At 57.2% G+C, this 103,242-nt stretch carries 99 protein-coding genes, 5 tRNA genes, 1 other RNA gene, 3 pseudogenes and 1 other annotated feature; of the genes and pseudogenes, 53 read left to right on the top strand and 55 right to left on the bottom strand.

All coding sequences use genetic code 11. The features are described from left to right. The 20 genes from ACKLKD_RS12390 to ACKLKD_RS12485 form a co-directional block, all read left to right on the top strand. Positions 1 to 218: hypothetical protein (locus tag ACKLKD_RS12390; RefSeq protein WP_420061975.1), on the top strand; the 218-nt coding region annotated here is incomplete at its 5' end. Between the two features lie 325 nt (positions 219 to 543). Next, entirely contained in the window at positions 544 to 1,254 is a 711-nt protein-coding gene (locus tag ACKLKD_RS12395) for a metal ABC transporter ATP-binding protein (protein WP_165931771.1), read from the top strand. Then, on the top strand, positions 1,251 to 2,114 hold the full coding sequence (locus ACKLKD_RS12400) for a metal ABC transporter permease (RefSeq protein ID WP_025712763.1): 864 nt from the start codon (positions 1,251 to 1,253) through the stop codon (positions 2,112 to 2,114). Before ACKLKD_RS12395 ends, ACKLKD_RS12400 begins: the two co-directional genes overlap by 4 nt. A 7-nt stretch (positions 2,115 to 2,121) precedes the next feature. Then, positions 2,122 to 3,000 carry a metal ABC transporter substrate-binding protein gene (locus tag ACKLKD_RS12405; RefSeq protein WP_087806355.1) on the top strand — a complete coding sequence of 293 codons (879 nt, stop codon included), beginning with the start codon at positions 2,122 to 2,124 and terminating at the stop codon, positions 2,998 to 3,000. Positions 3,001 to 3,139: 139 nt separating this feature from the next. Further along, positions 3,140 to 3,637: a nicotinamide-nucleotide amidase gene (gene pncC, locus ACKLKD_RS12410; protein ID WP_025712761.1), complete on the top strand. Its 498-nt coding sequence runs from the start codon at positions 3,140 to 3,142 to the stop codon at positions 3,635 to 3,637. 90 nt (positions 3,638 to 3,727) lie between these two features. Continuing rightward, on the top strand, positions 3,728 to 4,786 hold the full coding sequence (gene recA / locus ACKLKD_RS12415; protein ID WP_025712760.1) for a recombinase RecA: 1,059 nt from the start codon (positions 3,728 to 3,730) through the stop codon (positions 4,784 to 4,786). 67 nt (positions 4,787 to 4,853) lie between these two features. Beyond that, a complete protein-coding gene (recX, locus tag ACKLKD_RS12420; protein WP_025712759.1) occupies positions 4,854 to 5,354 on the top strand; it encodes a recombination regulator RecX in 501 nt (166 codons plus the stop codon). Positions 5,355 to 5,604: 250 nt separating this feature from the next. Beyond that, positions 5,605 to 8,232, top strand: a complete 2,628-nt coding sequence (gene alaS / locus ACKLKD_RS12425; RefSeq protein ID WP_025712758.1) for an alanine--tRNA ligase — start codon at positions 5,605 to 5,607, stop codon at positions 8,230 to 8,232. A gap of 362 nt (positions 8,233 to 8,594) precedes the next feature. Next, complete coding sequence (csrA, locus tag ACKLKD_RS12430) at positions 8,595 to 8,780, top strand: carbon storage regulator CsrA (protein WP_000906486.1); 186 nt, start codon at positions 8,595 to 8,597, stop codon at positions 8,778 to 8,780. A 326-nt stretch (positions 8,781 to 9,106) separates the two neighbouring features. Next, a tRNA-Ser gene (locus ACKLKD_RS12435) sits at positions 9,107 to 9,199 on the top strand. 4 nt (positions 9,200 to 9,203) lie between these two features. Further along, positions 9,204 to 9,280 (top strand) — tRNA-Arg (locus ACKLKD_RS12440). Between the two features lie 282 nt (positions 9,281 to 9,562). Further along, a tRNA-Arg gene (locus ACKLKD_RS12445) sits at positions 9,563 to 9,639 on the top strand. Positions 9,640 to 9,700: 61 nt separating this feature from the next. After that, positions 9,701 to 9,777, top strand: a tRNA-Arg gene (locus tag ACKLKD_RS12450). 228 nt (positions 9,778 to 10,005) lie between these two features. Next, positions 10,006 to 10,082 (top strand) — tRNA-Arg (locus ACKLKD_RS12455). Between the two features lie 354 nt (positions 10,083 to 10,436). Further along, entirely contained in the window at positions 10,437 to 10,751 is a 315-nt protein-coding gene (locus tag ACKLKD_RS12460; RefSeq protein ID WP_004205689.1) for a BON domain-containing protein, read from the top strand. A 115-nt stretch (positions 10,752 to 10,866) separates the two neighbouring features. Next, positions 10,867 to 11,433: a fructose-1-phosphate/6-phosphogluconate phosphatase gene (gene yqaB, locus ACKLKD_RS12465; RefSeq protein WP_087805271.1), complete on the top strand. Its 567-nt coding sequence runs from the start codon at positions 10,867 to 10,869 to the stop codon at positions 11,431 to 11,433. Next, the gene (locus ACKLKD_RS12470; protein WP_025712756.1) at positions 11,430 to 11,858 is read left to right on the top strand and encodes a YqaA family protein; all 429 of its coding nucleotides are present in this window, start codon (positions 11,430 to 11,432) and stop codon (positions 11,856 to 11,858) included. Before yqaB ends, ACKLKD_RS12470 begins: the two co-directional genes overlap by 4 nt. Positions 11,859 to 11,924: 66 nt before the next feature. Beyond that, entirely contained in the window at positions 11,925 to 13,481 is a 1,557-nt protein-coding gene (gene gshA / locus ACKLKD_RS12475; RefSeq protein ID WP_025712755.1) for a glutamate--cysteine ligase, read from the top strand. 164 nt (positions 13,482 to 13,645) lie between these two features. Continuing rightward, positions 13,646 to 14,161 carry an S-ribosylhomocysteine lyase gene (gene luxS / locus ACKLKD_RS12480; RefSeq protein ID WP_002914351.1) on the top strand — a complete coding sequence of 172 codons (516 nt, stop codon included), beginning with the start codon at positions 13,646 to 13,648 and terminating at the stop codon, positions 14,159 to 14,161. 52 nt (positions 14,162 to 14,213) lie between these two features. Next, positions 14,214 to 14,981 (top strand): AraC family transcriptional regulator, encoded by a 768-nt coding sequence (locus ACKLKD_RS12485; RefSeq protein WP_025712754.1) that lies wholly within the window; start codon positions 14,214 to 14,216, stop codon positions 14,979 to 14,981. On the opposite strand, the gene leuA is transcribed toward ACKLKD_RS12485, so the two are convergent. The 14 genes from leuA to ACKLKD_RS12555 form a co-directional block, all read right to left on the bottom strand. Further along, complete coding sequence (leuA, locus tag ACKLKD_RS12490) at positions 14,960 to 16,636, bottom strand: 2-isopropylmalate synthase (protein WP_025712753.1); 1,677 nt, start codon at positions 16,634 to 16,636, stop codon at positions 14,960 to 14,962. The genes ACKLKD_RS12485 and leuA overlap by 22 nt on opposite strands. Positions 16,637 to 16,772: 136 nt before the next feature. Then, positions 16,773 to 18,311, bottom strand: coding sequence for a multidrug efflux MFS transporter permease subunit EmrB (emrB, locus tag ACKLKD_RS12495; RefSeq protein WP_080897699.1), 1,539 nt, complete (start codon positions 18,309 to 18,311; stop codon positions 16,773 to 16,775). A gap of 15 nt (positions 18,312 to 18,326) precedes the next feature. Beyond that, positions 18,327 to 19,499 (bottom strand): multidrug efflux MFS transporter periplasmic adaptor subunit EmrA, encoded by a 1,173-nt coding sequence (gene emrA / locus ACKLKD_RS12500; RefSeq protein ID WP_025712751.1) that lies wholly within the window; start codon positions 19,497 to 19,499, stop codon positions 18,327 to 18,329. A gap of 125 nt (positions 19,500 to 19,624) precedes the next feature. Beyond that, on the bottom strand, positions 19,625 to 20,155 hold the full coding sequence (gene mprA, locus ACKLKD_RS12505; RefSeq protein ID WP_002914337.1) for a transcriptional repressor MprA: 531 nt from the start codon (positions 20,153 to 20,155) through the stop codon (positions 19,625 to 19,627). Between the two features lie 90 nt (positions 20,156 to 20,245). Continuing rightward, positions 20,246 to 20,581: an L-valine transporter subunit YgaH gene (gene ygaH, locus ACKLKD_RS12510; RefSeq protein ID WP_025712750.1), complete on the bottom strand. Its 336-nt coding sequence runs from the start codon at positions 20,579 to 20,581 to the stop codon at positions 20,246 to 20,248. Beyond that, the gene (locus ACKLKD_RS12515) at positions 20,571 to 21,317 is read right to left on the bottom strand and encodes an AzlC family ABC transporter permease (RefSeq protein WP_087805269.1); all 747 of its coding nucleotides are present in this window, start codon (positions 21,315 to 21,317) and stop codon (positions 20,571 to 20,573) included. The genes ygaH and ACKLKD_RS12515 overlap by 11 nt, the downstream gene beginning before the upstream one ends. 195 nt (positions 21,318 to 21,512) lie before the next feature. Next, positions 21,513 to 22,511 carry a glycine betaine/L-proline ABC transporter substrate-binding protein ProX gene (gene proX, locus ACKLKD_RS12520; protein WP_025712748.1) on the bottom strand — a complete coding sequence of 333 codons (999 nt, stop codon included), beginning with the start codon at positions 22,509 to 22,511 and terminating at the stop codon, positions 21,513 to 21,515. Between the two features lie 77 nt (positions 22,512 to 22,588). Further along, complete coding sequence (gene proW, locus ACKLKD_RS12525) at positions 22,589 to 23,656, bottom strand: glycine betaine/L-proline ABC transporter permease ProW (RefSeq protein WP_087805267.1); 1,068 nt, start codon at positions 23,654 to 23,656, stop codon at positions 22,589 to 22,591. After that, a complete protein-coding gene (gene proV, locus ACKLKD_RS12530) occupies positions 23,649 to 24,851 on the bottom strand; it encodes a glycine betaine/L-proline ABC transporter ATP-binding protein ProV (protein WP_025714840.1) in 1,203 nt (400 codons plus the stop codon). The genes proW and proV overlap by 8 nt, the downstream gene beginning before the upstream one ends. Positions 24,852 to 25,207: 356 nt before the next feature. Next, entirely contained in the window at positions 25,208 to 26,170 is a 963-nt protein-coding gene (gene nrdF / locus ACKLKD_RS12535; RefSeq protein ID WP_087805265.1) for a class 1b ribonucleoside-diphosphate reductase subunit beta, read from the bottom strand. Positions 26,171 to 26,180: 10 nt separating this feature from the next. Beyond that, a complete protein-coding gene (gene nrdE / locus ACKLKD_RS12540) occupies positions 26,181 to 28,322 on the bottom strand; it encodes a class 1b ribonucleoside-diphosphate reductase subunit alpha (RefSeq protein ID WP_025714842.1) in 2,142 nt (713 codons plus the stop codon). Continuing rightward, positions 28,295 to 28,705 (bottom strand): class Ib ribonucleoside-diphosphate reductase assembly flavoprotein NrdI, encoded by a 411-nt coding sequence (gene nrdI / locus ACKLKD_RS12545; RefSeq protein WP_025714843.1) that lies wholly within the window; start codon positions 28,703 to 28,705, stop codon positions 28,295 to 28,297. The genes nrdE and nrdI overlap by 28 nt, the downstream gene beginning before the upstream one ends. Further along, entirely contained in the window at positions 28,702 to 28,947 is a 246-nt protein-coding gene (nrdH, locus tag ACKLKD_RS12550) for a glutaredoxin-like protein NrdH (RefSeq protein WP_025714844.1), read from the bottom strand. The genes nrdI and nrdH overlap by 4 nt, the downstream gene beginning before the upstream one ends. A 183-nt stretch (positions 28,948 to 29,130) precedes the next feature. Continuing rightward, positions 29,131 to 29,562, bottom strand: a complete 432-nt coding sequence (locus tag ACKLKD_RS12555; RefSeq protein ID WP_025714845.1) for a carboxymuconolactone decarboxylase family protein — start codon at positions 29,560 to 29,562, stop codon at positions 29,131 to 29,133. A gap of 88 nt (positions 29,563 to 29,650) precedes the next feature. Here ACKLKD_RS12555 and ACKLKD_RS12560 point away from each other — a divergent pair, with 88 nt between their 5' ends. After that, positions 29,651 to 31,012 carry a PLP-dependent aminotransferase family protein gene (locus ACKLKD_RS12560; protein ID WP_025714847.1) on the top strand — a complete coding sequence of 454 codons (1,362 nt, stop codon included), beginning with the start codon at positions 29,651 to 29,653 and terminating at the stop codon, positions 31,010 to 31,012. Positions 31,013 to 31,131: 119 nt separating this feature from the next. Here the strand turns inward: ACKLKD_RS12560 and ACKLKD_RS12565 are convergent, their stop codons facing one another. Further along, positions 31,132 to 31,479: a DUF883 domain-containing protein gene (locus ACKLKD_RS12565; RefSeq protein WP_002914293.1), complete on the bottom strand. Its 348-nt coding sequence runs from the start codon at positions 31,477 to 31,479 to the stop codon at positions 31,132 to 31,134. Between the two features lie 149 nt (positions 31,480 to 31,628). Here ACKLKD_RS12565 and ACKLKD_RS12570 point away from each other — a divergent pair, with 149 nt between their 5' ends. Continuing rightward, positions 31,629 to 31,991 carry a DUF2002 family protein gene (locus ACKLKD_RS12570; RefSeq protein WP_002914291.1) on the top strand — a complete coding sequence of 121 codons (363 nt, stop codon included), beginning with the start codon at positions 31,629 to 31,631 and terminating at the stop codon, positions 31,989 to 31,991. A 78-nt stretch (positions 31,992 to 32,069) separates the two neighbouring features. Here ACKLKD_RS12570 and alaE read toward each other — a convergent pair whose 3' ends face one another. Beyond that, the gene (gene alaE / locus ACKLKD_RS12575) at positions 32,070 to 32,519 is read right to left on the bottom strand and encodes an L-alanine exporter AlaE (protein WP_025714848.1); all 450 of its coding nucleotides are present in this window, start codon (positions 32,517 to 32,519) and stop codon (positions 32,070 to 32,072) included. A 727-nt stretch (positions 32,520 to 33,246) separates the two neighbouring features. On the opposite strand from alaE, the gene stpA reads away from it, so the two are divergent. Further along, positions 33,247 to 33,648 (top strand): DNA-binding protein StpA, encoded by a 402-nt coding sequence (stpA, locus tag ACKLKD_RS12580; protein WP_042930104.1) that lies wholly within the window; start codon positions 33,247 to 33,249, stop codon positions 33,646 to 33,648. 76 nt (positions 33,649 to 33,724) lie between these two features. On the opposite strand, the gene ACKLKD_RS12585 is transcribed toward stpA, so the two are convergent. Further along, positions 33,725 to 33,904, bottom strand: coding sequence for a hypothetical protein (locus ACKLKD_RS12585; RefSeq protein ID WP_025714850.1), 180 nt, complete (start codon positions 33,902 to 33,904; stop codon positions 33,725 to 33,727). 202 nt (positions 33,905 to 34,106) lie between these two features. Here ACKLKD_RS12585 and lpxO point away from each other — a divergent pair, with 202 nt between their 5' ends. Next, positions 34,107 to 35,009 (top strand): lipid A hydroxylase LpxO, encoded by a 903-nt coding sequence (lpxO, locus tag ACKLKD_RS12590; protein ID WP_025714851.1) that lies wholly within the window; start codon positions 34,107 to 34,109, stop codon positions 35,007 to 35,009. On the opposite strand, the pseudogene ACKLKD_RS12595 reads toward lpxO, so the two are convergent. From ACKLKD_RS12595 to ACKLKD_RS12605, 3 genes and pseudogenes are all read right to left on the bottom strand, one after another. Further along, positions 34,990 to 35,536: pseudogene (locus tag ACKLKD_RS12595) on the bottom strand (rhodanese family protein). The gene lpxO and the pseudogene ACKLKD_RS12595 sit on opposite strands and share 20 nt — an antisense overlap. A gap of 7 nt (positions 35,537 to 35,543) precedes the next feature. Next, on the bottom strand, positions 35,544 to 35,843 hold the full coding sequence (locus tag ACKLKD_RS12600) for an ArsR/SmtB family transcription factor (protein ID WP_002914277.1): 300 nt from the start codon (positions 35,841 to 35,843) through the stop codon (positions 35,544 to 35,546). A gap of 75 nt (positions 35,844 to 35,918) precedes the next feature. Continuing rightward, complete coding sequence (locus ACKLKD_RS12605) at positions 35,919 to 36,524, bottom strand: FMN-dependent NADH-azoreductase (protein WP_025714853.1); 606 nt, start codon at positions 36,522 to 36,524, stop codon at positions 35,919 to 35,921. 103 nt (positions 36,525 to 36,627) lie between these two features. Here ACKLKD_RS12605 and ACKLKD_RS12610 point away from each other — a divergent pair, with 103 nt between their 5' ends. Both ACKLKD_RS12610 and ACKLKD_RS12615 read left to right on the top strand, forming a co-directional pair. Then, a complete protein-coding gene (locus ACKLKD_RS12610) occupies positions 36,628 to 37,545 on the top strand; it encodes a LysR family transcriptional regulator (RefSeq protein WP_025714854.1) in 918 nt (305 codons plus the stop codon). Between the two features lie 59 nt (positions 37,546 to 37,604). Continuing rightward, positions 37,605 to 38,201 carry an undecaprenyl-diphosphatase gene (locus tag ACKLKD_RS12615; RefSeq protein WP_025714855.1) on the top strand — a complete coding sequence of 199 codons (597 nt, stop codon included), beginning with the start codon at positions 37,605 to 37,607 and terminating at the stop codon, positions 38,199 to 38,201. A 2-nt stretch (positions 38,202 to 38,203) separates the two neighbouring features. Here ACKLKD_RS12615 and ACKLKD_RS12620 read toward each other — a convergent pair whose 3' ends face one another. Next, positions 38,204 to 39,991, bottom strand: a complete 1,788-nt coding sequence (locus ACKLKD_RS12620; protein ID WP_087805263.1) for a sigma-54-dependent Fis family transcriptional regulator — start codon at positions 39,989 to 39,991, stop codon at positions 38,204 to 38,206. A gap of 263 nt (positions 39,992 to 40,254) precedes the next feature. On the opposite strand from ACKLKD_RS12620, the gene ACKLKD_RS12625 reads away from it, so the two are divergent. From ACKLKD_RS12625 to ACKLKD_RS12645, 5 genes are all read left to right on the top strand, one after another. Further along, entirely contained in the window at positions 40,255 to 41,775 is a 1,521-nt protein-coding gene (locus ACKLKD_RS12625; RefSeq protein WP_025713530.1) for an aldehyde dehydrogenase family protein, read from the top strand. A 700-nt stretch (positions 41,776 to 42,475) separates the two neighbouring features. Beyond that, positions 42,476 to 43,060, top strand: coding sequence for a fimbrial protein (locus tag ACKLKD_RS12630; RefSeq protein ID WP_025713531.1), 585 nt, complete (start codon positions 42,476 to 42,478; stop codon positions 43,058 to 43,060). A 194-nt stretch (positions 43,061 to 43,254) separates the two neighbouring features. Beyond that, positions 43,255 to 43,917 (top strand): molecular chaperone, encoded by a 663-nt coding sequence (locus tag ACKLKD_RS12635; protein WP_087805261.1) that lies wholly within the window; start codon positions 43,255 to 43,257, stop codon positions 43,915 to 43,917. 78 nt (positions 43,918 to 43,995) lie between these two features. Next, complete coding sequence (locus ACKLKD_RS12640; RefSeq protein WP_087805259.1) at positions 43,996 to 46,509, top strand: fimbria/pilus outer membrane usher protein; 2,514 nt, start codon at positions 43,996 to 43,998, stop codon at positions 46,507 to 46,509. Positions 46,510 to 46,516: 7 nt separating this feature from the next. Then, a complete protein-coding gene (locus ACKLKD_RS12645) occupies positions 46,517 to 47,611 on the top strand; it encodes a fimbrial protein (protein ID WP_025713533.1) in 1,095 nt (364 codons plus the stop codon). A gap of 12 nt (positions 47,612 to 47,623) precedes the next feature. Here the strand turns inward: ACKLKD_RS12645 and ACKLKD_RS12650 are convergent, their stop codons facing one another. The 5 genes from ACKLKD_RS12650 to ACKLKD_RS12670 form a co-directional block, all read right to left on the bottom strand. After that, positions 47,624 to 48,652, bottom strand: coding sequence for a fimbrial protein (locus tag ACKLKD_RS12650; protein ID WP_080897714.1), 1,029 nt, complete (start codon positions 48,650 to 48,652; stop codon positions 47,624 to 47,626). Positions 48,653 to 48,654: 2 nt separating this feature from the next. Then, entirely contained in the window at positions 48,655 to 51,192 is a 2,538-nt protein-coding gene (locus ACKLKD_RS12655) for a fimbria/pilus outer membrane usher protein (RefSeq protein WP_080897715.1), read from the bottom strand. Between the two features lie 29 nt (positions 51,193 to 51,221). Next, the gene (locus tag ACKLKD_RS12660) at positions 51,222 to 51,890 is read right to left on the bottom strand and encodes a molecular chaperone (protein ID WP_009486158.1); all 669 of its coding nucleotides are present in this window, start codon (positions 51,888 to 51,890) and stop codon (positions 51,222 to 51,224) included. A gap of 41 nt (positions 51,891 to 51,931) precedes the next feature. Continuing rightward, positions 51,932 to 52,483, bottom strand: coding sequence for a fimbrial protein (locus ACKLKD_RS12665; RefSeq protein WP_025713536.1), 552 nt, complete (start codon positions 52,481 to 52,483; stop codon positions 51,932 to 51,934). 103 nt (positions 52,484 to 52,586) lie between these two features. Beyond that, a complete protein-coding gene (locus tag ACKLKD_RS12670; RefSeq protein WP_025713537.1) occupies positions 52,587 to 53,204 on the bottom strand; it encodes a LuxR C-terminal-related transcriptional regulator in 618 nt (205 codons plus the stop codon). 353 nt (positions 53,205 to 53,557) lie between these two features. On the opposite strand from ACKLKD_RS12670, the gene ACKLKD_RS12675 reads away from it, so the two are divergent. Further along, on the top strand, positions 53,558 to 54,406 hold the full coding sequence (locus tag ACKLKD_RS12675) for a transporter substrate-binding domain-containing protein (RefSeq protein ID WP_117141131.1): 849 nt from the start codon (positions 53,558 to 53,560) through the stop codon (positions 54,404 to 54,406). 55 nt (positions 54,407 to 54,461) lie between these two features. Here ACKLKD_RS12675 and ACKLKD_RS12680 read toward each other — a convergent pair whose 3' ends face one another. From ACKLKD_RS12680 to speB, 8 genes are all read right to left on the bottom strand, one after another. Then, positions 54,462 to 55,082, bottom strand: coding sequence for a transporter (locus ACKLKD_RS12680; protein ID WP_117141130.1), 621 nt, complete (start codon positions 55,080 to 55,082; stop codon positions 54,462 to 54,464). 199 nt (positions 55,083 to 55,281) lie between these two features. Further along, positions 55,282 to 56,214, bottom strand: a complete 933-nt coding sequence (locus ACKLKD_RS12685) for a 2-hydroxyacid dehydrogenase (protein WP_087805257.1) — start codon at positions 56,212 to 56,214, stop codon at positions 55,282 to 55,284. A gap of 5 nt (positions 56,215 to 56,219) precedes the next feature. Continuing rightward, positions 56,220 to 56,948, bottom strand: coding sequence for a class II aldolase/adducin family protein (locus ACKLKD_RS12690; protein ID WP_087805255.1), 729 nt, complete (start codon positions 56,946 to 56,948; stop codon positions 56,220 to 56,222). Then, positions 56,949 to 58,469, bottom strand: coding sequence for an amino acid ABC transporter permease/ATP-binding protein (locus ACKLKD_RS12695; RefSeq protein WP_080897719.1), 1,521 nt, complete (start codon positions 58,467 to 58,469; stop codon positions 56,949 to 56,951). It abuts the gene before it with no gap. A gap of 30 nt (positions 58,470 to 58,499) precedes the next feature. Then, on the bottom strand, positions 58,500 to 59,303 hold the full coding sequence (locus ACKLKD_RS12700; protein WP_025713543.1) for an ABC transporter substrate-binding protein: 804 nt from the start codon (positions 59,301 to 59,303) through the stop codon (positions 58,500 to 58,502). 9 nt (positions 59,304 to 59,312) lie between these two features. Beyond that, positions 59,313 to 60,389 carry an isopenicillin N synthase family dioxygenase gene (locus tag ACKLKD_RS12705; protein WP_025713544.1) on the bottom strand — a complete coding sequence of 359 codons (1,077 nt, stop codon included), beginning with the start codon at positions 60,387 to 60,389 and terminating at the stop codon, positions 59,313 to 59,315. Beyond that, complete coding sequence (locus ACKLKD_RS12710) at positions 60,386 to 61,249, bottom strand: sugar phosphate isomerase/epimerase family protein (protein WP_087805253.1); 864 nt, start codon at positions 61,247 to 61,249, stop codon at positions 60,386 to 60,388. Before ACKLKD_RS12710 ends, ACKLKD_RS12705 begins: the two co-directional genes overlap by 4 nt. Positions 61,250 to 61,259: 10 nt before the next feature. Beyond that, the gene (speB, locus tag ACKLKD_RS12715; RefSeq protein WP_025713546.1) at positions 61,260 to 62,210 is read right to left on the bottom strand and encodes an agmatinase; all 951 of its coding nucleotides are present in this window, start codon (positions 62,208 to 62,210) and stop codon (positions 61,260 to 61,262) included. Positions 62,211 to 62,325: 115 nt separating this feature from the next. Between speB and ACKLKD_RS12720 the strand changes: the two genes are divergently transcribed. Next, positions 62,326 to 63,237 (top strand): LysR family transcriptional regulator, encoded by a 912-nt coding sequence (locus ACKLKD_RS12720; protein WP_002914199.1) that lies wholly within the window; start codon positions 62,326 to 62,328, stop codon positions 63,235 to 63,237. A gap of 43 nt (positions 63,238 to 63,280) precedes the next feature. On the opposite strand, the gene ACKLKD_RS12725 is transcribed toward ACKLKD_RS12720, so the two are convergent. The 4 genes and pseudogenes from ACKLKD_RS12725 to ACKLKD_RS12740 form a co-directional block, all read right to left on the bottom strand. Then, on the bottom strand, positions 63,281 to 63,493 hold the full coding sequence (locus ACKLKD_RS12725; protein ID WP_077254024.1) for a hypothetical protein: 213 nt from the start codon (positions 63,491 to 63,493) through the stop codon (positions 63,281 to 63,283). A gap of 44 nt (positions 63,494 to 63,537) precedes the next feature. Continuing rightward, positions 63,538 to 63,648, bottom strand: a pseudogene (locus tag ACKLKD_RS12730) (DUF2345 domain-containing protein); the annotation flags it as partial. A 411-nt stretch (positions 63,649 to 64,059) separates the two neighbouring features. Further along, positions 64,060 to 64,644, bottom strand: coding sequence for a hypothetical protein (locus ACKLKD_RS12735; RefSeq protein WP_051459246.1), 585 nt, complete (start codon positions 64,642 to 64,644; stop codon positions 64,060 to 64,062). 222 nt (positions 64,645 to 64,866) lie between these two features. Next, a pseudogene (locus tag ACKLKD_RS12740) lies at positions 64,867 to 67,277 on the bottom strand (type VI secretion system Vgr family protein). Positions 67,278 to 67,643: 366 nt separating this feature from the next. Between ACKLKD_RS12740 and ACKLKD_RS12745 the strand changes: the two are divergent. Next, positions 67,644 to 68,123, top strand: a complete 480-nt coding sequence (locus tag ACKLKD_RS12745; RefSeq protein ID WP_000888203.1) for an RrF2 family transcriptional regulator — start codon at positions 67,644 to 67,646, stop codon at positions 68,121 to 68,123. Positions 68,124 to 68,192: 69 nt separating this feature from the next. Here the strand turns inward: ACKLKD_RS12745 and oqxB are convergent, their stop codons facing one another. Further along, positions 68,193 to 71,345 (bottom strand): multidrug efflux RND transporter permease subunit OqxB, encoded by a 3,153-nt coding sequence (oqxB, locus tag ACKLKD_RS12750; RefSeq protein ID WP_080924746.1) that lies wholly within the window; start codon positions 71,343 to 71,345, stop codon positions 68,193 to 68,195. Between the two features lie 23 nt (positions 71,346 to 71,368). Further along, positions 71,369 to 72,544 (bottom strand): multidrug efflux RND transporter periplasmic adaptor subunit OqxA, encoded by a 1,176-nt coding sequence (gene oqxA / locus ACKLKD_RS12755; protein ID WP_025712647.1) that lies wholly within the window; start codon positions 72,542 to 72,544, stop codon positions 71,369 to 71,371. A gap of 333 nt (positions 72,545 to 72,877) precedes the next feature. Between oqxA and ACKLKD_RS12760 the strand changes: the two genes are divergently transcribed. Further along, positions 72,878 to 73,231: a helix-turn-helix domain-containing protein gene (locus ACKLKD_RS12760; protein WP_087805273.1), complete on the top strand. Its 354-nt coding sequence runs from the start codon at positions 72,878 to 72,880 to the stop codon at positions 73,229 to 73,231. A 19-nt stretch (positions 73,232 to 73,250) separates the two neighbouring features. Here ACKLKD_RS12760 and ACKLKD_RS12765 read toward each other — a convergent pair whose 3' ends face one another. Continuing rightward, entirely contained in the window at positions 73,251 to 73,823 is a 573-nt protein-coding gene (locus ACKLKD_RS12765) for a flavin reductase family protein (protein ID WP_008806104.1), read from the bottom strand. Positions 73,824 to 74,034: 211 nt separating this feature from the next. Between ACKLKD_RS12765 and ACKLKD_RS12770 the strand changes: the two genes are divergently transcribed. Together ACKLKD_RS12770 and ACKLKD_RS12775 are read left to right on the top strand one after the other, a co-directional pair. Then, complete coding sequence (locus ACKLKD_RS12770; protein ID WP_080924745.1) at positions 74,035 to 74,919, top strand: LysR family transcriptional regulator; 885 nt, start codon at positions 74,035 to 74,037, stop codon at positions 74,917 to 74,919. A 134-nt stretch (positions 74,920 to 75,053) separates the two neighbouring features. Then, the gene (locus ACKLKD_RS12775) at positions 75,054 to 75,854 is read left to right on the top strand and encodes a hypothetical protein (protein WP_080924744.1); all 801 of its coding nucleotides are present in this window, start codon (positions 75,054 to 75,056) and stop codon (positions 75,852 to 75,854) included. Positions 75,855 to 76,132: 278 nt separating this feature from the next. Here ACKLKD_RS12775 and ssrA read toward each other — a convergent pair. Both ssrA and smpB read right to left on the bottom strand, forming a co-directional pair. Then, positions 76,133 to 76,495, bottom strand: a transfer-messenger RNA (tmRNA) gene (gene ssrA / locus ACKLKD_RS12780). A 143-nt stretch (positions 76,496 to 76,638) separates the two neighbouring features. Beyond that, on the bottom strand, positions 76,639 to 77,121 hold the full coding sequence (gene smpB / locus ACKLKD_RS12785; RefSeq protein ID WP_002914164.1) for an SsrA-binding protein SmpB: 483 nt from the start codon (positions 77,119 to 77,121) through the stop codon (positions 76,639 to 76,641). 149 nt (positions 77,122 to 77,270) lie between these two features. On the opposite strand from smpB, the gene ACKLKD_RS12790 reads away from it, so the two are divergent. Further along, positions 77,271 to 77,708 carry a type II toxin-antitoxin system RatA family toxin gene (locus ACKLKD_RS12790; protein ID WP_004145683.1) on the top strand — a complete coding sequence of 146 codons (438 nt, stop codon included), beginning with the start codon at positions 77,271 to 77,273 and terminating at the stop codon, positions 77,706 to 77,708. Beyond that, positions 77,698 to 77,988: an RnfH family protein gene (locus ACKLKD_RS12795; RefSeq protein WP_004145682.1), complete on the top strand. Its 291-nt coding sequence runs from the start codon at positions 77,698 to 77,700 to the stop codon at positions 77,986 to 77,988. Before ACKLKD_RS12790 ends, ACKLKD_RS12795 begins: the two co-directional genes overlap by 11 nt. A gap of 69 nt (positions 77,989 to 78,057) precedes the next feature. Here ACKLKD_RS12795 and bamE read toward each other — a convergent pair whose 3' ends face one another. The 3 genes from bamE to nadK form a co-directional block, all read right to left on the bottom strand. Further along, the gene (gene bamE / locus ACKLKD_RS12800; RefSeq protein WP_002914160.1) at positions 78,058 to 78,399 is read right to left on the bottom strand and encodes an outer membrane protein assembly factor BamE; all 342 of its coding nucleotides are present in this window, start codon (positions 78,397 to 78,399) and stop codon (positions 78,058 to 78,060) included. 147 nt (positions 78,400 to 78,546) lie between these two features. Next, positions 78,547 to 80,208 carry a DNA repair protein RecN gene (gene recN / locus ACKLKD_RS12805; protein WP_080924743.1) on the bottom strand — a complete coding sequence of 554 codons (1,662 nt, stop codon included), beginning with the start codon at positions 80,206 to 80,208 and terminating at the stop codon, positions 78,547 to 78,549. Between the two features lie 86 nt (positions 80,209 to 80,294). After that, positions 80,295 to 81,173, bottom strand: coding sequence for an NAD(+) kinase (gene nadK / locus ACKLKD_RS12810; protein ID WP_002914158.1), 879 nt, complete (start codon positions 81,171 to 81,173; stop codon positions 80,295 to 80,297). Between the two features lie 125 nt (positions 81,174 to 81,298). Between nadK and grpE the strand changes: the two genes are divergently transcribed. Then, a complete protein-coding gene (grpE, locus tag ACKLKD_RS12815; RefSeq protein ID WP_008806096.1) occupies positions 81,299 to 81,889 on the top strand; it encodes a nucleotide exchange factor GrpE in 591 nt (196 codons plus the stop codon). Between the two features lie 119 nt (positions 81,890 to 82,008). Here the strand turns inward: grpE and ACKLKD_RS12820 are convergent, their stop codons facing one another. Continuing rightward, positions 82,009 to 83,295 carry an HlyC/CorC family transporter gene (locus tag ACKLKD_RS12820; protein WP_012540838.1) on the bottom strand — a complete coding sequence of 429 codons (1,287 nt, stop codon included), beginning with the start codon at positions 83,293 to 83,295 and terminating at the stop codon, positions 82,009 to 82,011. Positions 83,296 to 83,314: 19 nt separating this feature from the next. Then, complete coding sequence (locus ACKLKD_RS12825; protein WP_002914153.1) at positions 83,315 to 84,106, bottom strand: cytochrome C assembly family protein; 792 nt, start codon at positions 84,104 to 84,106, stop codon at positions 83,315 to 83,317. Positions 84,107 to 84,269: 163 nt separating this feature from the next. On the opposite strand from ACKLKD_RS12825, the gene ffh reads away from it, so the two are divergent. The 7 genes from ffh (at position 84,270) to ACKLKD_RS12860 (ending at position 89,947) form a co-directional block, all read left to right on the top strand. Beyond that, the gene (ffh, locus tag ACKLKD_RS12830) at positions 84,270 to 85,634 is read left to right on the top strand and encodes a signal recognition particle protein (RefSeq protein ID WP_002914152.1); all 1,365 of its coding nucleotides are present in this window, start codon (positions 84,270 to 84,272) and stop codon (positions 85,632 to 85,634) included. Between the two features lie 306 nt (positions 85,635 to 85,940). After that, positions 85,941 to 86,189: a 30S ribosomal protein S16 gene (gene rpsP / locus ACKLKD_RS12835; RefSeq protein ID WP_002914149.1), complete on the top strand. Its 249-nt coding sequence runs from the start codon at positions 85,941 to 85,943 to the stop codon at positions 86,187 to 86,189. An 18-nt stretch (positions 86,190 to 86,207) separates the two neighbouring features. Further along, on the top strand, positions 86,208 to 86,756 hold the full coding sequence (gene rimM / locus ACKLKD_RS12840; RefSeq protein WP_004150977.1) for a ribosome maturation factor RimM: 549 nt from the start codon (positions 86,208 to 86,210) through the stop codon (positions 86,754 to 86,756). A 31-nt stretch (positions 86,757 to 86,787) separates the two neighbouring features. Beyond that, complete coding sequence (gene trmD, locus ACKLKD_RS12845; RefSeq protein ID WP_025712654.1) at positions 86,788 to 87,555, top strand: tRNA (guanosine(37)-N1)-methyltransferase TrmD; 768 nt, start codon at positions 86,788 to 86,790, stop codon at positions 87,553 to 87,555. Between the two features lie 39 nt (positions 87,556 to 87,594). Beyond that, positions 87,595 to 87,942 (top strand): 50S ribosomal protein L19, encoded by a 348-nt coding sequence (rplS, locus tag ACKLKD_RS12850; protein ID WP_002914145.1) that lies wholly within the window; start codon positions 87,595 to 87,597, stop codon positions 87,940 to 87,942. Positions 87,943 to 88,061: 119 nt separating this feature from the next. Further along, a complete protein-coding gene (locus tag ACKLKD_RS12855) occupies positions 88,062 to 88,520 on the top strand; it encodes a DUF2946 domain-containing protein (RefSeq protein ID WP_080897731.1) in 459 nt (152 codons plus the stop codon). Between the two features lie 56 nt (positions 88,521 to 88,576). Then, a complete protein-coding gene (locus ACKLKD_RS12860; protein ID WP_080897732.1) occupies positions 88,577 to 89,947 on the top strand; it encodes a PepSY-associated TM helix domain-containing protein in 1,371 nt (456 codons plus the stop codon). An 8-nt stretch (positions 89,948 to 89,955) separates the two neighbouring features. Here the strand turns inward: ACKLKD_RS12860 and ACKLKD_RS12865 are convergent, their stop codons facing one another. Genes ACKLKD_RS12865 through ACKLKD_RS12875 form a run of 3 tightly spaced genes read right to left on the bottom strand, consistent with a single transcriptional unit; the run spans position 89,956 to position 92,177 of the window. Next, a complete protein-coding gene (locus tag ACKLKD_RS12865; protein WP_025712657.1) occupies positions 89,956 to 90,438 on the bottom strand; it encodes an OmpA family protein in 483 nt (160 codons plus the stop codon). Between the two features lie 13 nt (positions 90,439 to 90,451). Continuing rightward, positions 90,452 to 91,675 carry a diguanylate cyclase DgcN gene (gene dgcN, locus ACKLKD_RS12870; RefSeq protein WP_080897733.1) on the bottom strand — a complete coding sequence of 408 codons (1,224 nt, stop codon included), beginning with the start codon at positions 91,673 to 91,675 and terminating at the stop codon, positions 90,452 to 90,454. Beyond that, a complete protein-coding gene (locus ACKLKD_RS12875; protein WP_042929424.1) occupies positions 91,668 to 92,177 on the bottom strand; it encodes a YfiR family protein in 510 nt (169 codons plus the stop codon). The genes dgcN and ACKLKD_RS12875 overlap by 8 nt, the downstream gene beginning before the upstream one ends. A gap of 341 nt (positions 92,178 to 92,518) precedes the next feature. Between ACKLKD_RS12875 and aroF the strand changes: the two genes are divergently transcribed. From aroF to ACKLKD_RS12890, 3 genes are all read left to right on the top strand, one after another. Further along, entirely contained in the window at positions 92,519 to 93,589 is a 1,071-nt protein-coding gene (gene aroF / locus ACKLKD_RS12880) for a 3-deoxy-7-phosphoheptulonate synthase AroF (protein ID WP_025712659.1), read from the top strand. A 9-nt stretch (positions 93,590 to 93,598) separates the two neighbouring features. Continuing rightward, positions 93,599 to 94,720, top strand: a complete 1,122-nt coding sequence (tyrA, locus tag ACKLKD_RS12885; protein ID WP_025712660.1) for a bifunctional chorismate mutase/prephenate dehydrogenase — start codon at positions 93,599 to 93,601, stop codon at positions 94,718 to 94,720. A 62-nt stretch (positions 94,721 to 94,782) separates the two neighbouring features. After that, a complete protein-coding gene (locus tag ACKLKD_RS12890; RefSeq protein WP_025712661.1) occupies positions 94,783 to 95,655 on the top strand; it encodes an SMP-30/gluconolactonase/LRE family protein in 873 nt (290 codons plus the stop codon). Here ACKLKD_RS12890 and pheA read toward each other — a convergent pair. The 4 genes from pheA to bamD form a co-directional block, all read right to left on the bottom strand. Next, positions 95,652 to 96,812, bottom strand: coding sequence for a bifunctional chorismate mutase/prephenate dehydratase (gene pheA / locus ACKLKD_RS12895; RefSeq protein ID WP_025712662.1), 1,161 nt, complete (start codon positions 96,810 to 96,812; stop codon positions 95,652 to 95,654). The genes ACKLKD_RS12890 and pheA overlap by 4 nt on opposite strands. A gap of 24 nt (positions 96,813 to 96,836) precedes the next feature. Then, positions 96,837 to 96,961, bottom strand: a sequence feature (Phe leader region). After that, positions 96,913 to 96,960, bottom strand: a complete 48-nt coding sequence (gene pheL, locus ACKLKD_RS12900; protein WP_100250063.1) for a pheA operon leader peptide PheL — start codon at positions 96,958 to 96,960, stop codon at positions 96,913 to 96,915. Its footprint overlaps the feature before it by 48 nt. 105 nt (positions 96,962 to 97,066) lie before the next feature. Then, a complete protein-coding gene (raiA, locus tag ACKLKD_RS12905) occupies positions 97,067 to 97,402 on the bottom strand; it encodes a ribosome-associated translation inhibitor RaiA (RefSeq protein ID WP_002914111.1) in 336 nt (111 codons plus the stop codon). Between the two features lie 271 nt (positions 97,403 to 97,673). After that, positions 97,674 to 98,411, bottom strand: a complete 738-nt coding sequence (gene bamD / locus ACKLKD_RS12910) for an outer membrane protein assembly factor BamD (protein WP_025712663.1) — start codon at positions 98,409 to 98,411, stop codon at positions 97,674 to 97,676. 131 nt (positions 98,412 to 98,542) lie between these two features. On the opposite strand from bamD, the gene rluD reads away from it, so the two are divergent. From rluD to clpB, 3 genes are all read left to right on the top strand, one after another. Continuing rightward, positions 98,543 to 99,523 (top strand): 23S rRNA pseudouridine(1911/1915/1917) synthase RluD, encoded by a 981-nt coding sequence (gene rluD, locus ACKLKD_RS12915; protein ID WP_025712664.1) that lies wholly within the window; start codon positions 98,543 to 98,545, stop codon positions 99,521 to 99,523. Beyond that, positions 99,520 to 100,251 (top strand): purine nucleoside phosphorylase YfiH, encoded by a 732-nt coding sequence (gene yfiH, locus ACKLKD_RS12920; RefSeq protein WP_025712665.1) that lies wholly within the window; start codon positions 99,520 to 99,522, stop codon positions 100,249 to 100,251. Before rluD ends, yfiH begins: the two co-directional genes overlap by 4 nt. Before the next feature lie 129 nt (positions 100,252 to 100,380). Next, positions 100,381 to 102,954 carry an ATP-dependent chaperone ClpB gene (clpB, locus tag ACKLKD_RS12925; RefSeq protein ID WP_080897734.1) on the top strand — a complete coding sequence of 858 codons (2,574 nt, stop codon included), beginning with the start codon at positions 100,381 to 100,383 and terminating at the stop codon, positions 102,952 to 102,954. Positions 102,955 to 103,242 lie beyond the last annotated feature (288 nt).

The following is a 103,242-nucleotide window of genomic DNA, read 5'->3' on the forward strand; positions in this document are numbered from 1 at the left end:
GGTTTGTGCGGCCTGCCTTTAATTTATTCACCATGCTGGCTGAAACTGCCGGTATTGGCGATCTCAAAACCCCCGGTGGCGCTGGGCTTACCGGGGCTACAGCGCTGTGCGATTTGGTAGCCCGGACAAGGCGCAGCGCGCCGCCTCCGGGAAAACACCTGCGCCATGAGAGACATAACGCAGAAGAAATATCGGGAGCGCAATCTGCTCTGAAATAATAAAAAACTGTTTTTCCCGGACCAAAACAGTTGCAAATCGATAACAGTATCTACGGTCTGGTATCCGGTTGATAGCCCCGGTAAGCGCAGCGCGACCGGGGTCACCTCCCCGGGAACGCCGCGCTTATCCATCCGTTTTTTTCCCTCTGCATGCCTCTTGTTGACCTTTGTTACATTTCCGCTGACTGACGCTGATTTACATTCTTTTCTCGCTTCTGTATTGTTATGTTATAACATTAAGTTGAGGCGGAAATATGTTCACATCGATTTTTATGGCTTCCGGCGCGGCGCGCGTGGCCACCGCAGGCGTGCTGCTGGTGGCGCTATGGCTGGCGACCTGGTGGGCGGTGACGCTGCCATGATTGAACTGGAGCAACTGGTAACCGGCTATGGCGGAGTCGCAGTCACCCCGCCGCTGAGCGGGATGATTTGCCCCGGCAGCCTGACGGCAATTGTTGGCCTCAATGGCTGCGGAAAATCGACCCTGCTGAAAACCCTTGCCGGGTTTCTGCCGCCGGTCAGTGGCCGCCTGCGCTGGCAAGGGAAACGGCCGGTGATTGGCTGGCTGGCGCAGCGCCATGCCCTCGAGTCGCAGTTTCCTCTCAACGTGCAGGATGTGGTAAGCCAGGGCGCATGGCCCGGCGTGTCGCTGTTGCGCGGTCTGGGGGGCGACACCCGGCGACGCATCGGCGCGGTGCTGGAGCGGGTCGGGCTGGCGGGCCTGGCGAAAACGCCGATCGAAGCGCTCTCCGGCGGCCAGTTTCAGCGCATGCTGTTTGCCCGGGTGATGGTGCAGCAGGCGCCGCTGGTGATGCTCGACGAGCCCTTCACCGGCATCGACGAAGCGACCAGTCGTGAACTGATGGATTTGATCCTCGACATGCACCGGCAGGGACAGACCATCCTGGCGGTGCTGCATGATAACCAGCGGGTAGCCAACTTCTTCCCGGAGACATTGCTGCTGACCCCTCAGCGCGCCTGCTGGGGCATTACCCGGGCGGTACTTCCGGCTTTCAGCCATGCGAGGTCAGCATGATCTGGCACACCTTCTTTCAGCCCTTTATTGAATTTGGTTTTATGCGCCGGGCGCTGGTGGTCTGTCTGGCGCTGTCGCTGAGCACTACCATGCTGGGCGTCTTCCTGCTGCTGCGGCGCATGAGCCTGATGGGGGATGCGCTGTCGCACGCCATTCTCCCCGGTGTGGCGGTGGGCTACCTGCTGAGCGGCATGTCGCTGCTGGCCATGACTCTGGGCGGCTTCGTTGCCGGCATCGTGGTCGCGCTGGTGGCCGGATGGGTCAGCCGGCGGACGCCGTTAAAAGAGGACGCCAGCTTTGCCGGATTCTATCTGGGATCGCTGGCCCTGGGCGTCACCCTGGTGTCGCTGCGCGGCTCCAGCGTCGACCTGCTGCATCTGCTGTTTGGCTCTATTCTGGCGGTGGATCGTGATGCGGCGCTGTTTGTCAGCGGCGTCGCCAGCCTGACGCTACTGTGCATCGCGCTGTGCTACCGCGGTCTGGTTAGCGAGGCGTTCGACAGCGCCTGGCTGCAGGTGAATAACCGGCGGCTGCCCGCGCTGCTGCATGGGCTTTTTCTGGCGCTGCTGGTGCTTAACCTGGTGGCCGGGTTTCAGGTGCTCGGCACGCTGATGGCGGTGGGGGTGATGATGCTCCCGGCGGTCGCCGCGCGCTGCTGGGCGCGCACGCTGCCGGGCATTCTGCTGCTGGCGGCGGGAATGGGCGCACTCTGCGCCTGGCTGGGGTTGAGTCTCTCCTGGGCGGTCAGTCTTCCCGCCGGGCCCGCTATTGTCCTGACCGCCAGCGCGCTGTTTTTTGTTTCGCTGTTTTTTGGCACACGCAGCCGGCTGCTGGTTGGCTGGCGCACATTGATGGGGTAAGGAAATGATGAAACGTAGTGCAATAGTCGTCGCGCTGGCCCTCGGCCTGATGGCGCAGTGGGCCATGGCGAAAACGCTGAATGTGGTCAGCAGCTTTTCGGTGCTGGGCGATATGGTGCAGCAGGTCGGTGGGGAGCATGTCCATGTGGATACCCTGGTCGGCCCGGACGGCGATCCGCATACCTTCGAGCCCTCGCCGAAGGATAGCGCGCTGCTCAGCAAGGCCGACGTGGTGGTAGTCAACGGCCTGGGTCTGGAAGGGTGGCTGGATCGCCTGATTAAGGCCTCCGGTTTTAAGGGTGAGCTGGTGGTGGCGTCGATGGGTGTCAAGACCCATACCCTCGATGAAGACGGCAAAACGGTGACCGATCCCCACGCCTGGAACAGCGCGGCGAACGGCGCGTTGTATGCGCAGAATATCCTCGATGGTCTGGTAAAAGCCGACCCGGAAGATGAAGCGGCGCTGACCAATAGCGGCAAGCGCTATATCGACCAGCTGACGGCCCTCGACGGCTGGGCGAAAGGGCAGTTCAGCGCCATTCCGCAGGCAAAGCGCAAGGTCCTCACCAGCCATGACGCTTTCGGCTATTTTGGCCGCGCTTACAACGTGACATTCCTTGCGCCGCAGGGGCTTTCGTCCGAGAGCGAGGCCAGCGCGGCGCAGGTGGCGGCGCTGATTCAGCAAATCAAAACCGATGGCGTGCATACCTGGTTTATGGAGAACCAGCTGGACCCGCGGCTGGTGAAGCAGATTGCCAGCGCCACCGGCGCGCAGCCCGGCGGCGAACTCTATCCGGAAGCGCTGTCTAAGCCGGGCGGCGTGGCCGATAGCTACGTCAAAATGATGCGTCACAACGTTGAGCTTATCGCTAACAGCATGAAGTAACCGGTTGTCTGGTCGTCCTGGTTATCACAGGACGACCCATTTCTGGATCCCCCCTCGTAAAATCGCCACCTCGTCCCCATATCTCTGCCGAAAGTGCTATCTTTGATGGCCTCTTTATCCGGAGCAAAGCGGGGCGATAATGACCGATTCAGAATTAATGCAGCTAAGCGAGAAAGTTGGCGGGGCGCTGAAGGCGCGCGGCGCGACGGTGACCACCGCGGAGTCCTGTACCGGCGGATGGATAGCGAAAGCCATCACCGATATTGCCGGCAGCTCGGCGTGGTTTGAACGCGGTTTTGTGACTTATAGCAACGAAGCAAAATCGCAAATGATCGGCGTCAGCGAAGCGACGCTGCGCGACAACGGCGCGGTAAGCGAACCGGTGGTGGTGGAGATGGCGATTGGCGCGCTGCGCGCGGCGCGTGCGGATTATGCCATCTCCGTCAGCGGCGTTGCCGGGCCGGACGGCGGCAGCGAAGAAAAGCCGGTTGGGACGGTGTGGTTCGGCGTCGCCAGCGTGAGTGGGCAAGGGGTGACGCGGCGGGAATGCTTTGCCGGAGACCGCGAAGCGGTGCGTCGTCAGGCGACGGCCTATGCGCTCAATCTGCTCTGGCAACAATTTCTACAAAATACTTGATACTGTATGACTATACAGTATAATTGCCTCAACTGAACAAATATTAACGGCAAAGCGAACACGCTTTACCCTGCATGATTAGGAGTAACAATGGCGATCGACGAAAACAAACAGAAAGCGTTGGCGGCTGCACTGGGCCAGATCGAAAAGCAATTCGGTAAAGGCTCCATCATGCGCCTGGGTGAAGACCGCACCATGGATGTGGAAACCATCTCCACCGGTTCGCTTTCTCTGGATATTGCGCTGGGCGCTGGCGGTCTGCCAATGGGCCGTATCGTGGAAATCTACGGTCCGGAATCCTCCGGTAAAACCACCCTGACGCTGCAGGTTATCGCCGCAGCGCAGCGCGAAGGTAAAACCTGTGCGTTCATCGATGCCGAGCACGCGCTGGATCCAGTCTATGCACGCAAACTGGGCGTTGATATCGACAACCTGCTGTGTTCTCAGCCGGACACCGGCGAGCAGGCGCTGGAAATCTGTGACGCGCTGGCGCGCTCTGGCGCGGTTGACGTTATCGTTGTCGACTCCGTCGCGGCGCTGACGCCGAAAGCGGAAATCGAAGGCGAAATCGGTGACTCTCACATGGGCCTCGCGGCGCGTATGATGAGCCAGGCGATGCGTAAGCTGGCGGGTAACCTGAAGCAGTCCAACACGCTGCTGATCTTTATCAACCAGATCCGTATGAAAATCGGTGTGATGTTCGGTAACCCGGAAACCACTACCGGTGGTAACGCCCTGAAGTTCTACGCCTCTGTACGTCTGGACATTCGCCGCATCGGCGCGGTGAAAGAGGGCGACAACGTCGTCGGCAGCGAAACCCGCGTCAAAGTGGTGAAAAACAAGATCGCAGCACCGTTTAAACAGGCCGAATTCCAGATCCTCTACGGTGAAGGCATCAACTTCTACGGCGAGCTGGTTGACCTCGGCGTGAAAGAGAAGCTGATTGAGAAAGCGGGCGCCTGGTATAGCTACAACGGCGACAAAATCGGCCAGGGTAAAGCGAACGCAATCACCTGGCTGAAAGAGAACCCGGCGGCGGCGAAAGAGATTGAGAAGAAAGTGCGCGAGCTGTTGCTCAACAATCAGGATGCGAAGCCAGACTTCGTCGTTGACGACAACAGTGCAGAAGAAACCGAACAGGATTTCTGATATCGTCTGCAAGACTGACAGGGCTGCTTAGGCAGCCCTTTTGCTTTGTGAGATTATCGAGGTGCCTGTGACTGAACCTTCATCACGCCGCTCCGGCTATGCCCGTCTTCTGGACCGTGCTATCCGCATTCTGGCGATGCGCGACCACAGCGAGCAGGAGCTGCGACGCAAGCTGGTGGCCCCGGTGATGAGCAAAAACGGTCCCGAGGCGCTGGACGTCACCCCCGAAGAGCTGGAGCAGGTCGTCGCCTGGTGTATTGAAAACCGCTACCTCGACGATAACCGATTCGTCGGCCAGTTCATCGCCAGCCGGAGCCGCAAAGGCTATGGGCCGGCACGTATTCGCCAGGAGCTCAGCCAGAAAGGCATTGCGCGCCAGGCCATTGAACAGGCGATGCGTGACTGCGATATCGACTGGGTGAGCCTTGCCAGAGCGCAGGCGCAGCGTAAATATGGCGAACCGCTCCCCAGCGCGTTTACCGAAAAAGTCAAAATCCAGCGATTCCTGCTCTACCGCGGCTACCTGATGGAAGATATCCAGGAAATCTGGCGAAATTTTGCAGATTGACCCATCGGGGATTTTACTTCGCCGTAAAGAAAACTTATCTTATTCCCACTTTATTCCGTCGGGCCGCTGGTTGTAACCGTGCAGGCAGCGTCCAGGGCGATTATTCCTTTACACAAAATCATTCAAGCTGCATCAGGGCGGCAAGAGAGTGGATCCTCAGGCGCGGACTTCAGTTCGTGAGCGGGGGAGCAAGCAGAGCCAGGACAGAGGCGGCTTGAAGGATGACGTGTAGCTTGATTTCAGGATAATTATGAGCAAGAGCACCGCTGAGATCCGTCAGGCGTTTCTCGACTTTTTCCATAGCAAGGGACACCAGGTAGTTGCCAGCAGCTCCCTGGTGCCGCACAACGACCCGACCCTGCTGTTTACCAACGCCGGGATGAACCAGTTCAAGGATGTTTTCCTTGGCCTCGATAAGCGTAATTATTCGCGCGCGACTACCGCGCAGCGTTGCGTGCGTGCGGGTGGTAAGCACAACGATCTGGAAAACGTCGGCTATACCGCGCGCCACCACACCTTCTTCGAAATGCTGGGCAACTTTAGCTTTGGCGATTACTTCAAGCAGGATGCCATCAAATACGCATGGGAACTGCTGACTGGCGAAAACTGGTTTGCCCTGCCGAAAGAAAAACTGTGGGTTACCGTTTACGAGTCCGATGACGAAGCCTTCGACATCTGGGCCAATGAAGTGGGCGTCCCGCGTGAGCGCATTATTCGCATCGGTGACAACAAAGGTGCGCCGTTTGCTTCCGATAACTTCTGGCAGATGGGCGACACCGGTCCGTGCGGTCCGTGCACCGAAATCTTCTTCGACCATGGCGACCATATCTGGGGTGGCCCTCCGGGAAGCCCGGAAGAAGACGGCGACCGTTACATCGAGATCTGGAACATCGTCTTCATGCAGTTCAACCGTCAGGCTGACGGTACCATGGAGCCGCTGCCGAAGCCGTCCGTTGATACCGGTATGGGGCTGGAACGTATTGCCGCCGTGCTGCAGCACGTTAACTCCAACTATGAAATCGATCTATTCCGCGATCTGATTGCCAGCGTGGCGAAAGTCACCGGCGCGACCGACCTGAGCAACAAGTCGTTGCGCGTGATTGCCGACCATATTCGCTCCTGTGCGTTCCTGATTGCCGACGGTGTCATCCCGTCCAATGAAAACCGTGGCTACGTGCTGCGCCGTATCATTCGTCGCGCGATCCGTCACGGCAATATGCTGGGCGCGAAGGACACCTTCTTCTGGAAACTGGTTGCCCCGCTGATCGACGTGATGGGCTCCGCCGGTGAAGAACTGAAGCAGCAGCAGGCTCAGGTTGAGCAGGTGCTGAAAACCGAAGAAGAGCAGTTTGCCCGCACGCTGGAGCGTGGTCTGGCGCTGCTGGATGAAGAGCTGGACAAGCTGAAAGGCGACACTCTGGATGGCGAAACCGCTTTCCGTCTGTACGACACCTATGGCTTCCCGGTGGATCTGACCGCGGATGTGTGCCGCGAGCGCAACATCAAGGTTGACGAAGCTGGTTTTGAGGCCGCCATGGAAGAGCAGCGCCGCCGCGCGCGCGAGTCCAGCGGTTTCGGCGCTGACTATAACGCGATGATCCGCGTTGATGGCGCCTCTGAATTTAAAGGCTACGATCATCTGGAGCTGAATGGCAACGTCACGGCGCTGTTTGTCGACGGCAAAGCCGTGGATAGCGTCAGCGCCGGCCAGGAAGCGGTAGTGATCCTCGACCAAACCCCATTCTATGCGGAGTCCGGCGGTCAGGTAGGCGATAAAGGCGAACTGAAAGGCGCCGGCTTCTCCTTCGCGGTCAGCGACACGCAGAAATACGGCCAGGCGATTGGTCATATCGGTAAAGTCGCCAGCGGCACTCTGAAAGTGGGTGACGCGGTGCAGGCCGATGTGGACGAGGCGCGCCGTCAGCGCATTCGTCTGAACCACTCCGCGACGCACCTGATGCACGCGGCGCTGCGCCAGGTGCTCGGCACCCATGTGGCGCAGAAAGGCTCGCTGGTTAATGATAAAGCGCTGCGCTTTGACTTCTCGCATTTCGAAGCGATGAAGCCGGAAGAAATTCGTGCAGTGGAAGATCTGGTCAACGCGCAGATCCGTCGTAACCTGGCTATCGAAACCAATATTATGGATATCGATGCTGCGCGGGCCTCCGGCGCCATGGCGCTGTTCGGTGAGAAATACGACGACCGCGTCCGCGTGCTGCAGATGGGAGACTTCTCCACCGAGCTGTGTGGCGGTACTCACGCGTCGCGTACGGGTGATATCGGCCTGTTCCGCATTACCTCTGAATCCGGTACCGCCGCTGGCGTGCGCCGTATTGAAGCGGTGACCGGGGAAGGGGCCATCGCCAGCCTGCATGCGGAAAGCGATCTGCTGGGCGATATTGCCCAACTACTGAAGGGTGATAGCCACAATCTCGGCGAGAAAGTTCGCGCCGCGCTGGAGCGTACCCGTCAGCTGGAAAAAGAGCTGCAGCAGCTGAAAGAACAGGCTGCGGCGCAGGAGAGTGCAAACCTCTCCAGCAAAGCGGAAGAGATTAACGGCGTTAAGCTGCTGGTCAGCGAGCTGGCTGGCGTTGAGCCGAAGATGCTGCGTACTATGGTCGACGATCTGAAGAACCAGTTGGGTTCGACGATTGTGGTGTTGGCTACGGTCGCAGACGGTAAGGTTTCTCTGATTGCCGGTGTGTCTAAGGATGTGACAGACCGCGTGAAAGCAGGGGAGCTGGTTGGTATGGTCGCTCAGCAGGTGGGCGGTAAAGGGGGCGGTCGTCCGGATATGGCGCAGGCCGGTGGTACCGATGCGTCTGCTCTCCCTGCAGCGTTAGCCAGTGTGAAAGGCTGGGTCAGCGCAAAACTGTAATAACTATAAACGCATATACCCTAAATAATTCGGGTTGCAGGAAGGCGGCGACGCAGCGAAGCCCAGGCGCTTACTCAAGTAAGTGGCTGGGGGGCGCGAGGAAAGCCAACACACATGCAACTTGAAATATGAGGGGTATAGGTGCCTAAGCCTCTGGTTACGGCACCTTGCGCAAGAGACACCGATAACGATAAAGTCGGGTTGAAATTGTGTATATCGGCTAAACTTAGGTTTAACAGAATGTGATGCCATGACTGCCTTATACCGCAAGGTATTTGTCATCGCTTACTTTTTGGCGTTATATGATGGATAATGCCGGGATACGAGAGACCCGACTCTTTTAATCTTTCAAGGAGCAAAGAATGCTGATTCTGACTCGTCGAGTTGGTGAGACCCTCATGATTGGAGATGAGGTCACTGTGACAGTTTTAGGGGTGAAGGGTAACCAGGTTCGTATTGGCGTAAACGCCCCTAAAGAAGTATCGGTTCACCGTGAAGAGATCTACCAGCGTATTCAGGCTGAAAAATCCCAGCAGTCCAGTTACTAAGGTTTCCGCGCCTCGCTGCTCAGTGAGGCGCATCCCTATCTGCCCTTTTTCTCGCTTTTTCTGTTTTTACTCCCTGCACCCTCTCACTTTTCATCATCCACTACTGTGTTGTCCCTCTGGCGTTATGCCAGTGCCAGAGCTTATTTCCTGTTGATAAATTGCCCTTTTTGCCGTTTTTGCATGCGAATTGCGTGCGAAGTGTGCAAACGAAAAAAGGTCTCGAAAAAGTGTTTGACTTATAAGTACCAGAAAGTAATATGTGCGCCATCGCAGCGACGAAGAGCAGAAACAAGTTCTTCGAAGCACTCGAAAGAGGCGTGTTGTGTGGTGAGGTGGCCGAGAGGCTGAAGGCGCTCCCCTGCTAAGGGAGTATGCGGTCAAAAGCTGCATCCGGGGTTCGAATCCCCGCCTCACCGCCATTTTGCATCCGTAGCTCAGCTGGATAGAGTACTCGGCTACGAACCGAGCGGTCGGAGGTTCGAATCCTCCCGGATGCACCATATTCTCCTTAGTAACAGCGATATCGTTGTTGCAGGGGCTGCGAAATTATCGCCAGCACCAGGGAGGATAACGTTGAGTAAACAACGGCCCGTAGGGCGAGGCGCAGCCGAGTAATCCTCCCGGATGCACCATCTTCTTTCTGAATTAAGAGAGAAGAGCGCTGTGAAAGCAGCGGCCCGCAGTGCGAGGCATAATCGAGTTACTCTACCGATTAGGCCATCATACTCAGTGTGGCATGTGTTAGTTGTGACACTGACGCGTAGTAAAGCAAGTTTCCCGATGCATCCGTAGCTCAGCTGGATAGAGTACTCGGCTACGAACCGAGCGGTCGGAGGTTCGAATCCTCCCGGATGCACCATTCTTTGATAAGAATGGCAAATCGCGAAATTTAATATCAGAATTACAGCAGTAATCCCGATGCATCCGTAGCTCAGCTGGATAGAGTACTCGGCTACGAACCGAGCGGTCGGAGGTTCGAATCCTCCCGGATGCACCATATTCTCCTTAGCAACAGCGACAAAGTTGTTTTATGGTCTGCGAAATCATCGCCAGCACCAGGGAGGATAACGTTGCGTAAGCAACGGCCCGTAGGGCGAGGCGCAGCCGAGTAATCCTCCCGGATGCACCATATTCTCCTTAGTAACAGCAACATTGTTGTTATCTGGTTTGCGAAACCATCGCAAGTGCCAGGAGAGTAACCCCGCAGTAAAATAGCTTTCCCGATGCATCCGTAGCTCAGCTGGATAGAGTACTCGGCTACGAACCGAGCGGTCGGAGGTTCGAATCCTCCCGGATGCACCATATTCTCCTTAATAACAGCGATGACGCTGTTTTATGGTCTGCGAAATTATCGCCAGCACCAGGGCGGATAACGTTGCGTAAGCAACGGCCCGGAGGGCGAGGCGCAGCCGAGTCATCCTCCCGGATGCACCATATTCTCCTCAGTAACAGCCACAATGTTGTTGCCTGTCTGCGAAATTATCGCAGCACCCGTTCTGAATGCCCAATCTTCACTCTTCTCTCACCATCCCGATTACCTCGTTTTCCATCACTGGTTTCATCCTGACTTTTTTATTGGCAAGCCGCGCTTTCCACTATAATTTATCCTTGTATATCAGCGTTATCAGGCTGAGAAAAATGCAAGGAGAGAAATCCATGAAATGGTTCAAAGCAATACCTGCTTTTTGCGCGACGCTGCTGGTGGCGACTGCCCTCGCTGGCTGTGCGGGATCGGCGACAAAGGAGAGTACGGGCGGCTATATTGACGATACCGTGGTGACCACCAAGGTGAAAACGGCGCTCTTTAACGATAAAGACATCAAGTCCTCAGAAATTAGCGTCCAGACCTTTAAAGGCCGCGTGCAGCTGAGCGGGTTTGTTTCCTCCGCGGAAAGCGCTAAACGAGCCGTAGAAGTCACCCGCCGGGTGCAGGGCGTGCGAATGGTCGAGAACGATCTGCGTATTAAATAAGGTTGGTTATCCGGCCTTATGCCTGAAGGCGCCTTTGTCGTCTGCGCCGCTGGCCGCGACAACGGCGGGCTTTTGCGTTACAGTAACCATTCCCAAACTGGTTGGTGAGAAGACGATGTACGAAGGTTACGCAGGACTGATCTTTGATATGGATGGCACCATTCTCGATACCGAGCCGACCCATCGGCAGGCATGGAACGAGGTGTTGGGTCGCTACGGTATGCGTTTCGACGAACAGGCGATGGTCGCGCTCAATGGCTCACCAACCTGGCGAATTGCCCAGGCGATTATTGAACTCAATCAGGCCGATCTCGATCCACATCGTCTGGCGCAGGAAAAAACCCAGGCCGTCAAAGCGATGCTGCTGGACAGCGTACGCCCCTTGCCGCTGATTGAGGTAGTTAAGGCCTGGCATGGCCGCCGACCGATGTCGGTGGGTACCGGCAGCGAGAGCGCCGTCGCCGAAGCGCTGCTGGCGCATCTGGGCCTACGTCATTACTTCTCCGCGGTGGTGGCGGCCGATCATGTGGCCAACCATAAACCCGCGCCAGATACCTTCCTGCTGTGCGCCGAGCGCATGGGCGTCGCGCCGGAAAAATGCGTGGTCTTCGAAGATGCCGACTTTGGTCTGCATGCGGCGAAGCGCGCGGGAATGGACGCTGTTGACGTGCGTTTGCTGTGAGCGACGCCCTGTCACTTACCTCTCTGTTTGCCAGTAGCTTTTTAAGTGCCACGCTGCTTCCCGGCAATTCGGAGGTTGTGCTGGTGGCTATGCTACTGACAGGGGTTAGTCATCCGTGGTGGTTAGTATTAATAGCAACAATCGGCAATAGCCTTGGAGGGGTAACTAACGTTATTCTGGGGCGCTTGTTTCCGCTGCGCAAAACCTCGCGCTGGCAGGAGCGGGCGGCCGGCTGGCTTAAGCGCTACGGTGCGGTCACGCTCTTATTGAGCTGGGCGCCGGTTGTCGGCGATTTACTGTGTTTGCTGGCGGGATGGATGCGCATTTCCTGGGGACCGGTACTCTTTTTCTTATGCCTTGGTAAGGCGCTGCGCTATATCGCTATTGCGGCAGTGACGCTTCAGGGCATGACGTGGTGGCACTAATTGGACTGATAGTTCATCCATTACAATTATGCTTATTCAAACGATTTCGACAGGCGGGAGGTCAAATTGATCCCGGACGTATCACAGGCGCTGGCCTGGCTGGAAAAACATCCGCAGGCCCTGCAGGGTATTCAACGTGGTCTGGAGCGGGAGACGCTGCGCGTGAACGCAGACGGCACCCTCGCGACGACCGGTCACCCTCTGGCGTTAGGCTCAGCGCTGACGCATAAATGGATTACCACCGATTTTGCCGAAGCGTTACTCGAGTTCATTACGCCGGTAGATGGCGATATTGATCATATGCTGACCTTTATGCGCGATGTCCATCGCTATACGGCGCGTCAGCTGGGTGACGAGCGGATGTGGCCGCTGAGTATGCCATGCTATATCGCTCCCGGTCAGGATATTGAGCTGGCGCAGTACGGCACCTCCAACGTAGGTCGTCTGAAAACGCTGTATCGTGAGGGGCTGAAGAACCGCTATGGCGCCCTGATGCAGACTATCTCCGGCGTACATTATAACTTCTCGCTGCCGATGGCTTTCTGGCAGGCAAAATGTGGCGTGGAAGATGCCGAGAGCGGTAAAGAGGCTATTTCGGCGGGCTATTTCCGCTCAATTCGTAACTACTATCGCTTTGGCTGGGTGATCCCGTATCTGTTCGGTGCTTCGCCGGCGATTTGCTCTTCGTTCCTGCAAGGCAAACCGACGACGTTACCCTTTGAGGAGACGGGCAACGGCATGTACTACCTGCCGTATGCCACCTCGCTGCGCCTCAGCGACCTCGGTTATACCAATAAATCGCAAAGCAATCTCGGAATTACGTTTAACGATCTGCATGAGTATGTGGCAGGATTGAAGCGGGCGATTAAAACACCGTCGGAAGAGTACGCCAAAATCGGGCTGGAGAAAGACGGGAAATATCTGCAGATCAACAGCAATATCCTGCAGATTGAAAACGAACTCTATGCGCCAATCCGCCCGAAACGCGTGACCCGCCGGGGCGAAACCCCGTCCGATGCGCTGCTGCGCGGCGGTATCGAGTACATTGAAGTGCGTTCGCTGGATATTAATCCGTTCTCGCCGATCGGCGTTGACGCACAGCAGGTGCGTTTCCTCGATCTGTTTATGGTCTGGTGTGCCCTGGCCGATGCGCCGGAGATGAGCAGCGATGAGCTGCTGTGTACGCGCACCAACTGGAATCGGGTGATTCTGGAAGGGCGTAAGCCGGGCTTAACGCTGGGCATCGGTTGCGAAAGCGCGCAGTTCCCGCTGGCTCAGGTGGGGAAAGATCTGTTCCGCGATTTACGCCGCGTGGCGCAGACGCTGGACAGCATTCATGGCGGCGAGGCCTATCAACAGGTCTGCGACGAGCTGCTGGCCTGCTTTGACGATCCGGAATTGACCTTCTCAGCCCGCATTCTGCGTTCTATGATTGAAGAAGGGATTGGTGGCACGGGCCGTGCGTTGGCCGATTGCTATCGGACACAGCTGCGTGAAGAGCCGCTGGAGATCCTGAGCGAAGCCGATTTCATCGCCGAGCGCGATGCGTCGGTGGCGCGGCAGAAGAAAGTGGAAGCCGAAGACAGTGAGCCGTTTGAGGCGCTGCTGGCGCGACACGCGTAGCGTATTGACGATACAAAAGAAAAAGGCCACATCACTGTGGCCAAACTTTCATCTCTGATTCAGGGATGATGATGATAATAAATGCGCGTCTTTCATATACTGAGACTCGCGGTTGAACAAAGAGTTCATTTTATTTTAAAAAAATTCACTCGCGGAGGTGAAGAATGCCGTTGTTAGATAGTTTCACAGTCGACCATACCCGAATGGAAGCCCCGGCGGTGCGTGTCGCGAAGAAAATGAACACGCCGCATGGCGATGAAATCACCGTTTTCGACCTGCGTTTCTGCGTGCCGAACCAGGAAGTGATGCCGGAGCGCGGGATCCACACCCTGGAACACCTGTTTGCCGGCTTTATGCGCGATCACCTGAACGGGAATGGCGTGGAAATTATCGACATTTCGCCGATGGGCTGCCGTACCGGGTTCTACATGAGCCTGATTGGTACGCCGGACGAGCAGCGCGTCGCTGACGCCTGGAAAGCGGCGATGGCCGACGTGCTGAAGGTGAAAGATCAGAACCAGATCCCGGAGCTGAACGTCTACCAGTGCGGCACTTACACCATGCACTCGCTGGAAGAGGCCCAGGATATCGCTCGTCATATCATTGAGCGTGATGTGCGCATCAACAGCAACGACGAACTGGCGTTGCCGAAAGAAAAACTGCAGGAACTGCACATCTAGTGCTTCCGCCATGGCCCGACGCTTGTCGCCGGGCCGCTCTCCTGACGCCGTGATGACGACGACCCTTTCCTTTTCCTTTCAGCACCGCCCGCTGGTGCCCTTTGCTTATGATTACGCGCACGGTGACCGGGAAGACTGGCATCAGCATGACTGCGCCCAGCTGCTGCATATTTTAAGCGGCGTGGTGCGGGTCGCGACACCGGCAGGTTACTGGGTGGTACCACCCGGGCGTGGCGTCTGGCTACCGGCGGGAACGCCGCACGCGCTGCGTATGACCGGCAACGTGGCGGCGCGCACGCTGTTTATCGATCCGCTGGCACGCGCCGATCTTCCGGCGGGCTGCCAGATCGTACAGATCACGCCGCTGCTGCGGGAACTGATCGTCTCATCCCTGGAACTGGCCGAGCGCTATGCCCCCGCCAGCCGCGACGAACGAATTTATGAGCTGATCCTTGATGAGATCCGCGGGATGGCGATCCTGCCGTTTGGCCTGCCGGAGCCGCAAAGCGACACGCTGCGTCGGCTATGTCAGCAGGTGCGCGAGGCGCCGGGCGAGGCCTGGAGCAGCGGCCAGGCGGCAAAGGCGTGCAACATGAGCGAGCGAACCCTGAACCGCCATTTTCAGCAGCAGACCAGCCTGACGTGGAGCGAGTGGGTGCGTCGGGCGAAGCTAATGGAAGCGCTGATTCGCCTGGCGCAGGGCCACTCTGTGCTGCGGGTGGCGCTGGAGCTGGGCTACGGCAGCCACAGTGCCTTCAGCGCCATGTTCCGCCGGGTGATGGGCGTCGCTCCCAGCGACTATTTTCGTCCCCCGGGCTGATCGGCGGCGCTGAGCGCATTGCATAATGCCTGCAGCGAGGCGCGCGCCACGTCATTATCGATACCCACCCCCCAACAGCTTTCACCTTGCGGAAAAACGCAGCGAATATAGGCGACCGATCGACTGTCGCTGCGCGCGCCAAGGGTATGCTCATGATAGTCCTTGATCATAAACGGCTGTCTGAGCAGCGCGCTGAGACCGCTGGCGGCGGCAGAGAGCAGGCCGTTGCCCTGGCCCTGCAGGCGTCGGGTTTCGCCATGGTGTCGCAGCGTTGCCTGCAGCGAAAGCTGGCCATCCGGTTGGCTGGCGCTCTGATAATCGAGCAGCGTCAGCGCAGGCTGCGCCAGCAGGCCGTAGCGCATGCGAAACAGCTGCCACAGCGCATGGTGGGTCATCTCTTTGCCGTCACTATCGGTGGCCTGCTGAACGTGCTGGCTGAAGTCCTGCTGCAGCCCGCGGGGCAGCTTCAGACCATGATTTTGTTCGATAAGCCAGGCGCTGCCGCTTTTCCCCGACTGACTGTTAACGCGGATCACCGCCTCATAGCTACAGCCAATATCCTGTGGGTCAACGGGCAGGTAGGGCATCCGCCATGGATCGCCAGGCTGACGGGCATCAAACCCTTTTTTGATCGCATCCTGATGGGAGCCGGAGAAGGCGGTGTAAGCCAGACTTCCCGCCCACGGATGGCGCGGATGAACCGGGATCTGATTGCAGTTTTCCACCACCTCCACCACCCGGTTCATCTGCTCGAAGCGAAGCTGGGGGTCGACGCCCTGGCTGTAGAGATTCATGGCCAGCGTCACCAGGCAGACGTTGCCGGTGCGTTCGCCATTGCCAAACAGACAGCCTTCCACCCGATCGGCGCCAGCCATGACAGCCAGCTCGGCGCTGGCAACGCCGGTGCCGCGGTCGTTATGTGGGTGCACGCTGATGCAAACCTCGCCACGGCGGGAGAAGTGGCGGCAAAAATACTCGATTTGATCGGCATACACGTTGGGGGTGTTGACTTCCACCGTCGCCGGCAGATTGACGATCATCGGCCGTCCAGCGCAGGGCTGCCAGACGTCCGCCACCGCCTCGCAAATCTCAAGCGCAAACTCGGGTTCGGTAAAGCAGAAGGTCTCTGGTGAATATTCGTATTGCCAGCGGGTCTCCGGCTGCTGTTCACACTGCTGGCGGATAAGCCGGGTGGCGCGGGTCGCGAGGGCGATCACCTCGGCTTTATCCATGCCGAAGACCAGCTCGCGAAACAGCGGCGCGGTGGCATTGTAGAGGTGGACGGTGGCCCGACGGGCACCGCGCAGTGCCTCAAAGGTGCGCAGGATCAGCGGATCCCGCGCCTGGGTCAGCACCTGGATGGTGACATCTTCCGGGATGCGCTGCTCGTCGATCAGCTGGCGGACGAAGTTGAAATCGGTTTGCGAAGCGGAAGGGAAGGCGACCTCAATCTCTTTAAAGCCGCACTCCAGCAGCAGATCCCAGAATTGCAGTTTGCGGGCGCTGTCCATGGGTTCGGCCAATGCCTGATTGCCGTCGCGCAGGTCGGTCGACAGCCAGCGCGGGGCGTGGCTGATTTGCCGATCGGGCCAGCGGCGGTCGGGCAGGGCAATCGGCGGATAGGGGCGGTATTTTTCAGCAGGATGGCTCAGCATAGTGTTCTCCTTATTGGTCAGCCTTTATCCTGCCCGAGCGCAGGGTGACGGGCTTTCGCAAACGAGACAGAAACTAGCGAGAACTGGACAACCTGACGCCGTAAAAAAGGGACCCGCAGGTCCCTTTATGTGAGGCTTAGTGCGCGCCGCCGCCGCCGCCGCCGGCGCTGAACGGTGGTCTGGCGAACCACACCAGTCCCAACAGCAGGATGAAAATGGCCGCAGAAATCCAGAAGATTTCGTTGGCGGAGATAATCAGCCCCTGGTTGGTTATCTGCTGTGCTATCCAGCCGGACGCCTGCTGCTGCGTCATTCCCATGCCCTGCAGCTGATCGTAGAGCTGTTGCGCGTTCGGGTTGTAGGGAGTGACCGATTCGGTAAGCTGCGCATGGTGCAGCGCCTCACGGTTGGTCCACAGGGTGGTGGTGATTGAGGTCCCGATAGAGCCGGCGAGAGTACGGGTGAAGTTCGACAAGCTCGACGCCGCCGCCAGCCGCTCCGGCGGCAGGCCGGAAAGGGTGATAGTGGTCAACGGCATGAAGAAGCAGGCCACCGCGAAGCCCTGGATAAACTGTGGCCACGCCGAGGCGCCAAAGTCCATCCCCGGTTCGAAGGTCCAGGCGCGCCAGTAGAAGCAGACGGCGTACATGATAAAGCTGAAGGTGACCAGCCGCCGCATGTCGAGCTTATGCGCGAAGCGGCCAATAATGGGCGACAGAATGACCGGGATCACCCCCACAGGCGCCGAAGCCAGACCGGCCCAGGTTGCGGTGTAGCCGTATACCTCCTGCAACAGCTGCGGCAGCAGCACGATGGCGCCGAAGTAGAGCATATAGGCCAGACTGATACAGAGGCAGCCGATGGTGAAGTTGCGCGACTTAAATAGCGACAGATCGACAATCGGGTTATCGTCGGTCAGCTCCCAGACGATCAGGAAGCTTATCGCCACCACCGCCACGATGGTCAGAATGATAATCTCATTGGAGGAGAACCAGTCGAGCTCTTTGCCGCGGTCGAGCATCACCTGCAGGCTACCGATACCGATGATCAGCAGCGCCAGACCGACGCCGTCGATCCGCCGCTGTTCGGTTTTAGTTTCCCGGTTGCGCAGGGTTTGCATGGTCATCAGCACCACCGCCACGCCAATGGGCACGTTGATAAAGAAGATCCATCCCCAGTGGTAGTTATCGCTGATATAGCCGCCGAGGATCGGGCCGCAGATGGGGGCGACGATCACCGTCATCGACCACAGCGCCAGGGCGATAGAGCGCTTCGCCGGCGGGTAGTTGCTGAGCAGCAGACTTTGCGACAGCGGGATCAGCGGCCCGGCGACAATCCCCTGAATGACACGGAAGAAAATCAGCATCGACAGGCTGTTGGAGACGCCGCAGGCCCAGGAGGCGATGGCGAAGGCGGTGGTTGACCACAGGAACAGCTTCACCTCGCCCACGCGCTTGGCCAGCCAGCCGGTGATTGGGATGGAAATGGCGTTGGCGACCCCGAACGAGGTGATGACCCAGGTCCCCTGGCTCAACGAGGAGCCAAGGTTACCAGCAATGGTTGGGATCGCCACGTTGGCGATAGTGGAATCCAGCACCTGCATGAACGTCGCGAGCGACAGCGCAATGGTCATAATGACCAGCTGCGCGCCTTCCAGCGGTTTTTGCTGTTGCATTACACTCACCCCGAATTATCCGGCGTTGGCCCGAATGATGTCGTCTATCAGTTTATTAACCGGATCGAGAGCGATTTCACGGGCATTACTCTCGTAAACCGGGGAGCTCCGTACCTGGCTGGCCAGCATTTCACCATCGCGGTTGGTGGTATTGACCTCCACCAGCGTTGAGAGACCGATGCGCAGCGGGTGTTCCGCCAGCTGTTTTTCATCCAGCTCGATACGGACTGGCAGACGCTGTACCACTTTGATCCAGTTGCCGGTGGCGTTCTGCGCCGGCAGCAGGGAGAAGGCGCTGCCGGTGCCCATATCCAGACCAACCACTTTGCCGGTGTATTTCACGTCATCACCATAGATGTCGCTGATCACGGTGGCCGGCTGGCCGATACGCATGTGCGCCAGCTGTGTCTCTTTAAAGTTGGCGTCGATCCACAGGTTGGTTGCCGGGACCACCGCCATCAGCGGCGTGGTGGTGCCGATCTGCGCGCCAGGCTGTACTGAGCGACGGGAAACGTAGCCGCTAATCGGGCTGACGATTTGCGTACGCTGCAGAGCCAGCCAGGCGTTACGCACTTCGGTAGCCGCCTGGAGCACCGCCGGTTGTTGTTCCAGTTTGGTGCCCAGCACGATCGCCTGGTTGGCGTTGTACTGCTGGATTGCCACGTCGAGCTCGGCCTGCGCGCTGGCGACGGTGTCGCGGGCGTGCTGCAGCTCTTCGCGGCCGATGAGGTTCGCGGCACCCAGCGGGATACGGCGATTCAGGTCAGCCTGCGCCTGGGCGAGGGCGGTTTTTTTGACGTCGATATTCGCCTGCAGCTGCTTGCTGTTGATCATCTGCTGGCGGGTCTGGCGGACGCTGGCGGCCAGCTGAGTCTTGGCCTTTTCAAACGCCTGCTGGGCATCGGTCTGATCGAGGGTGACCAGCGGATCGCCTTTCTGCACGTAGTCCGTGTTGTCGGCCCAGACTTTGGTCACGCTGCCCGAGACCTGGGCCATAATTTGTACCTGGTTCCCTGCTACGTAGGCATCATCGGTCTCTTCGTAGTGACGCAGTACCAGAAACCAGTAAATCCCATATGCCACGGCAATAATAATAAAGAGCAATGTCAGCAACAGAAGGGCGCCTTTACGCTTCCCTTTTTTGCTGCCTGGTTGCTGCGGGGTTTGGCTCTCCGCATTTGCGCTCATGTTATTCTCCACCATCTTATTATTTCACATCGGCTGAGCCGACCTGTTTATCAGAAAGGCCAGCAGAGATCTGCTGGCCTGGCTGTTTTCCTTGCAACGTAAAAATGGGCTGAGCGACGCCGCCCTTAGCGTAGAGAGTCCGCCAGCACGCCTTCTTCTTCCATCTGGTCGAGGCGGCTCAGGAGTTTGCGGGTGATATGTTCGAGCTGATCTTTTTCGCTGGTGCTGAGTGAAGACCACAGCTGATGCAGACAGTTATGCTGCGGCGGCAGAACCTCGCGCAGAAACTGATGGCCTTTTTCAGTCAGCTGCAGATGCAGACAGCGACGATCGTTATCGCTCTCGCGGCGCTCAATCCAGCCGCGTTTTTCCAGTTCATCAGCGATACGGGTGGCGTTAGTACGCGACGAGCCCAGCGCGCAGCTCAGCTCGGACGGCTGGATGCTGTGGTTTTCCTGTGACTCCAGCGTAATCAGCGCCATAAATAATGTCTCGTTAATTCCCTGCGCTTTGAGCATTTTATTGCGATTTTCCAGCAGCTTACCTTGCATATGCATGCAAAGACGAGTTAACAGGATCTCCTGGAAAGGGAAATCTTCGTGGCGGCTGGCGCGGAATTTGAGCATTTGCTCAATGGGAGTAAACGAACTATCCATTTGGGTATGACCTCATTAATTACAGCCGATATAATAACTATTGTGACAAATAAATCAAATGAATTATTGACTCAAACTGATACGTAAGGCTTAGAGCCCGCTGGCGATTTTCCAGGCCAGACCATAGGCAAATGCCGATAGCAGGGTCGGGACAATAATGCTGCGGGTTTTCCAGAAGGCGGCCCCCAGCACCAGAAAGCCGATCAGTGTCGGCACCAGGCGATGGGCGTCGGCGAGGATCTCCGGCACGCTGGAGACCACCAGCAGCGCGCAAATCGAGGCGATGCCAATGGTGTCGAGCAACACGCTGACCGGGCCACGGCGGGCAGGACGGGCATGGCCGGCGCGCAGACGCAGGGGAAGATAGCGAAACAGATAGTTGACGCCGCCGACAATCACGCCGAGCAGAAGGACCTCACTGTTCATCAGGCATCCCCTTAAGCATGGCCTGGATCAGCGCCGTCAGACACCCGCAGACAATCCCGGCGAGGATCGCCGCTGGAATAGAAAATAAGAGAATGCCGCCCAGCGCGCCTGCCAGCGCCGCTGTGACGCAGAGAGACTGCTGACGCTGAAAAGAGGCCAGCAGAAAGCTCATAAACAGCGCAGTCAGCATAAAGCCGAGGGCGGCTTCTACTGCCGGATAATCCACCAGCAGGCCGTTGCCGGACCAGGCGCCGGCCAGCGTGCCGCACACCCACGACGCCCACGAGGTAAACGCGAGACCGATCATCCAGTTTTCGCTCCAGCGGCGATTGTCGCGGACCAGCCTGGCGGTGGCGGCGGCGAAAACCTCATCGGTCAGGCCGAAGGCCCAGAGGGCGGTTTTCTTTTTATCGAGCGCGGAAGCTATACGGCTGCGCAGCGAGGGGCCATACAGCACGTGGCGCACGTCCATCGCCATCACCGTCAGGGCCGCGACCCACAGCGAACTGCCGGCGGCCAGCATGGCGGTGATCACAAACTGGCTGGCGCCGGCGTAAATAATGCAGGAGAAAAACAGGCTTTCCAGTGGCGTAAAGCCCAGCCGGGTGGCGTTTAGTCCGAAGGCGAATGCCACCGGAAGGTAGCTGATGACGATGGGGAGGCTATCTTTGATGCCTTCGCCGACGGTGGCGACACGTTCAGGTAAGGCACAGGTTAAGGGCGCGGGGTTTTCCATATGAATAACTTATCGCTGGATCCATGTGAAGGTGGCAAATTGACCGATGTCTCCACCTTAACAGAGGGCGACGCCCCTTAACACTATGGAAATTCCTGGAATCCGCTTTTCCATGACCTTAACCGTCACTTTGCCCGGCCTTGGCAGGGGAGACGTTCGCCCGGATAAGAGCCAGCGCCTTATCCGGGCGCAGAGTTACTGCTGCGCGGCGAGCGCGGTTTTCACCCAGCTGTCGAACAGCGGCTGGTGGGCTTTGATCCAGCCGTCAACATGACCATTGATGTCGGCTTCGGAAGCATGACCCTCATGCATCATCGCATTTTCGGCGTTAATGTCGGCGATCGGCAGCTTCATCACGCTAAACAGGGTGGCGGCGGCCGGGTTTTTCTCCGCCCAGGCTTTGTTGGCGACAATGTGCATGGTGTTCACCGGGAAGCCATAGTTAGCGCCATTGGCCAGTTTGGTATCAATGTTTTTCTGCTCACCCGGCAGAGAAGAAAACGGCACCTGCAGCCAGACGACGTCTTTACCAGGCTTCAGCACATCGCTAACCCAGTACGGTGTCCAGGTATAGTAGAGCACCGGTTTACCCTCTTTATAGCGGGTGATGGTGTCGGCCATCATCGCCGCGTAGTTGCCCTGGTTATGGGTGACGGTGTTGCTCAGGCCATAGGCGTCAATCTGATGGTTAATTACCGCTTCGCAGCCCCAGCCTGGGGTGCAGCCGGTGAGATCCGCTTTACCGTCATTGTTGGTATCAAACAGTTTGGCGATCTGCGGGTCTTTGAGCTGATCGATGGAGGTGATGTGGTACTGCTCGGCGGTTTTCTTATCGATCAGATAGCCCTGGGCGGCGCCAGAGACAAACACCCCTTTGCGATAAAATTTGTTATCACCGCCCGCCGCGGCGTACATGTCATCGTGCAGCGGCTGCCAGTTGGTGGCGATAAAGGTGGTATCGCCGGCGGCAATGGACGTATAGGCGACGTTATAGTCCACTTCGCTGGGCTTCTCGACGGTGTAGCCAAGTTTCTCCAGCGCGCGGCTGACCAGCAGGGTCTGGAAGGTCTCTTCGGAGATGGTGCTCTGGGCAGGCTTCACGGTAATCCCTTTGCCCGGCAGGTCGGCGGCGAAGGCGCTGGTGGCGAGCAGGGTGGCAAAGGCGGCGGTGGCCATCATCGTGCTATGTCGCATGGTGGTTCCTCTTCTTGTTTAACGGGAAGGGCGGCCCCCCGGCATCGGCTGCTGCCGGGGAGCGGCGCTGTATCGGCTTATCGACAGAAAGGGCGAGTGATAAGCCCCAGCGGGCCGGTGGTGTACCAGCGGCGGTTGCCGCGACTGCGGGCGTCGCGGCCGACAGCCTGAGTGAGGCGGTCAAGAATAATCGCCAGGATCACAATCCCGACCCCGCCGACGGTGGCCAGACCCATATCCAGGCGGCCAATGCCGCGCAGCACCATCTGGCCGAGACCGCCGACGGCGATCATCGAGGCGATCACCACCATCGACAGAGCCAGCATCAGGGTCTGGTTAACCCCGGCCATGATGGTGGGCATCGCCAGCGGCAGCTGAACCTTAAACAGCAGCTGGCGCGGGCTGGCGCCAAACGAGCGCGACGCTTCGATCAGATCCGCGGGCACCTGGTTTATCCCAAGGATGGTCAGACGGACGATCGGCGGCAGAGCGAAGATAATTGTCACCACCACGCCAGGCACGTTGCCGATGCCGAACAGCATCACGATCGGCACCAGGTAGACGAAGGCCGGCGTGGTCTGCATGGCATCGAGCAGCGGGCGGATAATTTTCGCGGCCCGCGGGCTGCGCGCCAGCCAAATACCCAGCGGCAGGCCGATAACCATGCAGAACAGCAGGGCGGTGAGGACCAGTGCCAGGGTGACCATCGCCTGCGACCAGGCACCGATGGCGCCGATGGCAATCAGCGAAATCAGAGTGGCGACTCCCATGCCGAGGCTGGAGATCTGCCAGGCGATCAGCGCGAAGAGAATAATCGCCACCGGCGCCGGCATCCCCAACAGCAGCTGCTGGAAGGCGCTGAGGATATAGTCGATCGGCACACGGATCCCCTGGAACAGCGGGCGGAAGTGCAGCACGATCCAGTCGATGGCGTGGGTGACCCAGCTATCGAGCGGGATCAGCGTTTTATGGAACGGGTCCATGATGTTGAACTGTTCCGGCTGCGGCGCGGGCGCGCTGTGCAGCCAGTCGGCGCCGCCGCCGTCAGCCGGCGCGGCAGTGGACGCGCCACCCCAGGCGTCAGCAGCCTGCGCGGCGCTGTCGGTTGCCGGGGCGCTGTCCCACGGATTAGTTTGATCAGCCATGATTCACCCCCTCGCGATCTAAAGCCTGGAGCAGCATTCGTTTGGAAATGATGCCAATGTATTGTTGTTCTTCATCCACCACCGGGACGGCGCACGGCGCCTGACCGACGTGGGAGAGCAGATCGCTGAGCGGCGTTTGCGCCTCTACTGCCAGCGGGGCGTCAATCAGCGCCGCCTCGATCCCCTGGCCGGCGCTGAGCGCCGTCTTCAGAGAATCAATTGAGACAATCCCGACAAAGCGATTTCCGCGCTCGATGACATAGCCGTATTCCCGGTCTTCATCCTGTAATAATTTCAGTGCCGAACGGGGGCCAAAACCAGGTGTTTTACGAATCAGACCGACCGGGCTACGACGGGCAATATCTTTCGCGCTGAAGACCTGGCTAATATCGACGCCGCGGAAGAAAGTGCGGACATAATCATTGGCCGGATTATTTAATATTTCATCCGGAGTACCGACCTGGACCACTTCGCCATTTTGCATAATGGCGATGCGATCGCCAATGCGCATGGCTTCATCAAGGTCATGGGAAATAAAAACGATAGTACGTTGATGCTTAGCCTGTAATTTGATGAGCTCATCCTGCATTTCGGTGCGAATGAGCGGATCGAGCGCGGAGAAGGCTTCATCCATCAGCAGAATATCGGGATTAATTGCCAGCGCGCGGGCTAAACCGACGCGCTGACGCATCCCGCCGGAGAGCTCATCCGGCCAGGCGTGGGCATAATTCTCCAGCCCGACCTGACGCAGCGCTTCCCGCGCTTTTTGCTCTCGTTCGGCGGCCGGGACGCCGGCCAGCGCCATGCCAAACGCCGTGTTGTCGAGCACGCTCATGTGCGGCATCAGCGCAAAGGACTGAAAAACCATCGCAATTTTCTTGCGGCGCACCTCGCGCAGCTCGGCATCCGACATTTTGGCGATATCGACCCCGTCAATCAGCACCTGGCCGCGGGTGGGTTCAATCAGGCGATTGAGAAGGCGAACCATGGTGGATTTCCCCGAGCCGGAGAGCCCCATGATGACGAATATCTCGCCTTCTTCAATGGCCAGACTGGCGTCTTTGACGCCAAGCGACAGCCCCGTTTTTTCCAGTATTTGCGCTTTGTTGAGTCCTTTCTCAATATATTTGAAAGCCCGGTGGGGGTGCTCGCCAAATATCTTATAAAGATTTTTAATTTCTAATTTAATTGCCATGCAATAGAGAAGTTCCTGTTATTTGTTTATTGCGATATGGTACCCGATGGTGATTATGATCTTTTTACACCCTAACATACTCAGATTCTGTGACAACCCTCAATGGCAAACTCTCGGCAAAATGAGAAGACGGGATTTACGGTTCAGCCCCCGTGATATAAGGGCTGAGAGGCAATTTATTGCAGGTGATATTTTTTGATTATCTTTGGATAATTCGCCTGGAATGGCATGGTTTTCTGCTAAATATGACGCAGTGATGACGGTTAAGCGATGGAGAGAATATTTGGTAGAGAAACCGTTATTCTGAGAAATAGAACACCAGGAATCCGTCCGTGATATTCCTGGTGAAAGTACGGTTAAAAGTCCCAGTCGTCGTCGGCGGTTTCTTCCGTTTTACCTATCACGTAGGAGGAGCCGGAGCCGGAGAAAAAGTCGTGGTTTTCATCGGCGTTAGGTGACAGCGCCGCGAGGATCGCCGGGTTAACCGTTGCCATCTCCGCCGGGAACAGCGCCTCATAGCCGAGGTTCATCAGCGCTTTATTGGCGTTGTAGCACAGGAAAGCGCTGACGTCGTCGAACCAGCCGCTCTCGCCGTACAGTTCCCGGCTGTAGGCCAGCTCGTTGTCGTAAAGATCCATCAGCAGATCGAGGGCGAAATTTTTCAATTCTTCGCGCTTGCCGGGACTGACGATCTCCAGTCCTTTCTGATACTTGTAGCCGATGTAATAGCCATGTACCGCTTCATCGCGAATGATCAGGCGGATCAGATCCGCGGTATTGGTCAGTTTTCCCCGGCTGGAAAAGTGCATGGGCAGCCAGAAGCCGGAGTAGAAGAGAAAGGATTCGAGGAACACGCTGGCGATTTTTTTCTTCAGCGGCTCATCGGCCTGATAGTAGCCCAGCATCAGTTGCGCCTTGCGCTGCAGGGGATCGCAGCTTTCACTCCAGGCAAAGGCGGCATCCACTTCTTTGCTGTGGCACAGCGTGGAAAAAATGGAGCTGTAAGAGCGGGCATGAACCGCTTCCATAAAGCTGATATTCGACAGTACCGCCTCCTCATGCGGGGTCAGGGCGTCCGTCATCAGCGCCGGCGCGCCGACGGTGTTCTGAATGGTGTCGAGCAGCGTCAGCCCGGTGAAGACGCGAATGGTCAACTGCTGCTCCGCTGCGCTGAGGGTTTGCCAGGCGGGAATGTCGTTTGACAGCGGCACTTTCTCCGGTAGCCAGAAGTTGCTGGTGAGACGATTCCAGACCTCAAGATCTTTGTCGTCATTAATGCGGTTCCAGTTGATAGCGCTGATGCGCGTTAAATGGGTCATCCTGTTCTCCTTACAGTGCGCAGGACACGCAGCCTTCAATTTCAGTGCCTTCCAGCGCCAGCTGGCGCAGACGGATGTAGTAGAGGGTCTTAATGCCTTTCTTCCAGGCGTAGATTTGCGCCTTGTTGATATCGCGGGTGGTGGCGGTATCCGGGAAGAACAGCGTCAACGACAGCCCCTGATCGACGTGGCGCGTCGCCTCGGCGTAGGTGTCAATGATCTTCTGGGGCCCTATCTCGTACGCATCCTGATAAAGGGCCAGATTGTCGTTATTCATAAACGGCGCGGGGTAGTACACCCGCCCGGTCTTCCCCTCTTTGCGGATCTCAATCTTCGAGACGATCGGATGAATGCTGGAGGTGGCATGGTTGATGTACGAGATCGACCCGGTGGGCGGCACCGCCTGCAGATAGCGGTTATAGATGCCATAGCGCATGACATCGTCGCGCAGCTGGCGCCAGCTTTCCCGATCGGGCAGGGGAATGCCGGCGCGAGCGAACAGCGCGCGCACCCGCTCGGTTTTCGGCTGCCACTCCTCCTGCAGATATTTGTCGAAGTACGCCCCGCTGGCGTAGCGTGACTGTTCGAAGCCGGCGAAGCGCTGGCCGCGCTCGCGGGCCAGCAGCATCGAGGTGTGCAGGGCATGCCAGGTTACGGTGTAGAAATAGATATTGGTAAAGTCCAGCCCCTCCGGGCTGCCGTAGGCAATCCCTTCCCGCGCCAGGTAGCCGTGAAGATTCATCTGCCCCAGGCCGATAGCGTGGGAGGCCGCATTGCCGGCCGCCACCGAGGGGACCGACTGAATGTGGCTCATATCAGACACCGCGGTGAGGGCGCGCACCGCGGTGGCGATAGTACGGGCAAAGTCCGGCGAGTCCATAGTATGGGCGATATTCAGCGAGCCGAGGTTGCAGGAGATATCCTCCCCGATATGGGCGTAACTGAGGTTCTCATCATAGGTGGACGGCGTACTGACCTGCAGGATCTCCGAACACAGATTGCTCATGGTGATCCGCCCGGCCACCGGACTGGCGCGGTTAACGGTGTCTTCAAACATGATGTACGGATAGCCGGACTCGAACTGGATCTCCGCCAGGCGCTGGAACAGATCGCGGGCGCGGATCCAGCGCTTGCGCACTCGTTCATCAGCCACCAGCTGCGGATAAAGATCGCCGATGGCGCAGTCGGCGAAGGGTTTGCCGTACAGCCGTTCGACGTCATACGGTGAGAACAGGGCCATCTGCGCGTCTTCTTTCGCCAGCTGGAAGGTGATATCAGGGATCACCACCCCCAGCGACAAGGTTTTGATGCGGATTTTCTCATCGGCATTCTCACGCCGGGTATCGAGAAAGCGCAAAATATCGGGATGGTGAACATGCAGCCAGACCGCTCCCGCCCCCTGGCGGGCGCCAAGCTGATTGGCATAGGAGAAGGCGTCCTCCAGCATCTTCATCACTGGCACCACCCCGGAGGACTGGTTTTCGATGCGCTTGATCGGCGCTCCGGCCTCGCGCAGGTTGGAGAGTAAAAAAGCCACCCCGCCGCCGCGCTTCGACAGCTGCAGCGCCGAGTTAACCGCCCGGCCGATGGACTCCATATTATCTTCAATGCGCAACAGGAAGCAGGAGATCAGCTCCCCGCGCTGCTGCTTGCCGGCGTTGAGGAAGGTGGGGGTCGCGGGCTGGAAGCGGCCGCTGAGCATCTCTTCCATTAGCTGCCGCGCCTGCTGCTCATCCCTCTGGGCCAGCGTCAGCGCCACCATTACGCAGCGATCGGCAAAATCCTCGAGGTAGTGCTTGCCGTCAAAGGTCTTCAGCGCGTAGCTGGTATAGAACTTCCAGGCGCCGAGGAAGGTCTGAAAGCGAAACGCGGCGCGCCGGGCATGGGCGAACAATGCCAGCACAAACGCGCGGTCATAGCCGGCCAGCACCTGCGGATCGTAATAGCCCTCGCGGACGAGCCAGGTGAGTTTATCCTCCTGGCTGGCAAAGGTGAGGGTGTTGGGCCGGACCTGGGCGGTCATAAAGGCCTCCACCGCCTGGCGATCTTTCTCAAACGGGATGCGACCCTCGCTGTCGTACAAATTCAGCATCGCGTTGAGGGCGTGAAAATCCGCCGCGGCGGTTATACGTTCTGCGGTTGTCGTTGCCAAAATTCGCTGACTCCTTTACGCACGTTGTCGATATCGTCGGGGGTTCCCATCAGCTCGAAGCGGTAGAGATAGGGCACGGCGCATTTTTGCGCGATGACCTCCCCGGCACGCCCCCAGGCGTCGCCAAAGTTGCGATTGCCAGCGGCAATCACCCCGCGGATCAGCTGGCGGTTATGCACGTCGTTTAAAAAGCGGATCGCCTGACGCGGTACCGCGCCGGCCGTGCCGCCGCCGCCATAGCTGGGAACGATGAGAATATAGGGTTCGTCTACCTGCAGATGTTCGCGCTCGCTCAGCGGGATGCGCACCGCCGGCAGCCCCAGGCGCTGCACAAAGCGATGGGTATTCTCCGAACGGCTGGAGAAGTAGACGATGAGGCTCATGCGCTGGCCGCCGTGGCGGAGGGGCGCAGGCGATTGATCATGTCCGGGCGGAAGCCGCTCCAGCGCAGATCGCCGGCGATCACCACCGGCAGCTGGCGAAATCCCTGTTCGCGCAGGGTGTCGATGGTGTTCGGCTGCTGGTCGATGTTTACCATTTCAAAAGGCAGTCCCCGGCTCTCCATGGCTCGCCGGGTGGCATGGCATTGCACGCAGTCATTTCGAGTGTAAATAATAATGCGCATGATTCGTATTTCCATTTAAGATAACAGCACAGCGCTAAACGCAGCGTCGAACGTTGTGGGTCATTCGATAAGGAAATACTAGATGTAGTTATTTAAAACTTCAACCACTCAATATATAGCGTTTTTAGCAAGGAGTTCCCCCGCCGGGATAGTTCGGCGGAGGAGGGGGGAGGCTGTGCGGAACTACAGGCGCATAGCGACGGCGAGGCGGTTAAACGCGTTCATCAGGCTGATGGCTAAGGTCAGGTCGCTTATCTGACGTGGGGTAAAATGCTCCTGCAGCGGCAGGTAGACGTCATCTTCCGCATGGCTGACGGCAATGTCGGTGACCGACTCGGCCCACGCCAGCGCTGCGCGTTCGGCCGGTGTGAAGTGAGCGCTTACCCGCCAGCCCGCCAGGGCATCCAGCTTGCTTTGCGCCATACCGCCCTTGCGCAGCGCCTGGCTGTGCTTCTCAAGGCAGAAGGCGCAGCCGTTGATCTGCGAGACGCGTAAATAAACCAGCTCCACCAGGGCGCTGCCCAGCTCGCTTTTCTCCAGCGCGATGCTGGCCTGTACCAGCCCTTTATAAACTTCCGGGCTCAGTTCACTGAATGGCTGACGTAATTGGCTCATGGTGTTCTCCTCTCTAAGACGGCAGCCAAAATAGCACTATAATGGACTGCAAAAGATAGCCATATTGTGATGAAAAAAGCAGACCATAATGGAAGCTCATGACCTCCCGCTTTATCAGCGTATTGCCCGCCAGCTAAAATCCGCCATTGAACGGGGCGAACTGGCCCCGGGCAGCCGTCTCCCCGCCAGCCGGGTGTTTGCTCAGGAGCAGGGTGTCTCCCGGGCGACTATCGAAAACGCCTGGGGCGAACTGGTCGCCCAGGGCTGGCTTGAGCGGCGCGGGCAGGCAGGAACTTTTGTCAGCGAGCGGCTCAGTCCGCGCCAGCTGGCGCCGGTAACGCCAGCGCAACCTGCCGCATCGGCGGAGCCGCTGCCGTTTCAGATGGGGCTGCCGGCGCTGGATCTCTTTCCGCGCGGGCTGTGGGCGCGAGTGATGGGGCGCCGACTGCGCACGCAGTCGCGCTTCGACCTTGCTCCCGGCGATCCCGGCGGCGACCCGCTTCTGCGCCAGGCGATCGTGGACTATCTGCGCCTGTCGCGCAGTATTGACTGCCAGCCAGAGCAGGTGCTGATTACCGGCAACTATGCTACCGCCATGGATCTTATCCTGCGGACGCTGGCGCAGCCGGGGGAGCATATGTGGATGGAGGATCCGGGGTATCCCTTTATCCGCCCGGTCGTTGAGGCCAGGCAGCTGGTGGTGGATGCCATCCCGGTGGACGACGAAGGAATGGATGTTGGCTGGGGCTTGCGCCATCACCCTCAAGCGCGGTTTGCCCTGCTCACCCCGGCCCACCAGAGCCCGCTGGGGGTCGCGCTGTCGCTGCCCCGACGTCGCCAGCTGCTGGCGTGGGCTGCGGAGCGCGACGCGTGGATTATTGAGGACGATTACGATAGTGAGTTTCGCTATCGCGGCAAACCGCTGCCGCCATTGAAAAGTCTCGATGCGCCGCAGCGGGTTATCTACGCGGGCACCTTTAGTAAATCGCTGTTTCCGGCGCTGCGCACCGCCTGGCTGGTGGTGCCGACCCCGCTGGTGGCGCGTTTTCACCAGACGGCGGAGCGTCAGCCCTGCACTGTTCCCACCCTGTGGCAGCAGACGCTGGCGGATTTTATCCAGCAGGGCCATTTCTGGCGTCATCTGAAGAAAATGCGCGCCAGCTACAGCCAGCGCCGACAGTGGCTGGAGTCGGCTCTGCAGGCGCAGGGCTTTCAGGTCACGCCGCAGCAGGGAGGTATTCAGCTGGTCATGCCGGTCAGCGGCGACGATCGCCTGCTGGCGCGACGGGCGACAGCGGCCGGGCTGGCGGTGCAGGCGCTGAGCGACTGGCGGATACGCCAGGCTGGCGAAGGGGGATTACTGATGAGTTTTACTAATATTCGCTCGGCGGCGATGGCCGATGCGCTGGCCCGGCGGCTGAGGGAGGCGATCCGGGGCGATGGCGCATAAAAAACCCCTGCGGCCAGAGGCGCGCAGGGGCTGACGCGTATTTGTTATCTTCATTTCTATCCGTGAAACTGGCGGGCTCCCGCTCGCTCGTAGAACAGCAGAAGCTGACGCTGTAGCTATTATCGACGTAAATTGAGCAATACGCCAATAAATACCCCGACGGCGGCGGCGGCACCCACGCTGTGCCACGGTTTATTGCGTACATAGGTGTCGGCACAACCCAGCGCATCGCATGCTGCCTGGCGCGCATCCAGCGCCGCCTGCTGCACCCGGTTGTGGCCGTTAAGGCGGGCGCGGGTCTCTTTTAACAGCGACTGTGCTTTGACACGCGCCGCTTCCGCTTCCTCTTTCGCATCACTGCCCCACGATTTCAGGACCTCTTCCAGCGTATCCGCTAATTGGCTGACATCGTTATGAATATCTTCGGCGTTCTCGTCAAAATTGTTGCGGTTCACATGGTTAGCCATCGTTATCTCCCTTAATTCCATCGAGTGAGTAAGTGTAGGACAAGATTTTGAATTATGCTTACTGCTGTGGTTTCTGGAATTTTCCGAAAGCACTGCGCTTAACGAATAAGGTAAGGTCAATGTGCGGTAAAAGATAACGAGGAATCAGTATGTATTTAAGACCCGATGAGGTGGCGCGTGTTCTTGAAAAAGCCGGCTTCACCATGGATGTTGTGACGCAAAAAGCGTACGGCTATCGCCGCGGCGATAATTATGTTTATGTGAACCGCGAAGCGCGCATGGGGCGAACAGCGTTAGTTATTCATCCGGCGTTAAAAGAGCGTAGCAATATGTTGGCCGAACCGGCCTCCGATATCAAAACTTGCGACCATTATGAACAATTTCCGCTGTATTTAGCCGGAGACGCGCAGCAGCATTATGGTATTCCGCATGGGTTTAGCTCACGTATGGCGCTTGAGCGTTTTCTGAATGGACTATTTGGCGAAGCCCAGCCGGCCATGTCGACGAATTAATTAGGCAAGGGATGAGTCAGGCGGAGCGGACTGAGAGGAAAAAGCGACTGGCAGCGCCAGTCGCTGATAATGCGTCGGTCAGGCTTTCGCCTGCTGGTAGGGAGCCACGCGGAACAGGCGGCGGCAATAGTCGAGGAAGTAGCCGTAAGCGGCGCCCATCATCATCGAAACCGCCAGGTTTGAGCTCACCGCAGCGACAATCTGGTGGCTGTCTGCCCCCACGCCCCACAAAATAGCCACATACACCGGTGACTGAAAGGTGACGTAGGCCAGCACGTCGGCCATATTTTTCATCCAGCCAGCCGGGCTGATACGCCGGGCCTGACGCATGGCAAAATCGCGATACATCCCGTAGGGTACGGCAATAATAATGTTGACCGGGATCGCCACCAGGCGCGACGATAAAGACTGCTCAAACGTCATACCAGAGAGAAAAATTTCGATCATCATGTTGACGACGGTGCAGTAAACCACCATCGCAAAGGTGTCTGCAACCGCGTGCCGCAAGCGGGAGTGCGCAGAGAACATCGGAGTGCTCCTCGAAAATGAAGTCAATAACGCCGAAAAATGCGCGTTGGTATAGCGTTTTTGGGCTGCCTGTTTTGATGTGCGTAGAGTATATCTCTGCATTAAAAGTGGCAACTAGCTATAAATTTTTATTTATCGCCTTTTTGTCGATAAAATACTCTGCAGTAGTTCGTTTTTTGTTCGTTACGCTACTTTTATTCCCTTCTTTGTTAAATTAATTGTTTTTCAAATAGTTATATTTGTTTTCTCTCAAGGGGCTGGCCGACGACTCGGCGCCTGCCTGCCCGCTGCGGCGCAAAATCACGTTAGCGTGTGACTGAGGTCATATTTAGAATTTTTTATGCCATCGCACGCATTTTTATGGTGAAAAACTCTGAACTGGTGCGTGTTGTTTTATTCCGAATGACTGATTAACTATTCAGTGTGTCGGGAGGGGGGGATCGGCTAGACCACCGACGATGAGCTGGTAACCTGCTGACCGCAAAGGTAATATCCTCGGCGGGTTATATTTTATTGCGCGTCCGGGATCCGGTTTTATCTATTCATTATCGCTTTTTGCCAGATTTATGAAAAAGCAAAGCAATGTCCCAATATAGTCCCGATAGATAAAGGACATTACCCCGGTAATATATTTTTCTGGATAACCGAAGGCTGGAAATAAATAAGCGTTTCTATTACACTTGCCGCGTCGTATCTTTTAATTTTTTATCTGGGATTTTTTAATTTTATGTCTTTAATGTTACACAAACTGAATAATATCCGTTCACTGCGTTCCCTGTCCCGTGAATTCTCCATTGACGTGCTTGAAGAGATGCTGGAAAAACTCAGGATCGTCACTGAAGAAAAACGGACGCAACAGCAGCTGGCAGCGCAGCAGCAGGCTGAATATCAGGAAAAAGTAAATACCTGGCTTGAACTAATGCGCGCCGACGGTATTTCTCCTGACGAGCTGGTGGCGGATATTCAGCCACCGAAGACGGGCGGTAAAAAGCGCCAACCGCGTCCGGCGAAATATCGTTATATCGATCATACTGGTGCTGAGAAAACCTGGACCGGCCAGGGAAGAATGCCGAAGCCGATTGCCCAGGCGGTCGCCCAGGGTAAATCGCTGGAGAGCTTTTTAATTTAACGCTTACGGGCCAGCGCCAGTCCGGCGGGGGAGTCCCCCCGCCGGACTGGCCTGATAGCCTTAAGTGAGGAGGGCTTCAGCAGACGCCGAAGTCTCCCTCTTCCTGATAGGGCGTCACCTCGTCTGACTTCAGCGTATAGCGTTCTCCCTGCTCCTGTGCGGCCTGGACCACTACCAGCTGCTCCCCATTCACTTCCACCACTTTCAGTTTTGGCCCACCCGCGCGCGGTTGTACCAGATCGCCGACAGCAAACATCATTCACTCCTCACGATTAACATCCTGGATGAACCTAAACCATAGCTCAACGCCCGGGCACTGAACACCGGTGTGTTGTTTTTTGTTAAAACAATTTGGAGGTATATGTATTAATGTTGTTAATGTTTCGCTGACGCCATACCGCTGCTGACAAGGGGGACGGCGAGGGTAGGGTTACCACTAACAGGTCAGGAAAGACACCATGAAGTATATCATTCTGTTGATCATTGTTATTGCTGTGCTGTATGTGCATTACCGCGGACGCGTGCGCTATCGTTTCTGGCGGCAACTCTCCGACCATTCCACATTTACCGCACCGCTGAATGGATTTATGTATTTATTTTCCCGCGTGCCGAATACGCCATATCTGCGTCCGGAGATGTTTCCCGAGCTGGCGATATTGCAGCAGAACTGGCAGGTTATTCGCGACGAAGGGATCCATCTCCAGCAACTGGAGCAGATCAAAGCGGCCGATAAATATAACGATGCCGGATTTAACTCATTTTTTAAAACCGGCTGGAAGCGCTTTTATCTGAAATGGTATGAGGATGCCCATCCTTCCGCCAGCCAGCTTTGCCCACACACCACCGCGCTGTTGCGGGACATTCCGTCGATAAAAGCAGCCATGTTTGCCACCCTGCCGGACGGCAGTCGTCTGCCGCGCCACCGCGATCCCTACGCCGGCTCGCTGCGCTTCCATCTTGGCCTGGCGACGCCGAACGATGACCGCTGTTTTATCGAGGTGGACGGTCAGCGCTACAGCTGGCGCGATGGGGAAGGGGTCCTGTTTGATGAGACCTATATCCACTATGCGGAAAATACCAGTGGTGAGAATCGCCTGATTCTGTTCTGCGATATTGAACGGCCGATGCGCTACCGCTGGGCGCAGAAGGTGAACTACTGGCTGGGACGTCATCTGATGAGCGCCGCCTCGGCGCCCAATGATACCGGCGATCGTACCGGCGGGATTAACCGGGCGTTTCGCTATATCTATCAGATCCGCATTGTCGGCAAACGGCTGAAAAAATGGAATAAAACCGTCTATTACATCGTCAAATGGCTGCTGTTCGGCGGTATTGCCTGGCTTATCTGGAGCGCGTTTTAACGCCCCTGGCGCCGGTTCCAGGGCATGACTGCCAGCAAGCGCGCCATACCGCAAAAGCCGGTCACCCCGGCGAAGGTGAGCCCGGCACCGACCGCGCCGCTGAGCAGGAAGAAGCCGCTGCTCACGGTATAGCCCAGCAGCACACCGAGTAAAATCAGGGCGCCAGCGGCAATTTGTACCTGGCGCATCAGCGGCAGCGGCTGGGATTTATCTTCTGCTACCGGGAGCCCTGCGGCTTTCCATGCCTGAATTCCTCCCGCCAGCAGGCAGGCCTGCGCCGGCGCGGCGGCCGCGGCCAGGCGAATCGCATTATTCTGCGTCCGGGAACCCGCCTGGCAGTGAAAGATGACCGTCTCTCCGGCCCGGGCATTGAGGGACGTACCGCTGGTCAGGGCGGCGAGCGGCACCAGCTCGGCATCGGGGATATGTTCGCGCGCGTATTCATCCGCATCACGGATATCAATCAGTCTGGCGCCCTGGGCAATCAGCGCCCGGGCTTCGGCAGGGGTTACGGTGGCGATAGTCATAGGATCCTCACGGGCAATAGAGCGTTTTCAGCGTGTTGATCACCTGCTGTACCGCAGGGTGGGTGATGAAATAGTGGATACGCTGGGCGTCGCGCTCGCTGTCGATCAGCCCCTCGTCACGCATTCGCGCGAGATGCTGCGAGGTGGCGGAGGGGCTCAGGCCGGTAGCCCGCGCCAGCTCACCAGCGCTGGCTCGCGGCGCGTCGCAGAGCATGCACAGGATCAGCAATCGGTGAGGATTGCTCATCGCTTTCATCAGCGCGGCGGCTTCTCCGGCGCGGGCCTGCAGGTCTTCAGGTGTGGTCATATATTTTAGCTTTTTCTAAATTTAGATAACTCTAAAATAAAAAGGCCGCTAGCGCCAGCACATTCTCTCCACGACTCAGGCCGGAACGGCGAGCTGGGCAATCTGCGCCCGGGCGCGGGCGATCCCGGCGTCGCGACCCTGCGGACGATTGTCCAGCCCTTCGGCATAGATAAATTCCACCTCATGGATCCCCATCAGCCCCAGTACCGCGCGCAGATAGGGGGTGATGGCGTCGGTGGTTTCTCCGAGATGAATCCCGCCGCGGCTGCTGACGACCACCGCCCGAACGCCCTCGACCAGCCCCTGCGGCCAGCTGTCGGTGTAGCGAAAGGTTTCCCGCGCCCGCGCCACGAGGTCGAACCATTTTTTCAGATCGGTCGGGACGTTGAGGTTATACATCGGGGCACCGATCACCAGCAGGTCGCTGGCCTTTAACTCGGCGATAAGCTGGTCGGAGAGCGCGACCGCCTCGCGGATGGCCGGCTGCGGATCCGCCGCTCCGCGCAGGGCGGCGAACAGGGAGCGATCCAGCGTTGGCAGCGTCATGGCGCTGAGATCGTGTTCGGTGAGCCGATCGCGGTGTCCCGCCGCCTGACGCGCCGCGAGAAATTCGTTAATCAGCTGATTGGTCAGGGATACTTCGCCGTTAATGCTGGATTTTAATACCAGTACGTTCGCCATGATGAGTGCCTCAAATGAAGGATGGAGGCAGAGACTACCACTGTCTTTTTGGTCTCAGGAGTGACATTATTTTCCACTATTGTATCCCCTAAGGAACCAATCTGTGCGCGACGATCTGAATGCGATCCCGGTATTTGTCACCGTGGTCGAGAGCGGCAACTTTGCCAGCGCGGCGGCGATCCTCCATGTGACGCGTTCGGCAGTGGGAAAAACCATTGCCCGGCTGGAGGCGCGCCTCGGCGTGGCGTTATTCCAGCGCACCACCCGCAGGCAACTGCTGACGGAAGAGGGAGAACAATTTTACCACCAGTGCCGGGAGGCGCTGGGGCGGATCCGCGAGGCTGAAGAGGCGCTGCAGCGCGGCAAAGGTGAGGTGCAGGGGCGGCTGCGGGTGTCGTTGCCGGTGCTGTTTGGCCAGCGCTGCGTTGCACCGCTGCTGTTCCTCCTCAGTCAGCGCTATCCGTTACTGAAGCTCGAGCTCCACTATAGCGACCGGCAGGTTAATCTGCTGGAAGAGGGGTTTGATCTCGCGGTGCGTATCGGGAGCCTGGCCGATACCGGGTCGCTACGGGCGCGGGCGCTGGGGGAGCATGGCATGGTGCTGTGTGCGGCGGCGGAATACCTGCGCCAGCAGCCGGCGCCGCAGACCATTGCCGGGCTGAGCGAGCACCGTACTCTCGGCTATCTGCACAACGGCCAGCTGCAAAAATGGCAACTGTATGACCCGCAGCAGGGCGAAGTGCGCTTCAGTCCGCAGACGTGGCTGATACAGGATGATTTTGCCGCCATCGCGGCGGCGGTGCAGCAGGGAATGGGCATCGCCTGGCTGCCGGACTGGCTGGTGGCGCAGGCGCTTGCCGACGGAACGTTGCAGCAGGTGTTGGCGCCCAGCGCTCAGGTGCGTTTCGCCATCCACGCGGTGTGGCCGGAGGGGCCGTGGCTGCCGCAAAAAACGCGGGCGGCGATCGACGCCCTGCGGGAAGGGCTGCCTCTTGCGGCCAATTTACCCTCCCGCGGTTAAGGGTGTCTTAAGGCGTCCGGGCGATAATGACAGAAAGATGACGACTGAGAGCTCTCGCTATGAACGCCCTGGAAACCCTGAATCAATCTGTTTTTCTCGCCCTGAATGCGCAGCCTGGCGCCGCGGAAGGCTTACTGTCGCTGGCCCGTTTTTGCGCCACTGGCATCGTGTTTATGATGCCGGCGATCGCGCTCGGCCTGTGGTTCCTCGGTGGCCGTGAGGGGCATCGCCAGGCGCTGTTTATGACCCTGGCCGTGGTGATTTCCCTCGGGCTGGGGATGGTGTGCGGAACGCTCTGGTTCCATCCGCGGCCGTTTATGATCCCCCTCGGCCATACCTGGATAAGCCATCCGGCGGATAACAGCTTCCCCAGCGATCACGGGACGGTGATGTTCAGCGCCGCGTTTGCGCTGCTGTCGCTGCGCCTGCGGGTGCCTGGCCTGCTGATGCTGCTGGCCGCGCTGCCGGTGGCCTGGTCGCGCATCTATCTTGGGGTACATTTTCCGCTCGATATGGTGGGGGCGGCCCTGGTCGCCGTCGGTGGGGTCATCGTGGCAAAACGGATCTGGCAGGTGGCCGGCTCACGTCTGGTGCTGCTGTGCGAGGCCGTCAGCCGGCGCATGTTCTCCTGGCTGCCGGCGCGCTTTACGCCGTAGCCTCAGCGACGGGGCCGTCCGGCCCGGGCGGCGCGGCGGTACAGCGTGCTGCGGGCGATGCCCAGCATCTGTGCCGCCCGGCTGACGTTGCCGTTGACGCTGGCCAGGGTATCGACAATCAACTGCTCGTCATGGGCCTGCAATCCCCCGCGCGGCAGCGGCGCAGGCGCGGTGCGATACGCTTCCGGCAGGGCATCGGGCGTTAATGTGTCGCCCTCATCGGCGAGGGCCAGCATCACCTTCAGGACGCTCTGCAGCTGGCGCACGTTTCCCGGCCACGGCAACTGGCTGAGGTGAGTCAGCAGCGCGTTTGAAAGCGTCACCCGGCGCGAAGCGCCGCCCAGGTCACGCCACAGCGTGGCGATAAAGGTTTCCAGCGCTGGCCACTCGCGTAGCGGAGGCAGCGCCAGGGCATACTCCCGCAGGCGCCACAGCAAATCTTCGCGGAATTCGCCGGCGCTGACCCGCTGGGGCAAACTGCGGTGGGTGGCGCAGATCACCGCGAAGTTCACCGGCACGCTGCGGCTGGCGCCCAGCGGAGCGACCTCTTTCTCCTGCAGTACCCGCAGGAGGCGGGTCTGCAGCGCCAGCGGCATATCGCCGATCTCATCCAGAAACAGCACCCCGCCCTCGGCCTCGCGAATTTTACCGATATAGCCGTTTTTGCTGGCGCCGGTAAATGCCCCCGGCTGGTAGCCGAAGAGCTCGGATTCGATCAGCGATTCCGGGATGGCGGCGCAGTTAATGGCAACGAATTTACCGCTGCGCCAGCGGCTGTGCTGATGCAGCGTGCGGCTGACATACTCTTTGCCGCTGCCGGTTTCCCCCTCAATGCATAGCGCAATGCCGGCGTTGAGCAGCCGCAGCAGCTTTTCGCCTTCGCGCGGGCTGGTAAAGGGGAGCTGCATGGCCGGCGGGGCGCTTACCGCCACCCGGCGGCGGGTGGGCTCCCGCAGACGATAGTGATAGCGGCCCTGCGGCATGGTTAGCGGCAGCGGGACGCTGACCGCCGTTTGCGCCAGCGTCGGAAAAAGCGACGCAAAGGTGAGCTGGCCAAACTGCGCCGCGCTCAGGCCGAACTCGCGCATCGCCAGCCGGTTGCCGGCGGTGAGGACGTTGTCGGAAAAGACCAGCAGCAGCTCCTCGACGCTGTCGAGCTTGTCCACCTGCCGGTGCAGGCTCATCAGCCACTGCTCAGGATGCAGGCTCTGTTTCACCCACAGATATTCAATCTGCTTTGCCGCCGCTTTCACCCAGCCGAAGGTGTGATGGTGGGGAAAATCCGCCGGGCCGGAGATATCCAGCACCCCGGCAATACTTCCGTCCGGTCGCTGGAGCGGCATTGCCGCGCAGTACAGATTCTGATTGCGGGTGAGAAAGTGCTGGCGTCCATCGATCTCGCAGCCGTCGTCAATGACCAGCGCGGTGCCAATGGCGTTGGTCCCGCGCCCGCTTTCGCTCCACAGATTGCCAGGGGCCAGCGCCACGCGCTGGGCCTTCTGCAACGCCTGGGTATCGCCGACGGTGTGTAGCACCAGGCCGCCGGGATCGGAGAGGATCACCACCGACTGCAGGTCCGCCACCTGACGCGACAGCGCCTCCACCACCGGCTGCGCCAGCTGCTGCAGGCTGCGGTGGCTGGCGAGCCGGTCTGCCAGCTCGCCGGCGCCGAGACGGGGAAAATCCTCGGTAGCGGGATCCAGACCATAGCGCCGGCAGCGAGACCACGAGTCGCTCAGCAAGGGGTTAGTACGTACCTCTGGGGCAAGAAGAACGGGATTAGCTGGCACAGGGCACCTCAGGGTCGATGTTGCTGTGTTGCGATATTGTAGCCATTTGGTTTAATTGGTGTTGCGATTTGCAACACATAAGTGGAAAACTGCGCGACAGCGTTCGATAGTCTGACAAAAGATTATTTATAACCGTTTGATAATTAATATTATTACAAGGAGTCAAAAAACTGGCATAACCCCTGCAAAGTGAGAAGCGTTCGGCGGCAAGTTTAAAAAATCAATATGCCGCTGCGTCTCAACCCTACAGAAGGAGATTTGCGATGCGTTATGCACACCCTGGCCAGCCCGGCGCTCTGGTTTCATTCAAATCCGCTTACGGCAACTTCATTGACGGTAAATTTATCGAGCCGCTGAGCGGTGAATTCTTTATGAATACCTCCCCGGTTGACGGCAGCAACATTGCGCAGTTTCCCCGGTCGGATGCCAGAGACATCGACTTCGCCCTCGATGCCGCCCACCGTGCAGCGCCGGCCTGGGGCAAAACTTCAGTGCAGCAGCGCTCCAGGCTGCTGCTGCAGGTCGCCGATCGTATTGAACAACATCTGGAATATCTGGCGGTGGCGGAGAGTTGGGACAACGGGAAACCGATCCGCGAAACCCTGAATGCCGATCTGCCGCTGGCGGTGGACCATTTTCGCTACTTCGCCGGCTGCCTGCGCGCCCAGGAGGGCAGCACCGCAGAAATAGATGAAACCACGGTGGCCTACCATTTCCATGAACCGCTGGGGGTGGTCGGACAGATTATCCCGTGGAACTTCCCGCTGCTGATGGCCGCGTGGAAGCTGGCCCCGGCCCTGGCGGCGGGTAACTGCGTGGTGCTCAAGCCGGCTGAGCAGACGCCGCTGAGCATTACCCTGCTGCTGGAGCTGATCGGCGATCTGTTCCCGGCCGGGGTGCTTAACGTGGTACAGGGATTCGGCAAAGAGGCGGGCGAGGCGCTGGCCACCAGCAAACGTATCGCCAAGCTGGCGTTCACCGGCTCCACGCCGGTCGGGCGGCATATTCTCGCCTGCGCGGCGGAGAATATTATCCCGTGCACTGTCGAGCTGGGAGGAAAATCGCCCAACATCTACTTTGCCGACGTGATGGACGGAGAAGAGGAGTTTATTGAGAAGGCGGTGGAGGGACTGGTGCTCGGCTTCTTTAACCAGGGGGAAGTCTGTACCTGCCCGTCGCGGGCGTTGATCCATGAATCCATCTATGAGCCGTTTATGGCGCGGGTCATGGAGAAGGTGGCGCAGATCCGCCGCGGTGACCCGCTCGATACCGACACCATGATCGGCGCCCAGGCTTCCCGCCAGCAGTTCGATAAGATCCTCTCCTACATTCAGATTGCCCGGGAAGAGGGCGGGCAAATTCTGACCGGTGGCGAACGGGCCGTTATCGCGCCGGCGCTGGATAACGGCTTTTATATTCAGCCCACGCTGATTAAAGGTCGCAACGATATGCGCTCCTTCCAGGAGGAGATCTTTGGGCCGGTGATCGGGGTGACCACCTTTAAGGACGAGGCGGAAGCGCTGGCCATCGCCAATGAGACCCAGTTTGGCCTCGGCGCCGGGGTATGGACGCGGGATACCAACCTCGCCTATCGCATGGGCCGCGGTATCAAAGCCGGTCGCGTATGGACCAACTGCTATCATGTTTACCCGGCTCATGCCGCGTTCGGCGGCTATAAACAGTCTGGCGTTGGCCGGGAAACACATAAAATGGCGCTGGATGCTTACCAGCAAACCAAAAACCTGCTGGTGAGCTACGGCACCGCGCCGCTGGGCCTGTTCTAAATCCAATCCCGCGCTTCTGTTCCATCCTCTGTCCGCAATCCATTCGGGTTGCGGATTTTTTTTAACCGTAAAATAACCCTGCCATAATGTTGGTTTTTTCAGCTGAGGGCGTCGATACATTTACATCTCTGATGTAACAGCTTTCACTTGAAAATTAAAAAGCTTCCACAACAAGAAATTACCCCCTGGCCGATGGGCGCTTTTGCTTCATTTATGTAGAAATGATGAATATTAATACCAGGAAAATTCCTAATTTTCTTGTACCACCGTTCGGAAGCACGATAAAACAAGACGCCTTTATTCGCTATTTTCTTTAAATTTGTTAATTAATGTGATTCGTTGTTGGTCGTGCGTGTTTAAATTCGGTTTGTATAGATATGTAAATTAACATTGAAAAGCTATTTCAAAAATAATTATCAGGCAGGTGGTAGTTCTTAACGTGTCTTTAACATTTTGCTGTATTGCCTTTTTTAGGGTCCGGTAATATATTTATTTTGCACACCGAAATAACTTTTTTAGCTTCTGTTTTTTACTGATATTCACCTTTTGATCGAATAAAACAGAGTGAGAGGGCGTGTGCCTAATATCCTGCGGAAGGAACGCAATGAACATTTACAGGGAGGAACTGATGAGCAGCTTCGCGATAGCCATGCGCTATTCCGATGACTGTGCGATATATTCGTTAACGATGAGATAAATAATGAAAACCCAACTTCGTATTATGGCAATTCTCATGGGCGCGCTGGTTTCGGGCGTAACCTTCCAGGCGACTGCGGCAAACACGATTAATCCAAACTCAGGAACCAGTGCGCAAGGCGCCGGGGGGCAGGTTATCTTCAATGGATCAATCACCGACAGCTCCTGCAACGTCGACAGCGGTTCAACCGGCCAGACGGTGGATTTGGGCAAATGGGCCAGCACCTATTTTACCAGCACAGGCTCCGAAACCACCAAAACTCCCTTTCATATCAAAGTCAAAGATTGCCCGGCCAGCGTGAAGACGGTCGCTGTGCTGTTTGATGGTACGCGCGAACAGACGAATACCTCCCTGTTGGCCATCAACAGCGGCGGCGCCAGCGGCGTAGCGATTAAGCTGTATGAGCAAGATCAGACGACGGCGGTTAGCCTCGGTAAAACGACCGCCAAACAAGCGGTCACTCCGGGTTCCAGCGGCAGCACCGGTTCTGCCGACCTCGAGTTTTACGCCGATTATGTCTCTACCGGGGCGACCGTGACGGCAGGTGACGCCAACGGTACGGCTAATTTCAATATGATTTATAACTAAGCATATTGCGCGTTATTCAGAGCCAGTCCATTGCGTCTAGATCCCTAGCAGTCTGTTGAAAAATTAATGGCGAAGCCGTCGCGATATATATTCGTGACGATATTGTTGTTCCTGCTAATTATCTCAATGGTGACTGGCTCTGTTATTCACAGCTTTATTTTATTGTCTGTTCAACCTTTACCTGATGGTTATTAATGATGAAGAAAATAATTGCCGTTGCGGCTTTTCTGCTGTGCTCCACGGCAGCGCAGGCCGGTATTGTCATGGGTGGAACCCGTGTGATTTATCAGGAAGGGAAGCGTGAAGCCGCTATTTCAGTCACCAATGCCGATACCCATACGCCCTATCTGGTGCAGTCGTGGGTGGAAAATTACGCGGAAAACGATAAGGCCAAGGTGCCCTTTATTGTCACGCCGCCCTTGTTCCGTCTCGATCCGGAGCAAAATAACGTTCTGCGCATTAACTTTATTGGCGCCTCACTGCCCAGCGACCGTGAATCGGTCTACTGGCTGAACGTCAAAAGTATCGCCCCAACGCCCCAGGGTGAGGTGAACAAGCTGCAGGTCAATATTAAGTCGAAATTCAAAATCTTCTATCGGCCCAACGGCCTGGCGGGCGACCCGGCAAAAGCCTGGCAGCAGCTGAAGTTTACCCAGTCCGGCGGTCATCTGACGGTGGCAAACCCCACCCCTTATTTTGTCTCATTTTACTCCGTCGCGGTGGGTGGGCAGAGCATCGACGAGCCTGGCATGGTGGCCCCTTTCGGCCAGAAAACGTGGCCGGTGAGCGGGCACGGCGCCGTCAAATGGCGGGCGATTAACGGCTACGGCGGCGTCAGCGACTTCGCCCAGCAGTAATTCCCTTTTGTGATGACATGACCGGACGGCGCCAGCATGAAAAGAACAACAACAGCGAAGGTGCGGGAGTATGCCGCAATGCCATTGACCGCAGGACGGGCGCTGGCGCTGGCGACGGTGCCGACGATGATGTTTTGTCTCAGTCCGCCGAACCGGGCGCTGGCCGACGACTATTTTGACCCGGCGGCGCTGGAATTTGCCGACCCGCAGCAGCAAACCTCCGACCTGCACTATTTCGCCAAACCCGGCGGGCAGCAGCCGGGCACTTACTCTGTCACCGTGGTGGTTAACGATCAGGAGCTGGGTCAGGCCGATATTACGTTTGTTGACGATGGCGGGAAGCTGCAGCCGGTGCTAACGCCCGCTCAACTGGCGGATTATGGGGTCAACGTCAGCGCCTTTCCCGCCTTTCAAACGCTGCATGAAGGAGAGACCTTCACCCGGATCGAGAAGTTTATTCCCGACGCCAGCAGCCGGTTCACCTTTGCTAACCAGCGCCTGACGCTGAGTATTCCCCAGGCGGCGATGAACGTGCAAAGTCGCGGCTATGTCGATCCCTCGCGCTGGGACGATGGCGTGCCCGCCGCGTTTGTTGATTACTATTTTTCTGGCGCGCAGATCAAGAGTGCCGATGATGGGGAGAGCAGCCGCTCAAACTATCTCAATTTACGCAGCGGCATGAACCTGGGTGCCTGGCGTCTGCGCAACGTCTCCTCGATGCAGTACGACCAGCAGCGTCGGCACTGGGATTCACAGAGTACCTGGCTGCAGCGCGACGTCCGCTCGCTGAAGAGTCTGCTGCGGATCGGCGATACCTATACCACCGGCGATGTCTTTGACAGCATCCCCTTTCGCGGCGTCCAGCTGATGTCTGACGATGAGATGCTCCCGGACAGCCAGCGCGGTTTTGCCCCCACCATCCGCGGCGTGGCGCACAGCAATGCCAAAGTGACCGTCTCTCAGCACGGGTATGTGATCTATGAGACCTTCGTGTCGCCGGGGGCGTTTGCCATCAGCGATCTCTATCCCACCTCGCAGAGCGGCGATCTGGAGGTGAAGGTGACCGAGAGCAATGGCGCGGTGCGCACCTTTACCCAGCCTTTTTCCGCGGTACCGTTCATGCTGCGTGAAGGGCGCGGCAAATTTAGCCTCAGCGCCGGGCGCTACCATGCCGGATCGGATTCGGTACGCTCCCCGGAATTCCTGCAGGGGACCCTGTTCTACGGCCTGTCGGCGGGATTTACCCTCTACGGCGGCACGCAGCTGGCCCAGGACTATCAGTCGTGGGCGCTCGGTATGGGCCGCGGCTTTGGCGAGTTCGGATCGCTGGGAGGGGATGTGACCCAGGCCGTCACCCGCACGCCGTCGGGCAAGCGCTACGCGGGTCATTCGCTGCGCGCCCAGTATCAGAAAGATTTTGTCAGCTCGGGCACCTCATTCAGCCTCGCCAGCTATCGCTACTCCTCCAGCGGCTACTACGATTTTGCCGAAGCCAGCGCGCTGGAAAGCGAACAGGGGCAGGTGGACAACCGGCGTCGCCGGGAAGAGCTGTCGGTGACGCAAAGCCTTGGCGGCCTCGGCAGTCTGGCGATCTCCGCCTGGTCGCAAGAGTACTGGCACCGGCAGGGCCAGGATGAGACGGTACACCTCGGGTTCTACAGCGCCTGGAAGGGGATCTCCTGGGGCGCGGGCTATTACTACACCCGCTCCAGCGATCAGGAAAAAAATGACCGTTCCTGGTCATTTAATATCAACATTCCGCTGGGCGGCCCGCTGTCCGACAGCACGGTGAGTTACAACACCACCTCGGACAGCAATGGTTATACCTCGCAACAGGTCTCGCTGTATGGCGCGATGCCGACGCGGACAAATCTGTTCTATTCAGTTCAGCAGGGCTACGGCAACCAGGGGCGAGGCAGCAACAGCAGCGTCGCGCTGGACTACCACGGCGGCTTCGGCAACGCCCAGCTTGGCTATCGTCATGATGCCGCCAGCAACCAGCTGACCTGGGGAGGCGCCGGCTCGGTGGTCGCCCATCCGCACGGTATTACCTTTGGCCAGACGGTGGGCGAAAGCTTTGCCATCGTCCGGGCGCCAGGCGCCGCCGGTGTGGCGGTGCAAAATGGCAACAATGTCCGCACCGACTGGCGCGGCTATGCCGTGGTGCCGTCCCTGACCGCCTACCGGAAAAACGTGATCACCCTCGACACAGAGTCGATGGCCGATGACACCGACGTCGACCAGGAAGGGCAGACCGTGATCCCCGGCGGTGGCGCGGTAGTGATGGCCAACTACCGAACCCACATTGGCAACCGGGTGCTGTTTACCCTGCGCAATGCCCAGGGGCCGTTGCCGTTTGGCGCCAGCGCGCGGCTGGTCGAAGAGGAGGAGAGCGGCAATGCGCCAGGCGGCATGGTAGCCGATGGCGGCCAGGTGTATCTCAGCGGTGTGCCGCAGAAGGGAACCCTGGCGGTGAGCTGGGTCGTAAACAACCAGTCGCAGAGCTGCACGCTGCATTTTCAACTTCCGGATAACCCACAACAGAGTCTGAATACGGTGAAAACCGTCTCCGGGCTGTGCCAGACACGCTGAGGCAGCTATGAAATCTGTTTTTCGTCTTCTTCCTTTTCTTTTTCTGCTGGCGCTGGGCGGCTATCTCCCTGGCGTGCGGGCTGAAACCTGCCGGGCGAATATCGGCCAGACCACGGTCAATATCCCTAATATCAAATATTTGCCCACGCTACCGGTTAATACCCAGATGACCAGCGCGATGGCCGATAACGGCAGCGGGATCCCCTTTTCCTGCGATCTGCAGCTGCCGACGGCGAGCGCCAAACGTATCGTTTATAAACAGCTGAAAACCGGCGGCTCGCCGGTGGTGATTAACGGGCAGCACGTCTATCCCAGCGCCATCGACGGCATCGGCTACGCGCTCAGTTTCCAGTGCGCGGGGGGCCCGATGCGCGCCATCGATGGCAGCCACGCCGTCGGCGGCGAGACGGTGGTGGTCTGCGACAGCGCGATGCTCCCGGCGCTGATGACGCAGCAGCAAACGACGGTCAGGATCGCGGTCACCTTCTATAAAACCGGCACGGTACAGCTGGCGGACGGGACACATACCAACTCGCCGTCGCTGCCGCAGGTGGGTGAGATGACCATTGAGCAGCAGGCCAGCGGAAGCGCCAGCTACGTTGCCAGCACGCCGGTGAGTATTGATATGGCCGCCCTGAACGTAGACATCGGCAGCAGCGGCAGCTGTCAGGTGGCGACATCGACGATCCACGTCAGTCTGGGCGCGGTTAACCGGGCGGAATTTCATGGCAAAGGGACCACCGGCGGCCAGGCGAAGCGCTTTTCGATCCCGGTGTTCTGTCCGTCGCCGACCGATGTGCGCATCGGTTTTTTCGGCGTCACGGTGGAGAGCGATACCCTGGCGCTGAGCCAGGCCAGCAACAGCGCCAGCGGCGTCGGTGTGAAGCTGACCTACGGCAATAACGCCGGCGCGGCGGTCTCTGATGGCACCAGCGTCAAGATCAATGAGGCCAGCAACTTGCCGATCCTGAAAAGGGTGACCGGCGCCAACGCCGGTACCGCCGAAGCGATCAATTTTAACGCCCAGTATGTGCAGACTGACGCCACGGTGGCGGCGGGCACGGCCAACAGCATGGTGACCTTCGCTCTGGAGTATAACTAGCCCGGTGCGGCGTTATTCAAAGGTCACGGTGATTTTGGCGGTCGCGGAAAAAGGCCCCAGCTTCGGCGTTCTCGACAACCAGAGCAGCCCCGCCGTATAGGTACTCGCAAGGGTCGCGCCCGTTGCCAGCGTAAAGTGAATCGGAGCATTCATCTCAATACGTGGAAGCATACTGGCGTTTGGCGAGATGACAATGCCGAAGCCGCTGTCCGGCTGCGGCAAAATAATCGCGCTCTCCTGTATCGTATTGGTGGTGCTAAACGTAGCAAGCATAGGTTCGGTCCCGCAATCACTGCCGTTACCCTGCTTGACCAGACCATAGGTGACGGTAAAGGGGCGTGTTTTTTCATAGTAGCCCGGTCGGGCGTTACCGGCAGGAATATCGCCAAAGTTAATTTCGCTTGGCGAAATAGATACCGTGGGGACGCAGGCCATTGTTCTGATACGGTTCAGGCCGGTAATGAAAAGATTATAGTTGGCGCCAGCGGTGCCGTTACGTAGACCGCCTTGGCCATCTACCTGAAAAAGCGACAATTTTAGGTTATCGTCTATTTTACCATCCCCGGTCACGCTGCGGCCCGTCGAGATGATATAGACCTGGTAAACCAGGCTGAATGTCTGCCCAATGGCCGGGGACTTACAGGTGTTCCCGCTTTTATCACACAGCGTCGCCGGGCCAATCTCCACCGATTTTTTATTTTGTAGCAGATAGTCGATGCCGTTGTAAGTAATGCCTACCTGGATAAAGTTGGGCAAGCTGCTGGCTTTATTTTCCGGATCCAGCCAGAAATAGGCGCTTTCACCGTTCGGAAAATTATCGGTATCTTCGCAACTGAAGGTGGCGGTAATAGGACTGGAGACCCATATCTTTTTATTGGCAATAAGCTCGCTGCTGGAGACTTTAATGATGCTCTCGATATTCACGACTTCGCTGATCGTGGACGAGGTGGTCTTGCAGGTCAGCGCCTGCGCCGGGAAGGCGCTCAGCGTGAACAGAACGGAAAGCCATGTCAGAAATAACGTATCGCTAAGTCGGCGCATAATTACCTCGAGGGGGTTACTGTGCAGATTAAGGATAATTCACGCCAGGCCGTCGCCTGCTGAGGCTCCTGGCGCAGTTCGGGCAGGGTGATTTCGCAGCTTTGCTGGTGCGTTTCGCCCCATTTTATCTGCAGTTTTTCGCCTGAATCGACGCCGCTGACATAGACATCTCCTCCCGGGCCGACCAGACCATTGCTGATCCCACTGGCGCGATAGAGCTCGGCGCCCAATGGTGGATAGCTGCCGTCGGCGAGGGTGGTGTGGATCAGCACGCTATATCCCCGGAACGTATCAAAGCGCACCCGGGTAATTGCCCCGCGGGTAGGCACGGTATCCGCCACTGCGTTAGGGACATCAAGAAAGGCATCGAAGTCCTGAGGGTTGAGCGCGACAGAATTGACCCGATAGGGAACGCTTTGTGGTACGACCGCGTAGCCGAATGGATCGATGCGCACGCCGGTCTGATTCTCTATCCCTACCCCCTGAGCGTCTTTGGCTTCCACCAGCGCAAAGGTTGAGCCCAGCGGTTGCGAGAGGGTAACGCCGCCGCGGTGTGCCACCACGCCGCCGCTCAGATTCAGACTCGCCTGACGATGGCTTTTGCTGTAGGCGTAGCCGGTATACAGGTTACCGTACTGGCCGAGATAACCCAGGCTGGCGCTGTTGGTGCTATGGCTGGTGTCATCATAGGCGCTGGTGACGGCCCAGCTCAGGCGACCATCATCGAGCAGAGTGCCGTTTACCCCAGCCTGCCCGGACGTGCCAGACGATTTACTGTGGGCGAGGGTAAATGCGGTATTGATCCGGCGATCTTCTTGCAGAGTAAAAGGGATGGAAACGCGCAGTGTGATGCTATTGTCATCATGCGTGAAGTGGCTACGCGTATTCTGATAGTACAGACCATAGTTCACGTTATGGATAGTGCTGTTAAAGCCCGCCTGCAGAGAGATATCGCTTCCTGAGCTATTCCAGTAATTTTGCTGGCTGAAGTTAAGGAAGAAAGCGCTGTTCTTACCGAGAGTTTGCCGGGCAGAAATATCAAAGCGATGCTTTTTATTATAAAACCAGGACGTGTAATAGTGTTGGGGAGCGCTTGCCTGCCAGCTTTCGTCTTCGTCAGAGGGCCAGTAATCATTTTCGTACAGGCCATTGTGCCAGCGTCGACGCTCGTTAACCGCATCGCTGAGGCTATAATAACCTGCGGTTGAGTAACGGTAGCCCGCGATTTGAAAGTCGGTCTTGCTTGATAAAAAGGATTTAGCATACAGAAAACGCACGCTCCCTCCCTGCTTGCGCTGGCCACTCGCCAGCGTCGTTCCCGCCAGCGTATAGTCGGCTGAGAGGGCGCCAATCTCCCCCAGATTGCTACCGACGCCAAAGGCGCCGGCGCGATAGTTCTCCGCGGCAAGGGCGCCACCGTATAGTGTGAAGGTATTATTCAGACCATAAGAGAGCGAGCTTTGCATCAGGGCGGGGGCATAGCCGTCAGCACCGTCATGATACTTACCCGCCGACAGCTGATAATTCCATTGGCCTGCCCGCACCAGCTGTGGCAGGGTGGTGTAGGCGACAGTAAAGGTCGTCTGGCTACCGTCGGCTTCAATGACGGTCACGTAGAAATCACCGCTGCGGTTAACGGCGCTGATATCATTTAGCTCAAAGGGACCGGCTGGGACGTTCTCGCTGTAAATCAGATAGTTGTTCTGCCGAACTTCCACCCGGGCGTTGCTGTTGGCCACACCGCGAATGACCGGCGCGAAGCCGGTCTGGCTGCTGGGGCGCATTTCGACATCGGTGCCAAGCTGTACGCCGCGAAACTGGACGCTATCGAAGACGCTGTTGTCGGTACTGGTCTGGCCGACGACAAGCCGGCTGCGCCAGGGAATGATGTTCGTTTCCGCCCAACTGGCGATGCTTTGCCACTTATCCGCCTGCCCGCTGAACTTATTCCAGTAGGCATTATTGCGAAATCGCCACGATGCAATATTGATCCCGCTGTTTAGCGAAAGATATTGATACTGGTGGCTGCCCCCATCGCCATTATTGGCATCGGTAGAATAGCTGTAGTTGACGAAAGCAGCGTTAATACCTTCATCAAAGCGCATGGGGGAAACATAGTCGCGAGGATAGTGCTCGATATATTGCTGAGGGATATGAATGATCAGCTGATGATTAGCGATATCCAGCTGTTGCTCTGCCTGGCCGATCGTCTGCGACAGCGCGAAACAGGGCTGGTGGTCATCGTCAATCTTGACGCCATAGCGGATATATTCCGCCGCGCTCAGGCAGGGGGCCAACCCGCCATGTGCGCTATCCTCTGAGAAGCGAACGGGGCGACTGTCCACCAGCAGATCGTTAATGTAAATATTAACGTCATAGGTGCCCGGCATGACGTCGCCATCGCTGGCGACAAACTGATTAAAAGCCAGCGGGTCGATGCCGTTCACAAACTGGGCATTATAGCGTTCCGCACTGTCTGCCGGTAACGTGATGGAGATTAACCATGCGCTGGCAAAATAGCGTAATTTACTATCGTCCATCACTCTATCTCCCTAAAGAGGTGCGACGTTTATTTTTTTATTGGAATATCAACAACGGCGCCGTAATCATTAATATATTTCATTTTATGCAAGCGCTGCATGCTGGCGATATTGACAGCGTGATGACTGTACGGCAGCAACATAAAGTTTTTCAGAGGATAGATTTTGCCTTTGTTGTCGATCGCCTCGGCATTAATAACCGTAATATGCAGTGGACTGTTGTTAGTAAAAGATAACGTGTTAGCGCTTTGCTGCCACTGCAGATTTTCAACGGCTTTGGGCAGCGATGTGGCAATCCCTTGCGGGCGATAAAATAGTTTTAATCGGGTGCGAATCGCGAACTGCAGGATATTATTTTCTTCAGGCGCAGGAGGGACCTCCTGAATATTCACCCAAAACAGACTTTCCCTGTCGGCAGGAAGACCGGTTCCTGAGTAAATAAAGCGCAGTTGTGCCGATTGCTCGGGGCGTAATTTGACCAGGGGCGGCGTTGCCACAATGGGTAAGCCGCTGCTGGGGGTCTCCGGACCCGTATCAAGCCAGGTCTGGACGATATAGTTTTTGCTGCTTCGGTTGTTAATTTTCAGACTGGCCGATTTATCTTTGCCCGAATAAATAACCCGTGAGGCATCGATGGTAATGGCCGCCTGGGTCTGAAAAGCCAAAGCGCCTATGATCACTGCCAGCAGCGTTTTCATATCTTACCCCTTATCCGCGTCGTGCCGTCCCTGGCCAGGTGTTATTCCTGCATAATGGTAAACCGGGCGGTCGCATTGCCGGCGCCAGCGTCGACTTCGTCTGTATCCCAGGTGTAGTAATAGGCTTTCAGGTAGAAGGTACCAGAGCCGCCATCGGCATCGATCGTAATACTCGGGTCGACGGTGGGATCGAAAGGTTTATCGAGTGTGACCGGGGTATTATTGCGGTCGGTTAGCTTAATGCCGACTTTTTTAGCCGAATTCGGATCCGTATCGAGAGCCAGTACGTTAGTGATAGGCGCCTCGGTGGCTGAAGGTCCGTCGAGCACAATATAGTACGTGCCCTTTTCACAATCGCTGACGCTAATATTGACCCCAACTTCTGGCCCGGTGCCATTGGTACCATTTTTTAATTTAGACAGCGGAACAGAGCCCATCGTAACTTCAATGACACCGTTCTTATCGGCACCTTCCAGTTTGCAACTTGAGTTGACAATTTTACCGATAAAATTCAGCGTACCGTCCGCCGCGGCGGCATAGTGTGAGGTCAAGCCGACGAGTGCCATTGCCAGGCAAAGTGATTTCATTTTCATAGCCAATTCCTTCTGTTGTGACCCAGGGAAGCTAATAGCCAGGCATACTCATTGACGCTGCATAAGCCGTTAGCTCTGTTGTTGTGATAGCCATAAAGCGAACTTATCCCCCCTCCAGGGAGTGCAGGAAATGATACAGGCCTGCAATATTGCGGACATTGAGTTTCTGGTAGATGTTTCTCCGATAGTGACTGATCATCATATTGCTAAGGTCGGTGGCCTGAGCAATTTTCTTATTATTTAAACCTGAGATGATATAGGGGAGAAGAGAGTCCTCCTGTTTCGTAAGTTTAATATTGACACAACTGTCCAGCGAGCTAATTGATTTTCTGAACACTTTAATACAGCGATGATCAGACGCATTCTGTAAGTATTTCTGCAGCCGTTGGGTAACATCTATATAATCAAGCACGATCGTCGAAATAGAGTTTATGATAATGTTTTCGACTGGATCGGCAAGAATCTCACTTTTAACGACAAAAACGATATCGCCATGAATGATCTTTTTTTTACGATAGAGCAGTGCGGCTAATTGTTGAATGTCCGGGTGGCTATAGTCCACGATAATGGTTCTGGCTATGGTTAGACTTTTATCATTCACGTCAGAAATATTATCCAGAAACAATGTTTGACTATACCGACGTTGAGCACTCATGGTCATGTTAACCAGAGACCGGACGCCGTTAATAAAAAATTTATTGGCGGAAATGATAATAATCATAATGTATTTCCTTATACACTGCTTCTGTAACCAAGTATTACTGCTGGAGAAGAGGGGAGTAAATAAGATGATAAGCGCGATCATTAGAAAAATCCTAACGGAAGTTGTTGCATGAGGTGTTTTTACTTATTAATCAGAAGGTTATAATTTAATATTCAACTATTAACGCATAAGAGGAAGGTGAAATAAACGACAATAAATAATATATTAAACGTATAGCCAGGAATAAAATATGAATGCGCTGCGGGGCATTTTACTGAAAGTCAAAACAACCAGCAAGCTCACAGCGAGAAAGAGGATTAATTAACGTTTTGCCCCACGTCGGGTTGTATGTCCCGGTGTTTAAAAATAGGATGAATGCCCTGGCTCGCGCTGCGGATACTGTGACTGATGCGGCCGGTCACTCTGGCATGCAAAACGATAACTTTAAGGATGGCGAAATGAGACTGACGGTGGGGCTGGCGCTGACGCTGGCGATTATGACCTGCGGCGCCCAGGCGCGCGATATGCAATCTATCGAGCACAGCGGTGAACTGAAGGTGGGCGTGCCGGGCGATTACGCGCCGCTGGCGTTTCGCAATGCCGCCGGCGAACTGCAGGGCTATGACGTGGACATGGCCCGCGATCTCGGGCGCACGCTCGGCCTCAAGGTGAGCTTCGTCTACACCAGCTGGCCCGTGCTCGCCGCCGATCTGCAGGCGGACAAGTTTGATATTGCGATGGGTGGGGTTACCGAGACACCGGCGCGGGCGCAAGCCTTCGCCCTCAGCCATCCGGTGGTGGCGAACGGAAAAATCGCCTTAGCCAACTGCCAGGCCGCCCCGCGGCTCGGTTCGCTGGAAAAAATTGACCGTCCGGACGTGAAAGTGATCGTCAACCCTGGCGGCACAAACCAGAGTTTTGTCGATGAACACATCAAGCAGGCGCAAATTATTCGCGTGCAGAACAATGTCGATAACCTGCAGGCGCTGCGGCAGAAAACGGCCGATATGATGGTGACCGATCTGATTGAGGGCGACTATTACCAGAGCAAAGAGCCCGGCGTGTTCTGCGTTGCCAACGAAACACCGTTCGCCGGTACCGCCAGCAACAAGGTGTATATGATGAGTAAAGATAACCCGGCGCTGCTGGAGAAAGTGAACCAGTGGCTGGATAGCCAGGACAAAGAGGTTCTCAAACGGAAGTGGAAAATTCGCGGTTAACCGCGGCGGCGCGCCACCGCCGGCAGATATGTCCGGCGGTGGCTATTGTCTACGGTTAGCGCTGCGGCGACAGCGCCTGTCGCGCCAGGTCGCGGAAGTAGCAGGCGTAGCCGAGGGTGGCGGTCAGGCACAGCATATAGCCAAACGACTCGCTGCCTTCCTCCACCGTATTTTTCACCACCCGGGCGTAGTTCTCATCCAGCACGGCATACCACAGGCCGTGCATGCCAAACAGCCGCGAGAAGACCAGAATCGCCAGCAGACCGCTGATCATCATGCCGTAATACGGGGTACGGGTATAATCCGTCAGCTGCGACAGGGTCTGACGACAATGGCGCAGCGGCAACAGCAGCGCCCCTGCGGTGGCCAGCAGCGCAAACCACACCCAGCTGCCGTGGGCGAGTAAATCAAACAGGCCATCCAGTTCGCGGATCAGCATGGCGAGAAAGAAGCCGCCGATAAGGATATTGCTATAGCGTAAGTGGGCATATTTCCGCGCCAGCAGAAGATGAACCAGCACGATAACGGCCAGTATGCTCTCCTGCACCACTTCGGTGAGCGACACCTCCGGGATGTCGTTACCAAATACCCGAATATCCACCCACAGACAGAGTACCGCGAGGGCGGCCGCGGCCGCTGCGCCGAGAAAGAAAAGCAAGCTTCGTAACAGAGACATTAACACCACAACTTATACTTAAAACAAATATCATAAGTTTTGAGAATGCATGTTCCTGTTCACTTTGTGCGACTTTGCCGCTGTTTTTTAACATTTTGCGCTGTTTAGCACCGGGGAAGGCGGTAAGGGCGCTCAGACAGCGCCTCTACCTTGCAGGTGCGCCCTCCGGACGGATACGCCTGGGCGCCTCCGGACGCAATCAGTAACCGGCGTGCTTATTGACCAGGTTTTTCAGCGGCAGCCCGCGGCGCTGGCGCTGAATGTTTTCCAGCAGCTGGCGGGCGATCACCTCGGCAGGGGCCGCAGAGGCCATATGCGGGGTGATCACCACCTGCGGATGGCGCCACAGCGGATCGTCCGCCGGCAAAGGCTCCTGCGGGAAGACGTCGAGCACCGCCCCGGCAAGCTGGCCGCTCTCCAGCGCCGCCAGCACATCCTCATTGACCATATGCTCCCCGCGGCCGCAGTTGATCAACACCGCCCCGGCGGGTAGCCGGTTGAACAGCGGTGCGGCGAGGATACCGCGAGTCTGCGCGGTGAGCGGCAGGAGGTTAATCAGCCCGTCAAGCGACCCAAGGAAGTTATCGAGCGCCTCCTCGCCGCGATAGCAGGTGACGCCAGCCAGGTGCTTTTCACTGCGCGACCAGCCGGAGACCCGATAGCCGAGGCGGGCCAGCTGGTCAGCGATATAGCCGCCAATTTCGCCCAGACCCATAATGCCGATATGGAAGTCGGCGGCGGCGCGCTGGGGATAGAGCTTCCAGGTTTGGCTTCGCTGGTGGGCCAGCGCCCGGTCGAAATGGCGCTGAAACCACAGGACGCTCCACAGGGCATATTCGAACATGCCGTGGCGAAAATCCTCATCGATCACCCGGCACAGTGGGATCTCGCTGGCGAACAGCGCGGGCGGCAGATGATCGACCCCGGCGGACGCGGCCTGGATCAGCTTCAGCCCCGGCGAGCGGCTCAGCAGCTGTGGGTCCGGGAACCAGCAGCTGGCGTACTGGGCGTCGCGCGCCGCCTGGTGATGGGGCAGAAGCGCGGTGACGTCGGGAAACTGCTGCAGGGCGGCGCAAATATCGCGGGCGAAATCCGCGTCGTTACAATCCACAACGATAGTGATATCAGACATAGGCGTTAGTCTTTGTAAGAGGTATCGAGACGGTCAAGTCGGCGCAGCCACGCCTGCCAGACCTGTTGACGTTCATGCTCCACCCCCATCAGCTGCTCGCAGGCGTGCTGGCTGAGGGGCGGGGCGATGGTGTGGATCGGGCTGAGGGCCGCCAGCTGGGCGGCGGCCATCTGGATCTCGCAGGCGGGGTTCAGGTAGTACATGATATAAAACGCGTCGGCCACGGTGCGGCCCACCGACAGCAGGCCGTGGCTCTGCAGGATCATGGCGATATTATTCCCCAGCGAGCGCTGGATGCGCTCTCGTTCGTCAAGGTCAAAGGCCACCCCTTCATAGGGATGGTAGCCGACGCGCTGGTAAAACTCGGTGCTGATCTGGTTAAGCTGCAGCAGGCCGTCCTCGCAGGCGGCCACCGCCATTCCCGGCAGCGTATGGGTGTGGATCACGCAGTGGGCGTCTTCCCGGGCCATATGCACCGCGCTGTGGATGGTAAAGCCCGCCGAGTTAGCCGGTGCGTCGCCCTCTACGACCTTACCCTGCATATCCACCACGATCAGGTTGCTGGCGGTGACTTCGTCAAACATCATGCCGAAGGGGTTAATTAAAAAACGCGGCTCGCCGTCGCCGGGTAGGCGCACGGAGAAGTGGGTGTAGAGGGTATCCTCCCAGCCGAACAGCGCCGCCAGCCGGTAGGCGGCGGCCAGCTGCTGGCGCAGGTGTTGCTCAGTTGTCATTTAGCGTACTCCCATAAATTCACGAATTCGTTGCAGAGAAGGGGCCTCCAGCGGGCTGCGGATCACCTGCGGGGCGATATCGGCCTGCACCACGCCGTTCTCCATCAGCACTACGCGGTCGGAAATCGACAGGGCGAAGTCCATCTCGTGAGTGACAATCAGCATGGTCATGCCTTCGCGGGCCAGCGACTGAATGACCTTCAGCACTTCGCCCACCAGCTCCGGATCCAGCGCCGAGGTTGGCTCGTCAAACAGCATGATGTCCGGTTTCAGCGCCAGCGCCCGGGCGATCGCCACGCGCTGCTGCTGGCCGCCGGAGAGCTGCCAAGGGTATTTGTGGGCATGGGCCAGCAGGCCGACGCGGTCGAGCAGTATCAGGGCCTGTTCTCGGGCGACCGGCTGGTCCAGCAGCTGGTGATAGCGCGGGGCCAGCATCACGTTGTCGAGCACCGTGCGGTGGGGGAACAGGTTGAAGCTCTGGAAGACCATGCCGATGCGCCGCACCCCGGCGCGCATCTGGCGTTTGTCGACGATGGCGCCGCCTTTCAGATAGTCTTCGCCGTAGAGAATGATCTCCCCGCCATCAAGGCTTTCGAGGGCGTTGATGGTGCGGATCAGGGTGGTTTTGCCGGAGCCGGACGGGCCGATGATGCTGATCACCTCCCCGTTCTCCACCTGCAGATCGATGCCTTTCAGCACCTCATGCTGACCCCAGGATTTGCGGATGCCCCGCAGATCGAGCGCCGGCGGCGCGCCGTTGACGGCTGGCGTTTTGATCTCCTCCGTCAGCGCCGGCAGGCTCTGGCGCAGCGCCTGGCATTCCGCCTCGCTGAGGGTTTGCGGACGCTTACGCTGAATATCGAGACGATTTTCCAGCGCCCGGAACAGCCAGGTGAAGACGGTAACCACCATCACGTAGTACACCGCCACTGCCAGCAGGGTCTCCATCACGAGAAAATTCTGCGCATATAAGCGCTGGCCGGTGAGCAGCAGCTCGGGTAAGGAGACCACCGACAAAATCGAGCTCAGCTTAATGATGGTGATGTATTCATTGATAAGCGTCGGCAGCGAGATGCGAAACGCCTGAGGGATCACAATCAGCCGCTGGATGCCGATAAAGCTGAAGCTCAGCGCATGGCCCGCCTCGCTTTGCCCCTTGGCCACCGACAGCAGTCCGCCGCGGTGGATCTCCGCCATATAGGCCGCTTCGGTGACGGTCATCGACACCAGCCCGGCGATAAACGGCACCCCGAGCAGCGGCTGGGTCACCGGAAACAGCTGCGGCAGGTTGTAGACAAACACCAGCAGCACCATCAGCGGCACGCTGCGAAAAAACCAGATATAGAGTTCGACGGGGATCTTGATCCAGCGCGGCGCGGAGAGCTTCGCGCAGGCTAACAGAAAACCGACCACCAGGCCGATCCCCCAGGACAAGGTGCTGACCACGATCACGGTCACGCACGCCTGCCAGAATGCTCCAATGCTAAACAATGAAAAAAAGTATCCCCAATCGAACGCCATACCGACTCCTGTTGCGCAGTGCTTATTGTCTTAATCGATGCTTTCTAAGTTGTATTTTTTGATCAGCGCGGCATATTGGCCGTTGGCTTTCAGCGTGGCCAGGGTAGCCTTGATCGCCTCCGCCAGCGCGGTGTTGCCTTTGGCGACGTAGATCCCCAGCGGCAGCGGGTAGACCAGGCGCGTAGAGCTTATCCCCAGGCGGCCGCGGCTCTTGTCGACGATGATCTGCGCCGCCGGGGCAATCTCAAGCTGGGCGCCGATGTTCTTCGACAGCAGCGCCTGCGAGGCTTCCGGCGCCGTTGGGAACTCCTGAATGGTGATGGCCGGTTTGCCGTTTTTCAGGCACCACTCATCGGAGTGTTTTTTCAGGCTGGTCACCCAGGTGGTGCCTGCCTGCAGACCGACCTTCACACCGCACAGCTCATCTTCGGTTTTCGGCTGCACCGCGCCGCCCTTCAGGGCGATGATCGACGCGCCGGAGAGGGCGTAAGGGATGGCGTCGGCCTGTTTCTGGCGCTCCGGCGTCACGTACATCCCGGAGATCACCGCATCATATTTCTTGCCGATGCCGAGGATCAGGCTGGTGAACTTGGTGTCGATGAGCTGCGGTTTGGCCTGCAGATGTTGGGCGATCAGCGCGGCAAACTCCGGGTCGAGACCGACGATGTTGTTATTGCTGTCATAGGACTCAAACGGCGGGTAGGTGACCTCCATCCCCACCTTAAAGACGCCCTCGGTCAGCAGTTCCGCCGCCTGGGTGACAGGGGAAAAACAGGCGCTGACGGCGAGGGTAAGCGCGACACGGCGCGAGATTTTTTTCAGGGTGCTAGTCATCATGGATCCTCACGGGTGGTTAGGGGTTTTTTGCTGTGCCTGTTTTTTCAAATGGCCAAACGTATTGGTGCCGCGCGCGCGCTCCGGTAGCTGAAGTTCACCGCGATTGACCTTCTCGCGCAGGTAGCGATAGGTTTGCAGCGCCTGGCTCCACATATGCTCCCCGATGCTCAGCTCCTGATATTCACCGGCTTCGCCGGCGGCGAGAAAGGTCGGCAGCGGGCGGATCAGCGTGTGGTAATCGCAGGCGAAAAACAGCGGGAAGGAGTACCGCTCCTGCGGCACTTTGCGCACCCGGTGGGCTGTAGCAACAAATGTGCCAGCGCTGAGTACTTCCAGCATGTCGCCGATATTGATCACGAACGCCTCTTCTCCGGCGGCGTTCTTGACGGGAGGTGCATCGATCCACACGCTTTCTTCATTGAGGACTTCAAGGCCGGGCTGGTCGGCGAGCAGCAGGGTGAAGCACTCATAGTCGGTGTGTGCACCAATTCCGGGAACATCTTCGACGCTGGCGTCGAATGGGTAATGGATCAGCCGCAGCTTGGCCGGCGGGCAGGTCACCATCGGTTTGAAATACCCTTCCGGCAGGCCGAGCGCGAGGGCGAAAGCATCGAACAGGCGGTGGCCGAGGGCGAAAACCGCGTCGTAGTAGGCCAGCACCCGCGCGCGGAAATCCGGCAGATCGGGCCACTCGTTGGCGCCGATCAGCGGCGTACCGGCGAGCACCAGCGGATGGTCATCCGCTGCCTGGAAGCCGATATCGAAGGCCTCTTTATGGTCCGGCTTGCCGGCGCCGTAGATCTCTTCTCCTTCCGGAACATAACCCTTATGGCTTTTGGAGTGGCCGATGTAATAGTTCATCTTCTCCTCCATCGGCAGGGCGAAGATCTGCTTCGCCGCCTCGCGGACGCCGGCGATCAGCGCCGGGTCGATGCCGTGGCCGGTGATATAGAAAAAGCCCACCTCGCGCGCCGCGCGGCCGATGGCGTCGGCCACCGCCTGGCGCCTGGCGAGGTCGTCGCCGGCCAGATCGCGGATATCGATGGTCGGGAGTTCAGTAAAAGCGTGCTTCACGGCGGTCATGGCTGCGGTTCCTGTTCAGTGAGCGATAAAAACTGCTGAAAGTGGGCCTGCTGGCGCGCGGCCATCCAGGCGTTGAGCGACCAGAGATCGGCCACCGGAACATTGGTGAACGGCAGATGGTGCAGATAGCCGTCGGCGCCAAACTCCGGGGTCAGGGTGGTCTGCGGGTAGCCGCGCTGGCGCTGTGAATGCCAAACCTGCTGCCAGAAGCGCTCGGCAAAGGCCAGCGCCGGCTGATACTCCGGCGCCGCCGGGTGCGGCACCTGCGGCCCCTGGTCGTAGCCCACCCGGGCCTGCACGTGATGCACGCGGTCGATAAAGGCGCTGAAGTCATCGCAGGGGTCATCCAGCAGCCGCTCGCTGACCACCACCCAGTGGCTGATGTCGGCGGTAAAGCGCAACTGGGGGAGCTGCTGAACGATCTCCAGCGTGAGCCACGGGCTGTACAGCGAGGTGGCGCGATGGGTTTCAAAGCTGCAGGTCAAACCAAACCCGGCGGCCAGCTCGTGCGCCTTGCCGAGAAAATCGACCTGCTGCGCCAGCGGCCAGCGATCGTTGCCCGCCAGCAGATTGACAAAGCGCGGGTTGAGGCTGCTGGCCTCGGCGAAGCGGGTCTGCAGGCGCGCCAGATGCTGCTCGGGCGTTTCATGCTGGGCGGGGAGCACCCCGCCGCCGCTGAAAAGAATGGCGATATACTCCAGCCCCGACGCCTGCAGGCGGTCGGCGAGCTGCCGCCGCTCGGCCACCGTTAACGGCACGCGGGCTTCGATACCGCAGCAGCCGACGCGCTGCAGTTCATCCAGCGTTTGCGGCCAGGGGGTCGTCACTCCCCAGAGGGTGCGAAAGCATTTCAGCTCCATGGCGGCTACCTCAGGCGTACTTCACGCCGGGCAGGACGCAGAGCATCTCGTACAGCAGGTTGGCCGCCAGCTGGGAGGTATTACCGCTCACGTCGTAGGGGGGCGAGACCTCGACCAGATCGGCGCCAATCAGATTCAGGCCGCGGCAGCCGCGGACGATCTCCAGCGCCTGAATGGAGGTCAGACCGCCAACTTCCGGCGTCCCGGTTCCTGGAGCCCAGATGGGATCGAGGCTATCGATATCAAAGCTGAGATACACCGGCCCGTCGCCCATCTGCTGGCGGACTTCGGCCATCAGCGGCACCAGCGAGGTATGCCAGCACTGCTCCGCCTGCACCAGGCGAAAGCCCTGGTCAACGCCCCACTGGAAGTCGCCGGCGGCATAGCCCTGGGCGCGCTGGCCAATCTGCACCACCCGTTTGAGGTCGAGCAGTCCCTCCTCAACGGCGCGGCGGAAGGTGGTGCCGTGGGCGATTTTCTCTCCGAACATCTCATCATTGGTGTCGGTATGGGCGTCGACGTGGATGAGGCCCACCGGACCATGTTTTTTGGTCAGCGCCCGCAGGATCGGCAGGGTAATGGTGTGGTCCCCGCCGAGGGTCAGCGGGATCAGCGGATAACTATTCAAACCGGTGTAGTAATCTTCGATAATTTGCACCGATTTGAGCAGGCTGTAGGTATTGATCGGCACATCGCCGATATCAGCCACCGACAGCGAGTCGAACGGCGCGGCGCCGGTCGCCATATTGTACGGACGGATCATCACCGATTCGGCGCGAATATAGCGCGGTCCGTAGCGCGTGCCCGAGCGCTGCGAGGTGCCGATATCCAGCGGAATGCCGACAAATGCCGCGTCAAGTCCCTGTAAATCTTCGATAAAAGGCAGGCGCATCATTGTGGCGCGGCCGGCGAAGCGTGGCATCTCATTGCCACCCTGCGGTTGGTGAAAGAGGTTATCCATGTCTGCTCCTGAATCTGACGGATGAAACGTAACAGGAGAGATAGTGCGCAACCCGCGCTGGACTTTACATCGTCTGACGTAAATACTCAGTTCATTTATTGGTGAACTAAATACGATGCATCACGACGCCAGCCTTAATATTCGCCAGCTGCAGGTTTTCGAGGCGGTGGCCCGCCTGGAGAGCTATAGCCGGGCCCAGCAGGAGCTGGGCATTTCGGTCTCCGCCATCAGCAATGCGATGTCGCAGCTGGAGGGACAGCTTGGCTTCACCCTCTGCCAGCGCGGGCGCGGCGGCTTTTCCCTGACCGAGAAAGGCCAGCAGTTTTTACAGCAGGCGATCCGCGTGCTGAGCGAACTCAATGAGCTGGAGCGGCAGTCGGCGCTGCTCAAAGGGGAGCACAGCGGCACCCTGTGCATCTCGACGCTCGACTCCATCGAGACCGAAACGGCGCTTTCGCTGCCGGTGGTTCTGCGCAGCTTCAGCGACAAATTTCCCCATGTGCATATCAAACTGATTATTCGCACCCCGGCGGAGCAACTTAACGGCGTGCTGAACAACCATATCGACCTGGCCATCGGCAGCTACAACTCGCAGGTGCATAACATCATCAGCGAGCCGCTGTACCGCGAACAGCACTGGCTCTACTGCAGCGATCTGCACCCGATGTTCTTCAGCCGTCAGCTGGATAAAGAGCAGATCAGCCAGTGCCCGCTGGTGACCCGCAGCTACTGGAACACCAGCGACCTGCGCCGCCGGGGCTTCAGCAAAGGCAGCGCCACCGTCGAGACCGTCGACGCCCAGCTGCTGCTGATCCTCTCGGGGAAATATATTGGCTATCTGCCGGAGCATTACGCCTGGCCGTGGATCAAAGAGAACCGCCTGCGGGTGCTGCTGCCCAACGAGTTTGGCTTTCAGTCGCCGTTCTCGGCTATCTGTAAGCGCGGGCGCAGCAATGAGCCCTATCTGAAAGCGTTCCGTGACCTGCTGAAGAAAAACACAGTGGCGCGGCCGAAGTGGAATTATTAAGCGGGGCGGGCGCTTCCCTGCGCCGGGGTGGTGATTTTCGCGCTTAGCGCGCTGCCCGGCGGGGACGCTTTTCCTGTTCAAAAAATGAACGGTAGCCGGTAGCCCGCCCGGGCTGCGGCTGCCAGGCAACTGCCTCCAGGTTATCCACAGGGTTAGGCGCCGCTGGTGTGGACAGGTCATCCACATTAATGAGCACGTTGCCCTGTGCTTTGGCCTGCGCATCCGTACTGACAAATAGTCCCTTGCCCGCATGGATAACGCCACGTTCGTCGGTACGACGTTCCGTGCCCTGAGCGCGCGATTACCCATTACACCTGTACTGATATCTCCTCCAACGTTGATGGCGACGTTTTTCGTAGCCGTCATTGGTATATGCTCACCGCTGGTCAGCGCTATCCCTTCCGGGGCAGAACCTTGATCAGCGGCTGAAGCCGCTGATCAAGCATCTATATCTGGCCGTCGATATTTATCTACTTCTCTAAATACTTCTTTTTCATAACACCGCAAATGACCACTACGGCATATCCGATCGAGCACGAGAAAAGCATCAAAATAACTCGAAGTGGATTTGTACCATACCATGAAAAGATCATATAGATAATAACCACACAAATAGCCAACAAAGAGTGCTTTACCTTTATAAAAGCAGAGAGAAACACCACAGGGATAACAATAAACCTCATATATAATATTACAAAACCTAGTGTAACCCCTCTGCTTCGCGGGCTAAAATGAGCCATATACCATTCGTATCCCAATTTATGTACCAAAAGGACAAAAAAACAGCCTAGAAATGCTATTGCTGTATTTATGACAATGTTTTTATTTTTTCCAGATACCATATTGCATCAACTCATTATTATTAATTGGATCACCAAGAACCTGTGGGTTTACTGGATGATGAGTCTCTTCTACAACGATGGCAGGATATGTTTGCTCAGAAGATTTGGATTTATATGTAAAGCTTTTGCTTGCAAACAAAGCCCCTCTCAAAACAAAATAATTATCGTATTCATTAGAGTAATCCACATTCCCAGTTAGCGTCCCGGTACCCCATTGAATTCCGGTCTGTACTGTCTTAGTTATGCTCTGTTTACTACGGTAGGTATCGACAGCAAAGGGAATCTGGCCTACGGCATCGGTCCAGTAAGGTATGCCAGAGATCAAGACTAAAAGATAACCTGCTCCACCTTTTGGATTTTGTTTCCAGTCACCTTCCATATTTTTGTAAAAACTATAAGATGGTCTATCCACCAAGGAAAACTTTGCTATGTCAGCCCAAGAGAATATTTTGTAAGCCTCTTTAGCATAGTCCGCCTCGTTTACATAAAGCAACTCACGGTAGTTGTCAGCTAATGGTTCAAACCATTGATATCTAAATTTATCATACAATTCTTGAGCCGTCATAATTTTAAAAGAATCCTTTTCACCTCCTCTCAAAACGAACAAAACATCTGCATTTTTTCTTGTGATTATTAAAATGTTAGGTACGTCGACCTCATGGGCTTCTTCGTCTTTTTCAGGAGTAGTATTTCCTTTTATACCTAATTCTGTCTTTCCATCTTTTGTAACGACTAGATAGGGTTTGCCATCGATTTCAATATTTATTTTTTTTCATTAAAACATCACTCAACTTATAAAGACCCAGTACTCAGATTCACTATCACTCTTGGTGATATAACCACTCGTACCTGAACCGGAAAGTAATTCTGCTCCTTCAACAGTTTCAACCCTAAAGTTGATATCAGAGGAAAAATGAAGTTTTCTATCGAAGTATTGGGTTATCATTTGCATCTGCTTCAATGAGTCAAGTGGCTGAGTGCTTGCCCCCGCTGCCATCGTCCTTTTCACCCGGCGCAGATACGTCGCCGTCGTGCCGTACTCGATTTTACCTGCCTCCAGCCGCAGATAGCTCCCGCCGCCAATCAGCGTGATGCGTTTCTTTCCGGCAAACGTGATATCGCTCTCCGAGGTCAGGGTCAGCTTTTTCTCCGCAAACATCCGCATATTTCCGCTCTGCGCCTGCATCTCCACCGGGCCTTCGCTGTTTTTCACGCTCAGTTGGCCGGCCCGGGCGAACAGCCCCAGTTTCTCTCCGGCCAGCGCCGTCATATTGCCTATGACGCCGACGCTGATATCGCCTCCGGCATTGATGGCGACATTCTTCGTGGCCGCCAGCTGCAGATGCTCCCCGCTGCTGAAGGCCATCCCCTCCGGAGCGGAAAAGAGGAGTGCCTCATTCAGCGGCTTCAGCCGCTGCTCAAACATCCGTATCTGGCTGTCGATATCCGCCTTCAGCGCCTGCGCCTGCTCCGCCGCCATCTCCAGCTGTTGCAGCTGCTGGTTAAGCCGGTTGATTTCCTTCAGCGCGGCGTGCATATCCAGCACGTCACCTTCTGCTTTTGGTTGTGCGTCGGCGCTGACACACAGCCCTTTCCCGGCACGGATGACGCCATATTCATCGGTGCGCAGTTCGGCGCCGGTACCGCGGGGCTGCTCCTGGTTGTCCACCAGATGTCCGGTGTTCAGCTGGGTTCTGCCGTACTCTGTGGCGAGTTTGATGTGCTCTTCGCCGCGCCGGTCCTCCATCCGCAGCTTGTTGTTCGCCGGAGTGCGCAGCACATTGCGGGTGTGGTTGTCGCGGGTGACGGGGTCAGGGTGTTCAGAGTCATGCAGGGCATAAGCGATGTACGGCAGGTCGATATCGCCGTTGCTGCAGGCAATCGCCACTTCGGTGCCGTCAGTGAGTGGGGTATGCCAGCCATATGTTTCGCCTGCATACGGCTTCGCCATCCGCAGCCACAGGTACGCAAATCCCGGCTCTGTCGTTTCCCGGTCAAAGTCCAGCTTCACCCGGTAGCGGCCCTGGTCATCCAGGTGCGCGTAAATATCGTCCTTCTCCCGGCTCTCGATGCGGGCAGGCAGCGTGCCGTGGATTTCCGGGCGCGGAACCTCAGCAGGACGGTAACAGTAACGTTCGCTGTAGGGCATGCCTTCGACAGTAACGTGCAGGCGGGTGTCACGGGCGGCATGGTAGTTCACCGTTGTAATGATGACGCCTTCCTGTAGCGCCCGGATGACATTCCCCTGCGGCTCCAGCACCTGGCCCGGCGTCAGGCAGGCGCGTTACTCTCAAGACTGACGCGGGCCCATGCGTTCAGCTTGCGCTCATGATGGATACGCGCGTAAAACGCGCCGGATTCGGTTTCCGGCTCCGGAGTGGTGTCGTCCCCCGCCTCCCGGTACGGCTCTGCATAGCGGTAGTGCTCCCCGGCGGTTGTCGCCTCACTGCGCACGGAGACGGAGGCATCCATCGGCATCGTGGCTGTCCGGTAGTTGTAGTCCCGGGTGCTGACCCTGCCCGGCACCACCTGATAACGGGTGCGCACGCCCCACACCGACTCCTCTGCACCGTCATACAGTCCCGAGGGTTCGCAGTACGGCAGGCGCACGTCAAACCGGTAGTTCAGCTGGCTGTCGGCAAAAATATACATATCCAGACCGCGCTCGTCGTCCATCTCCGTGCGCCAGTAAATCCCCACTTCGGAGAGAATACGCTGAATGAACTGCAAGTCGGTTTCCCGCCACTGGGTCATCAGCTCACGCGGCGGATAGGTGCGCTCCAGGCGGAAATCAAAATCGGGGCCTTCCAGCCCGTGGCCGCGCAGCACCTGCTCAACCACCTCCGGAACCGAAAGGTTCTGATACACGCGGCACTGGCGGGTACGCTGCAGTAGCGTCAGACGTGCACTCAGCACCACCTGATAGTGAGACTGATCGGCAGTGGTGGAGAGCCATTTCAGGTGGGTGATGATGCCGTGCACCGCTTTGCCGCTGCGCATGCGCAGGGTGGCGTATTTCAGCAGTATATGTTCCGGGGCGATACGGGCCTGCGGGGTGGTGAATTCAATATCCCAGCTAAACGGTGCGCTGAGCGCTTCCCGGCCGGTGAAGTTCAGTACATCTGGTTTCACCGCGCTGTCGTTAATCTCCAGAAGATAGCGCGGCTGCCCGTCAAACAGCGCCAGCCAGTTATCCATAACAAGGCCCCTGTTACCTCAGTGATAGTTAGGCTGGTTATAGTTTCATCGGGGTGATAGCCTGTAAATACCTGATACGGCCAAAAGTGCAGAATAAGAAATTGTTTAAAGGAGAGGGGCTCTTTCTTTAGGAAACCCTCAATTGCAGGGCGGTAAGAAAGAGATGCAAGCCGAGGAAAGCGTACTGCGATGGTGACTACTTCGATTTATAGTCCTCATGTTGGCGCTGGTTTTCCGGAAGTTGATCGTTTACTTAACCGCAGATTGCTTCAAAAAAATTCCCGTATTTGTTATATTGTTGTTCATTGATTATTCACCTCTGCGGTGCCAAAAAGAACAAGATTCACCGCAACCCAGGACAATACCATGTTAGATTACCGCTTCCCGACAGCTTTGCAGATGGTTCTCAGCGTAGCAATGGCGGAGCAGATGGGTGAACGTTCGACGAGCGCGATTCTGGCCTATGGTCTGGAAGCCAATCCGAGCTTTATCCGTAAACTAATGGTTCCGCTAACTCGTGACGGCATTATCGTCTCCACGCTTGGCCGCAACGGCTCAATTCATCTTGGCCGTCCGGCGGACAAGATCACCCTGCGTGATATCTATCTTTCGGTTATCGAAGATAAAAAACTGTGGGCGTCGCGTCCTGACGTCCCGGCCCGCTGCGTGGTCAGCGCCAACGCCTGCTGGTACTTCAAATCGGTTGCCGATGAAGCAGAGCAGGCTTCGTTAAACGTCCTCGCTCGCCATACCGTGGCCAGCGCGCTGGAGGCGGTCAAAAACGCCGATACCAGCGGCTGCGACCCGGTGCCGGAAATGATCGCCCGCTTTAAAAAAGCGCATTAATCATTTTCTGGTGACGAAAAAAAACCGCCTTCAAATTGTGAAGGCGGTTTTTTTGTTATCTGCTGCAGGCTAGGCGGGCAGATCCTCCTGGACCGGCTTCCTGCGGGTCACCAGTTTCCGCAGCGTCACGTAAAACACCGGCGTCAGGAACAGACCGAAGAGCGTCACGCCCAGCATCCCGGAGAATACCGTGATCCCGGTGACGCCGCGGACTTCCGCCCCCGCGCCGTGGCCGAGGATCAGCGGAATGGTCCCGGCGATAAAGGCGATGGAGGTCATCACGATCGGGCGCAGACGCAGGCGGCATGCCTCCAGCGCGGCTTCCATGATCCCTTTCCCCTGGATCTCCAGCTCGCGGGCAAACTCGACGATCAGAATGGCGTTTTTACAGGCCAGGCCCATCAGGACCACCAGACCCACCTGCACGAAGACGTTGTTATCGCCCCCGGTCAGCCAGACGCCAAACAGCGCGGAGAGCATCGTCATCGGTACGATAAGGATCACCGCCAGCGGCAGGGTCCAGCTTTCATACAGCGCGGCCAGCACGAGGAACGCCAGCAGCACCGCCACCGGGAAGACGATCAGCGCCGTGTTGCCCTGGGTGGCCTGCTGGAAGCTGAGATCCGTCCACTCAATATTCATCCCATTCGGCAGGATCTGCTTCGACAGCTCCTCCAGATGCGTCATCGCCTGTGAAGAAGAGAGGACCCGCGGATCGGCATCGCCAATCAGGTCCGCCGCCGGATAACCGTTGTAGCGGATCACCGGATCCGGCCCGTAGGTGGTACTGATATTCACCATACTGCCGATCGGCACCATTTCGCCCTGATTATTGCGGGTGCGCAGATTGGCGATATTTTCCACGCTCTCGCGGTATGGTCCGTCAGCCTGGGCCATCACGCGCCAGGTACGCCCGAACTGGTTAAAGTCATTGACATAAGACGAGCCGAGATAGGTCTGCAGCGTACCGAATAGCTCGGTTAGCGATACCCCCTGCGCTTTCGCCTTATCGCGATCGACCTGCACGTCCAGCTGCGGCACGTTAGCCTGGTAAGTCGAGATCGGGAAGTGCATCCCCGGCGTCTGCATAATCGCCCCGGACATCGCATTCACCGCGCTTTGCAGCGCGCCATAGCCCAGCCCTCCGCGATCCTGGATGTACAGGGAGTAGCCGGAACCCTGACCCAGACCTAAAATCGGCGGCGGCAGGATGGAAAAGCCAAAGCCCTGCTGGATTTGCGCGATTTTGGCGTTGATCTCCGCGTTAATTTCCGCCGCCGTGTGTTTGCGCTGGTCGAACGGTTTCAGGCCAAAAAAGACCGTCCCGGTATTCGGCGTGTTGGTGAACTGCAGCGCGTTAAGCCCCGGGAAAGCGACCGCATAGTCGACCCCTTCGGTATTCATCCCGATCTCGCTCATTTTGCGGATCACCGCGTCGGTGCGCGCCAGCGACGACCCTTCCGGCATCTTCACGCCGCCAATGAGATACAGCTTATCCTGGGTGGGAATAAACCCGCCGGGGACGACTTTAAACATTACCCCAGCGGCGCAGAGCAGCAGCAGATACACCGCAAACACCGCGCCACGGCGTCCGAGGGTTTTGCTCACCAGCCCCTGATAGCCGTTCGAGCTGCGCAGGAAAAAGCGGTTAAACGGACGGAAAATCCAGCCAAACAGGCGATCGATCAGCCGGGTAGGGAGGTCTTTCTTCGCGCCGTGAGGCTTTAACAGCAGGGCCGCCAGCGCCGGGGAGAGCGTCAGCGAGTTGATGGCCGAGATCACCGTCGAGATGGCGATGGTCACCGCGAACTGTTTGTAGAACTGTCCGGTGACCCCGGAGAGAAACGCCATCGGCACGAACACCGCACACAGCACCAGCGCAATGGCGATAATCGGCCCGGAGACCTCACGCATCGCCTGATGCGCCGCGGCAAGCGGCGCAAGCCCCTCTTCGATATTACGCTCGACGTTCTCCACCACCACGATGGCGTCGTCCACCACGATACCGATAGCCAGTACCAGCCCGAACAGGCTCAGGGTATTCAGCGAGAAGCCCAGCAGATAGAGAATGCTGAAGGTACCCACCACCGATACCGGCACCGCGATCAGCGGGATAATCGACGCGCGCCAGGTCTGCAGGAACAGGATCACTACCAGCACCACCAGCACTACCGCCTCCAGCAGCGTCTGCACCACCGCGCGGATGGAGTCGCGCACGAAAACCGTCGGGTCGTACGGCGCCGCCCATTGCATATCTTCCGGGAAGCGGGTGGCCAGCTCGGCCATTTTGGCGCGTACCGCGTTCGACAGATCGATGGCGTTCGCCCCCGGCGACTGGAAGATACCGATCCCGACCGCATCCTTATTGTTGAGCTGGGAGCGCAGCGCATAGCTGCCGGAACCCATCTCGATGCGCGCCACGTCGCGCAGGCGGACCAGCGAGCCGTCCTGCGCCGTTTTCAGAATGATATTGCCAAATTCTTCTTCGGTATGTAGACGGCCCTGAGCGTTAATGGAGATCAGGAAATCGCTCTCCTGCGGCAGCGGCTCGGCGCCAAGCTGTCCGGCGGAGACCTGGACGTTTTGCTCCTGCATCGCCGTCACCACATCCGAGGCCGTCAGGCCGCGGGCGGCCACCTTATTCGGATCCAGCCAGACGCGCATCGCGTATTCACCGGAGCCAAAAATCTGGATCTGGCCGACGCCGGGCAGGCGCGCCAGCTCATCCTTCACTTTCAGCGTGGCGTAGTTGCGCATATATAGCGAATCGTACTTCCCGCCGGGGGAGAACAGATGCACCACCAGGGTCAGCGTCGGGGACTGTTTCTGGGTGGTGATGCCCAGACGGCGTACATCCTCCGGCAGACGCGCTTCCGCCTGCGCGACCCGGTTCTGCACCTGAACCTGCGCCTGATCCGGGTCGGTACCCGGGCGGAAGGTGACGGTGGTGACCAGCACGCCGTCGGAGCCGGCGACCGATTTCATGTACATCATGTTTTCAACACCGTTGATCGCTTCCTCCAGCGGCGTCGCCACGGTCTCGGCAATCACTTTCGGGTTGGCGCCGGGATACTCCGCGCGCACCTGGACGCTGGGCGGGACGACGTCCGGATATTCGCTCACCGGCAGCAGCGGGATAGCGATTAACCCGGTGATAAAAATTAAAATCGACAGCACCGCGGCGAAAATCGGCCTGTCGATAAAAAAGCGGGAAAAGTCCATGGGTTGAATTCTCTGATTAGGGATCAGTTGAGGGTGGCGCTGGAGGTCATGGCAACGGTTTTGGCATTCACCGGCATACCCGGCATAAACACTTTTTGTAAGCCGTCGACGATGACGCTATCCCCAGGATTCAGCCCCTTCTGAACGATGCGTAAACCGTCTGCCAGCCGCCCCGGGGTAATATCGCGTCGCTGCGCTTTACCATCTTTATCAACGATATAGACGTATTTACGATCCTGATCGGTCAGTACCGCTTTGTCGTCGATCAGCGTGGCTTTGAACTCGGCGCTGCCCGGCAGACGCACGCGGGCAAACAGCCCCGGCGTGAACAGACGCTGCGAGTTATCCAGCAGCGCGCGCATGCGGATGGTGCCGGTACTCGGCGTTAACTGATTATCGAGAAAATCCACTTTGCCCTGGTGGGGGTAACCTTCCTCGCCAACCAGGCCAATCTCCACCGGGAGCGCCTGATTATCGCTGGACGCCCCTTGCCCGCGACGGGCGAGGTTTTGATAGTGAAGGTAGGTTGACTCGTCGACATCAAAGTAAACGTATACCGTCTTCTGCGAGACCAGAGTGGTGAGCACGCTGGCGGTGTCGCCCGCGGTGACCAGGTTACCGCTGGTGATCAGCGCCCGGCTGGCGCGGCCGTCAATAGGGGCGGTCACTTTGGTGAAGTCGAGGTTAAGCTGCGCGGCATCCACTGCCGCCTGCGCGGCGCGAATATCAGCCTGCGCCTGAACCGCGGCTGACCGGCGCTGCTCCCACTCTTCACGGGAGACAAGATTGGTATGGACTAATTTATCGGTGCGGTTCGCCTCGCTTTGCGCCAGGCTGGCCTGCGTTTTGGCTCTCGCCAGCGTTGCCTGCGCCTGCTCCAGCGCGGCGCGATAGGTTCTGTCATCTATCGTGAACAGCACCTGGCCCTTTTTCACCTCCTGACCGTCGGTGTAATTCACTTTATCAATATATCCCGAGACGCGAGGGCGAAGCTGAACGCTCTCCACCGCTTCAATGCGACCGTTAAAACTATCCCACTGACTGATCGACTTCACCAGCACCTTAGCGGCGCTGACCGCCGGGGCGGGTGGCGCAGCATTCTGCGCGACACTGTCGTCGCAGCCGACGAGCAGAAAGGAGAGCATCATCGCGCCGAGCGCGGTCAGGTGAATGTTTCCCCAGGTTTTTTGCAGGCTCATTATTTTTATTCCGGTAATTGTAGCCGCCGGGCAAGACGCAGCGTGAGAGACCGCGCCACTTCCTTTGTCCGGGCTGGCTTAAGGCCATTTGTGTCGATCATCGCCACAAAACTGTAACAATTTCGAATACACTATCGCGGCGATTGTAGGAAGGCGCTTAACTAAGTGCAAGAATAATTGTTGCACTTTATGTGCGGTCCAGGGGGGAGACAAAAACCGCGATCCTGGCGTGGATTTAAATGTAACAATAAAACTTGCATTTTGTGTAAAAACAGGCCACCTTTAAATGCAACTGACAAAGATGCTTTTAACCGGCCGCGAGGGGGAAATATGATGAACACTGGCGCCATCATTCAGGATCTGATCGACTGGATCGACAACCATCTTGATAGCCGTCTGGATATTGACACCGTTGCCCGACGATCCGGCTATTCGAAGTGGCACCTGCAGCGGATCTTCAAAGAACATACCGGGCAGCCCCTCGGAGAATATATTCGGGCGCAAAAGCTGCAAAAGTCGGTTGAACGCTTAGCCCACAGCAACGAGCCGATCCTCAACGTGGCGATCGCCCTCGGCTTTGACTCCCAGCAGTCCTTCAACCGCAGCTTCAAACGTCAGTATGGCCAGGCGCCCGGCGTCTGGCGCCGGAGTATCAGCCGCTCTGCTGCGCAGGCATCTCATCATTGAGCTGCATGACCGGGGAGGGTCAGTCCTGACCCGGTCCATGATCGAACTTGCTGCCTTTGCCGATGGCATAGAACTGCCCGCCTGCGACATAGTGAACGGTCCGTAGCTCGTCCGGCGCATCATCAAAAATCCAGTGTCCGTTACGGAATACCCGGTCATCGCTCCAGGCGGCGACGATGTCGCCCAGAAACAGATTGTGTTGCTGCTGAATGTCCGGGTAGGGCATCACTTTGCACACCAGCCAGCCGGCGCAGCCTGCCACGAGGGGGATGTCGAACCCCGGCTGATAAATGAAGGGGATGGAGTCATTTTTATCCGGCGCGTCGGCATAGCTGCGCCCGCCAGCGTAGAGGACGGTTGCCATCTGGCTGACTACAGGGATCTGCACCACGAAATAGCCGCTCTTTTCCACCAGCTGACGTGTGAAGGCCTGGGGGCCGATATAGGCCACCACTTTTCGCTCGCCTGCCAGCCCAACCCAGGCGGCTGACATGACATTTTCGACGCCATCATATTTTGCGGAAATCATGGTGGTGGACCCGACCTGCAATAAACGATAGGCCTTACTTAATTCGACAGGCTGAACGGACATGGTTTTTCCTTTATGCGTGTTATTTAACGTTATGATTCTCTGGATATTTATTGAGGGCATGGCCATTTTGGGCCCCTCACGCGATACCCATAGCGCAACGATACGCCAGGCTATTAAGCGCAAAAAGGTGCGTAAATTGTTTTCATTATTCATAATTAACGAATAATCATGCCGTCTGTCGGTAAGTTGCTTGCTTCAGGAGAGAAAGAAGGTGGATCGTATCCAGGCTATGCAGATGTTTATGCGCGTCGCGGAGGCAGGGAGCTTCGTGCGCGCCGCGGAAACCCTTTCCCTGCCTGCCTCCACTGTCACCAGTACCATTAAAAACCTTGAGCAATACCTGAAGGTGCGGCTGCTGAACCGGACCACAAGGCGCGTGAGTCTCACTCCGGAAGGGCTGCAGTATCTGGCGCAGTGCCGGGAAATTCTCGCCCTCATCGAACATAGCGAATCCAGCCTGAGCGAGTCTGTCGCGCGGCCTCAGGGGCGCCTGCGGGTTGATATGCCCGCGGGCATCGCGCATTTCATCGTCATGCCGCATCTGCCGGACTTTTACCGGCGCTATCCCGATATCTACCTGATGATCGGCGTCAGCGATCGCCAGGTCGATCTGATTCAGGAAGGTGTCGACTGCGTGATACGCATGGGAGAGCTGAACAACTCCAGCCTGGTGGCTCGCCCTCTGGGCCGCTTTCGCTGGGTAACCTGCGCGTCGCCGTACTATCTCAGGGAATATGGCGTGCCGTCGTCACCGGAGGCGCTCTCTAAGCACCGGGCGGTGCATTATTTTTCCGGCCAGGCGAGACGGGCCGATGAGTTCCGCTTTGTTCGCCACGGCGAGACCTTTTCTGTACCCGTCAGCGGCAACGCCGCGGTGAATGAAACGGGGCTCTATATAAAAATGTGCCTGGCGGGCTTCGGGCTGGCGCAGCTGGCGGAGAATATCGTTGCTGACCACCTGCAGGAGGGGAGACTGGTGGAAGTGCTGACGGACTGGCAGCCGCCCCCGGTACCCGTCACATTGCTCTATCCGCACCAGCGCTTTCTCTCTCCCGCTGTACGGGCGTTTGCTGAGTGGATGAACGAGGTGGTTTGAGGGAGGTATTGCTTCCGATATAGCGCGTCGGGAGCCCCGCCAGGGAGGGGAGGGTTCCAGCAGAAATATCTGGTCTGCTGATGAATCGCTGGATATTCTGTAATGCTTTGTCTTTTTTGTGAACAGGAAAAAGTATGCTTAATACGCTACCCGATTTACACAGAAGTTTTGCAGAGCAACTGAAGCTTAAATTACAGTCTGATTCGCGGATCCACGCCCTTCTCGCCGGCGGCTCGTTTATCCATGGCGGGTTTGATCAATACTCCGATCTGGATTTCGTGGTGGTGGTCGACCCTTTCTATTATGACGAAATCATGGCTCAGCGTATGGCGTTCGCCGGAACGCTCGGCCATCTGCTACATGCTTTCACCGGGGAACACGTCGGTGAGCCTCGCCTGCTGATCTGCCTGTTTGGCCCGGAACTTCTGCATGTCGATCTGAAATTTATCACCCTGGACATGCTCACTCAGCGCGTTGAGGAGCCTGCCGTGCTATTTACCCGTGATAGCGATGCTCTCGAGCGACAGCTGGCAAAATTTAGCGCGCACTGGCCGAATATGACGCCGGAGTGGTTTGAGTCCCGAGCCTGGATCTGGCTGCATTATGCCGTGGTTAAACTGGGCAGGGGCGAACTCTTCGAAGCGCTGGGGATGCTGTCTTTCTTCCGGGAACAGGTGCTGGGGCCGATGCTGTTCCGTCGCGCCAATCTACCGCAACGCGGCGTTCGTCGAATAGAAGCCCTCGGCATTGATCCCGATGGCCTGCTGACTTCCACCCTGGCATCGCACGATCGTCACTCTGTCGGGATTGCCATTCGAAGGGCTGCTGACGCTTATGTCACTCTGCGGGCTGATGCGCTGCCTGACAATATTGCAGACGATGCGGCGCGTCGGGCGGTCCTTGCCATGCTGGACGCGTATTCTGCCAAGGGGTAAATCTATCCCTCCGGCCGCGTCCGCGGCCGGAGTGTGAAAGGGTTGTGCGAGTGTCGTGGGAGGTCTAATTCTGAGAGGGGGGTTGGCGGGTAATTGGTAACGCGAAAACAACAGAGCTTTTCGTTGGGCCCATCAATGGGCCTAAAAGGTGCGGGTTTAATGAGTTCTCTTCGGACGTCGTGGGGCAAATTGAGGGCACAAAAAAGCCCGCAGGGCTTGCGCCGTGCGGGCTTTCAGGACTTCATCGGATGACTCTGGTAATCACCGATGGAGAATTTTGGTGGAGCTGGCGGGAGTTGAACCCGCGTCCGAAATTCCTACATCCTCGGCACTACATGCTTAGTCAGTCTTTACATTCGCTTGCCAGCTGCGGACAGACACGCCACTAACAAACTAGCCTGATTAGATTTAACGCTTCAACCCCAGGCAGGGCATCCACGCGATCTCTTTTGGGTTTGACCTCTCTTTGATCCCCGTCTTAAGAGCGGAAGCTAGGGAGAGAGGGCTCAGAGCAGGTTATTAAGCTGCTAAAGCGTAGTTTTCGTCGTTTGCGACTATTTTTTGCGGCTTTTTACGAGGCCAACCGCCCCTCGGCATGCACCTTGGGTTTCGCAAATCCCGTCGAATCCAGAATCAGCCCCAATGTGTAGGTCAAGTATAACAGATTTGTGAATGTCGTTACCAGCCCCATTACGCAGGATTGTTTCAACGGGGTGGACGAAAAAGCAGCATCAACAAGGATATAGCGTAAGGGCCAGCGAGAGCTGGCCCTCAGGGGAGGGGGTTAACGTCCGGCGTGCTTCATAATACGCGCCTTGTCCAGCGCCCATTCACGATCTTTCAGGTCGGTACGCTTGTCGTGCTGTTTCTTACCTTTGGCGACGCCGATTTTCACTTTGCACCAGGCGTTCTTCCAGTACAGCGACAGGGCGACGACGGTGTAACCTTCGCGGTTAATGCGGCCGTACAGCGTGTCGAGTTCGCGCTGGTTGAGCAGCAGCTTACGGGTACGCGTCGGGTCGCAGACATAGTGGGTGGAAGCCACGGCCATGGGCGTAAAGTTGGCGCCGAACAGGAAGGCTTCGCCATCCTTCAGGATGACATAGCTATCGCCGATGTTGGCTTTGCCTGCACGCAGGGATTTGACTTCCCAGCCCTGCAGGGCGAGACCAGCCTCGTATTCATCTTCGATAAAGTATTCGTGACGGGCGCGTTTATTCAGCGCAATGGTGGCTGATCCAGGTTTGTGGGCTTTTTTCTTAGTCATAATGTCCTGAAGTCATCGTCTTATACACAGTTACCTCGATCGCATCCTGCGAGGTGTACTGCGCATCTTAGCACGAGTTGCGGCACAGCGTTTTTTTTAGCAGCAGATAAATGATATTATTTGCACTGTGTTTAAATGTGGAACCTGCTATGCCTCAGATTAGCCGTACTGCGCTGGTGCCTTTCAGCGCGGAACAGATGTATCAACTGGTAAACGATGTGAAGTCCTATCCTGATTTTCTGCCAGGCTGCACCGGTAGCCGCGTGCTGGAATTCGGGCCGACGCAAATGACGGCGGCGGTTGATGTATCCAAAGCCGGCATCAGTAAGACCTTCACGACCCGCAATACACTGACCAGCAACCAGAGCATTTTAATGAGCCTGGTGGATGGCCCGTTCAAGAAGCTGATTGGCGGCTGGAAGTTTATCCCGTTGAGCCCAGAAGCGTGCAAAATTGAGTTCCATCTCGATTTTGAGTTTACCAATAAACTGATTGAGATGGCTTTTGGCCGGATCTTCAAAGAGCTGGCCGCTAACATGGTACAGGCGTTCACTTCGCGCGCCAAAGAGGTTTACAGTGCCGGCTAATATTCGTGTTGAAGTCGCCTACGCGCTGCCTGAAAAGCAGTACCTGCAGCGGGTCACCCTGGACGAGGGGGCGACGGTCGAGCAGGCGATTATCGCCAGCGGTCTGCTGGCGCTGCGTGATGATATCGATCTGGCGAAGAACAAGCTGGGTATTTACAGCCGTCCGGTAAAGCTGCATGACGAAGTTCACGACGGCGACCGGGTGGAAATCTATCGTCCGCTGATTGCTGACCCAAAAGAGCTGCGTCGCCAGCGGGCAGAGAAAAGCGCTGCGAAGTAACCTGCAGTAGCAGACCAGTTATCAGCCATAAAAAAAGCGCTCATCGAGCGCTTTTTGCTTTTCCGGGCCTTACTGACTGGTCAGCGCGGGCTTGTTATCAATGTTAGTCAACACACCGCCGCTATTGAAGGTCAGGGTCAGGGTCTGCTGAGTCACTTTCTGGTGGCCCGGCTCCTGACGGAATACATAGAACCAGGTATTGGTGCCGAACGGATCCGTCATCATTGGCGTCCCCAGAGCATAAGCAACCTGCTGTTGCGTCATACCGACACGAATTTTCGCTACATCGTTTGGTGCCAGATAGTTACCCTGGTTGATGTCAGGACGGTAAACCACTCGTTCCAGAGTGGAACAGCCTGCGGTCAACATAAGAAGAACCGCTGCGGCAGCAGTCAGCGTTTTACAGCGCATAGTGATTTGATTCCTTTTTGGGCCCGAGCAGTACGTGGCTCATCTGTAATATGCCGATAATAATAGACCTTCGCCCCGTTGGAAACCTCCGGCTGCAGGTCAGCAGGCAATTTGCTGTTCACTATGACCCTGTGAAAATCAAAAAGTTTACGCCGCAAGCAACTCTTTCGCGTTCGCCAGGGTGTTGCGCGTGACCTCGCTACCGCCCAGCAGGCGAGCCAGCTCCTGTAAGCGAGCACGTTTATCCAGCGGCTGCATATGCGTTTCGGTCATCTCGCCATCGGTCTCTTTGCAGACAAAGAAATGATGGTGGCCGCAGCCCGCAACCTGCGGCAGGTGGGTCACACACATCACCTGCGTGGACTCGCCCAGCTGGCGCAGCAGCTTGCCGACCACGGCGGCAGTCGGGCCGCTGATGCCGACATCCACTTCGTCGAAGATGAGCGCCGGGGTTTCCATTTTACGCGCGGTGATCACCTGAATCGCCAGCGCAATGCGCGACAGTTCTCCACCGGAGGCGACTTTGGCGATCGGCTGCAGCGGCTGACCCGGGTTAGTGGTGACACGGAACTCAATATGATCGGCGCCGTCGGCGGTCAGATGGCGTTCATCGAATGCGACCTCAATCGCGAATACCCCGTGCGGCATCGAAAGTGAGTGCATACTCTCGGTAATAAGCTGGGTCAGCTCGTCGGCGCTGGCCTGGCGCAGGGCGTGCAGCTGGCGCGCGGTCTCCAGCGCCAGCTGATGATGTTCAACCACCTGCTGGCTGAGGGATTCCAGCGAGCCGGCGCTGTCGTCCAGCAGGCGCTGCTCTTCCAGCATCGCCTGGTAAACCGCCGGCAGCTCTTCCGGCATCACCTGATGCTTACGCGCCAGCGCGATTTGCCGGGAAATCCGCTGCTCAAGTTCGAACAGACGGTTCGGATCGAGGTCCAGACGGTCGTGATAGTGGCGCAGCTCGTCGCTGGCCTCGCTGAGCTGTATGGTCGCTTCTTCCAGCATATCCAGAACGCCGGAAAGCTTGCTGTCCATACCCACCAGCTCGCTGACCAGCTGCTTCGCGGTATAAAGCTGGCTCTGCAGATTGGCCTCTTCGCCGTCGGCGAGCAATGTCAGGGCGTGCTGGCAGGTGCTGAGCAGCTGCCCGCTGTTGGCCAGGCGCTTGTACTCTTCGTCAATCTGCTCGAACTCTCCTGGCAACGGGTTAAATTCGTTCAGCTCTTTAAGCTGATACTGCAGCAGATCGGCACGGGCAGCGCGCTCCTGGCTTTGCTGCTGATGCTGGGCCAGCTCGCGGCAGCTTTGGTGCCACTGGCGATAGTGCTCGGCCATGCGCTGAGTGAGCACATACTCACCGGTATAGCCGTCGAGCAGGGTTTTCTGGTGTTCGGGTTTGGTCAGCAACTGGTGGGCATGCTGGCCATGGATCTGGATCAGCAGCTGGCCCAGCTCGCGCAGCTGCGAGAGCGGGACGGCGGTGCCGTTGATAAAGCCGCGCGAGCGGCCGTCGGCGCTGATCACGCGACGAAGTAAACACTCACGCCCGCTCTCCAGCTGGTTCTCTTCCAGCCAGCGCTGGGCGGCTGGGGTGTCTTTCAGCGCGAAGCGCGCGCACAGGTCGGCACGGGTGGCGCCGCGACGCACCATGTCGGCTTCTGCTCTGCCGCCGAGGCACAGCCCCAGCGCGTCGATGGCAATAGATTTCCCGGCGCCGGTTTCCCCGGTGATGGCGGTCATGCCGCTGTGGAAATCAATTTCCAGTTCACGAACGATAGCAAAATTACTGATGGTGAGTTGCGCCAACATAGCTGCCTTCCTGTATGAAAAACCAATACTGTGTTTTCGTACAGTATAGACTGGTTTTTTATCCAGTAAAGAGGCAGCAATGAAAATCAGAATAATTTTTTCGACCAACCGAGCTTGGTGCTTAATGTATTGAAATAGCTGTAATCTTTAGGATGAATCAGATTGAGGTGATAATCGCAGCGGCGAATGAGGACGTCTTCGCCATCCTGGATCGGCAGAGCAATCTGGCTGTCGCAGCTGATCTCCAGATCGCTGCAGCGATGAGAGAAGCGCAGGCGAATGGTGCTGTCACCGTTGATCACCAGCGGTCGCGCTGAAAGGGTGTGCGGGAACATCGGTACCAGAGTGATAGCGTCCAGCGACGGCGTAAGGATCGGGCCGCCGGCCGACAGCGAATAGGCGGTGGAACCGGTCGGGGTGGAGATAATCAGGCCATCAGAGCGCTGAGAGAACGCGAAGACTTCATCGATATAGACTTCGAATTCAATCATATGCGCCACTTTGCCGGGGTGCAGCACCACTTCGTTGATGGCGGTGCTGATGCGTTTCTGGCAATCCTGCTGGCATACCTGGGCTTCCAGTAGAAAGCGTTTCTCGGCGATGTAGTGGCCTTCCAGCACGTCGGCGAGCTGCTGCAGGGCGTTGTCCGGGTCCAGGTCGGTGAGAAAGCCGAGGTTGCCGCGGTTAATGCCGATGACGTTAATGTCGTAACGGGCCAGGGTCCGCGCCGCGCCGAGCATATTGCCGTCGCCGCCCACCACCACCGCGAGGTCGGCCTGTTGGCCAATCTCCGCCAGCGTGCCGGTTTTCACGTTGCTGAGCTGAAGTTCATGGGCGATCTGCTGTTCAACCAGCACTTCATACCCTTTGCTGCACAGCCAGCGCCAGAGCATTTCATGTGTGGTCAGGGCGGTGGGGTGACGAGGATGTCCCACAATGCCGATACACTTGAAATGGTTCTTCATGATCTGGATGTCCTTGCGTTAAATGAAATAGTGACAATCTGTCCGCTTCCCTTGAAACCCGGAAACTGATCCCCATAATAAGCGAAGTTAGCGAGATGAATGCGAAAAAAAACGCGGAGAAATTCATGAGTAGTAAAGAACAGAAAACGCCTGAGGGGCAAGCCCCGGAAGAAATTATCACGGAGCAGCACGACGACGTTGAGGCGGTAGAGCCTGAAGTTTCGGCTGAGCAGGTGGATCCGCGCGATGAAAAAATTGCGAATCTGGAAGCCCAGCTGGCTGAAGCGCAGAAACGTGAACGTGAAGTGATGCTGCGTGCCAAAGCCGACGAAGATAACCTGCGTCGTCGTACCGAGCAGGATATCGAGAAAGCGCACAAGTTTGCGCTGGAAAAATTCGTCAATGAACTGCTGCCGGTAATCGACAGCCTGGACCGCGCGCTGGAAGTGGCCGACAAGGCTAACCCGGACCTGGCGCCGATGGTGGAAGGGATCGAACTGACCCTGAAATCCATGCTGGACGTGGTGCGTAAGTTCGGCGTGGAAGTGATCGCCGACACCAACGTTCCGCTGGATCCGAACGTCCACCAGGCCATTGCGATGGTCGAGTCTGAAGACGTGGCGGCGGGCAACGTGCTGGCCGTGATGCAGAAAGGTTATACCCTGAACGGCCGTACTATTCGCGCTGCGATGGTGACAGTAGCGAAAGCGAAATAACGCCTGCTGCTTTGCTGAACGGCTGCCCGCGGGCGGCCGTTTTTTATGCCACCGCTCCCGGCGCGAGATAAAAAAACGGCGGGCCGCAGCCCACCGTGATGTTAATTCCTTCGCTCGCGCTACTCCGCGACGCTCTCGCGTAATGATTTCACCGGCATCACTTTCACCTGTTTGATCATGTTGTCCTGCACGTCGAGGATATCAATATCATATTGCTCAATGCGCACGCGGGTGCCCGGGACCGGGATCTCTTCCAGCGCCTCGAGAATGATACCGTTGACGGTGCGCGCCTCATCTTCCGGCAGGTGCCAGTTAAAGGCTTTATTGATCTCGCGAACGTTGGCGCTGCCGTCGATAATCACCGTGCCGTCGTTGAGCGGGGTTACTTCCTCCGCCAGGGTGGGGGACATGGAGGTGGTGAAGTCGCCGACAATCTCTTCAAGAATATCTTCTACGGTGACCAGCCCCTGAATATCGCCGTATTCATCGACCACCAGACCGACTTTCTTTTTATTGCGCTGAAATTTCACCAGCTGGGTGCTGAGCGGCGTCCCTTCCGGAACAAAGTAGATCTCATCTGCCGCCCGCAGCATGATCTCTTTTGTGAACTCTTTCTTCTCCGTCATCAGGCGATAGGCTTCGCGGACGCGCAGCATGCTGATGGCATCGTCCAGCGAATCGCGGTAGAGCACGATGCGGCCGTGCGGGGAGTGGGTCAGCTGGCGGACGATCGATTTCCAGTCATCGTTGATGTCGATGCCGACAATCTCATTGCGCGGCACCATGATGTCGTTAACGCTGACCTTCTCCAGATCCAGCACCGACAGCAGCATATCCTGGTTGCGCCGTGAGATTTGTGAACGGGATTCATTCACAATCGTGCGCAGTTCATCTTTGCTCAGGGCGCTGCTAATGACGGTATCGGTGCGGATACCCATCATGCGCATCAACATGCGGGTGATGGTATTTAGCAGCCACACCAGCGGCATCATCAGCACCTGCAGCGGCGCCAGCAGGAAGCTGCTGGGGTAGGCGACCTTTTCCGGATAGAGCGCGGCGATGGTCTTCGGCAGCACCTCGGCAAAGACCAGTACCACAAAGGTGAGCACGCCGGTGGCGATCGCGACGCCGGCGTCGCCGTAGAGACGCATACCGACGATAGTGCCCAGCGCCGAGGCGAGAATGTTGACGAGGTTGTTGCCGATGAGCACGAGGCTAATCAGGCGGTCCGGCTTGCGCAGCAGCTTCTCCACGCGCTTGGCGGGGCGGTTGCCTTGTTTCGCCATATGACGCAGCCGATAGCGGTTCAGCGTCATCATGCCGGTTTCGGAGCCGGAGAAATAGGCAGAGATTATCACCATGACGATCAGCGTTATGATCAGCGTGGTGGTGGAGATATGTTCCACGTAGGATTCCTTAAAAGACTTAGCTCACGAACTGCTGCAGCACGCGGCTACCAAAATAGGCCAGCGTCAGCAGACCGGCGCCAGCGACGCTGAACCAGACCACACGACGTCCGCGCCACCCTTCATGATAGTGGCCCCACAGCAGAACGATATAGACGAACCACGCAATAATCGACAGCACCGCTTTATCAATGTTTTCGCTGCTGAACAGATTGTGCATATAGAACAGGCCGCTGCACAGCGTCAGGGTCAGCAGCACCACGCCGACCTGGGTGATGTGGAACATTTTGCGCTCAATGCTCATCAGCGGCGGCATTTCGCTGCTGAAGGCCAGTTTTTTATTCTTGAGCTGGTAGTCGATCCACGCCAGCTGCAGCGCGTACAGCGCGGCAATGATCAGCGTGGCGTATGAGAAGAGCGACAGGCCGATATGCACCAGCATTCCCGGGGTGGTTTCCAGGTGGGTGATATATTCGTTAGGCACGAAAGTGGCGAAGGCCAGATTGATCAGCGCAAAGGCATAGACGATAGGCAACAGCAGCCAGCCGCGATTGCGCGAGGCCACGATGGTCATCACCGTGCAGATCATCAGGCTGACCAGCGACCCGACGTTCAGTAAGCTGAGGTTTTGCCCGCTCTCGCCGCCGGGGAATATCCGTGCTTCCAGTGCAAAAGCATGGCAGATCAACGCGATAGTCGCAGATAAAATCGCCATTCGCCGCCAGCTGCTGTTTTTTTGCAGCAAGCCGGGGATAATCAGCGCGAGACTGACGGAGTAGGCGACAAGGGCGAGTAGAGCAAAAACAGGCATAGGTGTCGGCTGTTGGCTAAATAAGAAAGAGAAGCAGTATAACGTCAGCAGGCCTCTGCTCCAACCGTTGCAGCACATTCAGATTGATGTCGTGTTATACTCCGCCACATTCGTTTTGTGTGTCGCTGCGGCGACCGACCGTTTCCACCTCAGGCGAGAGACAATGTTTGATAATTTAACCGATCGTTTGTCGCGTACGCTGCGCAACATTAGCGGCCGCGGACGCCTTACAGAAGACAATATTAAAGACACCCTGCGCGAAGTGCGCATGGCGCTGCTGGAAGCGGACGTTGCGCTTCCGGTGGTCCGTGATTTCATCAGCCGCGTCAAAGAGAGCGCGGTCGGCCATGAAGTCAATAAAAGCCTGACCCCGGGTCAGGAGTTCGTCAAAATCGTCCGCAACGAACTGGTGGCGGCGATGGGCGAAGAGAACCAGACCCTCGACCTGGCGGCGCAGCCGCCGGCGGTGGTGCTGATGGCGGGCCTGCAGGGTGCCGGTAAAACCACCAGCGTCGGTAAGCTGGGGAAATTCCTGCGCGAGAAGCACAAGAAAAAAGTGCTGGTCGTTTCCGCGGACGTTTACCGCCCGGCGGCGATCAAACAGCTGGAGACTCTGGCCGAGCAGGTTGGTGTCGATTTCTTCCCGTCTGACGTCGGCCAGAAGCCGGTTGATATCGTCAACGCGGCGCTGAAAGAAGCGAAGCTCAAATTCTACGACGTGCTGCTGGTGGATACCGCCGGACGTCTGCACGTTGATGAAGCGATGATGGACGAAATTAAGCACGTCCACGCCGCCATTAACCCGGTTGAAACCCTGTTCGTCGTCGATGCGATGACCGGTCAGGATGCGGCGAATACCGCAAAGGCCTTTAACGAAGCGCTGCCGCTGACCGGCGTGGTACTGACCAAAGTGGACGGCGACGCCCGCGGCGGTGCGGCGCTGTCGATTCGTCATATTACCGGCAAGCCGATTAAATTCCTCGGCGTCGGTGAGAAAACCGAAGCGCTGGAGCCGTTCCATCCGGACCGTGTCGCTTCCCGCATCCTTGGCATGGGCGACGTGCTGTCGCTGATCGAAGATATCGAGAGCAAAGTTGACCGCGCGCAGGCCGAGAAGCTGGCCTCCAAGCTGAAAAAAGGCGACGGTTTCGATCTCACCGACTTCCTTGAACAGCTGCGCCAGATGAAAAATATGGGCGGCATGGCCAGCCTGATGGGCAAGCTGCCGGGTATGGGCCAGATCCCGGACAACGTGAAAGCGCAGATGGACGACAAAGTGCTGGTGCGTATGGAAGCCATCATCAACTCGATGACCCTGAAAGAGCGCGCCAAGCCGGAAATCATCAAAGGTTCGCGTAAGCGCCGTATCGCCGCCGGCTGCGGGATGCAGGTGCAGGACGTGAACCGTCTGCTCAAGCAGTTCGACGACATGCAGCGCATGATGAAGAAGATGAAGTCGAAAGGCGGCATGATGAAAATGATGCGTGGGATGAAAGGGATGATGCCGCCTGGTTTCCCGGGCCGCTAATACGCGTCATAATTCAAGCCGCAGGTGCGTTGGCTGCGTTCGTTCACCCCGGTCACGTACTTGTGTACGCTCCCGGGGATTTACTCACTTGCCGCGTGATTCGGCCATTCGGCCTCACCCCTTCGGGGCCAGCGCAAGCGCTGTTCAAAACGCTTTCGCGTTTTGTCCTGCAACTCGAATTATTTAGCGTATGTAGTTTTGAATTGATTTTTGCACAGAAATCAGTAAAATTTTCGGGCTTTTAATATGACACCGGGCTCCGTTCCTCGATGGGGCCCGGTTGTTTTATTCACACAAGAGGATGTTATGGTAACTATTCGTTTAGCACGTCACGGCGCTAAAAAGCGTCCGTTCTACCAGGTTGTTGTCACCGACAGCCGTAATGCACGCAACGGTCGCTTCATCGAGCGCGTTGGTTTCTTCAACCCGATCGCTAACGGCGCGGAAGAAGAAACTCGCCTGGATCTGGATCGTATCGCTCACTGGGTTGGCCAGGGCGCTACTGTTTCCGATCGCGTTGCCGCGCTGATCAAAGCCGCTAACAAAGCAGCTTAATCTGTCACGGTGGTCATGATGAGCAAGCAACACACCGCACAAGCACCTGTTGATCCGATCGTATTGGGGAAAATGGGTTCTTCCTACGGTATCCGTGGTTGGCTCAGAGTGTTTTCCTCCACCGAAGACGCCGAAAGCATTTTTGACTATCAGCCCTGGTTAATCCAGAAGGCGGGTCAGTGGCAGGTCGTTGAGCTGGAAAGCTGGCGCCACCACAATCAGGACATCATCATCAAGCTGAAAGGCGTTGACGATCGTGATGCCGCGAATCTACTGACTAATTGCGAAATTATTGTGGATTCATCGCAGTTGCCGGAGCTGGAAGAGGGTGACTACTACTGGAAAGACCTGATGGGCTGCCAGGTAGTGACAACGGAAGGCTATAGCCTCGGTAAAGTCATCGACATGATGGAAACCGGGTCTAATGACGTGCTCGTCATCAAGGCAAACCTGAAAGATGCATTTGGTATCAAGGAGCGGTTGGTTCCGTTCCTCGATGGGCAGGTTATCAAGAAAGTCGATCTCACTACGCGTACTATCGAAGTAGATTGGGATCCTGGTTTTTAAATTCTCCGGATAAACGGTAAAAGACGGCGCTATGTGGATTGGCATAATTAGCCTGTTTCCTGAAATGTTCCGCGCAATTACCGATTACGGGGTAACTGGCCGGGCAGTAAAAAATGGCCTGCTGAGCATCGAAAGCTGGAGTCCTCGCGACTTCACGCATGACCGGCACCGTACCGTGGACGATCGTCCTTACGGCGGCGGACCGGGGATGCTAATGATGGTGCAACCCTTACGGGATGCCATTCATGCAGCAAAAGCCGCGGCAGGTGAAGGCGCGAAGGTGATTTATCTGTCACCTCAGGGACGCAAGCTTGATCAAGCGGGCGTCAGCGAACTGGCAACGAATCAGAAACTGATTTTGGTGTGCGGTCGCTACGAAGGGATAGACGAGCGCGTAATCCAAACCGAAATTGACGAAGAATGGTCAATCGGCGATTACGTTCTCAGCGGCGGTGAGTTACCGGCAATGACGCTGATTGACTCCGTTTCCCGGTTCATTCCGGGAGTACTGGGCCATGAAGCTTCGGCAACGGAAGATTCCTTTGCTGATGGGTTGCTGGATTGCCCGCACTATACCCGTCCTGAAGTGTTAGAAGAGATGGAAGTACCGCCAGTATTGCTGTCGGGAAACCATGCTGAGATACGTCGCTGGCGTCTGAAGCAGTCGCTGGGCCGCACCTGGCTTAGAAGACCTGAACTTCTGGAAAACCTGGCTCTGACTGAAGAGCAAGCAAAGTTGCTGGCGGAGTTCAAAACTGAACACGCAAAACAGCAGCATAAACATGATGGGCAGGCGTGAGCCCCCAATATCAGTTTACCCAGGATAAGAGATTAAATTATGAGCAACATTATTAAGCAACTTGAACAAGAACAGATGAAGCAGGACGTACCTTCCTTCCGTCCGGGTGATACCGTGGAAGTGAAAGTATGGGTTGTTGAAGGTTCCAAAAAACGTCTGCAGGCATTCGAGGGCGTGGTTATCGCTATTCGTAACCGCGGTCTGCACTCTGCATTCACTGTTCGCAAAATTTCCAACGGCGAAGGCGTTGAGCGTGTCTTCCAGACTCACTCTCCGGTAGTTGACAGCATTGCTGTTAAACGTCGTGGTGCTGTACGTAAAGCTAAACTGTACTACCTGCGTGAGCGCACTGGTAAGTCTGCTCGTATCAAAGAGCGTCTTAACTAAGATTCGCTTTCGCGACATCCTGACAGAAAGGGCTGGCCAGAGGGCTGGCCCTTTTTTTATCTTTGTTGTAACCATCGTGATGTAAATCATTTACAATAAACCCTCATTTCGGAGGGGCGGTGGCCAGCAATAGTTTTCAGCAAACGACACCTAAACGGCGAGCCGCATGGCTGGCGCTGTTGGCGATCCTGCTGATCGTCGTGGCCCCCCTGATCTCCATCTCCCTGCAAAAAGACCCCATGAGCGCGATGCCCGGCATGCATCACGCCATGATGATGGACAGCTCGTCCGCGAGCATGGCGCAAATGCCCGACCACGAGATGGCGATGACGCACAGCGCAGACAGCGCTACGCATACCGGACACGCACTGCCGCTGGACCATGCCGAAGCGTGTGGCTACTGCGTGCTGTTGGCCCATGTCCCGGGGCTCCTTTTCGCGCTGGCGCTGTTCGTCGCCATGCTCCTGCGGCGCATTCGCCTGCCGGCTTCTCACCCGGTATTAAAGCACTGGCGCTACTTTTCCTGGCTCTATCCTGAAACCCGTGCCCCGCCGCGGCTGTCTGCTTTTCCCCTTTAATAAAAATCAAACTGCGCACTGCGCAACAACCTCTTTTGCTTTAAAAAAGGAAGAGTATGACAACCTGCACCTCGCGCGCGGCATGGTTAAACCTGCTGCGTCGCCTCCATTTCTATATCGGACTGTTTATCGGACCGTTTATCTTTGTCGCTGCCCTGACCGGCACGCTGTACGTGGCGACGCCGCAGCTGGAAAACTGGATCTATCACGATGCGCTGCATGGCCTATCCGATGGGATCCCGCAGCCGCTCAGCGCCCAGATCGCGGTGGCGGAAGAGGCGACCCAGGGAAACCTGCGGTTGCTGGCGGTGCGTCCGGCACCTGCGATGGGGGAGACTACGCGCATTATGTTTGCCGATCCGGGTCTCGGAGAGTCGGAATCCCGAGCCATTTTTGTCGATCCAATCTCGCTGCGGGTGAAGGGCGATATGACGGTCTACGGTACCAGCGGCATCCTGCCGCTGCGCCAGTGGATTGATTATGCGCATCGTTCGCTGCTGCTGGGCGACAACGGGCGGCTCTACAGCGAACTGGCCGCCTCCTGGATGTGGGTGGCCGCGCTGGGAGGAATAGCCCTGTGGGCGATGACGCGTCCGAAACGGCGGCTCAATAACGCCCTGCAGAACCATCGCCGGCTGCATGTGATCCTGGGCTGGAGCTTACTGCTGGGCATGTTGCTCTTCTCTGCCACCGGGCTGACCTGGTCGCAATGGGCCGGTAGCAATGTGGATAAAATGCGGGCGGCTTTTGGCTGGCTGACGCCGCAGGTCAATACCCAGTTGCATGCTGCACAATCGATGAATCACGATCCCCACGCCGGGCATCATATGGATGCGATGGTCATGGCCCAGCATCGGGCAACGCTGCAGCCAGCGCAGTTTGACCAGGCACTGGCGGTGGCTCGTCAGGCGGGTCTGAGCGCCAGCCGACTGGAGATCCGTCCGCCAGTGTCTGACGAACGCGCCTGGACGGTGAGTGAGATCGACCGCCGCTGGCCGACGCAGGTGGACGCGGTGGCGATCGATGGCGCCACGATGCGGGTGGTGGATCGCACCCATTTCGCCGACTTTCCGCTGATGGCGAAGCTTACCCGCTGGGGCGTCGATTTCCATATGGGGATCCTCTTTGGCCTGGCAAATCAGCTGCTGCTGGTGGGGTTCGGCTGCGCGTTGTGCATTACCATCGGGGTGGGGTACAGGCTATGGTGGATCCGCCGTCCGCCTCAGGCCGTCTGGAATCCGGCACATTCGCTGCTGCAGGCGTGGCTGTCGCTCGCCTGGCCTGCGCGCAGCCTGATGCTGGGGCTGACGTTAGTCCTCGGATTGGCCATGCCGCTGATGGGGGCGAGCCTGTTGCTGTTCATTGCCGTTGACTACCTGCGCTGGCGCACGGCAACGGCAATGAAGGCGGTGAAGTTCAACGAATAAGCTGAGGCCTATGGCGTGCTGATGACCACTGTCACCCGGCGGTTTTCAGCGCGTCCGGCCGCCGTGTCATTGCTGGCAATCGGGTATTTTTTGCCAAGGCCGCGGGTAACTAAATTACTGCGCGGGATGTGGGCGCCTTCCGCCCAGGCATCGGCCACGCTGTTGGCGCGCTTAAGCGAAAGGGCTTCATTATAGCTATCCTCACCATAATTATCGGTGTGGCCTTCAAGGCGGCTATGGGTGATCCCGGTCGCCGCGAGTCTGGAGGCCATATTGGTGATTTGCTGACGGCTGTCGGGACGTAGTCGGTAGTCATTCTTGTCAAACAGGATGCTATCGGATAAGCCCAGTGACCAGTCGCCATTGCTTTCAGTGAAGCCATAAGATTTCATCGCCGCCATTTGCTCTGGGGTAAATTTCCCCTGGGGGGCCTGGCAACCTGTCAGAAGCGCCGCCGCTATCAGGGCGGGCGCGAAATATTTTCTGAGCATAATGAGTCCTTTATTATTTCAGCGTCTGCTGTATACGTTGGTTTTTCATCCGATACATATTCTTATCGGCAAGTTCTTGCAGTGATTCCGCGGTGGCGTGCTCCCATGCCAGCGCGTAGCCGACGCTTAGCGAGAGCGTAGCGGTGTGGCCATTGTGCAGGTTGAATGGCGGAAGAAACTGCTGTGACAGCATCTGGCACAGCGTCTGTACTTCCGCTTCAGAGTGCACCTCGCGCAACAGAACGGCAAACTCATCGCCGCCGAGACGCCAGGCCAGATGGCGTTTGCCAGCGAAGGCCATCAGGCGGCTGGCAACTTCCGTCAGCACTTGATCCCCCGCCGCGTGTCCCCAGTTGTCATTGATCAGCTTGAAGTTATCGCCATCGAGAAACAGTAACGCCGAGGTTTGATGGCCCACCTCGTTCTTCATCAGTTCGGCGAGCGCATTGCGAAAGGCCGCGCGATTAGCCAGACCGGTCAGCGGATCATGTAGCGAGCTGCGTAACAGCTGGGCGTTTTTGGCCTGCAACTGACGCTGCCAGTCCTCCATCTCCCCCAACAGGCTGTTAAAGTCCTGGGCGAAAAGATGGAACTCCTCAATGCGTTCCTCAGGCACCCGACGTGAGAAGTGACGGTTTTCGCGAATATCGTGCACAACCTCGGTGATGCTCTGCAGCGCGGCAACGATCCCCCGGTGCAGGGAGTGGGTCAGCAGCAGGGCGATAAACGAAGCGAGCAGGATGCTGCCGGTCAGGACCAGAATCGAGATACCGAGAAAGTGGCTGATTAGCTTATCGAGAGCCGTTAGCTGCAGTTCGCCAATTTGTTTTCCCTGATGCCAGATAGGCTGTACCGTGGGCTCCGGGAACAGCCATTTACTGACAAGGCCGCTCACTTGCTCTTTATTCGCCAGCGGTTGGTGGCGCCAGGCGGCAAAATGCTGTTTCTGACCGTTGAGCACAATGGCCTGGGAAATCTGACCTTGTTTCCCCAGCGAGGCGAGGGTCTCTTCAGCCGCCGCGCTGTCGCCAAACACCAGGGCTGCTTCGAGGCTGCGGCCCAGGGTGGCGGCAGTGAGCTCAAGGTTTTTCTGCGCGTACTGTTTGAGCGTGAAAATAGAGGCCGTGCTCAACAACAGCCAGACCAGCGTCATGGAGATCACCACGCTTATCACGCTAATGCGACGGAGCGCGCGTTTAAATGTCGGGCGCGGAGTCTGTGAAAAGTCCTTATTCATGTGGTTTCTTCCGGGCAAGCATCAGGACGTCCGGGTTGACCCGGACGCCACTGTGCGTCAGAACGTCCAGATTAACGGAGAAGCGGACCCTGTCGTCGTTGATGATCAGGCAAAACGCGCTACCAGTTGAGCATTCCGTATTTTGTTCTGCGATAAGTAACAGCGGCTTCGGGCCATAACGGCGGGTTAATTCCGACTGTTGGACCGGTGATTCACTGCCAAAATAAAAACCATCGCAGGTCGTTTTTAACGCTTCTTCACTATTACGTACTATCACCGGTTGATAGGGCAAAGCATCAGGATCTTCATGTGCCAGGCTATGAGTGAAGCGTGATGAGGCAAAAATGCATAGCTTCGGCGCCCCTGTTAATGACGGCCAACGGGTGTAGGTCACGATCCCGGATACGATAGCGCGAACATGTTCTGATGGTCCGGCAGCAAAAACAGGAGATACCGTGATGAGAAAAAATACAGTCAATAAAAGACGGTGTAATACTGTCATTCACGCTTCCGTCAAATTCGCCATAGCGCGGAAAAAGCCGCTGCCGATGCCCGGCGCAGAATACCACTGATAGCAAAACCCGTCATTAGATGCGCCCTTTGCTTTGGGACAAATCTTACCAGGATTTTTCGTAATACCGATGGCGATGTTGCGCAAATTCCGGGTTATTTTGGTTGATGTAAATATTTTTGTACGTTGCTTGCGGTATATAACGCCAATTAATTTGTGCGTGTAAAGTAAAATTTACGTTTTATGGATTGAATTCTTTACTTCGTGTGGTATCGTTACGTCATGCCCGCTGAGGCAACCCTTATCGCAAACGAGCTACACAGGATCGAATCATGCAAAAAGACGCGCTGAATAACGTACATATTACCGACGAACATGTGTTAATGACCCCGGAGCAGCTGAAGGCCGAGTTCCCGCTCAGCGTCGAGCAGGAAGCGCAAATCGCGCACGCCCGCCAGACCATTTCCGATATCATCGCCGGCCGCGATCCGCGTCTGCTGGTGGTTTGCGGTCCTTGCTCAATTCACGATCCGGAAGCTGCGATAGAATATGCTCGTCGGTTTAAAGCCCTTGCCGCAGAGGTCAGCGATAGCCTCTACCTGGTGATGCGCGTCTATTTTGAAAAACCCCGTACCACCGTCGGCTGGAAGGGGCTGATTAACGATCCGCATATGGATGGATCGTTTGATGTTGAGGGTGGGCTGAAGATTGCGCGTCGCCTGTTGGTTGAGCTCGTTAATATGGGACTGCCGCTGGCGACGGAAGCGCTGGATCCGAACAGCCCGCAATACCTTGGCGATCTGTTCAGCTGGTCCGCTATCGGCGCGCGTACCACGGAATCACAAACGCACCGTGAAATGGCCTCTGGCCTGTCGATGCCGGTCGGCTTTAAAAACGGTACCGACGGTAGCCTGGCAACGGCCATCAACGCCATGCGTGCCGCGGCGATGCCACACCGTTTCGTCGGTATCAACCAGGCCGGTCAGGTCTGTCTGCTGCAAACGCAGGGTAATCCGAACGGCCATGTGATCCTCCGCGGCGGCAAGGCACCAAACTACGGTCCGGAAGATGTGGCGAAATGTGAAAAAGAGATGGCGCAGGCGGGACTGAAGCCGTCGCTGATGGTAGATTGCAGTCATGGGAACTCCAATAAAGATTTCCGCCGCCAGCCAGCCGTGGCTGAATCCGTTGTCGCGCAGATCAAAGACGGCAACCGCTCCATTATCGGCCTGATGATCGAGAGTAATATCCACGAAGGCAATCAGTCCTCTGAACAGCCGCGTGAGGCGATGAAATACGGCGTTTCGGTGACTGATGCGTGCATCAGCTGGGAAACCACCGATGCGCTGTTGCGTGAACTGGATAAGGATCTCCGCGGCCATCTGGCGGCCCGTTTGGTGTAAGAGGAAAGTATGGTTGCTGAACTGACCGCGTTACGCGATCAAATTGATGAAGTGGATAAAGCGTTGCTTAGCCTGCTGGCTAAGCGTCTGGAACTGGTGGCCGAAGTCGGCGAGGTGAAGAGCCAGTATGGTCTGCCGATTTACGTCCCGGAGCGCGAGGCGGCGATGCTCGCCTCCCGGCGTGAAGAAGCTGCCGCGCTCGGCGTGCCGCCGGATCTGATCGAGGATGTTCTGCGTCGCGTGATGCGGGAATCCTATTCCAGCGAAAACGACAAAGGCTTCAAAACCCTGCACCCGAATCTGCGGCCGGTGGTGATCGTCGGCGGTGGCGGGCAGATGGGGCGTCTGTTTGAGAAGATGTTAACGCTGTCCGGCTACCAGGTGCGTATTCTGGAAAAAGACGACTGGGCGCGGGCGGCGGATATCGTCGCCGATGCCGGCATGGTCATCGTCAGCGTACCGATTCACACTACCGTGGAGACGATCGGCAAGCTACCGCCCCTGCCGGCAGATTGCATCCTGGTTGACCTTGCCTCGGTGAAAGCGGAGCCGCTGCAGGCAATGCTGGCGGCGCATCAGGGCCCGGTTCTCGGCCTGCATCCGATGTTCGGTCCGGACAGCGGCAGCCTGGCGAAGCAGGTGGTGGTCTATTGCGATGGCCGCCAGCCCGAGGCCTATCAGTGGTTCCTTGAGCAAATTCAGGTCTGGGGAGCGCGCTTGCATCGCATCAGCGCCGTAGAGCACGACCAGAACATGGCCTTTATTCAGGCGCTGCGCCACTTTGCCACCTTCGCCTATGGTCTGCACCTCGCGGAAGAGAACGTGCGTCTTGAGCAGCTGCTGGCGCTTTCGTCACCTATTTACCGGCTGGAGCTGGCGATGGTAGGCCGTCTGTTTGCCCAGGATCCGCAGCTGTACGCCGACATTATTATGTCATCGGAAAACAACCTGGCGCTGATTAAGCGCTATTACCAACGTTTCGGCGAAGCGATTGGCCTGCTGGAGCAGGGCGATAAGCAGGCGTTTATCGACAGCTTCCGTAAAATCGAACACTGGTTTGGTGATTACGCTCAGCGCTTCCAGAGCGAGAGCCGCACATTGCTGCGTCAGGCGAACGATAATCGGCAGTAAAGTGAAAAAGGTGTATACAATAAAGCCAGCGACCGCTGGCTTTTTTTATAGGGATGACAACGATGGCTGAACCACAACCGCTGTTTGACTACACCGGATACCTGCCGGAATGCCCGACCTGGAGCGAGGCTGAACAGGCCCTCTACTGGGCCGATATCATGGAGTGTGAAATCCACCGCTACGATAGCCGCAGCGGCGAACACCAGGTGCTGCAGTTTCCGGAGGAGGTCGGCTGTTTTGCCCTGCGTGAGAAGGGCGGATTTATCGTTGCATTACGCAGCGGCATCTGGCTGACCGACGCCCACGGCCTGCTGCGGCGGAAAGTCTGCGATAACCCGAGCAACCCCGAGCTGGCACGGTTTAACGATGGTGGGACCGATCGCGAGGGGCGCTTTTATGCCGGCACTTTCTGGGCGCCGGGGGATTATAACGGCGCGCTGCTGATGCGGGTCGATAACGACCTGAAGCCGAAAGTAATCCAGTGTGACATCCATGGCGCCAACGGCCTGGCGTTTAGCGCCGACCGGCGCTGGATGTATACCTCCGATACGCCGAACGCGGTGATTTACCGCACGCCGCTGGATGAGCAGGGTGAGCCAGGCCGCCGCGAAGTATTCCGCCGTTTCCAGCCAGGCGAAGGGATCCCGGACGGGGCGGCGATTGATGTGGAGGGTTGTTACTGGAGCGCGATGTTTGACGGCTGGCGGATCGCCCGTTTCTCACCGCAGGGAGAGGAGCTGGAGACCTACCCGATGCCGGTACGATGTCCGACAATGGTCTGCTTTGGCGGCGCGGAGATGAAAACGCTCTATATCACCACAACCCGGGAAAACATGGAGGACGATGAGCTGGCGAAGTATCCGTTGTCAGGTGCCATCTTCACCCTGCCGGTAGCGGTGGCAGGGATGAAGAAATTACCGTTCCGTGAACGTTAAACCGGATCCACCGGCACCACGTTTTCGCTGGGGTAGCAACCGAGAACCTTCATGGAGCGGGTGATCTCCGCCAGCTCCTTCAGTGCCTTGCGCATGGACAACGAGTCCAGGTTGGCCTGAATATCGAGATAAAACATCTCTTCCCATGGGTTGCCGTGGATCGGGCGAGATTCCAGTTTTGTCATGATCAGATTGTGATTGCGCAGTACCAGCAGGGCTTCCACCAGAGCGCCCGCCTGCTGACCGGTCGCCATTAACAGCGTGGTCTTGGCCGGAACCTGGTCGGAAACGTTCACCGCTTTGCGCGCGAGGACGAGGAAGCGTGTGATGTTTTGCGTCTGGTTGGCCTGGCAGTGTTCCAGCACCTGCAGACCATACAGGGCGCCACCCGCTTCACTGCCCAGAGCCGCGACGGCCGGGGAGTTCGCCTGCGCGACTTTTTCCATTGCCGCCGAGGTGCTCTCGGTATATTCGATCTTCCAGTGCGGGTAGCGGCTCAGATACTGGCTGCACTGCTGGAACGGCTGCGGATGGCTGTAGACGGTCTGAATTTTATCGGCATCTGTCGAGGTGCTGACCAGCACGCAATGATCGATCGGGATCGTTAGCTCGCCAACGATCGACAGGCTGGTGTGTTGCAGCAGATCGTAGACGTCGTTGATCCCGCCAGAGCTGGTGTTTTCAATCGGCACCACGGCGTAATCGGCCTGGCCAGTTTCCACCTGATTAAAAATGTCGGCAAACTTCGCGCAGCCGCTTTCAATAAACTGCTCAAAATGGCGAGCGGCGTACTGACGCGCCGCCAGATGGGAATAAGAGCCTTTAGGGCCAAGGAAGGCCACGCGGGCCGAATGCGGGTTAATTTTATTCAGATGCTGCTGCAGCAGGGTTTGTTGGGTCAGGACGGAGTCTTCGATGATCAGCTGGAACAGGCGGGTGATGTAGTGTGCATCAAGATTATGGCGCTTGCCGAGGGTCATCAGACGCTCCAGCAGATCGCGTTCGCGGTCAATATCACGCACCGGACGGTGGGAGGCCAGTTTGGCTTTTCCAACCTCAACAGCCAGCCCGCGGCGCTCCGCCAGCAGAGCAAGCAGTTTCTCGTCCAGGGCGCTTATCTTATCGCGCAGCGCCAGTAATGGGTTTTCCTCGGTCATAGATGTTGCCTTTGTTGTTATCAAATAAAAAAGGCCTCCCGGGTGGGAGGCCTTATTGTTCGTCTTCGCATTCTTTCTTATACGACGAATTGCCTCCCGGTCAGGGGAAGGTAAAAAAGAATGCGAAGAAGAACGGGACAAGTTTCATGGTAAATTCCTTTAGGTAGTGGGGATTACAGTACCTGTACTGTTTTCACTCTGTCAATAAAAAACGCGCCCGAAGGCGCGTGGCATGACACAACTTAAGTTAAGGATTACTCTTCTTCTTCCACAAAGCCTGCCTCTTTCACCGACGTCGCGGCGCGGCGGGCTTCCCCTTTGTGTTGCACTTTATTGAGCTGCCGTTCCAGCTTGTTGATCAATTCGTTAATGGCGGCGTACATATCTTCATGACGCGCACTGGCAACCAGATGGCCGTTTGGCGTGTTGATGGTTGCATCAGCGATAAAACCCTGCGGCTCCTTAGACAGAATGATATGCGGGTTGATTAAATGAGTTTGCCACTTATCCAGTTTGGCGAGACGGTCTGCGACATGCTGGCGGATTGCCGGAGTAATTTCCATTTGTTTACTGGTAATGTTCATTGTCATAAATTTTACCTCTTGTCTTTCCCGTCTTGGTGAATCCAGCATACCTTTCCCAATGTCAAAATGCGTGATCTAAATCACATTTTATTGTCACTTTTTGTCAACGAATTCATTTTGTGAGACAGGGCAGGAAGAAGTGAGATTTTACTTGTCGAACCTCGCAAAGCAGGCCATATTTGATGAGTTAACCCGGCGCTAAACCGCTTCAGCTAGCCCGGGAAAAGTATAAAAAAACGGCAGCCAGTGGCTGCCGTTTGCGATCGATGAGTCAGGCTCAGCTGTTCTTGCTGTTCGCGGCGATAATCTTCGCGACTTTGTCCGCCTGGGCGTTCATCTGCATCTGGCGATAGGCGTTTTCCATCTTCGGCAGCGCATCGCGGGTGGCCTGAGTATCGGGATAATTACGCATCATACCGTCCACGCGGTTCACCACGGCGACCCAGGCGCCACGATCGGTGTAGTAATCCACCACCGACAGCTCGTACTTCGCCAGACGATCTTTCAGGAACACCATGCGCTTATAGGCGTCAGTGGCATACTGACTGTTCGGATAACCACGTACCAGTTTGGAGAAGTCATTGAAGGCATCGCGCGCGTGCTGCGGATCGCGATCGGAACGATCCACACCGAAGAAGCCTTGCAGGGCGCTGTCATCCAGAGCCATGTTAGTCAGGCCGCGCATATAGATGACGTAGTCAATGTTCGGATGGGTGGGGTTCAAACGCATGAAGCGATCGATGGCCGCCTGAGCCAGTGGCAGATCGGCGTTTTTGTAATACGCATAAATCAGATCCAGCTGTACCTGTTGGGAATAAGGGCCGAATGGATAACGATTATCCAACGCTTCCAGTTGCGTTATCGCCTGTTTCCAGTTACCGTCCTGCAGTTTTTGCTGGGCGGTCGCGTAGATTTCATTCGGCGGATTATCAGGCACCTCTTCCTTAGAGCCGGAGCAACCCACCAAAGCCAGGCTCAGTGTGGCGGCTGCCACCAGGTATTTCATGCGCGTCATGACGTTTTGACTTCCTCAAAATGTTTATGCGGGAGAATCTCTGTTCCTGCTCCCGATTAAGACCAGCTACAATAGCACACTATATTAAACGGCAAAGCCGTAAAACCCAACGTTAAACGAAGAAGCTGTATATGGCACAACGAGTACAACTCACCGCAACGGTGACCGAAAATCAACTCGGTCAACGCTTAGATCAGGCTTTGGCCGAATTGTTCCCTGATTATTCGCGATCGCGAATAAAAGAATGGATCCTGGACCAACGCGTATTAGTCAATGGCACCATTGGCGATAAGCCGAAAGAAAAAGTGCTGGGGGGAGAGCACATCGCTATCGATGTCGAAATCGAAGAAGAGGCGCGCTTCCAGCCGCAGGATATTCCGCTCAATATCGTTTACGAAGATGATGACATCCTCGTGATCAACAAACCGCGCGATCTGGTTGTGCATCCTGGCGCGGGCAACCCTGACGGTACTGTGCTGAATGCGCTGCTGCACTACTATCCGCCTATTGCCGATGTACCGCGCGCGGGGATCGTGCACCGTCTGGATAAAGACACCACCGGTCTGATGGTAGTGGCGAAAACCATCCCGGCGCAAACCCGTCTGGTGGAGTCGCTGCAGCTGCGCGAGATCACCCGTGAATACGAAGCGGTAGCGATCGGTCATATGACCGCCGGTGGCACTGTGGAAGAGCCGATCAGCCGTCACCCGACGAAACGTACCCATATGGCGGTTCACCCCATGGGCAAACCGGCGGTAACCCACTACCGCATTATGGAACATTTCCGTATTCATACCCGCTTGCGCCTGCGCCTGGAAACCGGCCGTACGCATCAGATCCGCGTGCATATGTCGCATATCACCCATCCGCTGGTGGGTGACCAGGTGTATGGCGGCCGGCCGCGTCCGCCAAAGGGGGCATCGGAGGAATTCATTACCGCACTGCGTAAATTCGACCGCCAGGCGCTGCACGCCACCATGCTGCGTCTGTACCACCCGATTACCGGCATTGAAATGGAGTGGCATGCGCCCATTCCACAGGATATGGTCGAGCTCATCGAGGCGATGCGCGCCGACTTTGAAGCCCATAAGGACGATATTGACTGGTTATGACGAAACTGATTGTACCGCAGTGGCCAATGCCCGACAGCGTGGCGGCCTGTAGTTCTACCCGCATCGGCGGTGTAAGCCTGCCGCCCTATGACTCGCTCAACCTGGGCGCCCATTGCGGAGACAATCTGCAGCATGTCGAAGAAAACCGGCGGCGGATGTTTGCCGCCGGCGGTTTGCCGTCTTACCCGGTTTGGCTGGAGCAGGTCCATGGTACCGATGTCCTGACGCTGGACGGCGGTCCTTATCCATCGAAACGTGCCGATGCTTCTTACACTCGTACGCCCGGGACCGTCTGTGCGGTAATGACCGCTGACTGCCTGCCGGTTCTTTTCTGTAACCGCGCCGGCACTGAAGTCGCCGCGGCGCATGCAGGATGGCGCGGATTATGCGAAGGGATCCTGGAACAGACCGTTGCTCGTTTCGCCGATAAAGCCGAAAACATAATGGCATGGCTGGGCCCTGCCATCGGTCCACAGGCGTTTGAGGTGGGACCGGAAGTCCGGGATGCCTTCATGGCGAAGGACGAGAACGCGCACCGGGCTTTCCGTCCGGCAGGCGAGAAATATTTTGCCGATATCTACCAACTGGCTCGGCAGCGTCTGGCAAATGTCGGCGTTGAGCAAATTTTCGGCGGCGATCGCTGCACGCTAAGCGAAAAGAACGATTTTTTCTCTTACCGGCGCGACAAGACCACGGGTCGTATGGCAAGTTTCATTTGGCTGATATAACCTAGAGAATCAAGACGATCCAGAAGGCAAACTTATTTTTCGCATAGTTCAGGTCTTTAACCTTGAATAATTGAGGGATGACCTCATTTAATCTCCAGTAGCAAATTTGACCTGTTTATGGGAGGAGTTATGCGTCTGGATCGTCTTACCAATAAATTCCAGCTTGCTCTTGCCGATGCCCAGTCACTCGCACTCGGGCACGACAACCAATTTATCGAACCACTTCATCTAATGAGCGCCTTGCTGAATCAGGAAGGGGGATCGGTACGTCCTTTATTAACCTCGGCGGGCGTGAATGCCGGGAAACTACGCACTGACATCGAACAGGCCCTGAGCCGTTTACCGCAGGTGGAAGGCACCGGCGGCGATGTGCAACCTTCTCAGGATTTAGTGCGGATCCTGAACCTTTGCGACAAGCTGGCGCAAAAGAAAAAGGACAACTTTATTTCGTCGGAACTGTTCGTTCTGGCGGCGCTTGAATCACGCGGTACGCTGACCGACCTTTTAAAATCCGCCGGAGCAACAACCGCCAACGTGACTCAGGCGATTGAACAAATGCGCGGAGGTGAAAGCGTGAACGATCAGGGTGCCGAAGACCAACGTCAGGCATTGAAGAAATTTACCGTCGATCTGACCGAGCGAGCCGAGCAGGGCAAGCTGGATCCGGTGATCGGCCGTGATGAAGAGATTCGCCGTACTATCCAGGTACTGCAGCGTCGTACCAAAAACAACCCGGTTCTTATCGGTGAGCCGGGGGTCGGTAAAACCGCTATCGTCGAAGGACTGGCGCAGCGCATCGTCAATGGCGAAGTGCCGGAAGGGCTGAAAGGCCGTCGGGTGCTGGCGCTGGATATGGGGGCGCTGGTGGCCGGGGCGAAATACCGCGGTGAGTTTGAAGAGCGTCTGAAAGGCGTGCTGACCGACCTGTCAAAACAGGAAGGCAACGTTATCCTGTTTATCGACGAACTGCACACCATGGTTGGCGCGGGTAAAGCGGACGGCGCAATGGACGCGGGCAACATGCTGAAGCCGGCGCTGGCACGTGGCGAACTGCACTGCGTCGGGGCGACGACGCTTGACGAATACCGTCAGTACATCGAAAAAGACGCCGCGCTGGAGCGTCGCTTCCAGAAAGTATTCGTCGCTGAGCCGTCGGTAGAAGATACCATCGCTATCCTGCGTGGTTTGAAAGAACGTTACGAGCTGCACCACCACGTGCAGATCACTGACCCGGCGATTGTCGCGGCGGCGACCTTGTCGCATCGTTACATTGCTGACCGTCAGCTGCCGGATAAAGCCATCGACCTTATCGATGAGGCGGCGTCAAGCATTCGTATGCAGATCGACTCCAAACCGGAAGAGCTGGACCGTCTCGATCGGCGTATTATCCAGCTGAAACTGGAACAGCAGGCGCTGAAGAAAGAGTCTGATGAGGCAAGCCTGAAGCGTCTTGATATGCTCAATGAGGAGCTGGCGGATAAAGAACGGCAGTACTCGGTGCTGGAAGAAGAGTGGAAGGCGGAAAAAGCATCCCTCTCTGGCACTCAGACTATTAAAGCCGAGCTGGAACAGGCGAAAATCGCTATCGAACAGGCGCGTCGCGTCGGCGATCTGGCGCGGATGTCCGAGCTGCAGTACGGCAAAATTCCGGAACTGGAGAAACAGCTGGCGGCTGCCACGCAGTCCGAAGGCAAAACCATGCGTCTGCTGCGTAATAAAGTGACGGATGCTGAGATTGCCGAAGTGCTGGCCCGCTGGACCGGTATCCCGGTCTCCCGCATGATGGAAAGCGAGCGCGACAAACTGCTGCGTATGGAGCAGGAGCTGCATCATCGGGTGATTGGCCAGGATGAGGCGGTTGAAGCGGTATCCAACGCCATTCGCCGTAGCCGCGCCGGGTTGTCCGATCCGAACCGGCCGATTGGTTCGTTCCTGTTCCTCGGTCCGACCGGGGTGGGTAAAACCGAACTGTGCAAAACGCTGGCTAACTTTATGTTCGACAGCGACGACGCGATGGTGCGTATCGATATGTCCGAGTTTATGGAGAAACACTCCGTCTCACGTCTGGTCGGTGCGCCTCCGGGATACGTCGGCTATGAAGAGGGCGGTTACCTGACCGAAGCGGTTCGTCGTCGTCCTTATTCCGTCATCCTGCTGGATGAAGTGGAAAAAGCGCACCCGGATGTGTTCAACATTCTGCTGCAGGTGCTTGACGATGGTCGCCTGACCGACGGCCAGGGGAGAACAGTCGACTTCCGGAATACGGTGGTTATCATGACTTCGAACCTCGGTTCCGATCTGATTCAGGAACGGTTCGGCGAGCTGGATTACGGGAGTATGAAAGACCTGGTTCTGGGCGTGGTAAGCCAGAACTTCCGTCCGGAGTTTATCAACCGTATCGACGAAGTGGTGGTCTTCCATCCGCTGGGCGAGAAACATATTGCTTCCATTGCCCAGATCCAGCTGCAGCGTCTGTATAAACGCCTGGAAGAGCGCGGGTATGAAGTGCAGATGTCCGATGAGGCGCTGAAGTTGCTCAGTGCCAATGGTTACGATCCGGTATACGGCGCGCGGCCATTGAAACGCGCAATTCAGCAGCAGATAGAAAACCCGTTAGCTCAGCAGATCCTTTCCGGTGAGCTGGTCCCGGGCAAAACTGTCGAGCTGGTGGTGAAAGACGACCGTATCGTGGCAGTGCAGTAAGTCACAAAACGACAAAAACGGGCCCAACGGGCTCGTTTTTGTTTAAAAACCAGGCAAGAATTAAACCTCAATAATCGACTTGGTTGAAAAGTGAGCGGTTGAATTGTTTTTTTGAATTTATCCTTGTCACTTCAGAATTACTCCCTATAATGCGCCTCCACTGACACGGAACAACGGCAAGCAAGCCGCCGGGCCAGCAGGATTCAACGACGAAAATGGACGTTGAAAGCCGACAGAGAAAAGCAAAATAAGCGCTTGACTCTGAATGAGGAAAACGTATTATACGGG

It is taken from the genome of Klebsiella sp. 10982, assembly GCF_048589245.1.
Taxonomy (GTDB): Bacteria; Pseudomonadota; Gammaproteobacteria; order Enterobacterales; family Enterobacteriaceae; genus Klebsiella; species Klebsiella quasivariicola.

What these genes read in the sequence shown, in the direction of transcription:
- ACKLKD_RS12825 (WP_002914153.1), bottom strand. Translation starts at nt 84,106, where the DNA reads ATGCCTGTTTTTGCTCTACTCGCCCTTGTCGCCTACTCCGTCAGTCTC.
- ACKLKD_RS12560 (WP_025714847.1), top strand. Translation starts at nt 29,651, where the DNA reads ATGGAAGCTCATGACCTCCCGCTTTATCAGCGTATTGCCCGCCAGCTA.
- nrdH (WP_025714844.1), bottom strand. Translation starts at nt 28,947, where the DNA reads ATGCGCATTATTATTTACACTCGAAATGACTGCGTGCAATGCCATGCC.
- ACKLKD_RS12720 (WP_002914199.1), top strand. Translation starts at nt 62,326, where the DNA reads ATGCATCACGACGCCAGCCTTAATATTCGCCAGCTGCAGGTTTTCGAG.
- ACKLKD_RS12680 (WP_117141130.1), bottom strand. Translation starts at nt 55,082, where the DNA reads ATGTCTCTGTTACGAAGCTTGCTTTTCTTTCTCGGCGCAGCGGCCGCG.
- ACKLKD_RS12585 (WP_025714850.1), bottom strand. Translation starts at nt 33,904, where the DNA reads ATGTTTGCTGTCGGCGATCTGGTACAACCGCGCGCGGGTGGGCCAAAA.
- stpA (WP_042930104.1), top strand. Translation starts at nt 33,247, where the DNA reads ATGTCTTTAATGTTACACAAACTGAATAATATCCGTTCACTGCGTTCC.
- rluD (WP_025712664.1), top strand. Translation starts at nt 98,543, where the DNA reads ATGGCACAACGAGTACAACTCACCGCAACGGTGACCGAAAATCAACTC.
- ACKLKD_RS12745 (WP_000888203.1), top strand. Translation starts at nt 67,644, where the DNA reads ATGTTAGATTACCGCTTCCCGACAGCTTTGCAGATGGTTCTCAGCGTA.
- ACKLKD_RS12615 (WP_025714855.1), top strand. Translation starts at nt 37,605, where the DNA reads ATGAACGCCCTGGAAACCCTGAATCAATCTGTTTTTCTCGCCCTGAAT.
- ACKLKD_RS12605 (WP_025714853.1), bottom strand. Translation starts at nt 36,524, where the DNA reads ATGGCGAACGTACTGGTATTAAAATCCAGCATTAACGGCGAAGTATCC.
- ACKLKD_RS12685 (WP_087805257.1), bottom strand. Translation starts at nt 56,214, where the DNA reads ATGTCTGATATCACTATCGTTGTGGATTGTAACGACGCGGATTTCGCC.
- ACKLKD_RS12710 (WP_087805253.1), bottom strand. Translation starts at nt 61,249, where the DNA reads ATGGAGCTGAAATGCTTTCGCACCCTCTGGGGAGTGACGACCCCCTGG.
- ygaH (WP_025712750.1), bottom strand. Translation starts at nt 20,581, where the DNA reads ATGAACAGTGAGGTCCTTCTGCTCGGCGTGATTGTCGGCGGCGTCAAC.
- ACKLKD_RS12775 (WP_080924744.1), top strand. Translation starts at nt 75,054, where the DNA reads ATGCTTAATACGCTACCCGATTTACACAGAAGTTTTGCAGAGCAACTG.
- emrB (WP_080897699.1), bottom strand. Translation starts at nt 18,311, where the DNA reads ATGCAACAGCAAAAACCGCTGGAAGGCGCGCAGCTGGTCATTATGACC.
- ACKLKD_RS12515 (WP_087805269.1), bottom strand. Translation starts at nt 21,317, where the DNA reads ATGGAAAACCCCGCGCCCTTAACCTGTGCCTTACCTGAACGTGTCGCC.
- clpB (WP_080897734.1), top strand. Translation starts at nt 100,381, where the DNA reads ATGCGTCTGGATCGTCTTACCAATAAATTCCAGCTTGCTCTTGCCGAT.
- ACKLKD_RS12695 (WP_080897719.1), bottom strand. Translation starts at nt 58,469, where the DNA reads ATGGCGTTCGATTGGGGATACTTTTTTTCATTGTTTAGCATTGGAGCA.
- oqxA (WP_025712647.1), bottom strand. Translation starts at nt 72,544, where the DNA reads ATGAGCCTGCAAAAAACCTGGGGAAACATTCACCTGACCGCGCTCGGC.
- proV (WP_025714840.1), bottom strand. Translation starts at nt 24,851, where the DNA reads ATGGCAATTAAATTAGAAATTAAAAATCTTTATAAGATATTTGGCGAG.
- ACKLKD_RS12400 (WP_025712763.1), top strand. Translation starts at nt 1,251, where the DNA reads ATGATCTGGCACACCTTCTTTCAGCCCTTTATTGAATTTGGTTTTATG.
- ACKLKD_RS12765 (WP_008806104.1), bottom strand. Translation starts at nt 73,823, where the DNA reads ATGTCCGTTCAGCCTGTCGAATTAAGTAAGGCCTATCGTTTATTGCAG.
- oqxB (WP_080924746.1), bottom strand. Translation starts at nt 71,345, where the DNA reads ATGGACTTTTCCCGCTTTTTTATCGACAGGCCGATTTTCGCCGCGGTG.
- speB (WP_025713546.1), bottom strand. Translation starts at nt 62,210, where the DNA reads ATGGATAACCTCTTTCACCAACCGCAGGGTGGCAATGAGATGCCACGC.
- ACKLKD_RS12640 (WP_087805259.1), top strand. Translation starts at nt 43,996, where the DNA reads ATGCCATTGACCGCAGGACGGGCGCTGGCGCTGGCGACGGTGCCGACG.
- ACKLKD_RS12690 (WP_087805255.1), bottom strand. Translation starts at nt 56,948, where the DNA reads ATGACAACTGAGCAACACCTGCGCCAGCAGCTGGCCGCCGCCTACCGG.
- rimM (WP_004150977.1), top strand. Translation starts at nt 86,208, where the DNA reads ATGAGCAAGCAACACACCGCACAAGCACCTGTTGATCCGATCGTATTG.
- lpxO (WP_025714851.1), top strand. Translation starts at nt 34,107, where the DNA reads ATGAAGTATATCATTCTGTTGATCATTGTTATTGCTGTGCTGTATGTG.
- ACKLKD_RS12665 (WP_025713536.1), bottom strand. Translation starts at nt 52,483, where the DNA reads ATGAAAATGAAATCACTTTGCCTGGCAATGGCACTCGTCGGCTTGACC.
- bamD (WP_025712663.1), bottom strand. Translation starts at nt 98,411, where the DNA reads ATGACGCGCATGAAATACCTGGTGGCAGCCGCCACACTGAGCCTGGCT.
- ACKLKD_RS12655 (WP_080897715.1), bottom strand. Translation starts at nt 51,192, where the DNA reads ATGGACGATAGTAAATTACGCTATTTTGCCAGCGCATGGTTAATCTCC.
- pheA (WP_025712662.1), bottom strand. Translation starts at nt 96,812, where the DNA reads ATGACCGAGGAAAACCCATTACTGGCGCTGCGCGATAAGATAAGCGCC.
- leuA (WP_025712753.1), bottom strand. Translation starts at nt 16,636, where the DNA reads ATGCTGAGCCATCCTGCTGAAAAATACCGCCCCTATCCGCCGATTGCC.
- nrdF (WP_087805265.1), bottom strand. Translation starts at nt 26,170, where the DNA reads ATGACCCATTTAACGCGCATCAGCGCTATCAACTGGAACCGCATTAAT.
- ACKLKD_RS12460 (WP_004205689.1), top strand. Translation starts at nt 10,437, where the DNA reads ATGAAATGGTTCAAAGCAATACCTGCTTTTTGCGCGACGCTGCTGGTG.
- rpsP (WP_002914149.1), top strand. Translation starts at nt 85,941, where the DNA reads ATGGTAACTATTCGTTTAGCACGTCACGGCGCTAAAAAGCGTCCGTTC.
- ACKLKD_RS12600 (WP_002914277.1), bottom strand. Translation starts at nt 35,843, where the DNA reads ATGACCACACCTGAAGACCTGCAGGCCCGCGCCGGAGAAGCCGCCGCG.
- grpE (WP_008806096.1), top strand. Translation starts at nt 81,299, where the DNA reads ATGAGTAGTAAAGAACAGAAAACGCCTGAGGGGCAAGCCCCGGAAGAA.
- ACKLKD_RS12865 (WP_025712657.1), bottom strand. Translation starts at nt 90,438, where the DNA reads ATGCTCAGAAAATATTTCGCGCCCGCCCTGATAGCGGCGGCGCTTCTG.
- ACKLKD_RS12570 (WP_002914291.1), top strand. Translation starts at nt 31,629, where the DNA reads ATGTATTTAAGACCCGATGAGGTGGCGCGTGTTCTTGAAAAAGCCGGC.
- dgcN (WP_080897733.1), bottom strand. Translation starts at nt 91,675, where the DNA reads ATGAATAAGGACTTTTCACAGACTCCGCGCCCGACATTTAAACGCGCG.
- bamE (WP_002914160.1), bottom strand. Translation starts at nt 78,399, where the DNA reads ATGCGCTGTAAAACGCTGACTGCTGCCGCAGCGGTTCTTCTTATGTTG.
- ACKLKD_RS12565 (WP_002914293.1), bottom strand. Translation starts at nt 31,479, where the DNA reads ATGGCTAACCATGTGAACCGCAACAATTTTGACGAGAACGCCGAAGAT.
- alaE (WP_025714848.1), bottom strand. Translation starts at nt 32,519, where the DNA reads ATGTTCTCTGCGCACTCCCGCTTGCGGCACGCGGTTGCAGACACCTTT.
- ACKLKD_RS12405 (WP_087806355.1), top strand. Translation starts at nt 2,122, where the DNA reads ATGAAACGTAGTGCAATAGTCGTCGCGCTGGCCCTCGGCCTGATGGCG.
- yfiH (WP_025712665.1), top strand. Translation starts at nt 99,520, where the DNA reads ATGACGAAACTGATTGTACCGCAGTGGCCAATGCCCGACAGCGTGGCG.
- raiA (WP_002914111.1), bottom strand. Translation starts at nt 97,402, where the DNA reads ATGACAATGAACATTACCAGTAAACAAATGGAAATTACTCCGGCAATC.
- nrdI (WP_025714843.1), bottom strand. Translation starts at nt 28,705, where the DNA reads ATGAGCCTCATCGTCTACTTCTCCAGCCGTTCGGAGAATACCCATCGC.
- ffh (WP_002914152.1), top strand. Translation starts at nt 84,270, where the DNA reads ATGTTTGATAATTTAACCGATCGTTTGTCGCGTACGCTGCGCAACATT.
- ACKLKD_RS12735 (WP_051459246.1), bottom strand. Translation starts at nt 64,644, where the DNA reads ATGACGGCTCAAGAATTGTATGATAAATTTAGATATCAATGGTTTGAA.
- ACKLKD_RS12630 (WP_025713531.1), top strand. Translation starts at nt 42,476, where the DNA reads ATGAAAACCCAACTTCGTATTATGGCAATTCTCATGGGCGCGCTGGTT.
- ACKLKD_RS12670 (WP_025713537.1), bottom strand. Translation starts at nt 53,204, where the DNA reads ATGATTATTATCATTTCCGCCAATAAATTTTTTATTAACGGCGTCCGG.
- tyrA (WP_025712660.1), top strand. Translation starts at nt 93,599, where the DNA reads ATGGTTGCTGAACTGACCGCGTTACGCGATCAAATTGATGAAGTGGAT.
- proW (WP_087805267.1), bottom strand. Translation starts at nt 23,656, where the DNA reads ATGGCTGATCAAACTAATCCGTGGGACAGCGCCCCGGCAACCGACAGC.
- ACKLKD_RS12860 (WP_080897732.1), top strand. Translation starts at nt 88,577, where the DNA reads ATGACAACCTGCACCTCGCGCGCGGCATGGTTAAACCTGCTGCGTCGC.
- ACKLKD_RS12625 (WP_025713530.1), top strand. Translation starts at nt 40,255, where the DNA reads ATGCGTTATGCACACCCTGGCCAGCCCGGCGCTCTGGTTTCATTCAAA.
- trmD (WP_025712654.1), top strand. Translation starts at nt 86,788, where the DNA reads ATGTGGATTGGCATAATTAGCCTGTTTCCTGAAATGTTCCGCGCAATT.
- emrA (WP_025712751.1), bottom strand. Translation starts at nt 19,499, where the DNA reads ATGAGCGCAAATGCGGAGAGCCAAACCCCGCAGCAACCAGGCAGCAAA.
- rplS (WP_002914145.1), top strand. Translation starts at nt 87,595, where the DNA reads ATGAGCAACATTATTAAGCAACTTGAACAAGAACAGATGAAGCAGGAC.
- nadK (WP_002914158.1), bottom strand. Translation starts at nt 81,173, where the DNA reads ATGAAGAACCATTTCAAGTGTATCGGCATTGTGGGACATCCTCGTCAC.
- csrA (WP_000906486.1), top strand. Translation starts at nt 8,595, where the DNA reads ATGCTGATTCTGACTCGTCGAGTTGGTGAGACCCTCATGATTGGAGAT.
- yqaB (WP_087805271.1), top strand. Translation starts at nt 10,867, where the DNA reads ATGTACGAAGGTTACGCAGGACTGATCTTTGATATGGATGGCACCATT.
- recA (WP_025712760.1), top strand. Translation starts at nt 3,728, where the DNA reads ATGGCGATCGACGAAAACAAACAGAAAGCGTTGGCGGCTGCACTGGGC.
- ACKLKD_RS12485 (WP_025712754.1), top strand. Translation starts at nt 14,214, where the DNA reads ATGACGACGACCCTTTCCTTTTCCTTTCAGCACCGCCCGCTGGTGCCC.
- ACKLKD_RS12650 (WP_080897714.1), bottom strand. Translation starts at nt 48,652, where the DNA reads ATGCGCCGACTTAGCGATACGTTATTTCTGACATGGCTTTCCGTTCTG.
- ACKLKD_RS12660 (WP_009486158.1), bottom strand. Translation starts at nt 51,890, where the DNA reads ATGAAAACGCTGCTGGCAGTGATCATAGGCGCTTTGGCTTTTCAGACC.
- mprA (WP_002914337.1), bottom strand. Translation starts at nt 20,155, where the DNA reads ATGGATAGTTCGTTTACTCCCATTGAGCAAATGCTCAAATTCCGCGCC.
- aroF (WP_025712659.1), top strand. Translation starts at nt 92,519, where the DNA reads ATGCAAAAAGACGCGCTGAATAACGTACATATTACCGACGAACATGTG.
- ACKLKD_RS12790 (WP_004145683.1), top strand. Translation starts at nt 77,271, where the DNA reads ATGCCTCAGATTAGCCGTACTGCGCTGGTGCCTTTCAGCGCGGAACAG.
- luxS (WP_002914351.1), top strand. Translation starts at nt 13,646, where the DNA reads ATGCCGTTGTTAGATAGTTTCACAGTCGACCATACCCGAATGGAAGCC.
- ACKLKD_RS12645 (WP_025713533.1), top strand. Translation starts at nt 46,517, where the DNA reads ATGAAATCTGTTTTTCGTCTTCTTCCTTTTCTTTTTCTGCTGGCGCTG.
- recN (WP_080924743.1), bottom strand. Translation starts at nt 80,208, where the DNA reads ATGTTGGCGCAACTCACCATCAGTAATTTTGCTATCGTTCGTGAACTG.
- ACKLKD_RS12890 (WP_025712661.1), top strand. Translation starts at nt 94,783, where the DNA reads ATGGCTGAACCACAACCGCTGTTTGACTACACCGGATACCTGCCGGAA.
- proX (WP_025712748.1), bottom strand. Translation starts at nt 22,511, where the DNA reads ATGCGACATAGCACGATGATGGCCACCGCCGCCTTTGCCACCCTGCTC.
- ACKLKD_RS12875 (WP_042929424.1), bottom strand. Translation starts at nt 92,177, where the DNA reads ATGACAGTATTACACCGTCTTTTATTGACTGTATTTTTTCTCATCACG.
- ACKLKD_RS12395 (WP_165931771.1), top strand. Translation starts at nt 544, where the DNA reads ATGGCTGGCGACCTGGTGGGCGGTGACGCTGCCATGATTGAACTGGAG.
- alaS (WP_025712758.1), top strand. Translation starts at nt 5,605, where the DNA reads ATGAGCAAGAGCACCGCTGAGATCCGTCAGGCGTTTCTCGACTTTTTC.
- ACKLKD_RS12705 (WP_025713544.1), bottom strand. Translation starts at nt 60,389, where the DNA reads ATGACCGCCGTGAAGCACGCTTTTACTGAACTCCCGACCATCGATATC.
- smpB (WP_002914164.1), bottom strand. Translation starts at nt 77,121, where the DNA reads ATGACTAAGAAAAAAGCCCACAAACCTGGATCAGCCACCATTGCGCTG.
- ACKLKD_RS12555 (WP_025714845.1), bottom strand. Translation starts at nt 29,562, where the DNA reads ATGAGCCAATTACGTCAGCCATTCAGTGAACTGAGCCCGGAAGTTTAT.
- pncC (WP_025712761.1), top strand. Translation starts at nt 3,140, where the DNA reads ATGACCGATTCAGAATTAATGCAGCTAAGCGAGAAAGTTGGCGGGGCG.
- ACKLKD_RS12700 (WP_025713543.1), bottom strand. Translation starts at nt 59,303, where the DNA reads ATGACTAGCACCCTGAAAAAAATCTCGCGCCGTGTCGCGCTTACCCTC.
- ACKLKD_RS12760 (WP_087805273.1), top strand. Translation starts at nt 72,878, where the DNA reads ATGAACACTGGCGCCATCATTCAGGATCTGATCGACTGGATCGACAAC.
- ACKLKD_RS12675 (WP_117141131.1), top strand. Translation starts at nt 53,558, where the DNA reads ATGAATGCCCTGGCTCGCGCTGCGGATACTGTGACTGATGCGGCCGGT.
- ACKLKD_RS12635 (WP_087805261.1), top strand. Translation starts at nt 43,255, where the DNA reads ATGATGAAGAAAATAATTGCCGTTGCGGCTTTTCTGCTGTGCTCCACG.